The organism is Nocardia sp. NPDC051833 (assembly GCF_040681225.1).
Lineage (GTDB): Bacteria > Actinomycetota > Actinomycetes > Mycobacteriales > Mycobacteriaceae > Nocardia.
On record NZ_JBFAYK010000002.1, the window covers coordinates 744282 to 858912 of the forward strand.

A 114631-nucleotide genomic window follows, 5' to 3' on the forward strand; every position below is an offset into this window, starting at 1 on the left:
CCACCCAACACACCGCCAAGGCCCATATCACACCCGCACCCCCCCCGCCCCCGGACGTCTGTGCTGTTCGCGACCGTCAGCCGCGGTCGTTCGCCGCGAAGATCGGGCTGGCCGTCACGAAGGCCGCGAACTCCAGTTTCCGGATCTTCCATTCACCGTCGGACTTGGTGAACGCGAAGTCGTATCCGCCCGACAGCAATTGGTGTGTGCCGTCGGCGGTCAGGCGGAAGTAGAAGACATCGGCACGCGCGGTCGCGGTGTCGCCAGTGATGTCCACCACCGGATTGGTGATGTGGTGATGGCACTGGGGCACCTGCTGCCACACCTTCTCCACCAGCTGCCGAATCCCCTCGATGCCGTGGCCCTCGCCGCGGGGCAGCAGATAGTCCGCGTCTGCCGACCAGATGGACAGGAAGGTCGCGAGTTCCTTCTTGTCGATGCCGTGGCAGTACTTCGCCATCAGCATCTTGATCTCCTCCAGATCGATGACCCACTGGATCTTCGTCTCGAGGCTCTGCAGTCCGTTCGTCATGTTTTCCACCCTTCACAGTGGCTGAGCTGATTGATCTTCCGGCGGTCAGCGGTCGAGCATCGTGACGACGGACTTCTTCTCGAGGTACTCCTCGAGCGCGTCGGGGCCGTTCTCCCGGCCCCAGCCGGATTGCTTGTAGCCGCCGACGGGCATCTGCACCCCGCCCGCGCGATGGACGTTGACACCGATGCGGCCCGCGCGCAGCCGACGGGCGACCCGGTGGGCCACCGCGATGTCGCGGGTCCAGACGCTGCCCGCGAGACCGTATTCGGTGTCGTTGGCCAGCGCGATCGCGTCGTCGAGATCGGTGAACGGCATCGCGCACAACACCGGTCCGAAGATCTCCTCGCGAACGATCTCCATCGCGGGCGTGACATCGGCGACCACGGTCGGCGGATAGTAGAAGCCGCGCTCCCCCAGTCGCTTTCCGCCGCTGACGATTCGAGCGCCCGCGTCGACGCCGCGATCAACAAAGCCGGCGACGCGATCGAGCTGCCGACGCGAGATGAGCGGCCCGAGGAGAGCATCGGGATCGGTGCCGTACCCGACCTTCATCGACCGGCCCTGCTCGGCGATCGCGTCGACCAGCTTCTCGTACACCGATTCGTGGGCGAAAAGCCTGGTGCCCGAGGTGCAGATCTGCCCCGAGTTCCAGAAGATGCCGACCGCGATGCCCACCGCGGCGGCATCGATGTCCGCGTCCGGCAGCACCACCACCGGCGACTTGCCGCCCAGTTCGAGGGAGACCCGCTTCAGGTTGCCGGTCGCCGCCGCGACGATCTTGCGCCCCACGGCGGTCGAGCCGGTGAAGCTGATCTTGTCGACGCCGGGGTGTTCGGCCAGCGCCGCGCCCGTGGGACCGAAGCCCGTGACGATGTTCACCACGCCCGCCGGAACACCGGCCTCGAGCAGGATTCGCCCGAGCGCGAGCGCGGTGAGCGGTGCCTCCTCCGAAGGCTTGAGCACGCAGGCACACCCGGCGGCCAGAGCGGGCGCCAGCTTCATCGACATGGCGATCAGTGGCGCGTTCCACGGCACGATCATCGCCACGACGCCGACCGGTTCCCGGTAGGTCGCCCCGTGCATCCGGCGCTCGGCCGGGCCGAGATCCACTGTACTGCCGTGGATCTTGTCGGCCAGCCCCGCGTAGTACCGGAACTGGTTGACCGCCTCGGCGACCATCAGCGCCGCCTGCGACACCGGCATGCCGACATCGCGGCTCTCCAGCCGCGCCAATTCCTCGGCGCGGCTCGCCATCAGATCGGCGACCCGCCAGAGCACGATGCCCCGCTGGGCCGACGACAGCCGCTGCCAGCGTTCCTCGTCGAAGGCACGGCGGGCGGCCCGCACCGCCGCGTCGACATCGGCGGCCGACGCGTCGGCGACGTGCCCGATCACTTCCTCCGTGCCCGGATCGATGACATCGACACCGCGGCCGGAGGTGGCGGGAACCCAGTCACCGTCGATGAGCAGTTTCCCCACCACTACCGGATGATCAGCCATGGCGCTCAAGCGTGCTCGTGGATGTAGGGCACCGGGTGCGGGACCTCGATCCCGGGTCATTCGGCCGACGGCGGGGTGCCGAGGACCAGGCCGTAGGCACGGCGGCTGACATCGCCGGACAGATCGACGGTGATGCCCTTGTCCTGGGTGAACTCACCGAGCGCGTCCGGACCGAGTTCCCGGCCGGTGCCCGACTGCTTGTATCCACCGAATGGCAGATACTGGGAGATATTGTGGAAGTCGTTGACCCACACCGAGCCTGCCTCGATCTGGCGGGCCACCTCCAGCGCACGCTGGTTGTCCCGGCTCCACACCGCCGCCGACAGGCCGTACTCGGTGTCGTTGGCAATGGCGATCGCCTCCTCGACGGTGTCGTACTTCAGCACCGACAGCACCGGGCCGAAGATCTCCTCGCGGGCGATCGTCATGTCGTTGGTGACACCGGTGAAGACGGTCGGCACGACCCAGAAGCCCTTGTCGAAGCCTTCGCCGGTGGGCACGCCGCCGCCGTGCACCAGGGTCGCGCCCTCGGCCTTGCCCTTCTCGATGTAGCCGAGAATCCGCTCGTGCTGGGTCTTGCTCATCACCGCGCCGATGTCGGTCGCCGGATCGAGCGGGCTGCCGATCCGCAGGGTCTTCAGCCGCTCGACCAGCCGGGCCACGAACTCGTCGTGAATCGAGGCGGGCAACAGCAGCCGCGTACCCGATTCGCAGGCCTGACCCGCGTGCAGCAGGAACGCGTAGATCGAACCATCCACGGCCGCATCCAGATCCGCGTCGTCGAGCACGATGTTCGGGCCCTTGCCACCGAGCTCGAGCACGACTCGCTTGACCGTGGCGGACGCATCGGCCATCACCTGACGTCCGGTGGCCGTGGAGCCGGTGAACGACACCAGCCGCACATCGGGATGCTTGACCAGGTGACCGCCGATGGTCGGGCCGTCGCCCACCACGACGTTGTACGCACCGTCGGGCAGGCCCGCGTCGCGCAGGATCGCACCCAGTTCGAGCGCGAAGATCGGGGTCTTCTCGTCGGTCTTGAGCACGACCGTGTTGCCGGCGGCCAGGGCGGGAATGGACTTCCATACCGCGATCAAAGCCGGGAAGTTCCACGGCACGATGCCGGCGCACACGCCCACCGGTTCCTTGCGGATGAAACTCGCGGAGAGCACCTGACCGGTGACCGGGCCGGACCGCTCGAATTCGTAGGTCCGCGCCAGCTCCGCGTAGTGGCCCAGGTGCACGATCGGGAAGCCGACCCCGATGGCGCCCGCCACGCGCACCGGCATGCCGGTCTCCCGCGCGCTGAGCACGGCCAGCTCGTCCATCCGCGCGGCCAGGCTCGCGATCACGCGATCGATCACCGCCGCGCGCTCGCTCTGCGGGGTATTGCGCCACACGCCGGACTCGTGGACCCGCTTGGCCGCGGCGACAGCCGCGTCCACGTGGCCGGTGTCCGCGGTCGCCACGGTGACGACAACCTCTTCGGTCGCCGGGTTGATCACCGGAATGCTGGTCGCGGAATCGACCCATTCGCCGTCGATGAACATGCGGTAGTGGGGCCTACCGTCGCGATCCACGGCGGGAGTGACAGGAAGGGTGGCAGTCATTTTCACCTCTGCTGATTCGGGGTGCCGATATTCACGGCCTGAATAATTGCGAGAAAGAATGGTTCGGGCGAAGTACGGAATGTGTCCGATTCGCACTCGACTGTCCACTTTTCTGGACACGGGATCGGTCGCGGGTCCGCTAGCTTCCCGGCACGTAGAAGAAGCGATGGTCGGCCGAACTCTTCACGGGCCCGACAGAATATCGGTCACACCCGCCTGATGAATTGTCTTCCGCCGCGTTCCGATTACCTTCGTGCCGCTTCGCCACGCTGCGAACTCATATCGGAATTCCGTCTCCGAATGGTGATTCCCATCATATCCACCCCGTTTCCGGAATCAATTGATGATTTCCGAACCGCTGATTCGCGCCCGCTGAATCGAGAGCGGGGGTAAGTCGGGCGATCAGCCGATGGCACCCGCGGCACGTAGGGCCGCCCGTTCGGTGTCGGTGAAGCCCCACTCGCCCAGGACTTCGTCGGTGTGCTGCCCGGGTTCGGACGGCGGACGCTGGATCGCGCCCGGGGTCCGGCTGAATCGTGGTGCGGGCGCGGGCTGCGTCACGCCGTCGATGTCGACGAAGGTGCCGCGGGCTCGCAGCTGGGCGTTGCGCGGCGCCTCGGCCAGGGAGAGCACCGGTGTCAGGCACGCCTCCTGCCCGTCGGCCAGGGCGCACCATTCGTCGCGGGTCCTGGTGCGGAACACCGCGGCGAATCGTTCCCGCATCCGGGGCCAGCCGGACTTGTCGTGCTGGCCCGGGAAGTCCGCTTCGTCGAGGCCGAGAACGCGCAGCAGGTTGCGCCAGAAGCGGGACTCGTTGGCGCCCACACTGATCCAGCCACCGTCAGCGGTTTCGTAGACGTTGTACCAGGGCGCGCCCGAGTCGAGCCGGTTCGCGCCACGGTCGTCGGTCCAGTAGCCCGCGGCGAACAGGCCGTAGAACAGGGTCATGAGCGAGGCCGAACCGTCGACCATCGCCGCGTCGACCACTTGCCCCTGCCCCGACGTCCGGCTCTCCAGCAGCGCCGAGACCACCCCGAGCGCCAGATACAGTGAGCCACCGCCGAAGTCGCCGGCCAGGTTGAGCGGAATGGCGGGCGGTTCGCCCGCCCGGCCCACCGCGTGCAGGACACCGGTCAACGAGATGTAGTTGATGTCGTGGCCGGGATCGGCGGCCAGCGGACCGCCTTGGCCCCACCCCGTCATCCGGCCGTACACCAGCGCCGTATTCGCCTTCCGGCACGGCTCCGGCCCCAGACCCAGCTTCTCCGCGACCCCGGGCCGGAACCCCTCGAGCAGGATGTCGGCCTGGCCGGCCAGTTTCAGCACGGCGTCGACCGCCGCGGGCTGTTTCAGGTCGACGACCGCGCTGCGCCTGCCGCGATTGAGCAGGTTGAACCGCGCGTCGATCGGGGCGCCGCCGTCGTAGCCCGGCGGCCGGTCGAGCCGCAGGACGTCGGCGCCCAGATCCGAGAGCAACATGGCGCAGAACGGTGTCGGCCCGACCCCGCCGAGTTCGAGGACGCGCACGCCCGCGAGTGGACCGCTACCCATCGCCGATTCCGCCCTGCCCGAGCATCTTGCGCAGTTCGTCGTCGGCGGCCCCGATGTCAGGGGCCGAGGGCAGGGGTGGCGGGCGGCGGCCGTCGAAGGACAACGGCAGCCCGACCACCCCGATCTCGTCCGCGGACGGAGCGCCGATGATGCCCAGCGCCTCTGTCTGCTCGTGGGTGACCATCTCGGCCGTGGTCTGCACCGGCGCGACCGGAACACCGAAGTCCTGCAGGCGCCGCTGCCAGTGTGCCCGCGGGTGCTCGGCCAGCCGATCGCCGATCAGCCGATCGATCTCGGCGCGGTTGGCCAGCCGGGCCGTGTTCGTGGCGAACCGCTCGTCGCTCGCCCACTCCGGCCGGTCCAGTGCCTCGCTCAAGCGGGCGAACAGGCCGTCGTTGCCACAGCTGACGATCAGATCGCCGTCGGCGGCCGAGTACGCGCGGTGCGGGACGATGAACGCGACACCGGAGCCGTGACGCTCACCCGGCGCCCCGTCGGTGTTGTAGCCGGCCACGCCGACCGACATCCACGCGATCGCCGTTTCCAGCAGGGACGCGTTGACCGCGGCGCCGTCGAGCTTGGACCGGCGCCGGTGCAGCGCGGCCAGGATCCCGATCGCGGCCCACATCCCGGTGCCGAAATCGATGATCGACACCCCCGCGCGGACCGGCGGGCCGGTGTGTTCGCCGGTGATGCTCATGATCCCGGAGAACGCCTGCATCAGCGGGTCGTAGCCGGGCAGGGAGTTCATCGGCCCGCTGTGCCCGAACGCGCCGACCTCGCAGTGCACGAGTTCGGGCTTGGTCACCCGCAGGCTCTCGGCGTCCAAGCCGTACTTCGCCGCCGAGCCCGGCCGCAGGTTGTGCAGGAACACATCGGCGCGTTCGGCGATCAGCTGATGCAGCAGCGCGAGCTGGTCGCGGTCCTTGATGTCGATGCGGATCGAGCGCTTGCCGCGGTTGAGCGCGTGGAAGGCCGCACCGCTGCCCTGCCACATGCTCGGGCCCCAGCCGCGCGAGGAATCGCCGGTCGGCCGTTCGACCTTCCACACCTCGGCGCCGAGTTCGGCGAGGATCTTGCCGGTGAACGGCGCCGAGGCGCTGTCACCGAGTTCGACCACGACGATCCCGGACAGCGGGAGTTCGTTCTGCATCGGCTGCTCCTGCCCTGGTCGGGATCGCTCCTGTGCTGTCATAGTGCACCTCTAGCCGGGGTTCGCCGCGGTGAACACGGGGATGGTCTGGGCACCGCGTTCGACGAACCGTACGGTGACTTCCTGGTCGATCGCGACGGCCTCGGGGTCGCCTTCGATCTGGGCGAAGAGCATGTAGCCCTCCGCCATCCGCACGAACCCGACGGTGTACGGCGTGATCGACACCCACACCGGAGTCGGGCCGCGCAGCACCGTGCTGAAGGAGTAGACGGTGCCACGACCGGCCGACTCCGCCCAGGTCAGCGCCGCCGAGTCGCAGTAGGGGCAGTACGAGTGCGCGGGCCAGACGGCTTCGGCGCAGTCGCCGCAGCGCTGGTAGGTCAGCCGCTGTTCGTCCAGTGCCGCCCAGTAGGGCGCGGCGTCGAGCAGCTGGTAGGGCTGCGGCCACGCGTTGGGTGCGGTTGTCTCGCTCATGTTGTTCTCCCGATTCCGCTCAGGCCGCCAGCACGAGGACACTGCCCGCGGCCAGCATGCCGCCCGCGCCCTGGACCAGCGCGGTTTCCGGCTTGCGCCGCGGTGCCAGTCCCAGTGCCTGCCCGCGCAGCTGACGCACGGTCTCGATGATGGTGTCCATGTTGCAGGAGATGCCGGGCTGGCCGAAGGACAGCCAGCCGCCGTTGGTGTCGGTCGGCAGGTCGCCGTCGACACCGGTGCGGCCCTCCCGGTAGACGTCGATGCCCCGCCCCTTCATCGCGAAGCCCAGGTCCTCCATGACGATGGGGCCCATATGCGCGAAGTTCACCGACATCTGCACCATGTCGATATCGGAGGGACCGAGCCCGGCCATCGCGTAGGCCTGCCGCGCCGCCTCGATGGTGGCGGTGTGGGTGAGGTTCGGCAGCCCGCCGAAGTCGGGAAACTTGCAGGTCCGCATGTTCATCCGGTCCGACAGGTACTCGTGGGTGGTGGCCGAGCCGTAGCCGTGCAGGTACACCGGCTGCTGGTCGGCGCGCACATTGTCGGGTGCGGTGACGATCAGCGCGCCACCGGTGCCGCCGCCCCAGGTGGAGCACATCCACCGGCGCAGCGGGGTCGCCACGTACGGCGAGGCAAGCACGGTCGCGACGTCGATCTCGCCGTGCTTGGCCTTGGCCGCGTGGGGATGGTGCGCGCCCCAGCGCTGATTCGCGACGGCCACTTCGGCGAGATCGGCTTCGGTGATCCCGAATTCGTGGAAGTACCGGCGCGCGGCCTGGGCGTAGAGGGACGGGATCGTGGGTCCGTAGATCACTTCGTACTGCGGATCCGCGTCGGCCTCCGCGCCCATGGCCACGGCGTCGACGAACAACTCCGTCGCGTCGCTCTGCAGGCAGAGCACATACTCGGCCTTGCCCGCGGCGATCATCTGCGAGGCCTGGGCCAGGGTGGCGGTGAGGCCGGCACCGTGCAGGGTGAGTTCACTGGTGAACGTCACCGGCATCTGCATGTGCGAGGCGAAGATGTTGTTCCACTGCGAGCGCTTGTCGGCCCACGGCGAGCGACCGGTGAACAGGGCGTCCACCTGGTTCTTCGTGATCCCCGCGTCGGCCAGCGCCGCCACGGTGGCCTCGACGGCCAGCTGCAGCGGATCTTTGCGATTCGCACGCGTGGCATAGGCGTCGCCCATGCCGACGATCGCCGCGACGGGTTGTGCGGTCATGACCTCAGCCCCGCACCTTTTCGGTCGGCAGCGAGGCGCCGACGAGCGCGTCGAGATCCTCGCGCTTGCGCAGCATGAGCAGGCTCCATTCGCTGCGCTGGACCACGTCGCCGTGCTGGTTGAGCGCCTTCATCAGGAAGGTGATGACGCCGAACTTCTCGTCCTTGTCCTTCTTGGCGGTTACCTCGGCGGTGACGTAGATGGTGTCGTTGATCAGCACCGGCTTCAGGTAGCGCAGGTTGTCGATGCCGTAGTTCGCCTGGATCGACGGGCCGAACTGGATCAGGCCGGTCATCAGCGAGTAGGTCAGCGAACCCTGCACCAGGCGCTCGCCGAAGCGGGTCTGCGCGGCGTAGTGGACGTTTGAGTGGATCTCGATCCAATTGCCGGTCAGCGCACAGTAGTTCACCACATCGGCTTCGGTGATGGTGCGTCCGCCGGAGCGGAAGACCGTGCCGACCTCGATCTCGTCGAGCGGCATATCGATACGGTTGTTGATGGTGGCCATCGGAACTTCTCCTCGAAAGTTCGTGCGGGAAGCTGGATTACACCCGGTCAGAGGCGCATCGACTTGGCGATGATGGTGCGCTGGATCTGCGAGGTGCCGCCGCCGATGGTGGACTGCACGCTCTCGCGCAGGTAGCGCTCCATGTCAGCCTCGGGCAGGTTGGCGTAGCCGCCGAGGATCTGCATGCCGTCCAGAGCGCACGCCTTGAGCGTCTCGGAGCCGTAGAGCTTGGCCATCGAGGTCTCGCGGGCGGCGGGCAGACCGGCGGCCTTCATCTTGGCGGCGCGGTAGCAGAGCAGGCGCGCGGCGTCGACGCGGGTCTGGTTCTCGGCCAGCATGTGCTTGAGCACCTGGAACTCGTAGATCGGCTTGCCGAACTGGATGCGCTCATGGGCGTACTTGTTGGCGGCCTTGACCGCTTCCTGGGCGTTGCCGACGTAGGCGGCGGCGACCGCACAGCGCTCCAGCTCGAGGTGGTCGGTGATGATCTTCCAGCCCTGGCCGACCTCGCCCAGCAGCGCGTCGGCGGGGACGCGGACCTCGTCGAGGAAGATCTCGGTGGTGCCGGTGGCATGCCGCGACAGGGTCGGCAGCTTCCGGATGTCCAGGCCGGGGGTGTCGTTGGGGATCAACAGGACCGAGAGGCCCCCGTGCTTGTCATCGGCATCGGTGCGCACCAGCATCGCGATGACGGTGTCCTTCGCCGCGGCACCCGAGCACCACAGCTTCTGGCCCGAGACGATCCAGTCGCCGTCCTCGTCGCGCCGGGCGCGGGTCTTGGTGTTGGACGCATCCGAGCCGGCGTCAGGCTCGGAGATCGAGACCGAGAACCGGATCTGGCCGTCGATGAACGGCTTGACGTAGCGCGCCTTCTGCTCATCGGTGCCGTACTTGAGGATGTTCATCGCGGTGAAGGTCGGCACCAGCACCGAGCAGGCGAAGTCGAAACCGAACTTGCCCAGGCCCTCGGCCATCAGCGAGTAGTCGAAGATGTCGCCGCCGGAGCCGCCGTCGGCCTCGTCGATCAGGATGCCGAGCCAGCCCTGGGCCGCGATCTTCTCGTACGCCTCGTACGGGTAGTCCCGGTTCACATCACAGTTGCGCACGTACTCGACGGTGATCTCCTCGTCCATGAACTTGTCCACGACGTCGAGCCAGTCCGCCTGCGCTTCATCCAGAAAATTCGAATTCATACTCACTCCGTATTGCGATGGGATTTCGGGTGATAGTCCGCCGATAGCAGTACGGTAATTGCGCACATCCGAGGTGCCAAGTGATGAATTTCGAATCCGCCGTTCGACACCGTCGAAACACCACGAACTAGCCGCTGACCTGGCCATAAGCAAGTGCAAATATTCGAATCGACCACTTCGAAGACATCGAATTGAATAGCGGAATCCACCGAACTATGGTCGGGGAACAATCATCGCCGAACCAGCACAGTAGCGCGGCGATGCGGCATCGGCCATTCGGGAGTCATCATGCGAAGTGTTCCATTCTCGGCGCGGTACTGGAGTGCCGTCGAGACGCTGTCCGCGACGGAATCGCGCCGGGTCCAGGACGAGCGGCTCCGCGACCAGCTCGGCTACCTCGCCGCCCACAGCGCGTTCTACCAGGCGAAGTTCGCCGAGCACGGCGTCGATGTAGACAAGGTGCGCACAGTCGCCGACCTGGCGGAGCTGCCGTTCACGGAGAAGCAGGAACTGCGCGACAGTCTGGCGGCCGCTCCGCCGCTGGGCGCGCACGTCGCGGCCGCCGAGGCCGACATCGTGCAGATCCAGGCATCCTCCGGCACCACCGGTTCGCCCTCCTATGTCGGGCTCACCGCGAACGACATTCGCACCTGGAGCGAACTGGGCGCACGCGCGCTCTACGCCAACGGTTTCCGGCCCGGCGACCGGCTGCTGCACGGGTTCGGGATTAGCAAGGGCTTCGTCGGCGGCCTGCCGATCGTCCAGATCCTGCAGTACATGGGCATCGTCGACATCCCGATCGGGGCCGAGGCGGGCGCCGAACGACTGCTGCGCGTGCAGGCCGACCAGCGACCCAACGCCCTGATCGGCACACCGTACTTCCTCACCCATCTCGCCGAGCAGGCTCCGGCGATCGTCGGGCGCGCCGCCGCCGAACTGGGCGTCCGGGCGATCAGCGTGGGCGGCGAACCGGGGGGCGGCCTGCCCGCGGTCCGCGACAAGCTAGAGTCGCTGTGGGGCGCGACCGCGCGAGAGATGCTGGGCGGCACCGACATCGCGTGCACCTATTGGGGCGAATGCGAGGTCGGCGACGGCATGCACTTCCTGTCCCCGGATCTGATGATCGCCGAACTCATCGACCCCGAGACGGGCGCACAGGTCGCCCCGGTCGCCGGGGCCAGTGGCGAGCTCGTCTACACCGCGCTGCGCCGCCAAGCCTCTCCCCTGCTGCGTTTCCGCACCCGGGACCACGTGGTGGTCACCGGTACCGACTGCGCCTGCGGCCGAACCGGCTACAAGGTGCGCTGCGTGGGCCGCACCGACGACATGCTGATCGTGCGTGGCATCAATCTGTTCCCGTCGGCGGTCAAGGAACTCGTGCTGGAACTGGCACCGGCGACGACCGGCGAGATGCGGATCAGGGCAGATTTCGAGGGCCACTCCACCCAGCGGCCGCTGCCCCTGGTCGTCGAGTACGCCGACGGCCTCGGCGCCGAGCAGCAGCACGAGCTGCGGACCACCATCGAGGCGCGGGTGCGCTCGGCCCTGAACGTGAAGACCGTGGTCGACCTGGTCCCCGACGGCACCCTGAAGCGACCAGACCACGTGAAGGTCGCGCTCATCGAGCGGGTCACTAGCTGAGCGGCGCATCCCGCCGAGACGACGCCAACGTGGGCAGGTAGATATATAATATTTACAGATTCGGCCCGCTCGCCCACTGTGGTGTGATCGCGAAGGTGACATGAGCGCATTCAACAGACTGCACCTGATCCGGCAGGTAGACCTGTTCACCCTGCGGCTGTTCCTGTCGGCCATCGAGGAGCAGCAGATCGGGCTCGCGGCGATCCGCGAGAACATCGCCGCGTCCACGGCCACCAAACGCATCCAGGTGCTGGAGAACATCGCGGGGGTGAAGCTGCTCGATCGCACACCCAAGGGCGTCGTCCCGAGCCCGGCCGGCACGGTGCTGGCCCGGCACGCCCGCCAGATCTTCGACAGCCTCGACGACATGCGCGCGGAGTTCGCCTCGCTCACCGAGGGCGCGCAGGGCGAACTGCGGGTGGTGTCGGCGCGATCGGTGATCGTGCCGTTCCTGGCTCGTGAGCTGGGCGAGTTCAGCCGGGAGTATCCCCTCGTCGACCTGATCGTGCACGAGGTGGAAAACGCCGACATCGTGCAGGAGGTCGCGCGCGGCGAGGCCGACATCGGCGTGTTCGCCTCGGCCTACGGACTCGACCTCGACGGCGTCGACGTCACGCCGTACCGGCGCGATCGGCTCGTCGCGGTGGTGCCGCTCGGGCATCGGCTCGGCGACCGGACGAGCGTGACGATCCGGGATCTACTCCCGGAGAATCTCATCGCGCCACGCGCCCTCGTCGGCGCGTTGCGGGCAGCCGCGCAGCGGACCGGCGGGGAATACGAGCCCAGGCACGTGCTGCGCAGCGGCGGCACCGCGATCTCGCTGGTGCACGCCGGGCTCGGCGTCACCGTGCAGCCGGAGTGCCTGGTCGGGCACGAGTGGGCGGGCCGGGTCGGCGTCCTCGAACTGGCCGAGCCGTGGGCCGAGCGCCGGATCCATCTGGCGACCGCGCGGGGACGCGACTTCGGCCCCGCGGCGAAGATCCTCGTCGAGCAGTTGCTCACTCCGCCCGCGGACGACTGGGCGAAGTACAGCGAGGCCACCGACGAGCAGGCCTGAGAATCACCGCGGCGCGCCTTCTCGTCACCCGCTTTCTCCGGCCGGGAGTCGTGGTCGTCGACCCTTCGACGTCCGGGTTCAACGATAATATATAATATTCAACTGAAGTGGTGGGGGCTGGAGATCAGCTGCGCCGTCACCGGCGCGCAGTCGACGATCGCCGACCGTGCGACCGGTACGGCTTCGCGGTCCGGTCCGACCCGCTTCATCGACATTGCTGTCCCCGAAAGGATCTCGATGCGGCAGACCGCATTCTTCGACACCGACCCCACCGCCCCCGGCCTCCTGCGCCCCACTCCCGTCGCGGGCAGCGGCTGGGCGGGTGGCCAGATGCGGGGTATGGCGGTCAGCGCGGCCCTCGCCCGTGAGGTCGAGCACCGCGTCGCCGAACTCGGGTCCGACAGCCTGCGCCCCACCCGCTGGACCCTGGACCTCTTCCGCCCGGTCGCGATGCGCCCGTGCACCGTCGAGACCGAGATCGTGCGCACCGGCACGCGGCTGTGCCTGGTCGACGCCCGGCTGTACCAAGACGGCACACCGGTCGCCGCGGCTCGCGCCCTCTATCTGGCCGCGGGCGAAGCTCCGGCGGGCCGCTGCTGGTCGGCGAGCGGGGCACCGATCCCACCGCCGCCCACCTGGCATCGCGCTCCGGACGACAGCCGCATCTACTACAGCGGCGATGCCGGCTGGGACGCCGACCCCACCCAGCACCACAACATCAGCCGGAATCGGTTGTGGCACAAGTCCATCCCCGTGATCCACGGCGAGGAAGCCAGCCCGTTCCAGTTCGCGTGTGCCGTGGCCGACGTGTCGAACGTGGTCACCAACCTCGGCAGCCAGGGACTCGAGTACATCAACACCGACGTCACCGTCGCACTCAGCCGGCTGCCGATCGGCGACGAGATGGGCGTCTCGGCGACAGACCGTCACGAACGCGACGGCATCGCGATCGGAACGGCCGAGCTCTACGACCGGACGGGCGTCTTCGGCACCACCACGGTCACCGCGCTCACCGCCTCGCTGTCCGCCGACCTCGCGGCGGCGAATGTCGGCTGAGCGGCTTGCACGCAGGTCCGGTCGACCGTCCGTTCCCCCGACCGGCGGCTCTGTACGCCATCCGGGCTAACGGATCATCGCGCCGATCGTCTCGACCCGGTTCGCCAACGGGACGCTCAACTCGACCACAGGAACATCCGCGAGGAGATCCAGCGGGTCGGTGTAGGCCAACTCCAGGAGGATGTCGTTGACCGTGCGGCCGAGACCGAGCATCTCCACAGGGGGCAGCAGCCGCTCGGTCTCGGGAGTGATGGGCACCAGTACCAGGAGATCCAGCCTGGCCACCGCGTTGCGGACTGCGGAAATATCGATAGCGGACGCGATGTCGACGCCGGTCGCCGACAGGTAGGCCAGAAAGTCCACCGGAGTCCGGTCGAACACGGATCCGTCGGGCTCGGTGTCGAGTAGCTGGATCGAGCGAGTCAGCTGGGCACGATAGTCGGCGGGCGACGGCGGGTATTCGAAGTCGTAGCCGTCCTCCTCGAGCAGGACATACGGTTCCTCGATCGGCGTGAGGTCGACGAAACGGGAACACAGTTCGTGAACCAGCGTGGTCTTACCGGTTCCGTGCGGCCCGGATACCCCGATACGCATTCGACTCCTTCGATTCGAGGTTGTTTACACAACCAGTCCCGTGGTTCAGGGTCGCACCGACGGTGACCGGGTGCGGAATAATACGATGGCATGAGCTTCACGGATGCCGAACTCGACTATCTCCGGTCGCAGCCGCTGGCTCGCCTCGCCACCCGCGCCGCCGACGGGCAACCGGACGTCGTTCCGGTCGCCTACGAGTTCGACGGCACCTACTTCTGGGTCGGCGGTGGCGCGACCTTCCCCGGTACCCGCAAGGCGCGCAATGTCGCTTTGGGCAATGCCGAGGTGGCACTGGTCGTCGACGACCTGGTCTCGCTCGACCCGGTCATCGCGCGGGGCGTGCGCGTCTACGGTCTCGCCGAACCGCCCGTCGAACGGACGGGCATGGTGGGTCCCGGCTACTACCTGCGCATCACCCCGACAGAGTCCTGGAGCTGGAATCTGGCCGGTGAGCCTGCCGGTGAGCAGTGGTACGACACCCGCCACGCTCGGCACTGACGGCGGGCGTGCGGACCAATGCTCTGCCCGACGCGACCGCGTTTCTCCCGGACGCTCGCGAACTCGATGTCTACCCTGTGGAAATGCCCTTCAGAATTCTCACGATTGTCGCTGCCGCACTCGGAGTTTCTGTCCTGCCGGTTCTCGCCTCCCCTGCACATGCCGACTCGGTCGCCATGGCACCCCACGAGGCGTCCTATGTGTCCCCCAACGGCGTCACCTTCATGGTCGGAAATCGCAACGAAGTGATCAATCGGATCCCCCCGTTGAACATGCTGGCAACGAGCAGGGAAGCCTTTGTCAGCAGCGTCTCCTACGGTCGCCTGGACGGCGGCGACAGCGGAAAGATCATGGTCGGATACCACGTGGGATGCGCGGTGACCTTGGGCTCGGGCACAGTCGGCGTCGAGCCCGACGTCTATGTCGACTCGAATACGGACAACTCTGTCGACGACTTCAATGTCGGCCCGGTCGCGGTCGTGGAACTCAGTCCCGGCGAGATCGTCGACGTCCCGGTCGCGGAGAAGAAGATGGTTCCCGGAGACACGATCAGCCTGGGCGTCCGCGACTTTCATATCACGGTCAATTCGTGCGTGGGACCGGTGAATATCCGGCAGTACACCTACGTCCTCTTCGAATCCACCAAGGCCGACGACTCCGGCGCGGTCTTCGGCGATCCGCTCTGGCTCTGAGCGCCGCGGGCTGATTCAGTCGTCCGAAATGGCGACCTCGGTCAGTTCCTGGGAGATCCGCCAGATGCGTTGAGCGTCGTCGGTGCCCGCGAGGCGGGAGTACAGCTTCTGCTCGGCGGGGGGACCACCCAGGTGACCGGGGCCGCTGGGTCCGTAGAGCCGCCCGCCCTGCGCGTCGGGTGCGGTCGCGGCATACAGGGCCGGGAGTTTCGCGGTCTCGACGGTTCCGAACAGGATGCCGCGAGAAGACAGCGCGCTGATGAACCTGCGGCGCGGGGTCTGTTTCGCGCGGCCGACCTCCGGGCGCGCGGCGAGCAGGTTCGTCGGCGCGACGCCGGGGTGCGACAGGTTGCTGGTGATGCCCCATCCCCCGGCTCGGCTGCGGCGGTCGAGTTCGACGCCGAAGAGCCCCAGGGCGATCTTGGATTGACTGTAGGACTTCGCGCCGCTGTAGGAGTGCTCCCAGTTGAGGTCAGACCAGTTGATGGCGTGCTGGTCGGCGGCGATGCTGATCTGGGAGGTCACCCGCGCCGCACCGGCGCGCAGCAGCGGCAGCAGGTGCGCCACCAGGGCGAAGTGACCGAGATGGTTGGTGCCGAACTGCAACTCGAACCCGTCGGCGGTGCTCTGCCGGTTCGGTGGCGTCATCACACCGGCGTTGTTGACCAACAGGTGGATCGGTCGGCCCTCCTCGATCAGGGTCTGCCCGAAGGCTGCGACGGAATCCAGGGAAGACAGATCAAGGGCGTGCAGGGCCACGTTCGCTGTCGGGACCGCACGCTCGATGGCGGTGACCGCCGCCTGCCCCTTGCGCGGATTGCGCACGGGGAGCAGCACTTCGGCCCCGGCCGCGGCCAAGCGGGTGGCGATCCCCAGCCCGATGCCGTCGCTGGCACCGGTGACCACGGCGCGTTGGCCGGACAGGTCCGGGACGGTGATGTCGATGGGTGTACGCGGCATGCGTTGCTCTCCTGTCGGGTGGGGGTGCCGACGTCGGCAACGTCCTCGACCTGGCCGAGCGGCACTGTGAGCGAATACTCCTACAATATCAGGCACCTGTCTGATATTCGAGCCGCAGTGCGAAGGAGACCGATGACACGCCGCGGACCTGGCCGGCCGAAACGCGAGACCCGCACACCCGATCACACCGAACTCATGCGAAAGGGGCTGCGGGCCTTCGCCGATCTCGGCTACGAGGCGGTCTCGGTCCGCGAACTCAACGACCGCCTAGGTATGGGCCACACCTTCATCCACGACCGCTACGGCTCCAAGGACGCCTTCTGGCGGGCCGTCGTCGCCCACGAGGTCGAGAACCTGTCCGCCGAACTGACCGCCGCCCTGACGGCGGGACCAGCCGACGACCTGGAATGGCTGATGAACGGTGTCCGGGCATTCCACCGAGCCAGCGCGCACTACCCCCACCTCAACCAGGTGATCGATTACGAGGCCGCCCGCGAATCCGACCGCCTCGACCACCTGTACACGGTGACCGAACCCCTCACCGAGACGATCCGGCCCGTCTTCGACCGCCTCGTCGCCGCCGGGCGCATCCGTGACATCCCCTGGCACGTCTTCCATTTCGTCATCACCAAACCCGCCCTGCTCTACGGACAGGCACCCTGGGCTCGCCGGTTCGGCCGCCCGGACGACGCCGACGACAGCGCCGCGATCGCCGAGACCCTCCTCCACGGACTGGTGACCTGAACCGGGAGACGATGCGCCGGTGGCCAGAGTCGGGCACCGCGCTCGTCACGACCGACCGACCGGCTCACTCAACCGCGGTATTCGCCGTCGGCCGCCGCGCTCAGTCGGCGAGCCAGGCCGCGCACGGCGTCGTTGAGGATGCTGGGGTGTTCGACGAGTGCGGACAGCAGGTGTGCGGCCGCCTCGAATCCGGCGGGCGGAGTGAAAGTTCCGGACCGCATGGTCACCGCGGTGATGCGGTCGAGCCGGAACTGACGTAGTTGGCCTTTGTCGCTGTCCTGTCCCGTCAGATACCACCGGCCGTGGTGCTCGACGAGCCCGTACGGGTGCACGACGCGCTCACTGGGCCGCCCGTTGCGATCGACGTAATCAACTGCGACCGGTTGATGCTCGCCGGTGGCTTCGGCGAGCAGGAGGAGGATGGAGCTCTCGACTGCGACGTCCGGGCGGGCGTCGGAGGTGGCTTCGGCGGTGTTGATCAGCGCGTCCAGACGGGCGGCCAGACGCGGGGGCAGGACGCGGCGGAGTTTGGCCGTCGCGCCGTCGGCCGCGAAGTCGGCGGTGGTCGACCTGCGGGTCAGGAGTCCGGGCAATACGGCCACCGCTCGTCGTCGGTGAGCATCAGTGGCGGCAGGCGGTATCCGGGGCAAGCTGGTAGCCGCCGTATCGGCCATGCACCGGCCGGACGGGGATATCCAGGCAGGACGTGACCGGCGTCGAAGCAACCTGGGCTACATCGGATTTCGCCGAGCTCGCCACACCGGCTCGCACCCTCGCGATCGGAAGCACCCGCACCGTGGTCTTGTTCGCCGGCGGGCAGTGCGCGCCCAGCCGACAACCACACCACGATCATCGAATTCCTGGTCCCCGATGTCGACGCCGACTACCGGCGGTTGCGCGAGGCGGTCGAGGATTTCGTCAACGAGCCGACGACGATGCGTGGGGCAACCGGTCGTTGCTGTTCCGCGACCCCGACGGCAACCTGATCAATCTCTTCACCCCGGTCACCGCGCAGGCCATCGCGAAACCCGCCGGCTGACAGCCGCCGCAGCGCCCATGCGCCTCTCGACGGGGGCGACTCAATATTGAACCTCTGGTAAGTATTAAATATAGTGTACTCAACCCGGCCTGCTCCGGGCACACGGACGGGACGACGATGACCCAGCTCAGAACCCGCTGCGGGACGCGCGGCCGCTACGCCAAGAGCGAGGCGAAGCGCGAGGCGATCTTGACCGCCGCACTGCAGGTGTTCGCCGAATCGGGCTACGCCGGCGGCACGTTGCGAAACGTCGCCGAGCATGTCGGCATCAGTCCGGCGAACATCTTCCACCACTTCGCCGACAAGCAGGCGCTCCTGCTGGCGGTGCTGGAGCAGCGCGACGAGTGGGCACGAACCGTCGCGTTCCGGCCCGGCGACTTCGGGTTACTGCTCGGCATCATCGATCTGGCCGACGCGCTCAGCCACACACCCGAACTGGTTCGGGTGTACGTCATGCTCGTCGGCGAGGCCACCTCCCCCGCGCATCCGGCCTACGAACACTTTCGCTCGCGACGAAACATCTACCGCGACTTGCTGGCCGAGCGTTTCGCGCTGGCTGCCGAGCGAGGGATATACCGCGGGAAGTTCACCCCCGCGGACGCCGCGTCGAGTGTGATCGCGCTGCTCGACGGTGTGCAACTGCAGTGGACTGTCCAGCCCGACGCCGTCGACATGGCCGACATCATGCGCACCGCACTCGGCGCGCTCATCGACTTCGACGCCCTGCGCGGAGAGACGCAGACCCCGACGTCCTCACCGAACGACAACTGAATATCACCGCTGCCGGAACACCTGATCCGCACAGCACAACTCACCGAATCCCGGCATCGCGCCGGGCGAGAGAGAAGAGTCAACGATGACATCCAGCACTCGCACGAACGCCGAACTCGCTCAGGCATGGCTCGACGCCCTGGACGATGTCGACGCTTTCGCGCCACTGTGCGCCCCCGGGGCACAGGTCTGGCATTCCAACGACAACGTGTGGATCTCGTTCGAGAAGGCGATCGAGAACGTGCACACCGTGGGCGGTCTCCCGACGATGCGCGACCGCCGCTTCACCGTCACCGACAACGGTTTCCTCGTGCAGTTTTCCGGCGAGGTCAACGGCCAGAAGATCCACAACACGATCATCGTGCGCACCGAGAACGGCTTCGCGACCCACGCCGAGGAGTACATCGGCCTCGAGATCGATCCGGCAGTGCTGGGCGCCGTCTCCAACGCATGATCGATGCGCCGCGGCGGGAGCGGACGGCGACAGTGCGATAGTCGCGACGGCGCCGGGCGAGGAACCCCGCGGTCCGCATCCCTCCGCCTGACGCGGCGAGCAAGGGCCACCGGAACATCGGTGGCCCTCGCTCTCACGCTGACGAAGTGCCCGGATTAATCTTTCCAGAATTAACTAATCGGGGAAAATATCTAATCGCTAATAATGATAATCACGGCATGTTCAGATTCTCGATTTCGGCCACGAAAAGCGCAGGGCGGGCTATATTTTTTGAACACCCAATTGCGGCTCGACAACCCGTCACACCGCTGCCCGCTATTTCTGGAGATCGCCATGAGCTCGACCTCTTCCCTGTTTCGCGCCGGATTTCTCGCGCCGGTGGCCGTCGCGACCGTATTCTGCTTGGCCGCACCGGTGAATGCCGCCCCCGTCAGCGTGAATTGGAGCTGCCGGGGCACCATCTTCGGTATCGGCCAAACCTCGAGCATGAACACGTCGGTCACCGGCACCGCGCCGGGCTCGGCGGCGTCGGGTTCCGCGGTGGCCATCACGATCACGCCGGGCGCCTCGTCGGTGCCCAGCTCGGCGTCCGGCTTCACCGTGAACAACATCAGCAACCTGAAGATGACCATTCCGACGCCCGCGAATTCGACGTTGGTCTCGGCGACCGCCTCCGGGGGTACCGTGGCCGGCTCGGTCTCGACGTCGGGTGGGAATGTCGTGCTGACCGTGCCGGGTCCGATCGCGGGCGGCACCAGTTTCACTCCGCCCGCGGTGACCATCAACGTCACCGCAGGCGCCGCGGGAACGCCGATCACCAGTAAGTACGCGGGGACCAGCTACGCCAGTCCCGGCATGACGATGACGACCAACGTCTCCTTCGTCGGCAACGTCGCGACGGCGTGCTACCCCAACCCGTCCCCGACCCTCACCACCACCAATGTGACCTGAGCCCGCGCACGCGGACACCCGTCCGGCCTGCGGCGAACACGCCGGACCGGGTTGCGTACGCAACCCGGTCCGGCCTCACCAGGGGACTACGGATTCCGATAGCGGTTGCCTCACTTGGCGTTTGGGGCTTTGCGGCCGCTTCGGCCGAATATTTCGATGCGCGGTGTCGCGCCCGTGGCCATGTCGTACAGTGCATGTCCGGCACCGCCACGAACACTCCGACAGCCGGAGCGGGTGCCGCTTTCGTGATGTTCGTCAGCCACGGGTCCGAGCTGCCGGTCGATCGATGGACAGGAGCCACCATGCCCGATTCCACCCCCCGACTCCCCCGGCCGGAAGCGGGCGCCCGGCGATCGAGCACGCCCTGATCTATCGATGGGAAAGCCTGTGTGCCCGACAACAAGCGAACCCGCCAGGATCCCGGCCGAACTCAAACGAGCGCTGGAGTTCTATCACGGATCCGTCGAGGATCTGATCCGCGAGGTGATCAGAGTGCTCGGCGTGAACGAAACCGATCGCCGCGCACTGGAGATCGTCCTGCTGGAGGACGAGAAATCCACGACGCCCGGCATGCTGGCCGAACGGCTCGGACTCACCTCCGCCGGTGTCACCATCATGCTCAACCGCCTGGAGAAGCAAGGCTATATCGCCCGCTCACTGCATCCGACCGATCGTCGTCGCGTGATCGTGATGGCCACCGACCTCGCGGCCCGTCGCGTACAGGAACTCGTCGTTCCGATGATCGTCGAGAGCTACAAGATGCTGCTGAGCTATTTCGACACCACCGAGCTGGAAACAATCGCCGACTTTCTCACCCGCGCCAGCGAGTTGCAGCGAATTCACCGGCAACGGTTGCGCGAGATCGATCCCTACTCCAATCCCTGACATGCACCGGCGCCGACCACGATATTTCCTCGTTGGTCACGGTCGGCTCGGTTCTGGGGAGAAAGCAGGAGCTGGATGCCCCACGTCGACAACACCGATGAACCGGTGACGGAACCGGCCAGCGACCCGACAATTCTCCGGCGACGCGACCGCCCCGCCACGACATCGGCGCCTGATCGGCTTCGACGGCAGCTGACGCGCGTAGGCGTGGCGGCGGCGTTGATCGCCACCGCGATCGGGACGACGCTCGCCGTCCGAGCGGACTCGGGCGCGCCGGTCCGGGCGACCGAGGCGACGACCTTGTCGTGCGAACCAGCTGTGGGACTGGCCGATTCCACCGTGACCCCGTCCGATTCCACCGCGGCCGGAACCGAGGCCGCCGCACCGCCTCCGAACGAGGCCGTCGCGCCACCCCCGAGTGCGGCGGCCGACCTACCGGGCGAGGCCGTCGCTCCAGACGAACTCGGCGGCGACACGCCGACCACCGACCCCGCTCCCACAAGCGAGGTTTCGACGGAGACACCGACGGTCGCGCCGACCGAGGTCTCCCCGGGAAACTCGACCGGGATCTCGGCGAGCGCGAGTTTCTCGGCCACAGCGAGCTTTTCGCTCGAGAGCCCTTCCAGTGCGCAGGACCCGGGCACGGTCACCACGACCTCGACATCCACGGTGACCGTCCCCCTGACACCGACGGAGACGGTCACCTCCGGTCCAAGCACGGTGACGGCCGCTCCGTCGACCACCACCACCGCGGCGCCGACCACCACGAAACCCGCGCCGACCGGGACCACGACGATCACGGCCCCGGCCACGACGTCGGCGACGCCGAGGTCCTCCACCCCATCATCGACGACCACGTCCGCACAGCCCCCGTCGACTCCGACGACGACCGTGCCACGGCTGTCGCCGAAGACCCCGCCCCCGACGACATCGCGCCCGATTCCGTCGACCGCGCGCCCACCGGCCCGGTCACCCCAGACGACACCGACGGGATAGACGACTCATCGGACCCGGCGGTGGCGGAATCGGCGGGCCGTCAGTACCGGGTGGGGCTGCAGGGATTGGACGACCCCGCGCCGACGGCCAGGTCGCACACACCTCCGGTGACCATCTGGACCGGGGTGATCGCCATCAGCACGACGAGTCCGATGAGATCACCCCGCTGAGCGAGTTCGACCGCGGATTGCGCTGCCCTGGAGGCGGAGTCGACGACCGACGAACCGGTGCCCGCGTCGGCGACCGGTTCGACGGGCCGAGCCGTCGCGTTCGGTGCGGCGCCGAGAACGGCCGCCGACGCGAGAGCGGCAGCGGCGAGAAAATGTGATGGACGCATTGTGCGTCTCCTGACTTCGAGAGGATCGGAACAAGGGGAAAGGGACACGGTTCAGCGGTGCGGCCGGCTCATGTCGCGGTTCATGGTCGGGATTTCGATGCTGATCGGCATGCGCAGTTCGGCCAGGTAGATCAGGGCCGCCTTGCGGAGGAACTCGTCGAGCAGCCAGTACGGATCGCCGATCGGCGGGACCGCGGTGAGCAGGCCCTCGCGCACAGCGATGAACGGCCCCCAGCTGACCCGCAGCAAGGGATCCCACACGGGTTCACGCGGGATGGCCAGGCCGTCGGCGATGGTGTCACCGAGCAGGAAACGGGTGAACGCGCCGAGGATCGGCTTGCTCAGGATGGCGAAGTCGATATTGGCGCCCAGTCCCAATAGCCGGTCGGCGAGTTTGACGCCTTCGGGTGTCACCGCGAGGATCGGGTCGAGAACCTGCGCGGCTTGCCCATTCGCCTCCGGCCAGGAGTTCGGGATGTACTCGTCCCGGACGCCGAGCAGGTGCGCGGCGACCTGCCAGGAGTGCAGAAAGCCGTCGGACTCGTCGGCCGGGATCGGCACGTTCCACGAGCGCAGGTACTTCATCACCGTGGTGGCCAGGCTGTGCCAGGTGACCATGATGTCGTTCTGGCTGATCGGGATGTTCTCCTCGGCGGAATGCACCCAGTGCGGCGATTGCGGCAGCAGGTGCCGCACCGCGGCGTGCACCAGCCGGGTCTTGACGCACGTGACGATCATTTCCCCGTCGGGGGCATACGAATTCGCGGTGCCGATGTCGTAGCCGAGCTTGGCGGTCTTGGTGATGCGGTCCTTGAGATCGTGCCCGCCCTTGGAGTAGTAGACCGCCTTGGCCTCCTTCGGAATGACGGTGCTCATCATGCCGCTGGCGAATCCGTACAGCACCCCGAGGTAGAGGCCCCGCTTCTTGTTGAACTGGATCGCCGCGTCGAGCTTGCCGGGGTCGGTCCAGGGTGGCAGCCTGCGCGCGTCCTCCATGAAATCCCGGAGGTCGGCGGGCAAGCCGGCCGGTAGTGGTTGCCCGTTGGTCTTCCAGGTCCGGAGCAGTTCATTGACCCGGGGGACGTCGCCCCGGTCGATCAGTCCGGGGACCAGGGCGTCGGCTTCGGGATCCCACACCGTCATCGGATCCGCGCCCGAGCCGGAGCCCGCGATGGATCCCTCCGGTGACCAGCTCCACGGCTCCCCGCGTGCGGGGGTGGTGAGGGCGAAGGCGCCCACCACCCCCAGCATCCCGCCGAATTTCATTGCATCGCGCCTGTTGAGTGCATCCATGGCGCCACTCCTCGTTGAGTATCAAGCCGACCGTCGTAGCACGATGAGCCGCCACTCATCGAACATGACGGAATGAGTATTAACTTAACACCAGGGGTGGTTACAGGAGTCCGTTCCGCGTCACGTCGTCAAACAGTCGAATGATTGCCATCAGCACCTGTGGTGACCGGATTATTTGTGGCGGAACACCCGTTGGCCCGTAGACCCAACCTTCGGCCAGGCCATCTAACGGTCGAAACGGAAAGTAACTTATAGCGCTACCGTTCTCGGGGTGCAGACCAGCACTCGGGTCGGGATCCCTCGACGTGACACCGACAGCGGGGAACTACAGCAGCCGCGCGTCGACGAGCACTTCGGGCGAATGGGGTCCGTCGGGCTCGAAGTACTCCCCCAGCAGAGCCCGTGCGACGTACACCACGGGCTCGCCCCGACCGGGCCCCGCCTCATCGAGAATCTCGCGCACTCTGGCCCGGAATTGCCGGCGCGAGAGGGAGAAAGCGCGGCGGATCGCTTCGTTCGAGGGTCCGCCGAGGGGCTGCAGCCGCAGGGCGAAGTCGATGATCGCTTCGTCCTCGGGGCACAGGGTCGAGTAGCCACTCATCGTTTCCGGCCCTCAGAAGGCGGCTTCGTCGAGATCCATCACCGACAGATCCAGCTCGGCCAGGACGGTGCGGGTCGCGGTGAGGCGGGGCAGCACGTTGCGGGCGAAGAACGAGGCCACGGCGAGCTTTCCGCGGTAGAAGGCGACATCACGATCTGCCGCGCCGGTGGTGAGCGCGGCGTCGGCGACGACGGCCTGAACCAGCAGCCGCCAGCCGATCAACAGATCACCGACGGCCAGCAGGAAACGCACCGAGCCGAGCCCGACCTTGTACAGTTCGCGCGGGTCCTGCGCGGCGGCCATCGTGTAGCCGATGAGCGTGGCCGCCATGGCCTGGACGTCGGCCAGCGCGGTGGCCAGCAGTTCCAGATCCGATTTCACGGCCTCACAGCCACAGTTCACGGTGCGGTCGATCTGCTCGGCGAGGTGCGCCAGCGCGGCACCTTGTCCGCGAACGATCTTGCGGAAGAAGAAGTCCAGGGCCTGGATGGCGGTGGTGCCCTCGTACAGCGAGTCGATCTTGGCGTCGCGGATGTACTGCTCGATCGGGTAGTCCTGCAGGTATCCGGATCCGCCGAAGGTCTGCAGTGATTCGGTCAGCAGCTCATACGCGCGTTCCGAACCCACACCCTTGACGATCGGCAGTAGCAGATCGTCGACCTGATGCGCCATGCGCGGGTCGGCACCGGAGACCGCACGGGCGACGACGGCGTCCTGGTGGGCGGCAGTGTAGAGGTAGACCGCGCGCAGGCCCTCGGCGTAGGCCTTCTGCAGCATCAGGCTGCGTCGCACGTCGGGGTGGGCGATGATCGGCACCCGCGCGGCTGTCTTGTCCTGCATCTCGGTCATGTCGGCGCCCTGTACCCGTGTCTTGGCGTAGGCCAGCGCGTTGAGGTAGCCGGTGGACAACGTGCCGGCCGACTTGACGCCGACGGTCATCCGGGCGTGCTCGATCACCTTGAACATCTGGGCGATGCCGTCGTGCACGTCGCCGACCAGATATCCCACGGCCGGAATGCCGTGCCCGCCGAAGGTGAGTTCGCACGTCGGCGAGGACTTCAGACCCATCTTGTGCTCCACCCCGGTCACGAAGACACCGTTGCGCTCGCGCAGTGCGAGCGTGTCGGGATCGAACAGGCGGTTCGGCACATAGAACAGGCTCAGGCCCTTGGTGCCCGGTCCCGCGCCGTCGGGGCGAGCCAGCACCAGGTGGAAGATGTTCTCGGCGGTGTCGCCGACGTCGCCGCCGGAGATGAACCGTTTGACGCCCTCGATGTGCCAGGTGCCGTCGGGCTGGACGATCGCCTTGGTCCGTCCCGCGCCGACATCGGATCCCGCGTCCGGTTCGGTCAGCACCATCGTCGCCGACCAGCCGCGCGCGATTCCGCCTGCGGCCCAACGCTTCTGCTGCTCGGTGCCGACCGAGTACAAGACATCGGCCATGGCCGGGCCCAGGCTGTAGAAGAAGGCCGCCGAGGGGTTGGCGCAACTCAGGATCTCGTTGAGTGCCCATGTCAGGGCCGCCGGTGCCGGCTGGCCGCCCGCGCCTTCGGCCATCCCGACCCGCCACCATCCCGCGTCCTTGGCCACCCGCACGGTCGCGGCCAGCGCCTCGGGCACCACGATGCGATGCTCCACGGGCACGAATGTCGGCGGGGTGCGGTCGGCGGCGGCGAACGATTCGGCCAGCGGCCCTTCGGCCAAGGCGCAGGCCTCACGCAGCATCACCCGCGCGGTGTCGGCATCGAGGTCGGCGAATGCGCCGGAATCCAAGACGGAATCCACCCGCAGAACTTCGAACAGATTGAATTCGATATCTCGTACGTTCGCAATGTAATGCCCCATGTGCCGACTCCCTTTCCGAGGATCAGACGAACGTGTCGAAACGATCCCCTTCGGCCGGGTGTCTACGCAACCGTAACCCGAGAAACCTACGGCAACGAAACCGTAGGAAACCAGGAAAAAGCGGACTGTGATACCGGACACACCACTTTCGAGTCCGGTCGACGCATCCTTGCCATCGGTGTCCGCGCGAGGGCTCCGACCGGTGCGGCTCACCTGCCGACACTCGCCCGCCACGCCGCCCCTGGCCGTGTCTCCATCTCAAATATTATGTGCGCGTTATCTATTCACCAGCTGACCTGATACGCGCGACCTACAGCGATCGCGACAATCCGAGGGACCGTCTGCAACTGTCGGCCGCGCAGGCACCGTCGCTATTGGTCTCGCCGCAATGTGGATCGGTAGCGAGAAAATCTACGTCCACCATAATCGCGCAAAGACCCCTCGGCGCACAACCGGAATCTGTCGATAAAAGCCAGAAGCCCGGTCAACGGCCGAAATGAACGCGCGGCACACCATGTGGGAATAAATTCGGTCAAAGGGAACTCGGCGCACTATTTCGGGCACCGGTGCACGCGCACCAGCACGCGCGGGTCCAGGTCAGGCGCGGTGCAGGGCCAGGACAGGGATGGTGCGAATCCCGGCGGTCTTCTCCGCGTAGCCCGCGAATCCCGGATAGCGGCGGGCTTGTTCGGCGTAGATGCGGTCACGGTCGGCGCCGGTGACCTCGGCGACGGTGACCGGGTAGGTGTCGGTGCCGATCTCGATGTCGGCGGCGCCTGCCGTGGTGAGGTTGTAATACCAAGCGGGGTTGGTGGGTGCGCCGGCTTTGCTGGCGAAGACGTAGATGGTGTCGGGGTCGCGTTCGTCCGGCAGATACATCATCGGGGTGACGAGCTCGCGGCCGGTTTTGCGGCCGCGGTGGTGGACCAGCACCATCGGGGCGCCGTCGAAGTTGCCGCCGACGCGGCCCTGGTTGGCACGGAACTCGGCGATGATCTCGGTGTTCCAGTCCTCGGGTGTGCTCATGGTCCGGATTCTCCCGCCGGGCACCTCGATGATCTCGGAACCGCCGCGGCGCGGCGACGAAAGTGCTGGGCCATCGGATCAGAAGCCGCCACCGCAGGAGGAGAAGCTGTCGAAGCCGCCGTAGCTGGAGTGGCCGCCGATGGAGGGGCCGGAACGGGTCGGCGGGCGGGTGGGGACGCGCCGGGAATCGTTCCAGTGACGGGGAGCCACCACGGCCCACCAGGTGGGGAAATCCGCGCCGCTGACGTGTTCGATCTCGGCGCGGTCGGAGGCGGCCCAGTGCACGGTGTAGCCGGTGAGGTGGTGGGTGGGGCGCTGGAGTTCGTCGATCAGTTCACCGGTGGTCAGGGTCGAGTCGTCGGCACGGAAGACGTGGACGGTTCGATCGGCTTCGGTGACGCGGTAGCTCCACCGGGTCCGGGCGGCCAGCGCGGTGAAGCGGTCATCCCGTTCTTCCCGCTCGCGCTGGGCTTTCCAGCGTCGTGCCTGTTCCTCCTTGGCGCGTGCCTCGGCCTCCCGCACGCGGGTTTCGATCTGCTCGCGGACGGGGCGATAGTGCGCGGCGATGTCGTACAGCCGCCGGTCGAGTCCGCCGAATGCCTGCCATGACGCCGCTTTGCTGCGGCGGCGAGCCGCCGACCACCCGGAACCACGTCGCAGTCCGGGTGAGAAGCCGCCCTCGATCCGCATGCCGAGATCGTGGACGAGCTGCTGCTCGGCGATCCACAACGCGTCCAGTGCCGCGGTCTGGGCCCGGATCCACGCCGCGCAGTCCTCGGCGGTGGCGTCGACCCCGACACTGTGCATCGCCGTCCTCCGGTCGAGGCAGGTCCAGCCGCGCTCGTCCCGGCCTTCCGGCGTCTCGACCGCATAGATCTCGGCGAATGCCCGGCTCGGGTCGAAACCCGCCAGCTGCCGGTCGGTCAGGGCATACCGGAAATCGAACGAATAGCGGTACAGGGTCACCGATACCATCGTGTTCCTCCCCCACGGGTACCTCCACGATAACGCCGGTACGGACACGACATGCCGGGCTTCGCAGGTGGTCCCGCACAGGCATGGCGAGCGCGCACCAATCGTTCGATAGGGTACCGATCGGTTCGCGTGTCGGCGCGGGCCCGGGAGGAGCGCGCGGATGCCGGTGATCGGACGAGACAGCGAGCTGAAGGAACTGGCCGCACTCGTGGCCGCTCCCGAGGGGCGCAGCGGCATCGTGATCGAGGGCGAACCCGGCATCGGGAAGTCGACCCTGGTCGAGCAGGCGGTCGCGACGGCGGCGGACGCAGGGCTGCGGGTGCTGCGGACCACCGGTGTGGAAGCCGAGCACGGTCTCCCCTATGCCGGGCTGCACCGGGTGCTGTATCCGCTGCGCCGGGCCTTCGACGCGTTGCCCAGCCGCCAGCGCGAGGCACTGACCTGCGCGCTGGGGATGTCGGACCTCGTCGACGAGCCGAGCCCGCACCTGGTCGGGCTCGCCGCGCTGACCGTGCTGGCCGATGTCGCGGCCGAGCGGCCGCTGCTGGTCGTCGCCGAGGACGCGCACTGGCTCGACCCCGCCAGCGCCGAGGTCCTCGCCTTCGTCGCGCGGCGGATCGATGCCGAACCCCTCGTCCTGGTCGCCACCGTCCGCGACGGCGCGAGCTCGCCGCTGCGTGACGCCGAGCTGTCCACCCTGCGGCTGGGACCGCTGTCCGACGACGACGCGAACACGCTGCTCGACCACACGGCACCGGGAGCATCGGCCCAGGTGCGGCGCCGCGTGCTCGCCGAAGCGAACGGCAATCCACTGGCCCTGGCCGAATTGCCCACGGCCGCGGTCGATCTTGTCGACACCGCGGCGGCGCTGCCGTTGACCGAGCGACTCGAACGCGCCTTCTCGGCGCGCGGGGCGGAACTGCCGGATGACACCAGGTCGGCGTTGCTGGTCGCCGCGCTCGACGACGGCGCCGTGCTCGCCGAGATACTCGCGGCCACCGGTCGACTGCTCGAATCCTCCGTAGACGAGGACATCCTCGCGCCGGCGGCGACCGCGCGGCTGATCGATATCGGATCCGGCACAGTGACTTTCCGTCATCCGCTGGTCCGCTCGGCGCTGATCGCGGCGGCGCGGGCAGAGGAACGTTGCCGCGCGCATCTCGCTCTCGCCGACGTACTCGCCGGGTCGCCGGATCGCCAGGTATGGCATCGGGCGGCCGGCGCGGCCGGCGCCGACGAGGACGTGGCGGCGGCCCTGGAGGCGGCCGCCGAACGCGCCAGGCACCCGGGCGGGGCGATCGCGGCGCTGGAACGCGCCGCCGCGCTCAGCGTCTCCCCCGGTCGTCGCGCCGATCGGCTGCTGCGCGCGGCCGAACTGGCCGTCGAATCGGGTCGCCGCGACATCGTGGACCGGCTGGTCGACGCCGCGCGCTCGCTGCCGCTCACCCCCGAGCAGGAAGCCACGGCGAGCTGGGTCCTCAGCGCGCCCGAGGACGGTATTCGCGAAAGTCCGGCGCGGATCGGTGAATTGGCCGCACTCGCCGCGTCCGTCGCGGCCGACGGGTACCCGGATCCGGCGCTGCGGATCCTGTGGGGCGCGGCCATGCGGTGCTTCTGGTCCGAGCCGGGGCCGGATGTCCGGCGCGCGGTCCTCGCCGTCGCCGATTCTTTCGGCATTCCCGACGGCGATCATCGCAAGCTCGCGATCGACTCGATCGTGGCGCCGTTCGAGCGCGGCGAGCAGGTGCTGGTTCAGCTGCGGGCGCTGGCGGCGACCACCGGGCGTGACCCGGAGGTCGACTACTTCCTCAGCAGCGCCGCCTATCAGGTCGGCGCGTTCGATCTCGCCGCCGGCTTCGCCGGCGCGGCCGCACCCGGCTTCCGCTCCGCCGGGCGGTTGGGTCTGCTGACGCGCGCACTGGCCATCCAGGCGTGGAGCCTGGCCAGGGTCGGTGACCTCGCCACCGCCGCGCCCATCGCGGCCGAGGCCGCGGCCTTCGCCCTGGAGACCGGGCAGACCTTCATGCACGCCTCCGCCATCGGCGTGCAAGCCGAAATCGCCGCGCTGCGCGGCGATTACCCGGAGGCGGTGGCGATCGCCGCCGACACCGAACGGATCGGACTGGCCGCGGCCGTGCGCCCGGTGCTGGCCACCGTGCAGCTCACGCGCGGGATCATCGCGCTCGGCGAGGGCCGTTTCGACGACGCCTTCACCGATCTGGCGCGCATCCACGATCCACTCGACCCGGCGTATTCGCTGGCACTGCGGGTGTGTTTCCTGACCGAACTCACCGAGGCCGCGGTCCGCGCGGGCCGCACCGCCGCCGTCGCGGACCTGCTGCGCGGTCTGGAACCGGTGGCGGCTGCCACGTCCGCCCCCGCGCTGCACATCGGAATGCGGTACGCGCGAGCGGTACTCGCCGGGGACTCGGCCGCCGAGAGGTTCGCCGAGGCACTGGCGGCCGACCTCACCGGTTGGCCCGCCGAACGCGGCCGACTGCATCTGGCCTACGGCGAGTGGTTGCGCCGCCAGCGCCAGGTGGTCGAATCCAGAACCCATCTGCGCACGGCCAGGGAAATCTTCGATGCCCTCGGCTTCGCCGCCTGGAGCGAACGGGCCCGGCTCGAGCTGCGCAGCGCGGGCGAATCCAGCCCGAACCGGGACCCGGACGCGCGCGAACGACTCACCCCGCACGAGCTCAGCATCGCGCAGCTGGCGGCGCAGGGGCTGACGAACCGGGAGATCGGGCAGCGGCTCTATTTGTCGCATCGGACCGTCAGCACACACCTGCACCGGATCTTCCCGAAACTCGGGATCAGTTCGCGGGGTGACCTCGCGGCACTGCTGCCGACCCTGGACGACCCGGCGGTCTGAGCCGGCGCCGGGCACCGGCGATCGACACCGATTACGTCATCCGACGCACGCGGCGGACCCGGTGCGCTCCCTAGCGTCGAGGGTATGGACATCAATCGACGACGACTCTTCGGTGGCGCGCTCGCGGCGGGCGCCGCGGGCCTGGCCGTGACCTCGCTCGGCGCCTGCGTCACGGAAACCCCGGCCGCGCCCGCCGTTCCGGGCGCCGCGCTGCGAGCAGGCGCGGGAGCCAACACGACGCTGGGCCCGATCAAGACGGTCGAGGCCGGTGTGCTCGAGGTCGCCTACGCCGAGTTCGGCCCTGCCTCGGGGCAACCCGTGATTCTGCTGCACGGGTGGCCCTACGACCCCTACAGCTACGCCGATGTCGGTCCGATCCTGGCCGAGTCGGGATTCCGGGTGCTCGTCCCGTTCCTGCGCGGGTACGGGCCGACCCGGTTCCTGTCCGAGCAGACGCCGCGCAACGGTCAGCAGTCCGCCATCGCGCGCGACATCGTCGACTTCATGGACGCGCTGCGCATCGACTCGGCGGTGTTCGGCGGATTCGACTGGGGCGCAAGGACGGTCGACATCATCGCCGCGCTGTGGCCGGAGCGGGTCGAGGCGATGGTCGCGGTGAGCGGGTACCTCGTCACCCAGCAGGCGGCGCAGCAGCAGCCGTTGCCGCCCGCGGCGGAGCTCGGCTGGTGGTACCAGTACTACTTCGCCACTGAACGCGGCCGCCTCGGCTACGCGCGCAACCGCCACGACTTCAACAAGCTCATCTGGCGAAACGCCTCCCCGGCCTGGGATTTCGACGAGGCCACCTACCAGCGCAGCGGCGCAGCCTTCGAGAATCCCGACCACGTCGACATCGTCATCTCGAACTATCGCTGGCGGCTCAGCCTGGCGCCGGGCGAACCGCGGTACGACGACTACGAGCAGCGCCTGGCCACCGGACCCACCATCGCCGTCCCCGCCATCACCATCAGCAGCGACTTCGACGGAGCCGCCAAGGACGGAAAAGCCTACCGGGGCAAGTTCACCGGGAAGTACGAACACCGCGTGCTCGACGGTATCGGCCACAACGTTCCGCAGGAGGCACCGCGGCCGTTCGCCCAGGCGATCGTCGACGCAGGCCGAATGTGATCGACACAGCGGCACTCCGGTGCCGGGCAACGGATGCCCGGCACCGGAGTGCTGTCGGTCAGACGGTGATGGTTTGGTATTCGGTGTACTGCCCCAGCCCGACCGCCCCGAATTCGCGACCGATCCCACTGGCTTTGAAGCCGCCGAACGGGCCGTCGAATCCCACCGGCGCGCCGTTGACGGTGACCGTCCCCGTCCGGATCCGGCGCGCGACCGCCAGGGCCGCCTCCTCGTCGGCCGACCACACGCCACCGGAGAGCCCGTAGTCGGAGTCGTCGGCGATGCGGATCGCGTCGTCGACGTCGTCGTAGGGAATGACCACCAGCACCGGGCCGAAGATCTCCTCGCGGGCGACGCGCATGGCCGGTGTCACGTCCGCGAAGACCGTCGGCGTGACGTAGAAGCCGTCGCCGAGGCCCGGCGGTAGTTGCGGCCCGCCACAGACCAGCCGCGCGCCCTCGGCGATGCCTGCTTCGATGTAGTCGCGGACCCGCTGTTGCTGATCGCCCCGGACCATCGGTCCGATGAAGGTGCGCGGATCGCTCGGATCACCGACCGGCAGCGACTCCACCAGCGCGGCGAGCGCGGCGACCACCTCGGCGTAACGGCTGCGCGGGGCGAGAATCCGGGTCTGGGCGATACAGGATTCGCCGTTGTTCAGCAGCGAGCCGAACTTCAGTCCGGCCGTCACCGCGGCCAGGTCGGCGTCCGGCAGAATCACCGCCGCCGACTTCCCGCCCAGCTCGAGGCTGACCCGTTTGAGCTGCTCGCCCGCGATGGCGGCGATCCGCCTGCCCGCCCCGGTCGACCCGGTGAACGCGATCTTGTCCACCCGGGGATGCGAGATCAGGTACTCGCTGGTGTCGCGGTCGGCAGGCAGGACGCTGAGTACGCCGTCGGGCAGCCCGACCTGATCCATCAGCTCGGCCAGCACTCCCATACTCAGCGAATTCTCGGGAGAAGCCTTGAGCACCACCGAATTGCCGGTGAGCAGGGCGGGCAGGATCTTCGCCGTCGCGGCGGCGAAGGGCGAATTCCACGGGATCACCGCGGCGACCACGCCGACCGGTTCCCGGCGGACCACGGTGCGAACCGGATCGGCCGGGTCGGACGGGGTGAGCGTGCGCTCCCACGGGAAGTCCTCGGCGGCGGCGAAGTAGGCACGCGCCTGCCGGGTCAGCCCGGCCTGGCCCGCCCTGGTGAACCAGGCGGCCGAACCGTTCTCCGCGGTGATGAGCGCGGCGATGCGGTCGGCCTGGGCGGCGCGCAGCTCGTCGAAGTGCCGGAGCGCGGCGATGCGCCGCGCCGGTGGGGTGTCGCGCCAGACGCGGCTGTCGAAGGCCGCGGCGGCCGCCGCCACCGCCCGATCCACGTCCGCGGGTTGGGCTTGCGCCGCTCGGCCGATGACCGAGCGGTCGTGCGGGGACAGGATCTCCAAGAGCGCGGGCTCGCTGGGTTCGGTCCACGTGCCGCCGACATAGAGCCGGTCGTAGGTGATCACGCGACCTCCTCTCGTGCCGGTGGCCGCTGCTGGTCGCGATAGGTCTCCAGTAGCCGCAGCCAGACCTCGCCGATGGTGGGGAACGACGGCACGGCATGCCAGAGTCGTTCCAGCGGAACCTCTCCGGTGATCGCGACGGTCGCCGAGTGCAGCAGTTCGGCCACGCCCGCACCGGCGAAGGTGGCGCCGACGACGACCCCGCGATCCGGGTCGATGAGAACACGCGCCCGGCCTCGGTACCCGGGATCGTGCTGGATCGCCCCGGCGACGTGGCCGATCTCGTAGTCCACCACATGCACCGCCCGTTCGGCGCGGACGGCGTCGGCGGTGGTGAGGCCGACCGACGCGATCTCCGGGTCGGTGAACACCACCTGCGGCACCGCGTCCAGGTCGGCGGTGGCGGCGTGCGCGCCCCAGCGTCCGGTGTCGAGGGCCTGGCCGCGCGCCCTGGCGGCGATGACGGCCCCGGCGATGCGGGCCTGGTACTTACCCTGGTGGGTGAGCAGGGCTCGGCGGTTGACGTCGCCGACCGCGTACAGCCACGCGCCGTCGACCGCGGTGACGGTGAGTGTGTCGTCGGTGGTCAGCCACCCGCCGGGAGTGAGGCCGACGGTGTCGACGCCGAGGTCGGTGGTCCGCGGCGCGCGCCCGGTGGCCAGCAACAGTTCGTCGGCGATCAGCCGGGTGCCGTCGGCGAGGGTGAGGTGCACACCCTCGTCGTCGCGGCGCGCCGCCGCGATGGTGGTGCCCAGCCGCAGTTCCACCCCCGCCTCCCGGAGCCGCTCGGTGACCAGGTCGGCGGCGAACGGCTCGACGCGCTCGAGCAGCCGAGATTCCCGGGCGATCAGAGTCACCTTGGCGCCGAGAGCCTGCCAGGCGGTGGCCATCTCGACCGCGACGACCCCGGCGCCGAGGATGGCGAGCCGGTCGGGCACCGTCTGGGCGGAGGTGGCCTCCCGGCTCGTCCACGGTCGCAGCGCGTCCAGCTCGGGCAGCGGCGGCAGCGCGGCCGAGGTGCCGGTGCACAGGGCGACCGCGTGCCGGGCGGTGAGCCGCACGGTGCCAGCGTCGGGCGTGCGGACACTCACCTGTTTCGGACCGTCGAGCCGGCCGTGCCCGCGCACCAGGTCGACCCGCACGGAGTCGAGCCAGGCGAGCTGGTCCTGGTCGTTCCAGTCAGCGGCCATGCGGTCGCGATGCTTCAGCACCGCGGCCGCGTCGAGGCCACCGGTCACCGCGCTCGCCACGCCGGGAAAGCGGGCCGCCTCGCGATGGAGCAGCGCCGGACGCAGGAGCGCCTTGCTGGGTTCGCAGGCCCAGTACGAGCATTCGCCGCCGACCAGTTCGGTTTCGACGATCACGGTGCTCAGCCCGGCGGCGCTGGTTCGGTCGGCGACGTTCTCGCCGACCGGCCCCGCGCCGATCACCACGACATCGTAGATACGGGTTTCGTTGTCGGACATGATGTTCCCCTTCGCGATCAGCGGCCGGGCGCGCGCTGGGTGACTTCCTGCAGGAACCAGCCGTTGCCGTCGGGGTCGGTGAACGCCGCGAAGGAACCGTAGGAACGCCGCTGCGGGTCGGCGCCCGGCACGCGGTGCTCGGTGCCGGGGTGGTGGAACACGCCGGTGGCGTCGCGGAACGGGCCATCGACCTCGACACCGCGCCCGGTCAGTTCCGCGACGGCCTGCTCGATGTCGGTGACGATCAGGTGCAGGCCGTGCAGGGATCCCGGTGCGACCGTGGCGACTCCGGTGCCGAAGATGATCGAGCACTCCGAGCCGGGCGGGGTGACCTGCACGACGCGATAGCCCTCCTCCACCGGGAAATCGGCGTCGAGCCGGAAGCCGAGCCGGTCGACATAGAAGGCTATGGCGCGATCGACGTCGGCGACGGGCAGCACGACGACTTCCAGTTTCATATCCATGAGCGATGTTCTCCTCGAGGGGTTTTCGTACTCGGTGTCAGTGGGTCGCGGCGGCTTGTTCGATGACGTCGGCGACGACATCGGGATGCGAGACGGCCACCGAATGCGACGCGGCGACCTCGGTGATCCGCGAATGCGCCCGCTCGGCCATGAACCGCTGCGCTTCGGCCGGGATATTGCGGTCCTGGGTGGTGACCACGGCCCAGCTGGGCTTGTCGGTCCAGGCGGCCACGGTGGCCTTCTCCTCGAGCGCGGCCTGCGCGATCGGGCGCTGGACGGCGGCGGCCAGCGCGGCGCGCTCGGCGGGTACGTCGGCGGCGAACTGGGCGGGGAACTTCGCCTGCTGGATGTACAGATCGGTGCCCGCGTTGCCGTCCGCGGCGGTGAACGGGACCGGATCGAGGGTGCCGGGCAGGGTGGAGCCGGGGAACTTGGTGGTCAGCTCGAGCGCGGTCTCCCCCGGGGCGGGCTGGAAGGCCGCCACATAGACCAGCGACCGCACCTGGTCGTTGCCCGCGGCGGCCGCGCTGATGACCGACCCACCGTAGGAGTGCCCGACCAGGATCACCGGGCCCTGGATATGGCTGATCACGCTGCGCACGACCGCCGCGTCCGCGGCCGGGCCACGCAGCGGATTGGCCACCGCGACAACGGGATACCGGTCCGCGATGAGCCTGTCGGCGACGTCGTTCCAGCTTGAGCCGTCCGCGAACGCACCGTGGACCAAGACCACGGTGGGGCGCGGCGCGTCCAGCGTCGGCCCGGCCTGGGTGGCGGTGCTCGCGGTACAGGCGACGGCGAGCGCGCCTGCGGCGACGGCGGCCGTGGCCGCCGCGAGGATCCGGTGCGGGCGTCGGATGTCGACCATGTCGATGGTCCTTTCGAACGAACGGTGCGGTGGGAGTGGTTCCACCTTCCGCCGCATCGCCCGGTCGCCACATCTGTCATCTGACGCCGACCATGACGTAGTCACCCGCGATTACGTCACCGCCTGCGTCATCCGACAGATTCGGCGGATGGTCGCCGGCGGCGATCGTTGTGCCATGACAACGATCCGCTTCCACCTGCTGTCCACCCTGACTCCTGCCGAGGTCGTGGGCGTGCTCACCGACTTCGGGCCCACCCGGCCCGAGACCTGGTCGAACTCCATCGACGCCGAGCACTTCGTCGTGCACGACCGGGGCGAGACCTGGGCCGAGATCACCGAGGGCAACGCCGCCGCCTGGGAACGCGCCCGCTACGACTGGGACCCCGCGGGCGACACGGTCACCGTCACCACGCTGGACTCCAAGCTCTTCGGCGCGGGCGGCGGCTGGGTCTTCCGCGCCACTCCCACCGCGCAGGGCTCGCGCGTCGATGTCGAACTGACCCGGACGCCCACCGCGTTCAAGGGCAAGATCCTGGCGGCGCTGCTGCCGCTGGTCGGCCCGTCCTCGCTGCGCAAGTCCTTCGCCGCACCGCTGCGGGCCGCGTGATGTCCGGAACGCTGACACCCGGCACCCATGCCTTCGACTCCGACGGCGTGACACAGCGGTACCACGTGTACGGCAGTGGACCGGTCTGCCTGGTCCACCCGGGCGGGCCTGGCATCCACTGGGAATACCTGCGCATGCCCGCCCTCGAAAAGCACCTGACCATGGTGTACATCGAGGCGCTGGGAACCGGCGAGTCCGGCAGGCTGCCCACCCACCCCAACGGCTACACCCGCGAGCGCTACAGCACGGCGCTGCGCCGCGTCGTCGACCGGCTCGGCGTCTCGCGGGTGTATCTGCTCGGGCATTCGCACGGCGCGTTCGTCGCCGCCTATCACGCGATCCACCACCCGGCCGCGCTCGCGGGAATCATCCTGTACGAGGGCGCGCCGGTGACCGGGCCCGAGCACGGTGCCGAGGCCGCGCGGCGGCTGCGCGACTTCGTCACCGCGCACGCGGGCCACCCCGAACTGCCCGACATCCTCGCCGCTTTCGGTGCGATGCAGGAGATTTCGAACGATGTGCAGACCCTCGCCGTCGCCCGGGGCATCCTGCCTGCCTACCTCGCCGACTACTGGGGCGACGAACCCCGCTGGGCCGCGGTCCGGGACGCGCTGCGCGCCGGGTACATCTCGGGGCTGGACGCGCTCGGCGCGCCCGATCTCGTCGACGACCGCGCCGACCTGCCCGCGCTCACCGTGCCCACGTTGGTCGTGGTCGGCCGCTTCGATGTGATCTGCGGGCCGCGCTGGGCGCAGGAACTGCACGACCGCATTCCCGATTCGCGGCTGGTGGTCCTGGAGCACAGCGGCCACCTGGGACACCTCGAGGAACCCGAGCGCTTCGCCGAGGCGGTGCGCGACTTCGTGCTCGCCGCACCCGCGCTGCCGGTGAGCGGCGAAATAGCAGCCAGGAGGCCGCAATGACCGAACGCCCTTTCATCGCAGCGCTTTTCGTCACCGGTCCGATCGCGATGCTGATCTGGTCGGAGACCGCTGCACTGCACGGCCGCGGCCCTGGCCCCCGCGAAATTCTGGGCAGGCGCACTCTCGATCGAACGGAAAGTCTATGAACAAGACCGCAGTACAGCCTGTTTCGATGACGGAACGGTCGTCGCTGATCCGGCTCTCGCTGGGCCGTGGTGTGCTGGCCATCGGGTGGGCGCTCGCCTTCGCCGCCGTCGGCGACATCCTGGGCGTGGTGGCCGTGGCGCTGCTCGTCGCCTATCCATTGATCGATGCCGTGTCGTCGCTGATCGACTACCAGGAGATGCCCGACGGACCCGAACGCCGGGTGACGGCACTGAACGGCTGCCTGAGCGCGGTCGTCGCCGTCGCGCTCGGCGTCGCCGGAACCGTGGGCGGTGTGGGCACGGTGCTGGGCGTGTTCGGAGCCTGGGCGGTGGTGTCGGGTGCGGCGCAGCTCGTGGTCGGCCTGCGTCGGCGCGGCCCCGTCTTCGGCAAGCAGTGGCCGACACTGATTTCCGGTGGCCTGTCCTTCCTGGTCGGGCTCACCTACCTGGCCCAGGCGGCGGGCGACTCTCCGTCGCTGCACGTGCTGTCCGTCTACGCCACCGGTGGCGGCGTCTTCTTCCTCGCCCAAGCGGCACTCCTGGCGTGGAAGTCGCGCCAGAGTAACGGAATGAACTGACACACAACCTGATTCGACACCCGTAAGGAGCATTCCATGACACAGCGACTGTGCGGAAAAACGGCGCTGATCACCGGTTCCACCAGCAATATCGGACGTTCCATCGCGCTGGCGTTCGGCGCGGAGGGAGCCCACGTCATCGTGTCGGGACGTGACCGAGCGCGCGGCGCGGCCGTGGTCGAGCGGATCCGGGCCGACGGCGGCACCGCGGACTATGTGCGCGCCGACCTCGACGGCAGCTCCGCCGCCAGCCGCGCACTGGCCGCCGCGGCCGTCGAGGCGGCGGGCGGGCGGCTGGACATCCTGGTCAACAATGCCGGAATCTACCCGCGCGCGACCACGCTCATGGTCGACGACGACACCTTCGACCGGATGTACGGCGTGAATGTCAAGGCGCCGTTCTTCCTGACCCAGGCGCTGGTCCCCGGGATGATCGACGCGGGCGGCGGCGTCATCGTGAACCTCGGCTCCTGGGTGGCCCGGCTCGGGGTCGGCTCCGGCGCGCTGTACAGCTCCACCAAGGGGGCGTTGGAAACGCTCACCCGCGCGTGGTCGGCGGAATTCGGGCCGGACGGCATCCGGGTGAACGCGATCTCCCCGGGCGTGATCCTCGCGCCCGACGGCGATCCCGCGATCGAGCAGGTGGCCGAGGTCATGATGCACGGGACCCCGGCGGGCGCCACCGGTCGCCCCGATGCCATCGCCGCCGCGGCGGTCTATCTAGCCTCCGACGACGCGGCGTTCGTGCACGGCACCGTCCTCGACGTCGACGGCGGCCGCGTCGGCGTCGCGATCGTCGCCGGAGCTCAGCCGCGAGGGCGCGCCGAGCCCGCGTAGCACGCCGACGGCCGCCCAGACCGGTCCGGTTCGATCAGTGAGGTGTGGACATGGGGAATCTACGTGGTGGCAGACGGTTCGGCTCGTGCGTCGTCGACGGCGTTGGCGTGGTCGATCTCGGCCATGTGATCCTCGGCCCAGCTGCGCAGTGCCGCCAGCGGAACCTCCAGGGACAGGCCCAGTTCCGTGAGCCGATAGTGCACGCGCGGTGGCACCGTCGGCTCCACCCGGCGGGTGACGAGACCATCCCGGACCAGATTCTGCAGCGTCACCGACAGCATCTTCTGGGACACACCGGGCATGCGTCGCCGCAGCTCGGCGAACCGGACCTCGCCCGGAGCGGCCTGCGCAAGCACCTTGACCGCCATCGATGTCCATTTCGTGCCGATGCGGTCCAGCAGCTGACGGGTCGGGCATTCGCGATCGAACAGATCACCGCGAACCGGCGTCTGCGCTGATCGAGTGGTCACCTGGACCTCACCACCTGTCGTCGAAGTGCCTTCTTGGCAGCGCAACCTTGGTTACCTACCGTTCCCTGGTAACTAATGGTAACCATCGGGAGGGTTCCATGGACCACACGCCTCCGCTCCACACCGCCACCGTCGAGCTGCGCCGGATCGAGACCAACGGCATCCAGGCCAACGTCGCCCTGGCCGGCTCCGGCCCCGCGATCGTTCTGCTGCATGGTTTTCCGCACACCTGGCGACTGTGGAGCGAGATCATCGGCCCGTTGTCCACGCACTACCGAGTGATCGCCCCGGACCTCCGTGGGATCGGCGCCTCCACCCGGGCACCGGACGGCTATGACGCCGGCACGCTGGCCGCCGATATCGCCGGGATCCTCGATGCCCTGGGCGAATCCACCGCGGACGTGGTCGCGATCGATGCGGGCACCCCGGTCGCGGTCCTGCTCGCCCTGCGCCACCCCGACCGGGTACGACGGCTCGTCGTCATGGAGGCACTCCTGGGCAGGCTCCCCGGCGCCGAGGACTTCCTCGCCGCGGGCCCGCCGTGGTGGTTCGGATTCCACGCCGTGCCCGGTCTCGCCGAAACGGTCCTGCTCGGCAACGAGGCGCGCTATGTCGAGTGGTTTCTCATCACCGGCACCCGGGGTAGGGGCGTGCGGGCCGATATCCACGACGCGTTCGTCGAGGCCTACACCGGAGCCGACGCCCTCCGGTGCGCCTTCTCCTATTACCGCGAACTTCCGGCCAGCGCACATCAGCTCGAACTCGCCGCGGCGGCCCATCGTCTCACCGCACCCACGCTGGCGATCGGGGCCCACCCCGTCGGCGACGTGCTGGAGCGGCAGCTCCGGCCCATTACGGATGATCTTGTAGGACAGGTTATTCCGGACTGCGGTCACATCATCCCGCTGGACAGGCCGCACGAACTGCTCGACCTCATGATGCCCTTCCTCACTGCCGAATGACCCGTCTGACCCTCGCTGTTTCCGACGGAAGGACGACTTTCGCCACCGTGCTCAGTGGCTGAACGTGGCAGGCCTGGCCGACCTCTGGGACGACATCAGCTCACTCGTCACCGATCGTCCCCGTGGTGGAGGTCGGAGTCGGCGGCGCGCTCGATGGCCTCCATCACGACGGATGCCCGCGGGTAGCCGATGTAGGCCGCCAGCAGAGTCATCAGCGCGGTGAGCCCGTCGTGTCCGATGCCGTGCGCTCCCGCCTGCCGCAAGTGGGTGGTGAGCCGGTCACCGGAGACACCTTGGGCGGCCGGCGCCGGACTCAGCCTGCCGCGCCGGGCACGGTGTTCGCCGACGTGTGGTGACGTGCGTGTTCGGCGCACAGGCAACCGACACCGCGCTCGATCCACTCCCGCATCGCCCAGTCCGGATGCCGTTCGATCATCAGCGCGCGGACCTCCTCGGCGATGTCCTGCTCGCTCATCGCCGAATCCCGTCGCCGCCAGGTCTCGTCCCGCAACTCGCGCAGATGGTCGCGCACGTCGGCCAGAAGCTGGGCATCGCCGATCGCGCCGTGTCCCGGCACGACCACCCGCGGTGCTTCCGCAGCCAGTCGCTCCATCACGGAGATCCAGGCCAGCCCGGAGACATCGGTGTCGTAGGGCGGGAACCACGGGAAGATCGCGAACTGGCCCGCTTCGGCGAGATCACCGGTGAGCAGCACACCGGCATCGGGAACGACCACGACCTGATCGCCTCGGCTGTGCGCGCGACCGGTCGGACGCAACTGCACGACGCGCCCGTCCAGGTCCAACTCGAAGACGCCGTCGTACACCCGGTCCGGCGCGGGGAGATCCACGCCCTCGAGCTCCCGCGCCACCGGTTCGCCGAGCTGCCGGAACATCGCGAGGTAGCTCTCGCCCTTGTGCGCGAGGTCCTCGGCTTGGGCCCGGTTGACCAAGTAGGTCGCCTCCCCGGCGAATACCTGGGCGCCGAACGCGTGCTCGGGATGGAAATGCGTGGTCGTCAGATAGAGTTCGCGCCCCTTGGCCTGCTCGGCGGCGAAGGCGAGCACCTTCTCGGCGTTGCGCGGCCCCATCCCGGTGTCGACCACCAGCACCGCACGCGTGCCACCGATCACGCCGATGTTCGGCACGAGATCGACCCCGCGATTCGGAATCGCGAGCACATCGCGCGCCAGCTCCTGCACGTCGGCGATCTCGACGACAGGGTCTGGATGGTGGTAACTGGGCATGGTCGACTCCGATGCTGGCTGGATGGTGTCCCTCGAGCCATCAGCTGCCTGACGGTCGATCCGATCACGTCCACTCCAGCACCGGCTCGCGCCTGCCGTCCAAGACCGGTTGCGCACGACCGATACCGTGCGGGTATCGGCCGTGCGCAGGCCCGGAACGGGCTGGGTGACCGAGGCTCTCGGCGCCACGGTCTGGGCGGAGAAGCCGGGTGCGCGGGCCGCCGCACTCACCGGCCCTGGGCAGTGGCACAGAAGATGATCGCCGGGTAGGTGGCGACGAACGCCCAGAAGAAGGTCGTCAAGCGCATGACGAAGGCAGTTCCCAGGTGCAGTAGCGCTCCGCCGATCAGCAGTGCGTAGGTCAACGCCGGGATACCGAGGAGGACCAGCGGAAAAGCGCACTCCAACGCGATGACCGACCAGCACATCGCCACCGCGACACCACGATGACGAGCCAGCGCCCGCCCGGCCCAGGGGTGCCCGTAGGACTGTGTCGCCAGCACCTCGGGCAATGCCGCGCCACTGCGCCACAACGGGCCGGCCAGCTTCGCCACCCCCGCGGTGAAGTACGCCAGACATGCCTGTGCCGTCAGGAACCACAGAACGATCTCGTCGGCGCGAGCCTGCCCCACGGCGAAGGCCAGAGCCAGCGCAGCGAAAACGATGACGGTCATCTGATCCGCCCCGTCGCCCCCGAAACGCGAGCGCATGCCCAGCAGGATGTAGGTCACGGCGATCACGGCGGCAGCCACGACGTTGAGGGCCGAGGACGGGCGCAGAACCAACAGGATCCCGCTGGCCAAGCAGGCCGCGACCAGACCCAGCACCCTCGGATAGACCAGCAGCGGTCCGACGCTGCGCTGGAAGGACTTCGTGGTCAACAACGGGAAGCTCGTCGCCGAGACCGGCCAGCTGGCCAGGGCACCGTCGGCGAGCAGCCGCGGAGTCGCCAGTCGCTCCAGCGATCCGATGATCACGGCGACCGACCCGATCGCCGCGGACAGGTGCAGCGCGTCGGTGCTGCTCAGCATCGACTCGCCGCCGCTCGCATGACCGCCGGTCCGCCCGGATGCATGGCCGATACGAAAAGCACCTGGTGTTCCGGATTCTCGTCGGACCCCTTCGACCGCATGATGAGGAACTGGGTGGCATGCGCACGACGATCCCGGGGAAGACTGCAGACGAAGTTGAGCATCGCGATATAGGACAGCGTGGTCTGAATCCGGTCGGTGTCACCGTTCAGCGACAGACCGTCTTTCAACAGTTCCAGCGTGATGTCGATCATCGCCTTGTTCTGTCTTCGGCCGGGATGCCACACCGCACCCAGCCATTTCACGGGCTTGCGCGGGCTTATCTCGCGCCAGGGCGCCAGTTGTCCGTCCACCGAGAGATCGCGGTAGAGCAGATGCAGATCATCCGTGGCGGGCGAGGGGGCGAAGAAATGCCACCGCGGCAGCAGCCCGAGCACGTCGTGCGCGCGAAACCAGTGCTCCAGTCTGCCGGCTTCCCATTTCTCCACACTCCGGGGTATCTGACAGATCACCGATATGGCGAACCAGGTCAGCAGCAGGAGGGCGAGCAGGGCGAAGACCAGATCGTCTATGGCCATGTCGATTCAGTGCACGTGCCCGAGAGCTTCGCGTCGGATATCCAGCAGTTCCCGCGCCGTCGCGGCGGGGCCCAATTTCTGGACCTGCGCGTCGGACAGGTGCTGTTCGATCTGCACCGGCGGGACGCTGATGGCACAACAGATCGCGGTGGTGAAGGCCACGGCCGTGACCATGATGAACGTGCCGTTCGGACAGCAATCCCCGTTGATCGTGAGGTTGGCCTCCAGCTGGTCGTTCGGCACCTGCGTCAACGCGGCGCGTTCGGCCGGCGTCAACGGTGGCGCGTGCCGGAGGGCGACCGCCTCCAGCGCCGCGTCGGACTCGTCCAGCCGGTGCTCGATCAGCGTCAGATGCGACGGACTCAGTTCCCCACCGTTGTAGGGATTGTCCAGAATGACCACGCCGAGATCCGGCGGCGGGAAGACGTTGGTCGCGAGAGTCCTGCCACCGTATCGAATTGTCGCGAAGACAGGTGAGCGCTGGAGCAAACGCCAGGCCTGATAGACCGAAAGTCTCTTACGGTCCACGAATCGGGGAACGATCTCGTTTTCGACCATGTCGACATCGCCGTCATGGTGGCGAATGGCGATATCGCGAACGCGCTGCAATATCGGATCGCCCTGAGCGGCGACGAAGACTCGAACAGCCCCGGGCGGACAGAGCAGCGCGCGATCGGGCTGTGACGGGACATAATCCAGAATGTCGATCTCGCGATACCGCAGTGATCGAAGAGCGAGTTCATCGGCTGCCAGATGCAGCAGGGTCTGCTCGTCCACGTCTAGACCTCCCAGCATATCGGCGATGCCTTCAGGTTAGGTGGGTAAAATACCACACACACCCATGGCACCCATGCCTTCTGTTCAGGTCTCGACGAGGATCGCGGCATCCACATATCGTGGATCACGGGCGATCGCGGCGAAATTCGAATCACCGCCGGAGTCAGAGGATTCCTCTTCTTCGGCCAATCGGTCGAGCAATTCGAAATAGCTCGCCTCGGCCGTCCGCAAGGACGCGATCGTCGCCGTCAGATCGACGTCGGCGGTGAACCGCGCCCCGCCGACACCTACCGACAAGGTCGCCAGCCATCCGTCCGAATCGGCCGCGAACATCGCCCCGCTGGTCTCGGCCCAGAACAACACCGCGCTCGGCACCGCCGCAGAGCTCGAGCGCCCTGCCGCGGCGAGCATCACCAGCGCGGTATAGATGTTCGACTCGCAGAACCCGAAGTGCATCAGATACGCCTCGAGCGCTCCCTCCCGATACCGCAGGACATAGGTCAGCCCACCGGCGTCCTCCCCGAAGCAGTCGGCGAGATACTCCCGAGGTGTCATCCCCTCCTCGGCCTGCCCCCACTCCGGCGCCGTGCCGTCCCAGAACCACCGGTCATACATCGCGCCGCGGTTCTCGATGATCTCCGGCCCCGGCACCGGGGTCTCCAGCCACTGCTCGAATGCCGCCCGCCCCATAGGAATTCGGGCGGCAACGACAAAGGTGTCCGACACAACCGGCTCCTCATCGATCTCGACGGCGCCCACCATCTCGGGCCCGCGCGCCATCCTAGATCTCACCCCTTCCCAGGGCCGCCTGATCACCTGAGCGAATTCGTTCTTGCGGTCGGCTCCCCCGGCCCCTAACCTCTACTCCCATCCGAATATTCGAACCTATGCCTCCGAATATTCGTCGAAGGGCGGAGTTCTCCCGATCGGGGGAACACGTCGGCACTGCACAACCAGGGAGTCGCCCGTGTTCGAGCGAATGGGTCGCGCCGCCACGGCGGCCGCGATCGGCATGACAGCACTGTTGACAGTCAGCACCGGCACCGCCGCGGCGGGCTTCGGTTCACTGCCGCCGGCGAACCCGCACCTGGGCCCACCGGGCACGGCCACGATGCACGGCGACGCCGAATCCTCCGACGCCACACCGTTCGCTGGTCCCGGCGCGGGGAACATCGACAGCGACTTCCGGGAACTCGCCGCAGCGTGCCCGACCATTCTCCAGGGTGCCGACGGTCTACCGCAGGCCCTGTGCACCAAGATCATCGACCGGGCCCCGAAGGTCTTCCTGCTCGATCCGGCCAACGGCCGGCCGCTCGCGTCGCTGGACCTCACCAAAGGCAGCCTCCTCGGCGGCGTCTATGCCTACCTGGACAGCAGCGACCGCATGGTCACCGTCGACGGCAGCGGCAAGCTGCTGCGCATCGGCCACCGCAGGAACGGCGACGACTGGACGGTCTTCATCGAATCCGCGACCGACATCTCCCTGGCCGTGACCGGGCACTGCGGCGGCGGGGATTGCGACGCGGTCAGCTCGGTCATGCCCGACTTCGACGGCCGGGTCTGGTTCGCCACCGACAACGCCGCGGCGGGCTTTTCCGACCCCGCGACCGGCGCGGTCCGCTCGATCGTGCTCGGTCCCGGCGAACAGGTCGCCAACAGCATCTCCACCGCGCCGGAAGGCGTGGCCATCGCCACCACGCACGCGCTGTACCTCGTCGACGTGGACGGCTCCGGCAATCCCCGGGTGGTGTGGCGGCAGGCCTACGACCGCGGCCCGGCCCGTAAACCCGGCCAGCTGTCCTGGGGCACCGGCGCCACGCCCACCTTCTTCGGCCCCGGCTCCGGCACCGAATACCTGGCGATCACCGACAACGCCGTCCCGAAGGAGAACCTGCTCGTCTTCGACACCGCGACCGGCCACCGGGTCTGCGCGGTGCCGACGGTCGACGGCACCGAGAACTCCCCCATCGGCGCAGGCAACAGCCTGTTCGTCGCCGGGACCTACGGCTACCCGTACCCGGCCGTTCCGGAAGGCGCTGGACCGAGCGAACCGGCCGATGCCGCGTTCACCGGTGGGATGGTGCGGGTCGACGTGATCGGCTCCGACTGCCGGGTGGTGTGGACCAACAAGGCGCTCTCGGCCGCGGTTCCCCGGCTCTCGGTGGCCGACGGCAAGATCTACACCGTCACCCGGCACACCATCATCCCGACCGGTAGCGTCGGGGTGACCGACAACTTCCGCTACACCGTCATCGACGCCGCCTCCGGGCGCATCGAGACCGAGAAGCTGATCGGCGCGACGGCTGTCCACAACACCCTGCAGATGGTCGGCACCATCACCCCCGATCGAATCCTCTACCAGGGCACGATGAGTGGCCTGTTCCGCATAGCACCACGCTGAGGGACGTATGCGATCATCGGAGTCGATCGGTGGCCTGTGATCCGGGAGGGGGCGAGATGCGATCGGATTCGGCTCGTCCCCAGGATGATTCACCGCCCACCAGCCGGGTGGTCGCGGTCGTGGAACTCCTCGCCGCCCGCGGCACCGCGCTCTCGGCGGCCGAGATCGCCCAGTCGCTCGAACTGAGCAGGTCGACGGTGGGCGCCATCCTGTCCACGCTCGACCGGCACGGGTGGGTCCGGCGACAGCCCGATCTGGCCTACCAGCTGGGTCCCGGTCTGTCGCGGGTCGGGCTCTCGGCACCGGCGACCCTCGTCGAAAGCACCGCGGTCGGCGCGGAACTCGAACGCCTGGCCACCCGCGTCGGCTGTGGCGCCGCGCTCACCGTGCTGAACGGCGACGAACTCACCTTCGTCGCGGTCACCGGCGGTCAGGGGCTGATTCCCGCGGGCATCGAGAACGGGACCCGGATCCCGCTGCTCCCACCGGCCGGCGCCACCCTCCTCGCGCATGCCCCCACCGCGGCGCAGAACCGATGGCTCGACCGCGGCGATCCGGAACGGCGCGCCGAGTTCCGTGGCGTCCTGGAAACGATCCGCACCACCGGCTTCTGCGCCTGGAGCCTGCGGCCCGGCGCGCTCACCGCGCTGCGGGTTCTCTCTGACGTGGTCGACCATCTCGGCGACCGCCCCGCCACCGATGAACTGCGCGGCCGGGTCCTTGGCCTGCTCGGCGACGTCACCGGCAGCGCGCACACCGAGCACGACCTGCACTCCCCCGAGTCCCTGTCACTCGGCTATCTGAGCGCGCCCGTCCTCACTACGGAAGACCGTGCCCTCTTCGAAGTCCAGATCGGTCCACTGCGCACCGAAGCGACCCTTCCCCAGCGTCGGCACTTCATCGACGAACTCCTCGCCACCACGCGCCGCCTGGAGCGCATCGCCACCGGTTCGTGAGCGCACGCAACCAATCGAATCCCGGTGATAGGTTGCGTGCCATGTCAGTCCCCGACGTCCCCGAATCCGCCGGACCGCCCCGCCGTACCGCCAAGCGTGTGATCGGCGGTATCGCGCTGATCCTGGTGGCGGTCGTTCTGCTGATCACCGGAATCCAGGCGATCATCGATCCCGCCGCGGTGGTCGCCGGATCCTCCCGCACCGGGCGCAGTCCCGACACCGACACCGAGGCGAAGATCGGCGGGTTGCTGCTGTGCTTCTTCGCGATCACGGTGCTCGGCTTCGGCATCGGCCTGGTCACCAGCAAGACGGCGCCGAAGGGTGACAGGGCCGGCTCACCCCGCTGAGCAGGCATCACCGCGGCGTAGCCGACGCGGCCCCACTGTCTCACCAGCGGTGGTCGTTGGGCCGCGGGGCCGGGCGAGGCGGAGGGAGACGTTGCGGCCGGGACGGTAGGAGTGCAGGCGCCGGACCCGCGGGCGGGAGGTTCAGGCTGTAGGCGGACTCGGCATGTTCGGATTCGTCGATGCCCTCGGCCTCGGACTCGGAGTCAACGCGCAGGCCGACGAGCCGGTCGACGATCCACGCCAGCAGCAACGTCGCCAGGAAGGAATAGGCCATGACGGCCACCGAAGCGATGGCCTGGCGCTGCAACTGGACGAACCCGCCACCGTAGAGCAGCCCGTTGCCACCCGCGGGGTTGACCGAGACATCGGCGAACACGCCGACCAACAGGGTGCCGACCACCCCGCCGACCAGGTGAACTCCGACCACGTCGAGCGAATCGTCGTAGCCGAAGGTGTATTTCAGGCTCACCGCGAGCGCGCAACAGACACCCGCGGCCACTCCGATGCACAAGGCGCCGACGACGCCGACGAAACCGCACGCGGGGGTGACGGCGACCAGCCCCGCGACCGCGCCCGAGGACGCCCCGATGGTGGTGGGTCTCCCGTCCCGGAGTTGTTCGACGACGATCCAGGCGAACGACGCGGCACCTGCCGCGATGGTGGTGTTGGTGAACGCCAGGGCGGCGAGATCGCCTGCGGTCAGCGCGGATCCGGCATTGAAGCCGTACCAGCCGAACCACAGCAGGGACGCGCCGAGCAAGGTGAACGGCACATTGTGTGGCCGGGCGATGCTGCGCGGCCAGCCGTGGCGTTTGCCGAGCACCAGCGCCAACGCCAATGCCGCCGCGCCCGCGTTGATGTGCACCGCGGTGCCACCCGCGAAATCGAACGCGCGAAGCTGGTTCGCGATCCACCCGCCGACATCGGCGGAGGCGCCGGAGGAATCGGTGTCGGTGAATCCGGTGACGTGGAAAACCCAATGCGCGACCGGGAAATAGACGACGGTGACCCACAGGGCCGCGAACACTATCCACGACCAGAAGCGGGTCCGCCCGGCGATCGCACCGGTGATCAACGCCGTGGTGATGACCGCGAACATCAACTGGAACATGACGAACGCCATGGTCGGGATCTGGTGCCCCACCGGCCCGGACAACGTCGCGTGGGTCGTGCGCAACAGCGCGTGCGACATGTCCCCCACGAGCCCGTAATAGACGTCGTCACCGAATGTTTCGCTGTAGCCGTAGAGCACCCAGAGCGTCGACACCACACCCAGACAGACGAAGTTCATCATCAACATGTTGAGCACACTCTTGCTGCCCACCATGCCCCCGTAGAAGAACGCCAGTCCCGGTGTCATCAACATGACCAGCGCGGCGCAGGCCAGCACCCACGCGGTATCTCCCGAATTCACATTCGTACCTCTTGTCCGACAGGATTCCGGCACAGCATCGAGAAGCGCTGTTTCCCCGAACAACCCGCGGTGTTTCGAGCCGATGAATTCAGTGGACCGGGTCGGGACTACATCGCGAGCCGCCTCATGCCGGAACCGAGTCGGGCTCAGCGGGCCGGAGGGTGGCGGCGCTGGTGATCTCCGCGCCACCGGCGCGCAGTTCGGCCCAGTCCTGCGGATCGTGGCTGATCCACACGGTGGTACCCGGCTGGGTGCCGAGCAGTTTGAGCTTCTGGAGTGCGCTGTTCTTGTCGAGACGATCGACATCGAAGGGCATGCCGATGGTGAGGTCGACATTGGCCCTGGTGTGCGCCGCGTCGCTGGTCAGGATCAATGTGCTCTCGTCGGGCAGACGCAGCTTCAGACCCAGCGTGCCGGGGGTGTGCCCGTGCAACGAGAGGAGTACGACGCTGCCGTCGCCGAACAGATCGTGGTCGTAGCCGGCGGGGACCTCGTTCCACGCGATCTTCTGCGCGGCCGCGATGTCGTCTTCCCGGAAGAACGCTTCGTCGAGCTTCGACGGCGTCTTGGCGTAACGCAGCTCTCCGGCGCCGATGAAGCCCTGTGCGTGCGGGAAGAGGTCGAGTCCGCCCGTGTGATCGAAGTGCATGTGCGACAGCACCACCCGACGGACATCGCGGGTCGTGTACCCGACGGCCTCGATCTGACGGTCGAGCCGGTACTCCTCGGGAAAATCGATCTGGAAGGCCGAGGCCATCTCCCCGTACGCCGCGGCGGGGTCACCGGCACCGACCGTGGCCAACCCGGCGTCGAACACCATCAGGCCTTCGTCGTGCTCGATGAGGAATGTCGGCGCGGGGATGGTCTCCAGCGCGCCGCCCGTACCGAGCATCAGGATGCCGCAGTCGACGGTGAGTGTCGGTGCGTCCAACGCCCACACGCGACGGACGGTCTTGGTTGCTGCCATGAGGACTCCAATGTCTTGCCGGCGACGAGGTGCTGAGAATTGTTAGTTAGCGCAATTCAGCATTAAATATTGTGCGCATAAACGTCAGAGGTGCGCCTGGCGACGCCGCGACCATGTTGGCCCGCGATCCGTCATCCACCCAGGTGACCGAAGCATATCTTCACCACTCTCAATTTTCAACAGTTGACTAGATTTAGTCTCTACCTGCACACATAGACACAGAAGCAGCCCAGAAACGGACCATCCGGCATCCAGCCACAGGCCGGGCCGTCCGCCCCACCAGGCGAAGGCACGCCTGCGATCTAGCAGCGATTACGTTTGAAACGCATTAAATGTTATGCACTATTCAGTACTCTGATCGCGGGGATTGAGCCCGGGCGACGCACCGCTCACCCGGCGTCCCCATCCGAACCGCCCACTCCCCCACAGCCGAAGACCCTCTCGCACGGGCAGGAGCGCGCGGCCATTCTCACCCAGAAAAAGAGATCCGATGAGTTCACCGAAGAACCCGGCAACCGCGTTCGGCATGCGCCCAGCCCAGCTGGCAGTCGTCTTGTTCTGCGCGTTCCTGAACCTGCTCGACGGCTACGACGTCCTGGTGATGGGCTTCGCGATGCCACACCTACCGGAGGGGTTCGCGTCGAACGCGCAGAAGGGCTATCTGGTCAGCGCCGCGCTCGCGGGCATGGCGGTCGGCGCGATCGGGCTCGCCCGCTACGCCGATGTCTACGGACGCCGCCGCATCCTGCTGATCGGCCTGGCCATCAATACGATCGGGCTCGCGGCCTCGGCCCTGTCGGTCGACTTCGAGACGCTGCTGCTGTCGCGGTTCGTCACCGGCATCGCCATCGGCACGATCAGCGTAGTGATCATCGTGCTCGGCCAGGAGAGCGCTCCCGAACACCGGCGCAGCATCGCACTGGGCATCGTGATGATCGGATATCCGATCGGCACGATGCTGGCCGGCTTCGCCGGGGCGGGACTCATCACCTGGGTCGGCGGAGCGTGGCAGGGGATGTTCTGGATCGGCGCGGCCCTCGGCGCGCTGTCGTTGCTGGTCACCGCCGTCTTCCTCCGGGAGTCCAGCGACTTCCTCACACGGCGGGACGCCGGGGAACAGGATCAGCAGACGGTCCCCACCGACGAGACACAGCTGCTCGGGCGAACGCTGCGGACGCGGACCATTCTGCTGGCTGGTGGCTATTCGATGCTGACGGCCGCCTACTACTTCGTGGGCACCTGGACCCCGCAGCTGATCAAGAACGCCAGCGGCGACGCGGGCAGCGGCGCGCTGGCCGGGATCATGATCGGCCTGGGCGCGGTCATCGGCGGCACCGCCTTCGGCGCGATCGGCCTGAAGTTCGCCGGCGCCCGGATCGCGGCGGCGGCCGCTGTGGTGGCCGCCGTGGCGATCGCCGTGTTCGCGGTGACGCTCCGGGGCCCCATCGCACTGACGACGGCAGCCGTGCTCGGCGCGGCGATCTACGCGGCGGTGACCGGATACACCTCCACCTCTACCGCGGTCTACCCGGTCCTCGCCCGCGCCAAGGGGTACGGCGCCATGATGGGCGTCGGTCGAGCCGGCGCCATTCTGTCGCCGATCATCGCCGGCTACGCGTTGAGCGTGCTGACACCGCGGGCGATGTACCTGGCGGTCATCGTCCCCCTGGCGATCGCGGCGATCACCGCGGTGGCGCTGCTGCGCGTGCGCCGCACGGTCGACATCGAATCACCGACAGCGCAGGAGCCCCGCGAGGCCGTCACGGATTCGTGAACACCCTCCGACGCGCCGATCCCGCTAGCCGGGATCGGCGACGAACATCCTGATCAGCGTCTGCGACACCTGATCGGCGAATTCCTCGACCCCCAGCGCGCTCCCGGGCTTGAACCATTCGCCGATCAGGGCCAGGCCGCCCAGCGCGAGATTCAGCGTGACGTGCAGGCGATCCGCCGGGATGGCCTGCGGCGCGGCGACGAGTTCGTCGACCACGCCACGAAAGATCGAGGTCTGTTCGCGCCGCAGCTCGTCGCGCCGCTGCTCGAGCGCCTCGATCGGCACCTGCACCTTGAGGAACAGCGGGATGAACTCGGGATACTCGCGCAAGGTGACCACGGCTTCCTCGCGGAACATCATGCGCAGCCGGTGCAGCGGAGATCCGTCGGACTCGGCGATCACGCGCAACCGGGGAAACACCTCGGACGCGGCGTGTTCCATGCAGCGGAGGAACAGTTCCTCCTTCGACGGGAAGTAGTAGTAGAGGCTGGAACCGCGCATGTCGAGCTCGGCGCCGATCGCCTCGAAGTTGGTTGCCTCGTAGCCGCATTCAGCGAACAACCGCGCCGCGGTGTGCTCGATCAGCCGAACGCGATCAGCACGTTTGCGCATGGCGCGGGTCTCCGGTCGCCCGGCGGTCTCGGCACCGACACGGCCCGAATCGGTGCCGGCACGTGGCGCACTCATCGTCTACCTCCCTGTCGAACTCCATGCGCCAAGGGCCCGAGGCAGTCCCGACACTCCGGCGAGTCTAGCGAACCCCGTGGTCTCCGCCCCGTACGACAGCACCTTGCCATTCGGGGATATTCTATATAATCTACTCATCTGTAGAACTTCTGGATGCGTGATGATTCGCCGCATCGGTTCGGACCGCCGGTCGTCATCACCGGTAGAAGATGGAGTGGAGTCGTGGATATCTCCGGAGTGGACGTCGCGCATGCCGACGAAGTGCTGATCGGCGGTGTGTTCCGACCTGCCACGGGTGACGGCTACACCGTCGTCGCGCCGTCGACCGGCAAGCCGGTCACCGTCGTCCGCCACCCGTCGGTGGCCGAGGCGATCGCGGCGGTCGACGCCGCCGACGCCGCGCGCGAGACGTGGGCGCGCACGCCGCTCTCCGCACGGATCGCGACGACGGCGCGCTGGTTCGAGCTGATCGACGCCCGCGCCGCCGAATTGGAGGTGGTGTGGGCGGTCGAGGCCGGGATGCCGCTGCGTCACGGCCGGGCGCTGCACCGGTTCGGCACCACCGCGGCCTGGCGGTCGGCCCTCGACAGCGCCGAGACGATGCTGAGCGAGCAACGCCGTCCGTCCGAACTCGGCGAGGTGCTGCTGCGCCGGGAACCCGTCGGTGTCGTGGTGGCGATCCTGCCGTACAACGGGCCGGTCGTCACCATCGCGTCCAAAGTGGTTCCCGCCCTGCTCGCCGGGTGTCCCGTGGTGATCAAAGGCGCGCCCGAATCGCATCTGACGATGGCGCTGATCGCCGACTGCGCGGTGCGCGCGGGCTTCCCCGCCGGTGTGGTCGGCATCGTCTGCGGACCGGTCGAGGTGGGCAAGGCGTTGACCCGTGACCCTCGGGTGGACATGGTCTCGCTCACCGGCGGGCACACCGCCGCACAGGACGTGCTCGCCGCGACCCACGGCCGCTACGCCCGGACCCAGCTCGAACTCGGCGGCAAGTCCCCCGCGCTGATCCTCGACGACGCACCGCTGGACCGGGCGCTGCGTGCGCTGGTTCCCGGCGCCACCAACGGCGCGGGCCAGGTGTGCGCGCTCCTGTCCAGGATTCTGGTCTCCGAGCGCAGGCACGACGAAGTGATCGACCGCCTGCGAGCCGGGTGGGAGCGCTTGACCATCGGTGACCCGCTGGACCCGAAGACACATCTCGGTCCGTTGATCAGCGAGGCCGCGCTACGACGCACCGAAGACTTCGTCGCCGGGGCCGAAGCCGACGGCGCACGACTGGTGACCGGGGGCAAGCGGCCCGCGCATCTGGCTACCGGGTGGTTCCACGAGCCGACCCTGTTCACCCACGTCTCCGAGGACTCCGACCTGGTCCAGCGCGAAGTGTTCGGGCCGGTCACCGCCGTGCAGGTGTACCGCGATCTCGACGACGCCGTCCGCCTGGCCAATGCCACCGCCTTCGGTTTGTCGGGTGCGGTGTTCACCGCCGACGCCGCGGTCGGCATCGAGGTGGCGCGCCGGATCCGCGCGGGCGCCGTGGCGGTGAACTCCTTCGGTCCCGCGATGAGCGCGCCGTTCGGCGGCGTCGGAGCGTCGGGCTGGGGCCGCGAATCGGGGCCCGAGGGGATTCTCGGGTTCACCGAACTCCAGCAGATCCTCGTCGGGGCGGTGTGAGCCCGTGAACCGACTCGCCGACTCCGAGCCGCAGGCCAGAGGGCCGCTGACCGGACTCAAAATCATCGAGCTGGCCGGGCTCGGACCGGGACCGTGGTGCGGGATGCTACTCAGCGATCTCGGCGCCGAGGTCCTGCGCGTCGACCGGCCCAGCGCGGTGGGCTCGCTGCGCACCGATCTGGGCGCGAGCAACGGCCGCCAGCCCGCGTTCGTCAACGACCGCGGGCGACGATCGGTGGCCATCGATCTCAAGCACCCCGACGGCGTGGAAACCCTGCTGCGGCTGGTCGAGCAGGCCGACGCGCTCCTCGAAGGCAACCGGCCCGGCGTCACCGAACGCCTCGGCGTCGGCCCCGCGACCTGCCTCGCCCGCAACCCACGTCTGGTCTACGGCCGGGCGACCGGATGGGGACAGGACGGGCCGCTGAGCCAGACCGCCGGGCACGATCTGAACTACCTGTCGTTGTCCGGACTGCTCGCCGCCATGGGCCCGGCGGGCGGCGCGCCTGCGATCCCGCTGAATCTGCTCGGCGACTACGCCGGTGGCGGCCTGATGCTCGCGATGGGCCTGCTCTCGGCGCTGTGGGAAGCGCGCGGCAGCGGCCGCGGCCAAGTGGTCGACGCCGCGATGGTCGACGGGATCGCGCTGCTCGGCGGCGTATTCTACGGACAGCGGCAGGCGGGGATGCACGGTCTCGAGCGCGGGACGAACATGCTCGACGGCGGTGCCCCGTTCTACAGCGTGTACGAAACCGCCGACGGCGGCTGGATGGCCGTGGGAGCCATCGAGTCCCCGTTCTTCGCCGAACTGCTCGAGGTACTGGGTATGCAACCGGAACTCGTCGACTCTCAGTGGGATCGCGCGCACTGGCCGCGGATGCGCTCGCTGCTCGCGGCGGTGTTCGCTACCAAGTCCCGTGCGGAGTGGGAAGCCGCCTTCGCCGGGCGGGAGGCCTGCACGACCCCGGTCCTCGACCTGGACGAAGCGATGAAGCACGAGCATGCCACGGCCCGGCGCAGCTTCCTTCCGGTCGACGGCGTCCTCCAGCCCGCACCCGCGCCGCGATTCAGCCGCACCCCCGGCGCCGTGCAGGGCCCTTCGGTCCCGGCGGGAACGAATACCACTCGAGCACTCGCCGACTGGGGCTTCGACCCATCCGAGATCGAAGCCCTCCGCGCCGCCGGAGCGGTCCGCTAGCAGACAAGGATCACCACGAATGAGTCACTGCCGACGCACACACCGGAGCGTCCCATGGGGATGAGCCTGAACTACATCACCGACGCGATCGCCGCGCAGATACCCGCCGTCGACCCGAGCAAGCCCGCGGTCGCGCTCGGCGGCGAACCCGCCCTGAGCTGGCTCGAACTCCGAGCGACCGAGCTGCGCTACGCGCGGGCGCTGCAGCAGGCCGGCGTCGGCAAAGGCGATCGGGTCGGTCTGCTCCTGCGCAACTGCACCGACTACATCGCGCTCTACCTGGCGATCGGCCGGGTCGGCGCCATCGCGGTGCGCCTCAATTGGCGACTCACCGAACCGGAATTGCGTTTCGCACTGAGCGATTCCGAGCCCCGGGTCCTGGTGTTCGATGCCGAGTTCGCCCCCGTCGTCGCCGCCCTCCGCGACACCGTCGCGGTCTCGACCTATGTCGTGCGCGGCGAGACCGGCGCCGACGCCACGCCGCTGTCGGTGTTCGCCGCGCAGGCTTCCGATGCCGCGGGCTTCCCGGTCGTCTCCGCCGAAGACCCGGTGTCACTGATGTATTCGTCGGGAACCACCGGTCGGCCCAAGGGTGCGTTGTTCTCCCACGGCAACGCCCTGTGGATCGGCTCGATCCAGGCCCAGCGCTGGCGCATCGACAGCGACACCGTCTGCCAGACCAGCGGTCCCCTGTTCCACGCCGGCGGCTTCGAGGTCCTGCTCCTGCCCGCCCTGATCGCCCACGGCACCGCGATCACCTTCCCGTCGGGCAACTTCACCCTCGAGAACTTCCTCGACGTCGCCGACCGGCACGCGGCCACCGACGTGCTGCTGTATCCGTTCATGCTCTTCGACCTGCTGCGCGGCAGCGAGGACCTCATCCATCGCGTCCCACCCACCGTGCGGCGCATCGTCACCGGCGGCGACATCGTGATGCCCTGGGTCTACGACGAGCTCGAGCAGCGCCTGCCCGGCGTCGAGCTGGTCCAGTCCTACAGCCTCACCGAAGGCGGCGCGGTCAGCACCAGCCTGGAATTCGATGTCGCGCGCGGCCACGAGAGCAGCATCGGCACGCCCCAGGCGATGACCGAGATCAAGGTGATCCGGCCGGACGGCTCGCTCACCGACACCGATGAAGTCGGTGAGATCTGTGTCCGCAGCGGCGGGGTGAGCATCGGCTACTGGAACCGTCCGGAAGCAGATCGCGCCACCTTCGTCGACGGCTGGTGCCACTCCGGCGATCTCGGGCGCATCGACGCCGAGGGCTTCCTCACCATCGCCGGACGCGCCAAGGACATGTACCGCAGCGGCGGCGAGAACGTCTACCCCGCCGAGATCGAGATGGTGCTGTCCGGACATCCCGATGTCGCGGACGCCGCCGTCATCGGGGTCCCGGATCAGCGCTATGTCGAAGTCGGGGCCGCGCTGATCGTCGCGGCGGAGGACAGCTCCGTCGACATCGACGCGCTGCGCACCTGGTTGGGTGAGCGGCTCGCGAAATACAAAGTGCCCAAACACTTCTACGTCGTCGGCGAGCTGCCCCGCAATGCCAACGGCAAGGTCCTCAAGAACGTTCTGCGCGATACCTACGGGCAGACCACGACAACGGAGAAGAACACATGACACGAGCAGCACTGTTCGAACTGGCAGGCGGCCCGCTCCGGCTCGCCGACATCGAGATCGCGCGACCTGGCCCCGGTGAGGTCGTCGTCGACGTGAAGGCGACCGGCGTCTGCCATTCCGACGTCGGCGTATTCTCCGGCAAGCTCCCCGCGCCACTGCCGCTGGTGCTCGGCCACGAGGGCGCCGGTGTCGTCGTCGAGATCGGCGACGGCGTGGACGACCTCGCCGTCGGCGACCACGTGGTGCTGTCCTGGCTGGCGAGCTGCGGCACCTGCTTCTACTGCCAGCGCGCCGAACAACACCTGTGCGGACGCCCCCGGACCATGCTCGGCGCCCACACCATGCCCGACGGCAGCACCCGGATGAGTCTCGGCGGCACACCCGTGCGGCAGTTCTGCGGACTCGGCACCTTCTCCCAGCGCACCGTCGTCCCCGCCGGAGCGGCCATCCGGATCTCCGACCAGGTGCCGATCGCCTCGGCCGCCCTGCTCGGCTGTGGCGTGCTCACCGGATTCGGCGCCGCGGTCAAGACCGGCGGTGTTCGTGTCGGTGACGCTGTCGCGGTCATCGGTTGCGGCGGTGTGGGTCTCAATGCCGTCCAAGGCGCCCGGATCGCGGGCGCGACCACCATCATCGCCATCGATGTCCACGCCGACCGGCTCGCCCTGGCCACCGAACTCGGCGCGACCCACACGCTCACCGCGGGCCCCGAGGTGGTCAAGAAGGTCCAGCAGCTCACCGGCCGCCGGGGCGCCGATGTCGTCATCGAGGTGGCCGGGCGGCAGGAGACGGTCAACCAGGCCGTCGCGATGGCACGGCGTGGTGGCACCGCCGTGCTCGTCGGCGCCGGGCCCGGCGTCGGTGTCGACGAGGTCTTCAACAATGTCGTCATGTCCGGAAAGACGGTCAAGGGCTGCCTGTACGGCTCGGCCCATGTCAAACGCGACATCCCCCATCTCGTCGAGCTCTACCAGAGCGGCGCGCTGCTGCTGGACCAGCTGGTCACCGAGACCTTCGATTTCGGCGACATCGGCAAGGCGGTCGACTACTGCGCCGGCGAGAACGGTGCGCGAGCTGTCGTCGTTTCCTGATCCGGCACACCATGATTCGAGGCCGCCTACCGGTTTCGCGGGCTCGGTCACGGCCGGTCGGATACCCGCTTCTCGCCGCCGAGCTGTGGAAGGGCGCGAGTTCCATCGGCGCCCTGGACGACCGGCGCCGGGCTCGTGCGCATCAGCCACAGCGCGGCGGCGAGTGTCAGCACCCAACCGATCACTTCGATGAGCAGATGATCTGTCGCATCGGGAACCGATTGCAGCAGGAACACCCGGACGCTGTTGATGGCTCCGTGTGTCAAGACCGCCGGCCAGACACTGCCCGACCGCCAGCGCAGGGCGAGCAGCAGCGGCGCCCACGGCAGCATGCCCGCGAAATAGATGACGATGTCCCACGGTGGGCGGTCACCGACGACGGCGAGCACCGGCAGGTGCCAGACGATCCAGACCGCACCGCTGACCAGGGCCAGCGGCCAGAAACCCCAGGACGCGGCACGGGTCACCAGCCAGCCGCGCCAGCCGAACTCTTCGCCGATCGCGAAGACCGACTGCAGGACGAACACCGGAACGACCCACACCGTCGCCATCAGGATCTGGTCGAGCGGGTTGAGCGGCCAGATCCCCACTGCCAGTGCGATGCCCGTCTGGATGGCGGCGATCGCGGTGATGAGGCCGATGCCGATACCGGCCCACCTGGGTGTGCCGCGCCACCCGGTGGCGAAGGTCGCCCGGAAGGTTCCGGGTCGTCGGGCGAGCCACAGGATGACCGCGGCGAGCAGCGGGGTCAGTTGCAGGATCGGAACGATCAGGTTGTCGAAATCCGCGGAGACGAGCCGAAAGACCATCGGAACCGACAGCGCGTAACACAGCGCGATGGCGATCGCGAAGAACCACGCGACATCGGTGACAGTCGATCCGGGAGAACCGCGGCGCGCACGGACTGTCGTCACGACTGCCCACCACCTCTGGCACACCTTCGCTTCGACCGCGACGTCGACAACCGGTCACGCGGACCGGAATTGGTTGTCGGAGAGCGGGAATCTCGGTACATGCACGGACCGTAACAATCAGTTTCGATCTCCGGATCCCGGAAAGACCCGGAAATTCACCCTGAAAAAGCCCCTACCCGACTTCCGCCGCTAGTCGGCTCGCACACGTCTGGTGTCATACGCCCACATCGCGATCTCGACGCGGTTGCGGGCGCCGAGCTTGCCCATCAACGATGCGACGTGGCTCTTGACCGTGCTCAGGCCGACGAAGAGCTCGGTGGCGATTTCGGCGTTCGTCCGGCCGCGGGCCACCAGCGCGAGCACCTCCTCCTCGCGGTCGGTGAGCGGGTCGATGGGCTGGACCGGTACCACCGGCGCCTGGTCGGCGAAGGTCGCCAGCAACCGGCGGGTGACGTTGGGGGCGATCAGCGCGTCCCCATCGGCGGCCGCGTGAATGGCCTGCACGAGAAGTTCCGGCCCGGCGTCTTTGAGCAGGAAGCCGCGGGCGCCGGCGCGCAGTGCGCCGAGGACGTACTCGTCGAGGTCGAAGGTGGTGATCACGACGACCGCCATCGGGTCTGTGACGCCCGGCCCCGCGAGGCGTCGCGTCACCTCGATGCCGTCGAGCCCGGGCATCCGGATGTCGACCAGGAGCACATCGGGACGCAGCCGGGTCGCCAGGTCGAGCGCTGTGAGCCCGTCTGCCGCCTCCCCCACGACCTCGAGGTCGGGTTGCGCACCGAGGATCATCACCAGCCCGGTCCGGACCAGGTCCTGGTCGTCGGCGACGACCACACGAATGCTCATGCCGGCGCCGCCACGGGCAGTACCGCCTCGACCACCCAACCACCCTCGGGCCCGGGCCCCGCGGACAGCGATCCGCCGAGGAGCTGGGCGCGTTCGGCCATGCCGAGCAGGCCGAATCCGGGCTTCGGGACCGGGCCCGGCTCGGTCAGTCCGTCGTCGACGACCCGCAGCCGGACGGTGTCGCCCTCTCGGCAGACGACGATCCCGACGCGGGTCGCGCTGCGGGCGTGCCGGACGGCATTGGTCAGCGACTCCTGTGCGAGCCGGTAGAGCGCGGCGTCCACGGGTCGTGCCAGCCGGGTCGACGAACCGTCCAGCGAGACCTCGACGGTGGGCATCGCGTCGGGGCGCGCCAGGGACCGCAGGTCCGCGACACCCGGCTGCGGTGCGTAGGCGACGGGTTCCTCCGCACGCAGCACCCGCACCATGGACCTCATCTCCGCCAGGGTTCGCGACGCTTCGGACTCGATCGCGGCCAAGACCTCGACAGCCTTCTCCGGCTGGACGGCGGCGACCACGCGCCCGGCCTGCGCCTGCACCGCGATGGCCGAGACGTGGTGGGCCACGGTGTCGTGCAGCTCGCGCGCCAGCGCCACCCGCTCCTGATTGCGCACCTCGCGCTGTTGGCGGCGCCAGAGGTCCGCGCGGTAGCGAAACACCGCCGCCAGCGCGACGAACAACAGCAACAGGACAGTGCCGCCGAAAACGTCGGCCCAGCCCGCGGAGGAGGCGTACATCCCCAGCGCGACGACGACGGCCACGAACGCCGTCCCGACGACGATCTCCCGGCCCGAGCCCCACCGCACCAAGGCGTAGAGCAGGATCAAGTCGGCCATCATGGCGTAGAGGCCGAGGTCCCCGGCATGCGCGGTCAGCTGCAGGACCGAGAGCAGCCCGGCGGCAGCCCAGCCGGCCAGGGCGGTCGGCAGCGGGTGGTTTCGCCGCCAGAGCAGGGCGGGTACCAGCGCCACGGCGAGCACCGCTACCAGGGGTCGCCAGGCCAGGTCCGGCCGAACGATGCTCTCGACCGCGGCGGCGGCCGCGAACACGCCCACCAGCAGCCAGTCGAGACGACCGATCGGTGGGGCGTCACCGGGCCGCGGCTCGTGCCAGAGGGAGCGCCGGACAGTGACCACGGCTTCAGCATAGGGATCGGCGCGCCTCGGCGGACCCGCCGAAAGTACGAGAGGGAGATCATGCCATCGGCCAGGCGAACTCCAGCCTCCGGGCCGGTGTGCCCCGCGCCGAGCTCGGCGATCGTGGACCTACCGATCCGCCCTACAACGGAGCCCATGATGAGCACACGTCAACCCACCACGCTGGACGAACTGCCGATGCCGGTGCGAGCCAAGCTCGCCGCAGCGTGGACGAGCTTCATGTTCCTGTACGCCTACGTGGACATTCTCAACTTCTTCACGCCCGGCGTCATCCAGGAGATCCTCGCCGGCAAGGTCTTCGAATTCGATCTCTCCCAGACGTTTTCGACCACGGCCCTGACCCTCATGGCCGTCCCGATCTTCATGATCTTCCTGTCGATGACGCTGCCCGCCGGGGTGAGCCGCGTCGCCAACCTCGTCGTGGCTTCGCTCTACGTCCCCGTCACGGCGTTCAACGCGACGGGCGAGTCCTGGCTGTTCTTCTACGGCCTCGGCGTCGTCTTGGAAGTGGTCCTTCTCGTCCTCATCCTGCGGTACGCCTGGACCTGGCCCCGCACCGCACTGTCAGCGACCAACCCGGCTGAAGCCGTTCGAGCGCGGCAGTAAGCGTGAACCGACAGCGGTACACGTCGTGTTCGGAAGCAGGTATCCAAGTGCCGCACCGGCTTTCGCGGAGTGGCTACCCCGGGCTCCCTTCGCCGCGAAGGGTCCGGTCGATCCATGCGATGACCTCGGCCAGGATGACCGGCCCCTCGGGTTCGTCCTCCACCCCGTGGTACACCCCTGGACAGGTCTTCAGTGTCGCCGACGGCACGAGGTCGACCACCCGGCGGCTGGCGGAGATCGGATTGATCAGATCGGCGTCGCCGTGCACCACGAGCAGTGGTACGGCGACTCGGCTGGCAGCCGATGCCACCCGATCCATCTGTGCCAGCACATCGATCGCGAAGCGTGCCGTCGCTCGCCCGTGGACCAAGGGATCGGCGTACCGCTCGGCGACGACGGCGGGGTCGCGATTGACCCGCTCGAACCGCAGCCCGTTCGGCACTGTCAGGGTGGCGAAGACACGGCCCAGGCTCCTGACCACGGCCACCTTGAGACGCTGGTTGCGCAGCTCCGAGTCGAAAGCGGGTCCGGTCGCCACCACCGCGGCCACGTCCGCCCCCGGCCGGTCCGCCGCGTAGAGGAACGCGTAGAGCCCGCCCAGGCTGTGCCCGTACAGCACGACCGGAGCGCCGCCCGTTCGCGCACGCTCGTGGGAGATGAGGTGGTCCACGGCCCGTGCCGTCGACTCGTAGCGGACGTCGCCGCGGCGTCCGTCGGATCGCCCGAATCCTTCGTAGTCCATCGCGAGTACGGAGATACCGGCCGCGGTGAACAGCCGAGCCGTGGTGTCGTAGCGGGCGGCGTGCTCGCCGAGACCGTGCAGGAGGACGACACTGGCCCGCGCGGGCCCGCGCGGGACCCAGTGCAGTGAGGTGAGTCGGGGGCCGCCGCCATCCGGTGTGAAGGAGTCGACGAGGGGTGATGTGGTCACGAGCAGTTCCTTTCCGGTCTGCTCGAGCCTCGCCGTTTCCCGGTGTCCAGGATTGGACCAACCTGCTACATCGGCAGGATCTCCCAACGGATCGTGCTGAACGCGGTGGGCGGAGCGCCGAAGGTTCGGCGACACGTCCTGGTGAGGTGGGAGCTGTCGGTGAACCCCGCCAGGTGCGCCGCCTCGGTGAGCGTCCGGCCCTGCGCGACCGCCGCGGTCGCCTGGAGCAGCCGGAGCCATCCGACATACGCCCGGAAGGTGATGCCGAGCGCCTCGGCGAAGAGATGGGACAGCCTGCTCTCCGACAGATGAACGGCCGCGGCGAGGTCGTGCAGCCGGATGGGGCGTGAGTCCAGCTCGACCTGAAGACGGTCGCGCGCAGCGGCGACGCCCGGATGCAGTGGGTGCGAGGTGTTTCCGGGAGAACGCAGGCGCCCTTCCACATACGCACTGTGGCCCTGGGTCAGGATCTGTCCTGCCTGATGCCAGGCGAGCGAGTGGGATGGATCGTCTACCAGCTCGATCAGCTCGGCGCCCAGCGAAGACTCGGGCTCGACGTGCGCCACGACGCCCCAGGCCCCGGTGGCGCTGAACGCGTGCGGCTGATCGGCGGGAACGATCGCCGCGTTGGTGCGTAGCTGACGGCCCTGGAGATCCTCGATGACGAACGTCCCATGGTGGGCGACGGCCACCTGCACGGAGTGGTGTGCATGTCGCGGCAGACTTCCCAGCGAACCCTCGATCTCGAGCACACCGGGGCTCATACGCCCCGTGCCAGACCACCGCGAGATCACTGGTTGTCGCTCGTCGGACGCGTGCATCGGCTGAAATATACGCGGCGCTGGAGCACTTCCGGCAGCGCCGAGATCGAATCCGCCGAGCCACGCCCGCAGGCAACGGCCCGAAGGGCGAGCGACCACAAGGCCAGTGTCCGCCGGCTCGACGCTGAGCCGGCGGACACTCGCGACAGCGGGCCGCTAGCGGGCCGGTACCACCGCGCCGGCGAGGTGGTCGACCGTGGCCGCGAGATCGCCGCACGCCTGCTCGTACTGCCCGCGCAGCGTCGCCACGAGGTCGGCGGTGGTCCCGGCCTCGGTGACGGCGCCGATGCCCTGGCCCGCACCCCAGACATCGCGCCAGGCCTTGGCATCGGTGCCGGAGGAACCGAAGTTCATCTGCGAGGGATCCGACTCGGGCAGGTTGTCGGGATCCAGCCCCGCGGCGACGATGCTGCCGCGCAGGTAGTTTCCGTGCACGCCGGTGAACAGATTGCTGTAGACGATGTCGGCCGCGGTGGAGTCGACGATCATCTGCCGGTAGCCGGGCACAACATTGGCCTCGGCCGTCGACAGGAACGCCGAGCCGATGTAGGCCAGGTCGGCGCCGGCGGCCTGAGCCGCCAGAATCGACCGGCCGTGCGCGATCGAGCCCGACAGCAACAGCGGACCGTCGAACCAGGTCCGGATCTCCTGGATCAGCGCGAACGGCGACTGGGTCCCGGCATGCCCGCCCGCGCCCGCGGCGACCGCGATGAGCCCGTCGGCGCCCTTCTCGATCGCCTTGCGCGCGTACTCGTTGTTGATCACGTCGTGGAGCACGAGCCCGCCGTAGGAGTGCACCGCGTCGTTGATCTCCGTCCGCGCGCCCAGCGAACTGATCACGATCGGCACCTGGTGCTCGACGATGACCGCCATGTCCTGCTCGAGCCGATCGTTGGAGCGGTGCACGATCTGATTGACCGCGAACGGCGCCACCACGGCCTCCGGATTCGCCGCCGCGTACGCCGCGTTCTCCTCGACGATGCGATCGAGCCAGTCGCCCAGCAGCGACGCGGGCCGTGCGTTCAGCGCCGGAAACGATCCGACGATCCCGGCCTGACACTGGGCGATGACGAGCTCGGGACCCGACGCGATGAACATCGGCGAGGCGACCACGGGCAGGGAAAGGCGGCCGGAAAGCTGCGGGGGCAGTGCCATTGAATCCTCCGAAAGGCAGGACGGACCGGCGAGCGGGCCGCCGGGCGAACGTCAGTTCCTGCACGATAGGAGTCACACCGACCGATATGCAACCAGTTGCATAGCCAGCGTGGCATCAATCACGTGCCCACCCGGGCCAGGGCCTCGCGTTCAGGACGGCGCACGGTCCGGCAACCGCGCGCGAGATCTCTGTCACATCTTTCACCTTAACTGGATCTATTCCAGATTATGCAGCCAGCCCTTATTGGCTCGGACTATCAGTAGGCTCGCATGATTTGATTAGTGCTATCAATCGGCGATCTATAGCTTCGGGAATCGAAAGATCCCACTACCGTTCGGAATGAGGCCACTTCCATGTCGCTGATCAACAAGAAGATCAAGCCCTTCGCCGCGGAGGCGTTCAAAGACGGTGCCTTCGTCAGCGTTTCCGACGAGGACATCAAGGGCAAATGGGCGATCTTCTTCTTCTATCCGGCGGACTTCACCTTCGTCTGCCCGACCGAACTCGGTGATCTCGCCGATCACTACGACGAGCTGCAGCGCCTGGGCGTCGAGGTCTTCTCCGTCTCGACCGACACCCACTTCACCCACAAGGCGTGGCACGCGTCGTCCGACACCATCGGCAAGATCAAGTACGCGATGATCGGCGACCCCACCCTGCGGATCAGCACCGCCTTCGAGGTGCTCCGCGACGACGAGGGCCTCGCCGACCGCGGCACCTTCCTGGTCGACCCGGACGGCGTCGTCCAGTTCACCGAGGTCACCGCCGAGGGCATCGGCCGCAACGCCGCCGAACTGCTGCGCAAGGTCAAGGCCGCGCAGTACGTTCGCTCGCACCCGGGCGAGGTCTGCCCGGCCAAGTGGGAAGAGGGCGACGACACTCTCGCCCCGTCGCTGGAACTCGTCGGCAAGATCTGATTCGTCGACCGCAGCTGCCCCGGTGGCACGGGACCCGACTCCCGTGCCCCGCCTCAACTCTCAACTTCCGGAGTAGACCCGCATGCTCAAGACCTCGCTCGCACGCCAATTGAAGACCCTGCTCGAGAAGGTGACCCAGCCGATCGAGCTCGTGTCCACCCTCGACGACCGCCCCAAGTCCACAGAACTGGCCGAGCTCCTGGACGAGATCGCAGGCATGTCGGATCTGGTGACCCACCACCGCAGCGGCATCGACGCGCGCCGGCCGTCGTTCACCGTCCGTCGCACCGGCTCCGACATCGAGGTGGGGTTCGCCGGAATCCCGCTCGGACACGAGTTCTCATCCCTGGTGCTGGCCCTGCTGCAGGTCGGCGGGCACCCCTCCAAAGAGGCCGCGGACCTGCTCGCGCAGGTACGAGATCTCGAGGGGCAATGGAACTTCGAGACCTACTTCTCCCTGTCCTGCCAGAACTGCCCAGACGTCGTTCAGGCCCTGAACCTGATGTGCGTGCTGAACACCGGCATCAAGCACGTCGCGATCGACGGCGCCCTGTTCCCGGACGAAATCGACAACCGCCAGATCATGGCGGTGCCGACGGTATTCCTCAACGGTGAACCGTTCGGTTCCGGGCGGATGAGCCTCGAACAGATCGTCAACCGGCTCGACACCGGGTCGGTCGAACGCACCGCAGCCGCCCTCTCGGCGAAGGAGCCCTTCGACGTGCTCGTCGTCGGCGGCGGACCCGCGGGAGCCACGGCCGCGATCTACGCATCGCGGAAGGGAATTCGCACCGGCGTCGTTTCGGAGCGCTTCGGCGGCCAGGTGCTCGACACCATGGGAATCGAGAACTTCGCGTCGGTGCCCTACACGGAGGGCCCGCGGTTCGCCGCCGCGTTGGAAGACCACGTCCGCCACTACGACGTCGACATCGTCAACGCGCAGAACGCGACGAAGCTGTCCCCCGCCACCGCCGAAGGTGGCTTGGCGGAGGTGGAGCTCGCGAGCGGTGCGCGTCTGCGCTCGCGCAGCGTGATCGTCGCAACCGGTGCGCGGTGGCGGTCGATGAATGTTCCCGGGGAATCCGAATACCGGAACAAGGGTGTCACCTATTGCCCGCATTGCGACGGCCCCCTGTTCAAGGGCAAACGCGTCGCGGTGATCGGTGGCGGCAACTCCGGCGCCGAAGCCGCCATCGATCTCGCCGGGATCGTCGCCCACGTGACCCTGGTCGAATTCGACGCCGAGCTGCGTGCCGACGAGGTCCTCCAGCGCAAGCTGCGCAGCCTGCCCAACGTCGAGATCCTGCTCGACGCGATGACGACCGAGGTCGTCGGCGACGGTGCCAAAGTCACCGGCCTCACCTACTCCGACCGCACGACCGAGGCGTGGCATTCACTCGCCGTGGACGGCGTCTTCGTCCAGATCGGCCTGCTGCCCAACACCGAATGGCTCACCGGCACCGTCGATCTCACCCCGCGCGGTGAGATCGTCGTCGACGACCACGGGCGAACGTCCGCTCCCGGAGTATTCGCGGCGGGCGACTGCACCACGACCCCGTTCAAACAGATCATCGTCGCCGCCGGAGCCGGTGCGACAGCAGCCCTCGGCGCGTTCGACCACTTGATCCGCACCTCGATCCCGAACGAGGAAACCGAGCTGGGCGAGCACACTACCCCGGCCGAGGTCGCCGTTCTGTCGTAGCGCTCGACAAATCCCTGGGCAGTGCGCGGCGAGATGGCCGGTCTCGCCCGCATTCCCGGGTGCCGGATAGGCAAGGCTCGAGCTACATTTCGGGCAGTCGTTCGCCCTGTACGACCTCGATGTCGAGTTCGATCTTGACGGTGGTGCCGACGGCGGCCACTCCCGCGCGTACCACCGCGTTGTAGTCGATCGCGAAATCGTTGCGGTGCAACAGTGTTTCGGCGTGGAACGCCGCCCGCACCCCACCCCACGGATCCTGCCCGAAGCCACCGTAGGTCACCGCGAGATCGATCGGGCGGCGCTGCCCGTGCAGTGTCAGTTCACCGGGCATCACCCAGGTGTCGGCGCCGGTGCGGCGCAACCCGAGACCGGTGAACGTGATCGTCGGATAGCGGTCGACATCGAGGAATTCCGGTGAGCGCAGATGATCGTCGCGCATCGAGATGCCGGTATCGATGCCCGCCGCCACGATCTCGGCGTGCCCGGTGGACCGTTCGAACGGCTCTGCGATATCGAGTCGCCCGCTCACCTGCGCGAATCGGGCCTTGATGCCGGCGATACCCAGGTGACGCGCGGTGGCGATCACCGTCGAATGTGCCGGATCGATCGTCCACGGCCCCGGCGGCGGCGAGGTCACCGTCGCCGCCGCCGGTGCCAGCACCACCTCACCGAGCGCACCGGTTCCCGTCGCGGAGATCTGTGCGATCCGCGCGACCGGCTCGAACCCGACCGCGGTGAGCACGGCGGTGTGCATCCCCGCGGGCAATGGGTCGGTACTCACAGACCCGGTCTCGTCGGCCTCCCTGCGGGCGAGCTGGCGGCCCGACATATCCGTCACCGTCAGCATCGCGTTCGGCACCGGCCAGCCCGCCGCCGTGCGGACACGACCGGTCAGCCCACTCATCAGCGGTTCCCGGGCTCGTAGCGGAGCCGCACGTCATGAGCGACCTCGGCCCCGGAGACGCTGACCCGATCGGTCACGGGCGGATAGCCACGGGTGATCACGGTGTACTCCCCTTCGAGCAGATCGGCCACGACATAGCGGCCGTTCTCGTCGGTGCGCGCTGTCGCCGTCACCTCCCCCGCGGCGTCGAGGACGCTGACCAGTGCGTCGGGCACGGCCCTGCCGTCGTCGGCCAGGGCGGATCCGGTGAGTACCGACATCGCGGACAACTCGATGTCCTGGCGAAGCACGCCGCTGTCGGGCACCGTCACGGTGATCGCGCTGGGACGCCTGTGCTCCGCGGCCGCGACCAAGGTATAGGCACCCGAGACAACGCCGTGGCACGCGTATGCGCCGTCGCCACCCGTCACAGCGGCGCCGATCACCTCACCACGCGGGTCGGTCACGGTGACGGTGGCACCCGGCAACGGCGAACCGTGGCCGGCGGTACGGACAACACCCGACAGCTCACCGGAGCCGACCAGGCTCAGGTCCACTCGCTGGGGTCGCTCGCCGACCGCCACGTTGACGGCGGTCGGCTGGTGTCCCATCGCCGACACGATCAAGACGTAGCCACCCGACGTCGGTGCGCTGATCGCGTAATCACCATCGGCGGCACTGCTCGTCCGCGCGACCTGACGGCCGTTCTGATCGATCAATGTCAGCACCGCACCCGAAAGCGGCTGGCCGTCCTCGCGGCGGACGCGACCGTCCACCACGCCGCTGCCCGTGCCGGGCAACCCGCCGGTCGGCAGCGCGGCGGGCGATGACGTGTCCATCGCGACCGCCCGATGACCGTTCTGTTCGGCTGTCGCGTGTCGACCGCCCGCTGCCGTCGGCACCGGTTCGGCCTCGGACAGCACCCGCTCGGCGCCTTGCCAGACCTGCTTCCCGTCCCAGTCCGACTCCGCGAGCGCGGCCAGTTCGGCATCGAGCGGATCGGTTGTCTCAGCTTGCGACGCAGAAGCTTTCGCCGTCGGGTCGAGGGCAGGATCGATGTCGATCGTGTTGCGCAGCGGACGGTTCGGCAGCAGGGCCGTCGCCAGGAGCGCGACAACCGCGGCACCCGCGGCGATGAGGAAGATCCGTCCGGTCGCATCACCGTAGGCGGCGCGCACGACCGTGACGACCGGTGCAGGCAGCGCATGGAGATTCAGGCTGCCGCCACCGGCGGAACCGCCGCTCGTCACGCCGAGCCGGGCGAAACCTTCCGCCGACAGTTCGGTCACCCGGGAGGCCAGGACCGAGCCCAGCACCGAGACGCCGATCGCGCCGCCGAACGTGCGGAAGAACGCGACGCTGCTCGACGCGGCGCCGATATTGTGCACGCTCACCGTGTTCTGCACGGCCAGTACCAGGTTCTGCATCAGCATGCCGACGCCGAGCCCCACGACGGCGATGTAGATGCCGACGAGCCACAGATCGGTGGCGTGATCGAGTGTCGAGAGCAGCCCGAACCCGGCCACCAGCAAGGCGCCGCCGGTGACGACGAACGACTTCCATTTCCCGAACCGGGTGATCAGCTGTCCCGAACCGGTCGACCCGACGAGCATGCCCATCACCAGGGGGATGGTCAGGACGCCGGCCATCGTCGGCGAGTAGCCGCGCGCGGTCTGGAAATACTGGCCGAGGAAGGTGGTCGACCCGAACATGCCGACGCCGACCGCGATCGAGGCGACGATCGCCAAGCCGGTGGTGCGTTCGGTGACGATCGACAGCGGGATGATCGGTGACTTGACCCGCGATTCGACCACGACGGTCGCGACGAGCAGCAGCACACCCGAACCGACATACAGAGCGGATTCGCGGGAGAACCAGTCGTAGTAGTCCGCCTTCCCGGCGAACGAGACCCAGATGAGCAACACCGACACACCCGCGGTCAGCAAGGCGGCGCCGAGCCAGTCGATCGACACACCTTCCTTGCGTTCGGTGGGCAACCGCAGGGTTCGTTGCAACAGCAGCAGGGCGATGACAGCCAGCGGCACGCACACGAAGAAGCACCAACGCCAGCCGAGCGGGCTGTCGACGATGACGCCACCGAGGATGGGCCCGCCCGACATCGACACCGCCATCACCGCGCCCATGTAGCCGGAATAGCGGCCACGTTCGCGCGGCGAGACGATGGAACCGATGATCGCGACGACGAGTGCGGTCAGTCCGCCCATGCCGATGCCCTGGACGACTCGTGCCGCCAACAGGATCGGCACGGTGCTCGCGAAACCCGCGATCACCGAACCGATGACGAAGATGACGATGGCCGACTGGACCAGCACTTTCTTGTTGAACAGATCGGCGAACTTGCCCCAGATCGGGGTGGACGCGGCGTTGGCCAGCAACGCCGTGGTGATGACCCAGGCGTACGCGGTCTGCGACCCCTCCAGGTCCCCGATGATCGTTGGCAGCGCGGTCGACACGATCGTGGTGCTGAGCAACGCCGTGAACAGCGCCGCCAGCAGTCCCGTCATCGCCTCCAAGACCTGGCGGTGCGTCATCGCGGCAGGGGCACGCCCAGTCTCGGTCTCGGCTGAACTAGACATCCACTTCCTGACTTTCTGTCGATACCGGTCGGCGCTCACCCACCGCGATGTGGGGCGGAGCGGCCGCCAGTGAATTCCTCAGCTTCTGGACAACCGCGATGGCCTGCTCGGCCTCGACTTCGGACCAATCGGCCAGCGCGGCGCGCAATCCCCGCGCCCGCGACTCCCGGACCCGCCGCAGCAGATCGCTGCCCTGGTCGGTGATCCGGATGAGAGTGACCCGGCCGTCGAGGGGATCGGCGTGGCGGGCGATATTGCCGGAGCTCACCAGCTCGGCGACATGCCTGCTCAGTGTCGATTGGCTGATACACAAGTCCGCGGCCAGATCCACCTGCCGAGACGGCCCCCTGGCCTCGAGTGAGCCCAGCACGCCGACACCGCCGGGAAGCAGGTCCCCCTCGTCAGGGTGCGCGAGCGTAGCGCGGATCGCTCGGCCCATGTAATAGAGCTCCCTGATCAGGCCTCGAGCCGTCTCGGGTGACACTGCCATGTCAACTCCCACCTGCAAATAATTGCTTGCGCTAACCAACCATATACACACTACTTGCATTATGCAACTAACTATTGATCGCCCTCGGACCAAGAGATCCACTCGAGCCCTCCTGCGGTGTCCCACAGGCTCTCTTGATCCCATGCGGACAGCAGCCCGCCGACGACCCGTCGCTGGAATCACCCGCGTGCGCCTGAGGCGGCCTTGATCGGCCGCTCGCCAGGGTCGGCAGCAGCGCCCACCGATCTACACACCTGTATCGACGCGGGATCAGCCGAAGTCTTCCGCGACGAGGATGTCGAATTCGCCAGCCGCATCTGGGCATCGGGCGGCCGGGCCGAACTCCATATCTGGGCGGGCGGATTCCACGGTTTCGACGCGCTCTTCCCCGCAGCCGGCCTGTCCGCGGCCGCCCGCCGAACTCGAACCGAATAGTTGCGCCGTACCGTGCCGGGCGCGTAGGCAACAACGATGAGCCCTCGGTGGCACCGAGGATGCGTAGACCACGTGGGCGTCCTGTCGGCGACCGTGCGGGGCAGAAATTGGCGTCGAAAGCTTCCGCTGTCGAGGCATCAGCCTGCCAGGGCTCAGACCGACCGCGACGGTATCCCGACGCAGGACAACTCGGATGTGGCGGCGGAGCAACCTCGCCGCGGTTGCGCGGGCGTGTTCTCGAATAGGCTCGATATGTGGAGTACGAGGCGGTCTACTCGTTTATCTATCGCGCGGTGAACGAGGGCAGTGATGACCCGGACAACCCGTATGCCGGTGTGCGATTCGTCAAGGAGGAGGGCGAACCGCTCGCGCATGCTGCGGCTCCGCCCCAGCGTGTTCCCGTTTGCGGGACGACCAGACGATTCATCGTTCCGGGTGTGCCATGGTCGGATCCTGTTTGGGGAGATTACAAGCGTTGCCCGGAGTGTGAAGTGCTGTGCCCGTTGTAGCAGGTGCCGATCGGCTGTTCATCCGCTTCCAAGCTGTGGTGCCTAATCGTCACGGCTGGTTTCCAGGAGTGTTCGCCCTGGTGAACGGGCTGGCATCGGCGGGGCACCTGACTGCTGTTCAGGAGCAGTTCCGGCAGCGCGAAAATGCGTGGTACCAGGCCAATCTCGTCGACCCGAGCGTTTCAGACCCTTCTGTCTACGATCGGCGGGCGCATCCGGGTGCCACGGCCTGGTTCAAGTCGTCGGCCACTGAAATGATCTCTCGCATAGACGGTTACACGGCGATTCTGGACGCACACGGGGTGAGGTGGGCTCGCTTGCGCTCCGGAAGTCCGGGCGACATCCTCTACGAGGACATCCATCAGGTCATCGCGAAACCCGCCTGTTCGAGCTGATGACTGCGCCAGGCAGCGAGACGGCCCCACGCACGCAGTCGAGCATTAGTGACGTTCGGTCGACCGATCGGCGATCCGCATCGCCCACTCGTACAGCACGGCCGGATCACCCAACGTCGCCCTGGCCACGCGACGAGCCCTTGTGCCACCCGCGGCGGACAGCAGATCGTAGAGCCCGAGATGCACCCATTCCCACAGCATGCTGTCGAAGTTGTACGACATCATCGCCCGTTCGACCCGACCGCGAATCTCGATGATCTCCGTCGGGGACAAACCCACGCTACGCAGCCGGTCCTCGGTGGACCGCTCGGCGTCGGCGTCGAGTGCGGTGTCTAGGAAAGGTTCGAGCAGATCAGCCCAGATGTCGGGGCGGCTGCGGACCGGGAGTGCGTTGCGCGAGCATAACTCCGCCAACGCGGACCGATCCGCGGCGCTGACGAACAACGTCTCGCCGCTCACGGTTCGGACTTCCGGCGGCAACGCGGCCGGGTCGACATCTCGGATCTGCCCGACCGCGACAGTCCCGTGCGGATACACCGACGCGCCCACGAACGGGTAGTCCGTGAACCGGATCTCGGACTCGGCAATGAACACCTGCATCCGTTCATTGTGACCGCCGAAGAGACACTCAGAACGGGCATGTGACCAACAACAGACAAGACGCGCCGAGCCTGAGTCGATCGACAGCAAAGCGGTGCGATTCGGCTCGAGTTCGCGGAATTGCTGTGGTGTATGCCGATCGGGATCGACACCCTCCCGGTCGATTACCGAAACTGCGGTCCACGGGAAAAGCGCGGGCGTGAGATAGTCATTGATAATGCTCCCTCCACCCGGCGGCAGCGCCGGACCATTTCGACCAGACAGGAACTCCCGCATGGCGCGCAAAGTGGTAGTCGACCTCGTCGACGACATCGACGGCACCACCCCTGCTACAGAAACGGTCACTTTCGGTATCGATGGCGCACTCTACGAAATCGACCTCTCCGACAGCAACGCCACCGAGCTCCGGACCACCTTGGAGCAATGGGTTCCGCACGCCCGCAAGACCGGCCGCACAGCCAAGTCGACCATTCGAAACGCTCCCGCACCGGCCAAGAAGGCGCGCAACCGCAGCGATCTGTCCGCGATCCGCACCTGGGCCGCGGAAAACGGACATAAAGTCTCCGCGCGCGGCCGCATCGCCGCAGACATCGTCGACGCCTACAACCAGGCCGTCGCCTGATCGGCACGCAACGAGCTAGCTCCCCCACCAGCGCAACCAACTCCACGATCCCACTGCCCGCCGCGCCGAACAATCCGTGTCGCTGATCCACCGTGCTGAACCGCTCGACCAGCAGAATGGCAGATGGCCGTAAGTGACACGAGAAAGAGGTGCCTTCATGAACATCGCACTATGGATCGTCGCCGCGTTCCTGGCCGCCGTGTTCACCATGTCGGGCGTACTGAAACTCGCACAGTCCAAAAGCAAGCTCGCCGAGTCCGGCATGGGCTGGGTCGAGAACTTCGAACCGGGAACCATCAAAGCGATCGGAGCGCTGGAACTTCTCGGTGCCGTGGGGCTCATCGTGCCCGCAGCACTCGGCATCGCCACCGTCCTCACACCATTGGCCGCGGTCGGCCTGATCCTCGTGATGGCGGGCGCGATCGTGGTTCATCAGCGGCGAAAGGAATATCCGTTCGTCGCGGTGAACATCGTCTTGCTCGTCCTGGCCGCCTTCGTGGCTTGGGGCCGGTTCGGCCCTTATTCGTTCGGGGATTGACCCGCGACGGCAGCGGAACGCTGGGCCTGCACTCCCGAACCTCTGGGCCGGCTCGAAATGTCTGGTTGCGCCCCGTGAGAACCTTCGGGATGATGATCGGCAAGGGGTCCCATCGAAAGCCGTTGGAGGGCAACCCAGTCAGACGTATTCGCGACGCCACGTTGATCCTCATGCTGTACAGCCCACTACGGGGGGTTATCGCATCTGGCACGGCCGCGTCGATATAGCGCACGGAGTGTGCCGCTTCGAGTGCGGGGCACTCCAGGTTGTGGGTCTGTGTTGGTCTGCAACTTCTGGATGGGGCTGCATCCTGATTCCGGGTGCCCAATCGGCAAGTAGACGCCTGTTTGAGGCACACCCATCTTTGCTCTGCGCCACTGAAGGAGTCGGTGTGTTCGAAATTGCCTTGCTTGGTTCGCTGTGTTTCATCTGCTACATGACGCTGTGCATAGTCGTGGTGCTCCGTACTGGCAGCGCAGCGGGCTTGCGTGAGGTCGCGATCGCTGTCCACGGATTGCGTCGGTTGACTCTGCGCTAGTCGCGGACAAGCGAGCCGCGACCGGGCAGCTCACTGCCGGTCGAAGCACGACGAAGGCCCCGGACCCTCACACGGCTGTGGGAGGCCGGGGCCTTTCGAGCTCTGCTGGTCGCGACCGAGGTCGATCACCCCGCCCGAGCATGAACGCACGCTCCAGCCGAGCATTCGGTGCGCGATTCAGAGGTTGGTGTCGAAGAAGGGAATCAGCGCGTCGAGGGCGATCTTCACCGGCTCGGGGCGGTCGTAGAGGTCGTAGTGTGAGTACCCTTCGGCCACGACCAACTGCTTCTTCTCGGACCGGGCGCGACGGTAGATCTCGAGTCCGTCCCGATAGGAGCCGAACGCGCCCGGCTTGTCGCCGACGACGACGCACAGTGGCTGGGTGAGCAGCACTTCCGCATGGGTGAACGCGTCCCAACCGTATCCCGCGGCGCGCCGCGAGATCATGCTGCGAGTCGCACCATGAGGCTGCTCGCCCCGGGCGGTCTTGTAGTACTCGGTTGCCTCGACCACGTCGATGTCGAGTCCCTCGGCGGCCTCCACCGAGGGCGGGAGCAGATTCTCGACAACCGGATCGGCGCCACGGGCTTCGGCCGTGCGCTGGGCTGCGATCGCCTCCAAGGCCATGATCGGGTCGTACCCGCTGAAAGCTTCATGGAGCAGGTGGCCGAAGTTCACGCCGACGACGCTGCCGACGACCTTGATTCGCCGTTCGGTCGTCGCGGCGCTGATGGAGTACCCTCCCCCACCGCAGATTCCGAGCACTCCGATCCGGTCCGTGTCGACGTACGGGAGGGTGACGAGGTGGTCGATGACGTAACTGAAGTCCTGCACGCGCTGCGTGGGATCTTCGATGAATCGGGGCTCACCACCGCTGGCGCCCTGGTAGCTGGCGTCGAAGGCGACGGCGACGTAGCCCGCGTCGGCGAGTGCTGTTCCGTAGACGTTCCCGGAGGTCTGTTCCTTGCAGCTGCCGATCGGATGGGCGGTGATGACGACGGGATACTTCCGGGTCTCGTCGAACCCCGGCGGCAGGTAGATGTTCGCGGCGATATCCCAATACGGCGTCTTTACTGTGGCCGAGACGATGTTGTCGATGCTCATGGAGGCAATCCCTTCGGATAGCGGCTGCGGCTGTGCGTCGGAGGCCGACGTCGTGCTTCAACCACTGTCCAGAGATTCGTGGTGCCGCGACAGAGTCCCGCTGTCAGGGGTACCCGCAGTTCCCCTCTCGGAGCGGCGGTCACCTCGCGGGGGAAGCGACCGCCGCAGGTGCTTCAAGACCCCGTCGCGGCCGCGAAGGCGGCGGCTCGGTCTCGCAGCAGCGCGACCAACTCGGGTGAGTCGACCACCTCGAACGGCCAGCGCACCCAGAGCAGTCCACCGGCCAGCATTTCGAGTCGGGTGTCGGCGATGCGCCAGTGCGTCCCTGGCTCGCCCGAGGGGAGGACGGCGGGTGAGAAGTCGGTGGCGAAGCCGCCCATGTAGGCCTGCACCTGGTCGATCGGGGCGTGGATCAGGATGGTGGCGGCGTGCTGGCGTGGGGGCGCTCCCAGTTGGGCGGCCAAGAACGCCGCGGGATCGCCGCCGGGAACCGTGCGCGTGGGAAATCGCAGGCCGGTCGGATCGGCGCGGGTGATCCGGTCGGCACGCAGGACCCGCCAGCCACGGTCGAGGTCGCGGCCGATGAGATACCACCGAGAGCCGCGCGGCACCAGGGCGACGGGTTCGATTCGGCGCACGGAGTCGGTACCGGCCTCCGTCCCGACGGTATTCATGTATCGCAGTCGAACTTGCTCGGAGTCGCGGCAAGCCAGAGCGAGAACGCCGAGAACTCCGGCGTCCAGCGGTGCCGGATAGGCCCCGGGTGTCATCCCGGCGGCGTCCCCGAGGGTCATCGACGAGCGCAGCGCCCGCATGCGGCGGGTGATCGAAGCGGGGAGTACCTGCTCGATCTTGGCCAGCGCGGTCAGCGCCAACTCACTTGCGCCTGCCGAGCCGTTCGCCGCTGACGAGGCGAGTGCGGCGGCAAGCGCGAGCGCCTCGTCGGCGGTGAAAACCAGTGGCGGTAGATCACTTCCGGTGGCGAGGCGGTAACCCCCCACCGGACCGCGTTGCGCGGCGATCCGGTAGCCCAGCCCGCGTAGTCGCTCGATGTCACGACGCAACGTGCGGCCCGGGATGCCGAGGCGTTCGGCCAGCTCCGCACCCGGCCACGAGCGGCGGGTCTGCAGCAGCTCGAGCAGCCGGAACGCGCGTTCGACCGAGGTGGACTCCATCCCATCACCTTTCCGAAATTGTGGACAGATTATGACCTAATCAACGACCAGTATGGACGTATCACCCCGGCACCACAGCAAAGGAACACAACGATGACCATCCTCGTCACCGGCGCGACGGGCTCCGTCGGCCGCCACCTCATCGCCACCCTCGTCGCGCGCGGCACGTCGGTTCGCGCGCTGACCCGCAAGCCCGAGGACGCGAACCTGCCCGAGAGTGTCGAGGTCGTCGCGGGCGATCTCGCCGATGCCTCGACCTTCGGCCCGCAGGTGTTCGAGGGCGTAGATCGGGCCTTTGTGTTTCCGGTGGACGGGGTGGACGTGTTCGTCGAGGCCGCCGTGGCCGCCGGCGTGCACCGTTTCACGGTCCTCTCCTCACTGGCGGCGGCGATGGAGTTCCCGCGTGACCGAGGCTCGGCCAGCCAGCGGCACCACAGCGCCGTAGAGGCCGCCGTCACCGACCGCACAGACGCCTGGACGATCCTGCGTCCCGGCACCTTCGCCAACAACCTGCTCTCCTGGGCCTGGCAGATCCGCTCGGGCGCACCGATCCGGGCGCCCTACCTGGGATCCGCGCAAGCACCGGTCCACGAATACGACATCGCGGAAGCCGCGGCCGAGACCTTGCTGTCCGACGATTACATCGGGGAGACGGTCGTGATCACCGGTCCGCAGGCACTCACGCGCACCGAACAGGTCACCGCCATCGGCGCCGTGATCGGCCGCGAGATCCCCCTGGTCGAGATCACCCCCGACGAGTTCGTCAGCGAGACAGCCCAGTTCATCCCGCAGCCGATCATGAAGATGCTGCTCGACTATTGGCGCGACACCCTCACCGTGCCCGACCAGGTACGCCCTGTCACCTCCGTGACCGGCAGGCCCGGGCGCACCCTCACCGACTGGATCACCGACCACCGAGCCGACTTCGGCGGCTGATGAGGCAGAGCGCGTTCGCACGGCCCGCCACATCGACCGGGGCGGGCCGTGCCCTGCCCGCCCCGGTGGGTGGCGCTTTGGGCAAGGAAGAAGCCGCAATGCCAGGTTGTCGTCGCGGGGATCGATGACAACCTGCGGCGCCGCGCGGTCAGCCGCTGCGCCGGGCGCAGAACCGGACCGCTCGGACCATTTGCCATCTGTGCCGGCCTCAGCGAAACATGCTGGGCCGCATCAGGTCCAGACGTAGCATTGCGGATCCATCCGTCGCCACGCGCGGTTCATCTTGGCGTAGGCGGCCCGGCGGTAATGCGGCCATGTGTACCCGCCGGCGCGGAGCGCGCGATGATGGCCGACCCATACCAGGAGCATGACCGCGAGGAACAGGACGCGGTGGACGACCATGGTGCAGCGGAAGCGGGTACGCGATCGGTTGCGCAGCAGCACCGCGAGTCGCTCACATTGCAACCACACGTGGGGCACTTCGTCGGCGAGGATCTGGGCGCAGACCGCACGCAGGACCGGTGAGCCGGTCGCCCGGCGAATCGCGTTGTAATAGACCATCGCCAGAACTTCGACCATGACCACCGGGGTGGTCCAGACCTCGATGTCGGTGATGCTGTACCGAAGTCTGCGAAAGAGCGTGTCACCCCAATCAGCCTGTCGCCGTGGGATTCCCGCATCATCCAAAATCCGGCCCAGCAGCGCGCCGTGACGTTGCTCCTCACGGATGAACAGATCGATGACATCGCGATACGCGGGATCATTGGTGGCAGCGGCGAATCGGTCCGCGGACGCCGCCAGATGTCGCCCATCCGATGTTTCGCCGAGCTGCCAGGCCTGCAGCGACCGGCGAAGGGGTGCCATCTCGGCTGGAGATGCCCCGACACCGTTCGATTGCCACGGAATCTCGCGCTGCTGGAGCGCATTCTGCTGGAAGTAGGCCAGCCATTCCTCGGTGGAGCGCACTCGTCGCTCACCCACCCGTTCACCGACCGACGTCGCGCTCTTCGATTCCCGCACAGTCTCCCCCTCTGCTCGCCTCCAGTCGTACCCGAAGCGGGAGTCGGCCGCCAGGTGAACCTGCGACGAGACCGAGGCCGAGCTACCGGGAACCGCTGTTTCCGGTAGCTCGGCGTGTAGGCAGTGAACACTCGCCAGGCGACCCCTCGCCGAAGGCACCGCCGAAGTTGTCACCGCATACGACAGGGCATCTGCTGCCTAGCCACGCGAATCAGATTGCCACTGAGCGAGACAACAGCCACCACTCCGAGCGGACTGTCTGTCTTTTCCAGTGCTCTATGGCGGCACACACCGGCAGCCGCAGCTCGGCCGGCTGCCTCGATCTTGTCGGCCATGAGCAGTGCAAGCTGAAATGAGGCCAGCCGACTCGGCTCTAAACCGCAATACTAGTAAGGCCCCGGACGGATCCTGCTCCGTGCGCCCCTCGCCGCGGCACCGGACCTTGTCCGGGGTTCTTGCTGGACAGGTCGGTGCTGGCTGGTTCAAATCGTCGCGTGACCGCTCTGGTACAGGATGCAACCCCTCGACTGGACCGGCGGGACTGGTGGTACTCGAGCATTGACACAGAAGTCTCCGCGCAGCAGTCCCAGCCGTCGCCGACCTGACCCCGATCCGCCACCCATCTCGATTCCCGAGTTCAGCACCACCCTCCGGTGGCTACGCGAGAGCCGCGGGCTCTCGCGGGAAAAGGCCATCAACAGCCGTCTCTAGATTTGCGCACGGTTGGTTGACAGCTCGGGTGCCCACGGGTCAGAAGGTCCTGCGATTCCGTAGGGCGCGGTGCTCCCGAAGGACGCGGCGGCTGTCGGTCGCGGCCAGCACCCACACGACCAATAGCGGTTGAAAAGCCAGTCGCACAAGCCGTTTGGCGTCGGTATCGAGACCGAATGCGTCGACGTGGTTGACCAGCTGCGCAATGTTGCCGGGGAAGATCGCGACGAAGAAGGCCGCGACCGCGCCGCCAACAATCGCGCGGCGGGGCTGGTTCCAGGTCGCAAGAAGCGCGCTACCGAGACCGACCTCGATAACCCCGGACGCGACGACGACAAGGTCGGGGTCCACTGGCAACCATTGCGGGACCTGCGCCCGGAATTCCTGGCGCAGGAACGTCAGATGGCCGATGCCAGCAGCGCCAAGCAATGCCCCCATCGAGGCCTGACCAAGCGCACGAAACCGGTTCGGGCCTTTCATATTCCGTGACATCGGCAATCTCCTTCTAGACAGGCCCACAGACACTGACATCGTCGTGGGCGAAAAGATCTTTGTGTGTACTCCCGGCGGATGCGTCCTATCCGGAATCGGGGTGTTGTGGCGAGACGTCTGTGAGACTCATTCGCGCACAGTTGTCATGTTCGAGTTCCACTGGTCACCCCAGCGGCAGCAGGACCAGGTTCACCGTCTCGGTCTGGGTGACCACGATATTCGCGTTTCACCGAAGGGGCCTCACCGAATCCAGTCTCCGACACCCGCGACACCAGCATCTCGATGTATTCGGCCATGGCGCGATATCGTTGCCACGAAGTCCACTGAGGTCCCCCGCGCAACCAACAGCATCGTCATTTCCGTCGTCAACTCGACCAAAATCGACAGGGGTAGCGCGGGCTCGCGTGATAGCCACTCGCGTGCGATAGCGTTGACCACGGCCGTGAGCAGCCATGCGGTATCGCCGTCCTGGCGCGTACCTGTCGCCTCCAGGAAATTCAGAATGTGCCCTGCCCACCTGTGCGCGTGAGGTCTGCATTCCTGTTCGATGCGTCCACCGACGCCTCTGAGCTCGATTACGGCGAAGTCGGCGCGATACGGCGCGCTGTCGATCGAACCGAAATAGGCGGTCAGACCGGCACGCACGGCCATGATCGGGTCGGCGGACACGGTCAGGTCGGCAAAAGTCCGTGCCACCGCGACGGCCGCGTCGTCCTGCACCCGGGCGTAGGCCGCGATGAGAACCTCATCCAGGGTTTCGAATTCCTCGTAGAACTGCCGCTTCGACAGGCCCGCGGACTCACAGATGTCGACGAGCGAGCACGAAAGGTGACCCCGCTCGGCGCACACCCGGGTCGCTGCTCCCAGGAACTGCTGTCGCCGGCGCGCCTTGCGCAGCGCGACGCTCTGGCCTGCGTACCGCCTGGCACCGGCGATCATGGCGCACCATCCTCCGGCTTGTCGGGACGGCAGTCTCAGCCTCCTGTGACAAAGGCTGGGACCGCGTCACCTTCCGGCCCGCGTAGGCCGGAAGTCTCAGTGATCGCTGACCAGGTCGAGCGCGATATCGGCGATCATGTCTTCCTGTCCGCCCACCAGACCACGCCGACCGGCGGCGGTGAGCAGCGTGCGCACGTCGACACCGTAGGTGGCCGAGGCGTTCTCCGCGTGGCGCAGGAAGCTCGAGTAGACGCCCGCATAGCCGAGCGTCAGCGTCTCGCGGTCGACCTGGACAGGCCGATCCATCAGCGGCCGGACCAGGTCGTCGGCCGCGTCGGTCAGCTGATCGAGGTTCGCGCCGTGTTCCCAGCCGGTCAGGTCGGCCACCGCGACGAACGCTTCGAGTGGAGTGTTACCTGCACCGGCGCCGAGTCCGGCCAGGGACGCGTCGACGCGGGCCACCCCCTCCTCCACCGCGACGACGCTGTTCGCCACGGCCAACGAGAGGTTCTGGTGGGCGTGGATTCCGATCTGGGTGTCGGAGTTGAGCACATTCCGGTAGGCGCGGACACGTTCGCGGACACCGTCCATGGTGAGCCGCCCACCGGAGTCGGTGACGTAGACGCATTGCGCGCCATAGGTTTCCATGAGTTTCGCCTGGTCGGCCAAACCTTCCGGGCTGTTCATATGGCTCATCATCAAGAAGCCGGACACGTCCATGCCGAGTTCGCGCGCAGCGGAGATGTGCTGGGCGGAGATGTCCGCCTCGGTGCAGTGCGTGGCCACCCGGACCGAGCGCACGCCGAGATCGAACGCACGGTGCAAGTCCTCGATAGTGCCGATTCCGGGCAGGAGCAGCGTCGTCAGCCGTGCGTACTGCAGCACGCCTGCCGCTGCTTCGATCCACTCCCAGTCGGTGTGGCTGCCAGGTCCGTAGTTGAGGCTGCCGCCGTGCAGCCCGTCGCCGTGGGCGACCTCGATCGCGTCCACGCCGGCGGCGTCTAGCGCGGCGGCGATCCGGGCGACTGTGTCGGGTTTGATGCGGTGCCGCAGGGCATGCATGCCGTCGCGCAGGGTGACGTCCTGCAGGAAGACTTCGGTGGTCATCGGACACTCTCCTTGGTGGCTGCGGCGATCCGTTCGGCGACCTGTACCGCGGCCGAGGTCATGATGTCGAGGTTGCCCGCGTAGGCGGGCAGGTAGTGCGCGGCGCCTTCCACCTCGAGGAAGACGCTGACCTGGTGGGTGACCGGGGCATCGCCGACGAGCGTGCGCAGCGGAGCTCCGGCCTCGACCGGCGTGATCTGCACGTCCTGCTTCAACCGGTAGCCCGGCACGTAGGCGGCGACATCGGCCACCATGGCCAGGATCGATTCCTTGATCCGCGCGTGGACCTCGGCCTCTGCGGAGTCGATGAGCGCCAGCACGGTGTCCCGCATGATCAGCGGCGGCTCCGCGGGATTGAGCACGATGATCGCCCGGCCACGCTGAGCGCCGCCCACCGCGGCGATCGCGGTCGAGGTGGTCTCGGTGAACTCGTCGATATTGGCACGGGTGCCAGGGCCCGCCGATTTCGACGCTATCGACGCGACGATCTCGGCATAGGGCACCGCGGTGACCCGCGCGATGGCACACGCACTCATCGCGGCCGCCGGCACCGAGACCGTGCTCGACCAGCCTGCCTTGCAGGCGTTCGCCACCAGGATCGGCGCATACCACGCCAACCTGGACTCCCTCGCACACAGGGACGATCTCGTCGTCCAGCAGAAGGTCGCGCAACTGACCGCCAGCCCGCAGTGGCGGCAACTGGTCGAGTTCGAGAGCACGTTGATCGCCAGAGGCGCTGCCCCCACTCCGACAGATCTCACCTCGGACACCTCTCGGTCGGACCGCGACGAACCTGCCCGGCAGCTGTCCGCCGATTCCGCGGCAGCACAGCAGGTTCTTGGACTGATCGTGGACGGCCTGTTGACGCTGTGGCGTGCCAACTTCGTCGGTGTGCAACAGCGAGCGACCGACATCGCGGACGACGCCGCGCGGAACTCCGCGCTGACCGTGCTCGGAGCCCTGATACTCGCCGCGGTGACATTCATTCTGACCTCATGGTTGGCCAGCGGACTCATTCGACGTCTCCGACGCCTTGAGCTGCACACATTGGCCGTCGCGGACACGGAGCTGCCGGCGATCTTGGCCCGGATCCGCGCCGGTGACGCGATCGATCTGGCCTCGGCACTGCCTCCGACGGACTTCGGTGACGATGAAATCGGACAGCTGGCAGAGGCATTTGACACCGCACAGCGCGCAGCGGTGGCGGCGGCGATGGCCGAAGCTAGGACTCGCGGCGCGGTCAACGCGATCTTCTTGAACCTCGCACACCGCAGCCAAGCCATGGCGTATCGACAACTCGAAATTCTCGACGCCGCGGAAGCTCACGAAGAAGATCCGGAACAGATGGATCTGCTGTTCAAACTCGACCATCTGGCCACGCGCGAACGCCGCAACGCCGAGAACCTGATCATCCTCGGCGGTGAACGCCCCGGCCGACAATGGCGATATCCGGTGATACTCAGCGACGTCGTACGAGGCGCGATCACCGAGTCCAAGGACTACACGCGCGTCGAACTCACCCATTTTCCCGATGTCTCGGTCAACGGCGATGTCGTCGCCGACATCATCCACTTGCTGGCCGAGCTGATCGAGAACGCCACCTACTTCTCATCCGCGACCGCACTCGTCACCGTCTCGGGCAGCCTAGTCGGGGGCTGCGCGATGGTCGAGATCACTGATCAAGGGCAGGGAATGTCCCAGCCGGAGCTGAGCCGAGTCAACCGAATCCTCGAAAGCGCGCCGGATTTCGGTCTCATGCAACTTTCGAGCGATGCACGGATGGGGCTGATCGTGGTCTCGATCCTCGCCGGCCGTAACGAGATCAAGGTTCAGCTCACCGAGCCGGACCACGGCGGAGTCAGGGCGACTGTGTTCATACCTCCCACCCTGCTCGACGACAGATCGCTGTTCGAACCCGCCGGGCACCGGTGATCCACACCAGACGGACCCAGCGACCATGACGAAGTCGGCCGCAACGCTCGTTGGCCACTCACGCCCGTCCGCGTGGCTGGATGGTCAGGGCCGCGCCGGCGCGACCCTGCTACGAGGCCGCGACGAACACCGCTATCTGCCACCAGCGATCGCCGACGAAGGGACAGTGCGCAACCCACCCGGGTCGGGGACAACCACGACGTGGCTGTGGGGTCGGCGATCAGAGGGTGCGCGCGATGAGCTCTTTCATGATCTCGTTGGTGCCGCCGTAGATCTTCTGCACGCGCGCCGCGGTGTACATCTGCGCGATCGGGTACTCCATCATGTAGCCGTACCCTCCGAAGATCTGCAGGCAGCGGTCGACGACTCGGCACTGCATTTCCGATCCCCACAGTTTGGCCATCGACGCGGTCGCGGCATCGAGTGTTCCGTCTATCGCGCGCTGGATGCAGTGGTCGATCAGGGTCTTGCCAGCCAGCACCTCGGTCTTGCATTCGGCGAGAACGAATTTCGTGTTCTGGAAGTCGAGGACCGGTTTCCCGAAGGCCTGCCGCTCCTTGGCATATCGAACAGCTTCGACAACGGCCGCCTCGGCTGCGGCCACACCGACGATGCCGATGCTCAGTCGTTCCCGTGGTAGCTGGTTCATCAACTGGTAGAAGCCTTGCCCTTCAGCCCCGCCGAGCAAGTTGCGCGCCGGGACTCGCATGTCTACGAAGGTCAGCTCGCGGGTGTCCTGCCCGTGCTGACCGACCTTGCGCAGCACGCGTCCGCGTTCGAACCCTGCCAGCCCCTCGGTCTCGGCGACGATAAGAGATACGCCCTTGGCGCCCAGCGAAGGATCGGTTTTGGCGACGATGATCAAGAGATCGCAGTGGGTTCCGTTGGAGATGAACGTCTTCGAGCCGTTGATGACGTAGTCGTCGCGGTCGCGTACCGCGGTGGTTCGGACTGCCTGGAGATCTGATCCGGTGCCGGGCTCGGTCATCGCGATCGCGATGACCGACTCGCCGGTAGCGGTCTTGGGCAGCCACCGTGCCTGCTGTTCCTCAGTGCCGCAGGCCGAGAGGTAGTGCGCGCCGATCGTCGAATGCACGCCGTATCCGAAGGCGGAGTCACCGGCCAGGGCCAATTCCTGCTGGACGATGGCGTCGTGGCCGAAGTTGCCTCCGCTGCCGCCGTAGTGCTCGGGCAACTCCAGGCAGAGCAGGCCTGCGTCGCCTACTTTGTTCCAGAAGCCGCGGTCGACTTCGTGTTGTTGGGCCCAGCGTTCCTGGTTCGGGGTCGCTTCGCGCCGGAAGAACTCCGCGGCATGCTTGCGCAGCATCGCCTGGTCGTCGGTCTCCCAGGGTGCGCGGTAGTCGGGGAACAGGTCGGACATGTCGGTTCTCTACTTTCCGGTGAATTCGGGGGCTCGTTTGGCCAGGAAGGCGGCCTGGCCTTCGTGGCTGTCGTCGGAAGCAAGCGCGATGTGGAAGTTGCGCTTCTCGTGCTGCAAGCCCTGGCTCAGTGAGGTCTCGAACGAGGCGAGGGCGGCGTCCTTGGCCAGCGCCACCGCCATAGGTGAGTTGCGTGCGATGCGTTCTGCCAGCGCGAGCGCACGGTCGAGCGCGGTGCCGTCGGGGGTCACCTCCGACACCAGGCCCGCCGCGAGCGCCGTCTGCGCATCGACGAATTCGCCCGAGAGCAGCATGGTCATCGCCGTCGATTTACCGACGGCCCGGATCAATCGCTGTGTACCGCCGGCGCCGGGGATCACCCCGAGTTTGACCTCGGGAACACCGAACCGCGCCGAAGTACCAGCGATCGCGATATCGCAGGCCAAGGCAAGCTCGAGACCGCCACCGAGGGCGAGTCCTTCGACGGCAGCGATGACCGGCTTGGGGAATTCGGCCAGCACCGGCCACATCCGTGCATCCATCGCCCTGGAGTCACCGAGCAGTGCGACCTGTCGCATGTCGTCGAATCCGGTGATGTCGGCGCCCGCGCAGAAACAACCGTCCGCACCGGTGATGACCACTGCACAGGTCGCCTGATTGTGCCGCAGCGCTCGCAACGCGCTGTCGATCGCGTCGACGAGTGCAGGCGAAAGGCTGTTTCGCGCTGCGGGGCGGTTGATCTCGAGGACCGCGACGGCGCCCTCGTGGCGCGACTTCAGAATCGGTTCGCTGGTCATCGGGCGTCCTCGTAGGTATCGGAGTACTGCACCCGCATGGCCTTTTTGTCGAGCTTGCCGACGCTGGTGCGTGGCAGCTCGTTCATGTACAGCACCGTCTCCGGCAGTTGCCATTTCGCGAAGGAACCCTCGAGCACAGCGTGGATTTCGCGCAGCGGCAGCTCCCTGCCATCCACCGTGACCACGAGTGCGACCGGGCGCTCCTGCCATTTCGGGTGCGGAACCCCGATCACCGCGGCCTCGAGAATCTTGGGGTGCCCGACGATCGCGTTCTCCATGTCGATCGAGGAGATCCACTCTCCGCCGCTTTTGATCACGTCCTTGATCCGGTCGGTGATCTTCAGATAGCCGCGCTGGTCGATCCGGCCGACATCACCTGTGCGCCAGTAGCCCTCATGGAATCGGTCGCCGTCGTCGGGTAGCTTGTGGTAGCTCTCGACGATCCACGGCCCGCGCACAAGGATCTCGCCCTGGGCGAGGCCGTCGTGGGGCAGGTCGTTGCCCTGCGCATCGACGATCCGGATATCCACGCCGACGGCCGGCAGGCCTTGGGACCGTTTGAGATCCCATCGCTCATCCTCGGTGAGCGTGGTCCGCAGGCAGGGCTTCACCGGCCCGTTGGCCGTGACCATCGGCGTCGTCTCGGTGGCGCCGTAGCCGTGAACGATGTCGGCACCAGTCAGGTCGTGGAAACCGCGCATCATCGACAGTGGCGGTTCGGTGGCTCCCGAGAGCAGTTTGGCCCGGCTGAAGTCCGGCTTCACATCGAGGGTTGTGATGTAATCGAGCATCGGCTGGAAGATCGCCGGCGCGCCGTTGGCGATCGTGACCTTCTCGGCGATCATCGCATCGGCCAGTACCGAGGTGTCCTCCGCCATATACCGTCCGGGAAGCACGATCTTGGCGGCACTGAACACACCCGACTGCGGAAGCCCCCACGACTGTCCGTGGAACATCGGAGTGATGATCATGACCGCGTCGTCAGGGGTCATACTCAACGTCGCGGCCTGCGCCATGGCGTGCAGATACATCCCGCGATGCGAGTAATAGACGCCCTTCGGCCTGCCGGTCGTGCCCGTCGTGTAACACGCGCTGTAGGTGGAGGTTTCGTCGATCATCGGCCAGCCGATCTCAGCATCGGCCGCAGCGATCAGGTCTTCGAAGTGGTGAACGTTCGGCAGCGAGGTGGAGATCTCCGACAGCGGCCGGTCCGACATCAGCACCCACCCCTCGACGCCGACGCCCTGCGCCACCAGGGACTCCGCGACCGGGAGCAAGCTCTCGTCGACGAGTACGAACCGTGCGTTGCTGTGAGTGACGACGTAGCCGAGGTCTTCGGCGGACAACCGGAGGTTCATCTGCAGCATCGCCGCCGCGATTCCCGGGATCGCCCAGTACAGCTCGAAGTGCCGCCTGCTGTTCCAGTCGAGGATGCCGACCACATCGGCGGGCCCGATACCCAGTCCGCGAAGGGCGTTGGCGGCTTTCCGGATCCGCGCGTAGGACTCTCCGTAGGTGTAGCGGTCCCAGCCACCATCGGCGGTCCGGAACACGATCTCCTGCTCGGGGTGGGTACGGGCAGCGTGCCGGATCAGCGTGGTGGTGTTGAGCTGGTAATGGTCGCCGTGCGTCGACGGCAGGCCCTTGACGATCTCGTAGCTCATCGCTGGCTCCTGGAGATTCGTTCGATGATGGTGGTGTTGGCGGTACCCGTCGCCTCGCAGATCGTCTGCAGACCCAGGTCCTTGCCGGTGCGCTCGAGCTCGTGGAGCAGGTCGGTCAACATGCGAGCACCAGTCGATCCGAGCGGATGACCGATAGCCACCGAGCCACCGTTGACGTTGAGCCGGTCGTCGGAAACCCCGAACTCCTGCTGGAACATCAACGGCACACCAGCGAAGGCCTCGTTGACCTCGAACAGATCGATGTCCTCGACAGACAGACCGGACCGTCGCAGGGCTTTATGCGTCGCATCGAGAATCGCGCTGAACTGGATCACCGGATCGGCGCCTGCCACCGTGAGCGCACGGAAGCGGGCACGCGGGACCAGACCGTGGCGCTCGGCGAATTCCCGGTCGGCAATCATCAGCGCGGCGGCGCCGTCGCTGAGCTGAGAGGAGTTCGCCGCGGTCGTCCGCCCATCGGCCGCGAACACTGTTGTCAGCGAGGCCATTTTGTCACGGTCCAGGTGCGCACGGATACCTTCGTCCGCCTCGATCGAAGGTCCGCTGGGATCGTCCGGATCGGAGGTGAGCGGTACCAACTGCTCCCGGAAATACCCGGCCGCGGTCGCGGCGAGGGCTCGCTCGTGGCTACGGGCACTGAAATCGTCCAGAGCCGCACGCGAGAGGGCGAATTTTTCGTTCATGATCTCCGATGACACGCCCTGTGCCACGAGGCACCCCTCGTACCTGGCGAGCTCGCGTGGGCTGTAGTGCGGACCGAGTGGTGCACCGGGCACCATCGCGGCCGGCATCGGCACCTGCGACATCGACTCGACACCGCAGGCGATGACGAGGTCGTGTGACCCCGCGATGACAGCTTGCGCGGCGAAGCTCACGGCCTGCTGGCCCGAGCCGCACTGCCGGTCGACGGTCACCGCGGGCACCGACTCGGGCAGTCCCGCCGCCAGCACCGCGTGCCTGCCGATATTGCCCGCCTGCTGTTCCTGGGTGAGCACACACCCGGTGATGACGTCTTCGATCAATGCCGGCTCGACACCGGTACGGTCGACCAGTTCCCGCAACGTCTGCCCCAGCAGATCGACCGGGTGCCATCGATGCAGCACCCCGCCGCGTCGTCCGACCGGTGTACGGACCGCACCGACGATGACAGCTTCACGAACAGCCACTTCTCTACTCCTTGCGATCAACTACGGATGCCGACGAGGGGGATGTCCCAGCGTTCGGCGAGTTCTTCCCATTCGGCGGTGGACCGGGTCGCGAACACGTTCGCGATCTCCTCGCGATGGCCCTCGACCCCCAGCGCTTGGCATGTTCGGGTCCGGAAGTGCGGTTCGAGTGCGGCCAGCGCGACGTGACCGTCCGCGCTGGCGTAGATCCCGTAGGCGGCGTCCGCGCCTCCCAGCGGTCCGCCGTCGCCCATGAGTCCGTGTCGGACCGCCGCGCCCGCCGCCGCTGCGGCATGTTCGAGCACCACCCGATGGTGTTGCCCCACACCGGAAACCGCCGTCAACATCAGCGCGAGCAATGCCGCAGAGACTGCCCGCTCGGCGCCGAGGAAATCGGCGACCGGAACCGTCGGCATCGCAGGCGGCTGCAGTGTCCCGTGCACGGCCTGATAGGTCAGGTCGTGGCCGGCCAGCTCCTCCTTCGCACCGTCGTGGCCCACGATTTCCACATGAGACAGTCGTCGGTGGGTTCGCGTCGGGTCGGCTAGCCCGAGTTTGCGCAGCGCCGACGGACGCATGGCTGTGACGAGCAGATCCGCCCCCGCGAGCTCGCTGTCGAGCGTGGCCCGGTCGACCGACTTCTTGAGGTCCAGGGTCATGACTCGCTGACCGGCTGTGAGCTCCCGATACCAGCTCGGTACTACTGCCGACACCGGATCGCCGGTGGGCGGTTCGACCTTCGTGACGGACGCTCCGAGATCGGTGAGCCGCGCCGCCGCGAGCGGCCCGGGCAGGTTGATCGCCAGTGTGACTACGTGAACACCCTTGAGTGGGTGGGCGGGCGAATCGAGCCGTGACATCGGCAACTCCCTTCGTTGCTATATGAGTGTATAGCAAACAGTGCGAATGTAAAGCCCTTCGTGTCGGTTGTATGATCCTGCCGAGAGGAGACCCCGACACCTGTGACCGATCCACGAGCGAGTGACGACGACCTGACGGCGAAGGCCAGAATTCGCAATGCCGCCCTTGACCTGTACGCCGAGCAAGGTGAGGACCGCGTATCGATGCGCGCCGTCGCCGACGCCGCCGGGGTCACGGTCGGACTGGTACAGCACCACTTCAAGACCAAAGACGGCCTGCGGAACGCAGTCGAACAGCTCGTCGTCGACTACCACGCGCACGCGATCGCGCAAGTCCCCGATGAAGGTCCGGCCAACGAAGTGGCCGCTGCCCGAAACGAGGCAGTGCGGGTCATGCTCGAAACGCACCCCACAGTGGTGAACTATCTTCGCCGCGCGCTACTGAATCCGAACGAGGGCGGCAGGCAGCTACTGGCCCGACTCACCGAACTGAGTCGCAGTGAGATCGCCAGACTGCGCGACGCTGGACTCGCCTCGACCAGTCGGCCCGAGATGGGCCAGACGATCGGGCTCATGATTCGGCAAGTGGGACAGCTGTTCCTCCAGCCCATGGTCGATGCGATGTGGGAACAGCTGGCAGGACCCGACGCGAAACCCGATGGCAAACCCGAGCTCGTAGTCACGACCCGAGACCCAGACAACCGCTAGTTCCGGAGTGCCGCGGTCGGGGCATTCGCCTCGGCAGACACGGCCAAGGATCCAACATGTTTGGGCTTCCTCGGCGGCCGTCGCGCCACGCCGTGAAACTGCGCAGAAGCATGCCCAAAATGCTTCAGATTCAAGCGATTCGGCGTGGTCGACACCTCCGATAGCGCCGGGCCGTGTGCTGCATCATTCTCGGTGTTGCCTCCATGAACCTTTACGTGAGCACCAATGGCGTCACTGCCAGAACACATTCGGCCGAGGTATATCCGAGATGGGGACGGAACCAACACACATATGCAGGTCACGACACTCAAATCGCGTACCGGCCCAGCTACGACCAGGCATTCTCCAGGTTCCCACCTGGTTTGTCCTGCCGAGTGCGCATCGAACATGGGATCAAGTACCAGCCTCCACCAGCGGCCCGACATCGTCGGATCGATGTGGAATCCGCGATGACAAGACGTTTTCCGGTTGTCCTTGTTCCGTAAGGCCTGTCGAGTGCACGAACCTGCGATACATCCCGCCGTTCGCACTCGTCCGTACTCGTCGAGCCCACGCCCAGACTCGAACAGCTGGAGTCGACTATCCTCCGGTAAGGAGCGCCTGGACGAGTTGATGAATGTGCGCCTGTGCGTGACCTGAATGGCTCCCTTGATGTAGCACCGCCGCGAACTCCCCGCCGTGATGCTCGTGATCGATCATCGCGTAGGTGCTCAGAACCTTCTCCAGGCGCTGCTCGACGCTGCCACCTCGCTCGACGATCTGGGCCAGCTGCTGCAGGTGCCCGCCGACGCGCCGCTCATGCCAGGCCCGCATGATCGATTCCACATCGGGGAAGTACTTGTACAACGTCGCCCGGCCGATACCGGCTTGCTCCGCGATCTGCGTCATCGTCACCGACGCGAGTCCGTTCTCCGCGACCAACTCGGCCGTCGTGTCCAGCAAGGCGTCCCGCACAGCTTGGCGATGCGCGGTGATGGCGTCATTCCACAGCTTGGGCACGACCGAAGTATTTCACGGGCTACCACCGGCCCAGATCCACCAGCTTCCCGGCAAGCGGCGCAGGCCGGCTTCAAGCGGCCGGGTAGCACCACTCGAATGGAGTGGTGGGGCCAACGCGCAGCCACCGGCCAACCCGCCGAACATCGGGTGGCGACCAGCCGGTGTCGTGACGGCAGCGACCGGGGGTCAGTCGCATCGGCACGGAACGCGCGACGCGCGGCCACTAGAGCGACTCAGCAGACCCCGCCTCTACCGGCTCCTCATCCCGGTCGACCGATCTATCTGGGCACGATCTGCGATAACGCCGGTCCCTCCAGCGGCCTGCACCAGTCCCTCGCCTTCCACAACCGGCGCGTTCGGCCGCCCGTGGCCGAGCGATTCTGCACGCAATCTGCACGAAAGATGGCTGGCCTACGTGGAAAACCACGTCTGACCAGCCATTATGCGTGGTCCCTGCTGGTTCGAACACGCCGAAACGTCGACGCCGAAACCGGCCACTACCTCGAAAAATAGGCCCCCACCTGGGAATTCATCCGCCACCCTGATCAAGCAGACATGCGCATCGATGGGCAGCATTTGGCTGCGCTATTGCACGCCGACGGACCAAGCGGCGCCGGTCAGTCGTGCGATGCGTTCCCACGAACCGGGTTCTCTGCCCCACAGCCGGTCGCGGTCGTTGTCCTCGGTTCCGGCGTGGATCGCGGTCGCGGTCGCCCGAGTCCAGACCGCGACCATGTGTTGTGCAGCTGACGTATCTCGGCCTCGGCGTCGGGGACGCAGCCCAGGTGTTCGCGGTGCAAATCTCCGCACGGACCAACGGTGCGGGTTCCATTTGTCTCGAACCTACCCATCAAGACCCAATAGTGCTCAGCAGTAGACATTTTCACGAAGCGACTGTTCTGAAGACCTACTCTGTCGTTCCGACGGCCATCGCCACGCAGACCGCGACTTCGGCGAAATCATTGAGACCACGGACAGCAGGCCAATCTTTGTACCCACCCATTGGCACGCTGGCCGGGCGAACGAGCAGACAGCCGTCATCGTCAACGCCGCGGATCCGTTTCCAGCGATGATCCGGGTCCGACTGGGACACGCCGGGCTGCCATCGCCACCAGGTGCGCCGGTTTCGCAAGTCGACCGAACACCGGTGGCGGCGCGCCGACAGCGGAACCCGCGCGATCGATAGAGCGTGGGGCACGGTCGGTAGTCGGGTTCGGGTCTGCGCGTGTGGGAGGGCAACAGGAACGCGGTGGTGCGGGGATAGAACATCGTGTGCCTCCACGGTTCGGCTGAGCGCGACCCTACCCAACCGAGGACATCGGATTTCGGCCGGCACACACGTCGTTCGCCTGGCCGGCGCCGAACACCCGCCTGAGAGGCTCGCGGTGGATGTGCGGGTCACCCGTTCTGGGTGAGGCCCATGCCCTGCTGATCCACGACGATGGAATCCGTCCCGCTCACGATCTGTTCGACGACAGGAGTAGCTGTGTCCGAGTCCGCCGGTTTCGCAGGAAAGATCGAGACTGACGTCCGCCATGCCACTCCGGACTGGGGGCCCTATGTCGAGCCCGCCGCTGGTGAGAACGCGCCGAATGTGCTCTACATCGTGCTGGACGACACCGGTTTCGGAACCTGGGAACAATACGGTGGGCTGGTCCGGATGCCGACGATGGACCGCATCGCCGCCGACGGGGTGTCGTTCACCCAGTTCCACACCGTGGCGTTCTGCTCGCCGACGCGGTCGTGCCTGCTCACCGGCCGCAATGCCACCTCCAACGGAATGGCCTGCATCGAGGAGATCACGACCGGGTTCCCCGGGTCCAACGGGCGCATTCCGATGGAGAACGGCACCATCGCCGAGGTTCTGCTGCGAAACGGATACTCGACGATGGCGTTGGGCAAATGGCACCTGACCCCGGCCGAGGAGTCCTCGCTGGGCGCCCGCCGCCGTTCCTGGCCGCTGGGACGCGGGTTCGAACGCTACTACGGGTTCCTTGGTGGGGAGAGCGACCAATACTACCCGGACCTGGTGGCCGACAACCATTTCGTCGAACCGCCCTCCACCCCCGAGCAGGGTTACCACCTGTCGAAGGACCTGGCCGACAAGGCGATCTCGTTCATCCAGGACACCAAGGCCACCGCGCCGAACAAGCCGTGGTTCATGTACTTCTGTCCCGGCGCCAATCACGCACCCCACCAGGTCCCCACCGAATGGGCCGACCAGTACAAGGGCGTGTTCGACATGGGCTACGAGAAGTATCGCGAGGTGGTGCTCGCCAACCAGAAACGACTCGGCCTGGTCCCCGATGACATCGAACTGCCCGCGTTGAACCCGAACATCGACGTGACCGGCCCGAACGGGGAGCCGTGGCCGGAGAACGACACGGCACGGCAGTGGGATTCACTGAGCGAGGAGGAGAAGAAGGTCTTCGCCCGCCAGGCCGAGGTGTTCGCCGGGTTCTCGACCTACACCGACGCCCAGATCGGGCGCGTGCTCGATTATCTCGACGAGACCGGCCAGTACGAGAACACTATCATCGTGTTCGTCTCCGACAACGGCGCATCCGGTGAAGGTGGCCCCAACGGCACCTGGAACGAGAACAACTTCTTCAATTCCGTGGTCGACACGATGGACGAGCAACTGCGCATGGCGCCGAAGCTGGGCACCGTCGAAACCTACAACCACTATTCGGTGGGTTGGGCGATCGCGTTCTGCACCCCGTTCAAGATGTTCAAACGTTACTCCGGCTACGAGGGCGGCACCGCGGACCCGATGCTGTTCTCCTGGCCCGCCGGACTCGGCAAGGGTGGTGAGTACCGGCACCAGTACTGCCATGCGATCGATGTGGTGCCGACCATCTACGACTGCCTGGGTATCACCCCGCCGGAGTCGATGAACGACGTCACGCAGGAGCCGCTGCACGGAGCCTCGCTGCTGCCACTGATGCGCGACGCGCAGGCGCCCAATCCGCGCGATGTCCAGTTCTACTCGATGCTCGGCTCGCGGGGAATCTGGCGCGACGGCTGGTTCGCCAACACCAACCACCCGCCCATGCAATCTGGGTGGGGGCATTTCGATGCCGATACCTGGGAGCTCTACCACCTCGAGGCCGATCGCAACCAGACGCGCGACCTCGCCGGGCAGATGCCGGACAAACTCGAAGAACTCAAGAAGCTCTGGTACTCCGAGGCCGAGAAGTTCCACGGCCTGCCGCTGGATGACCGGTCGGGGCCCGAGGTGTTCGCCTATCTGCGCAAGTTCCCCACCCCCACGCTGATGCCAGACACCGACCACCAGGTGTTCTACCCCGGCCAATCCGAGATTCCGGAACGCTCGGCGATGCAGTATTTCGGGCGGCCGTTCGAGATCATCGCCGAGGTCGAACTGACCGATGATTCGCAAGGGGTGCTGTTCGCCCACGGCGGCCGGTTCGGTGGGCACGCGCTCTACATCCGCGACCATCGGCTGCACTACATCTACAACTGGCTGGGAAAGAAGCGGCAGGACATCGTCTCCGATGCTGTGCTGCCGACCAGCGGCAAACACATTCTCGGGGTGAAATACGTCATCACTGGCCGAGACGGGGTGTCCCCGACCGGCACGGCAGCCCTGTATGTCGGCGACACCGCAGTCGGGACCGCCGACATCACGACCCAGATGGGGCACTTCTCCCTCGCCGGTGAAGGACTCACCGCAGGCCGCGACGCCGGACAGCCGGTGGGCGACTACCCGGTGCCCTTCGAATTCAGCGGCGGGCATCTGGCCAAGGTGACCCTCAAACGCGGCGACGACGACTGGACCGACGCGGAACGCACCCTCGCCGCCGGATTCGCCCGCGACTGAGGACGAATCCGGACAGCCGAGAACTCGGGAAGCCATCATGAACAGGACGAATGGCTAGTGTTGACCGCGTTGCTCTACGGTCTGGGCACCACGATCCCGATGATCGTCGGGGCCGGCATCGGCTTGCGTTACGACCTTGCAAGGCCGGTGCTGGCCGCGCTCATGGCTTTCGGAGCCGGGGCGATGGTGGCGGCGGTGTCGACCGAACTGTTCGAGCCGACGTTCGAGTCCGAGGGCGCGCTGGTCGCCGCCGCCGCGCTCATGCTGGGCGCGGCGGTATACGTCGTGGCCGACCATCTCATCGAGAATCGGCTCGGCCCTGCCGCTCTGGGGTGGGCGTTGATGCTGGGCGCGCTGCTCGACGGGATCCCGGAGAACACCACACTGGGGGTGTCACTGTCCGGGTCCGGCGGGCTGGTGCTGCTCGTCGCGATCGCGGTCGGCAACGTTCCCGAGGCGGTCGCAGGCGCAGCCTCGATGCGCGCCCAACACGGACTCGCCCACGGGTCTCACTGGGCGGGTAGCGCCACACCCCCACGATCACCCGTTGCCGGTGCGGGGATCTGCTCTCACAGCAGCCCGGTCGCACCCCGCACGGTGAACAGGGCGCGCCGAAGGCGAACAGCACCGCTGACCTCAGCGCTTTGTCGTGGGCGACGATCCACCGTTTCGCGGCATCGAGGACCGCCCGCGCCCGCTGCAAGAGCAGCACGAAGACCACGATCGGGACGACAAAGTCGAGGGGTCGCCGCCGCGAGCAACAACCCCTCCCCCGCTGTGACCGATGCACCCGCCGTCGCACCAGAACTGGCGACCACGTTTATCTCAGACATCATGATGAACAGGTTGGGGTTGATCATCGCCAGCCCCAGCACGGCCAGGAACACGGTGTGGCCTTCGCCAATTCGCGCGACCACTATGGTGTCCGGCCTGGCCAGTCCGGCGGTGTCAATTGGACTGGCAGCAGCGGGTCGTCGAGCAGATGCCGCACCATCGCGGCGGCCAGCTCGAACCAGGCGGGCAGAGTGCGCGCCTGCGGCTCCATCGCCAGCAATGCCGCACCGGTGTCGTCGGCCCGAACTGGGGGCGAACAACAGCTGGGCCAGCTCCAGCGAGCTTTCCACCGGCGTCGCGACGAACACCGAGGGCCGCTCGGCGAGCGGGGCCGGCAGCGGATGAGCCAGGTTGCCCGGAGCTCGCCGAAATGTAAGTGCCCCAGCGCTTCTCCTAGCTGGTTCGACTCGGCGGCGGTTTCGTCCGCACCGACGAGCACGGTCTGACTGTTCCATCCGATCAGAGGTGGTTCAGCGCCTCCTGCTAACGGGTGCGTCGTCGTTCCAGGCGCGTGGCGAGCCGGTACAAACCGTCGTCTCGCTCCCGATCTCCGACCGCCACCATGCGGGTGAGCGCAACCCGGACCGCCGAAACCTGGACGCCCATCAGCTGTGCCAGCGCCAGCACCTCCCCCGCTCAAGTGGTGGCGGACCGACCTCGGCGGCGGTGACCGGCGGCATGGAACCATCATCGGGCACCGTCGCCCAAGCGACGGATCTCACCGCTATTCCTCGGCCGCACGATTGCGGCCCGCACTCTTGTAGTCACCGTACGGCTCGTCGCGTTCACGCACAGCTTCTCGGAATCCGACAGTGGCGGAGCGCAATTGGAAGGAGTATCCCTCCCGGGTGTGGCGGGAGATACCGTCGAAGACGGTGCTGACTATCGCGGAGTTGCCGACGCTCTGAGCGAACAGCGCCGAGTTCAGCGCGAGCTTGGCCATCATCAGCTGGTTGACCGGCATCCTCACGATGCGCCCCACCAATTCCTCGGCGCGCGCGTCCAGATCCACGGCCGGACACGACTCCACCGCCAATCCCCATTCGGCGGCCTGCCGGCCGGTGATCGCGTCTCCGGTGAACAACAGTCGTTTGGCCCGCTGGTCGCCCAGCCGGTGAGCCCACATGCCGCCCGCGGGGATGCCCCACACCCGAGTGGGCGGATAACCCATGGTGGTGTCGTCGGCGCAGATGATCGGATGCGAGCTGGGTACGCCGAGAGCACCAGCGCGCCGCCGAGGGCGAGCAGGATCACCAACACCGTGTTGAAGGCCCCGATCATGCCCACCCAGGCGGGCCAGCCTTTGCGCTGGACCCAGTCCTGGACGGGTTGGACCGCGATGCTCAGCATCAGCGCGAGGAAGATCGGCCCCAGAACGCTGGAAAATGCCTTCGTTCCCGCGGTGGCGGCCACCGCGGCCGCCACCGACAGCAAGACGATCAGGCCACGGGGTATCGACCACTGGGGCGCGAGTGCGCTGTCGGTCGACTGGTCGGGCAGGCGCATCGGTTGCCTCCTGGCGTCGGCAGCACCCGCGGGTCAGCTCTCGGCGAAGACCTCGCGCAGCTTGACCTCCTGCTGGTGCGACAGGTTGGTGGAGATCAATGACTTCTGCAGATCCTCAAGCGTCGCTATCGCGGTGTCCGCGCCGGTCGGTGTCGGGAACTTCCAGACGGTCAGTGTGCCTGCCATGCCGTGAGCCCTTCTCTGGTTGTCGCGGTGGACGATTCCGACGCTAGATTCGGCTGGTGCGGGCCGCCTCGCCCGAAACGGGTGAACCGCGCAGTCGACTACCCGGTCAGATTGAGCACACCGCGAATGGTGAACAGCGCGCCGAACCCGATCAGGACCCCGATCGAGAGCCGCCGGTTATTGCGCAGCATCCATTCCTTGGCCCGGTCCAGCCCGGTCCGGGCGCGATCACCCAGCGCGAGATAGAGTCCGATCGGGATCAGGAAGTCCAGGGCGGCGGCGAGCAACAGCAGGGCGGTACCGACCAGTGCGGACGCCGTCGTGGTCGGCGAGCTGGCGATCACGCTCATGCCCGACATCATGATGAACAGGTTCGGGTTGACGATGGCCAGCACCAGCCCGGCCGAGAACGCCTTGCGCGGACCGGCGGCCTCGAGCTCGGTGAGGAACTTCGGCGGGGCCGTGTCGGCGGCGGGTCGGCGCACCCACACCCACGCACCCGCGACCAGGAACATCACGCCGACAACGAGTCCGGCCCAGTGCGAGACCGTCTCGGCGGTCGAGTTCGACTGCGCGGCGCCGCCGAGCAGGGCGGTGACCGCGACCTGGCCGTAGACCACCAGGAACGCGGCGGCGAACGCGGCGGCGTTGGCCACCGCGCGCCGAGATTGCAGCAGCAGCACGCAGCCGGCGATGGCCGCCGGTGTAACGATCAGGCCGAGCATCTCCGGGAACAGCGCGGCGATCAACTCACCCATCGGACTCTCCTCGACGGTCGATTCACGAGCTGGGTTCGGGCAGGTCGGCGATGGCCTCCGCCACCGTCGGGTAGACCACGATTCGGGTGGCGCCCGCCTCGGCCGAGTCGAGCAGCTCGGTGAACTGGGCCACCGAGCGGGCGATGCGCAGGTCGATCCGTCTGCGCGCCAGCTCGTTCCGCAGATCCAGCAGCATCTCCGCGGCCGAGACATCGATCGACGGCGAGGTCTCGGCGTCGAGGACGACCACGCGGGTGGTGTCGGTACACAGTGCCTCGATGCGCGACTTCACATAGTCGGCGTTGGCGAAGAACAGCCCCGATTCGACCCGCACCACCACCACGTCGGGACGCGCCGTGAGGTCGGCGTGTCGCGCAAGATCGACCCAGAGGTGCCCGTCCTTGGCCAGCGCGGCCACGTGCGGCTGCGAGGACCGGTAGACCAGCAGCACGATGGAGATGCCGACGCCGATGAGCAGGCCCGGTAGGGTGCCGAAGACCAGCACGCCGAGCAGGGCGGCGACGGCGGCCAGGAAGTCCACCCGGGCGGCGTGCCCGTAGATGGTTCCCAGCAGCTGGGTCCACACCCGGTAGAGCCGCCGCAGCGCGGCGAAATCGACCAGCTCGAGCACGGCCGCGATCACCACCGCGGCCAGGGTGGCCTCGGGCAGTTTCTCGAACAGGCCGGTCAGGAACAGCAGGGTCAAGACGGTAAGGAGCGCCACCACCAGGCCGCTGAGCTGGGTGCGCGCACCGGCGCCGCCGTTGACGGCGGTCTTGGACAGGCTGCCGTTGACCACCATGCCCGAGGCCAGGCCCGCGCCCAGGTTCGCCGCACCCATCCCCATCAGCTCCCGGTTGGCATCGATCGGGTAACCGGCTTTGGCCGCATAGGTTTTCGCCGCGCCGAGCCCTTCGGCGAAGCCGATCAGCAGCACCCCCACGGCCGGTCCGGCCAGCTCGAGGTAGTCACTGAAGCTCACCCCGCCCGGCACATCGAGGTGCGGGAGGCCGGAGTCGATGTGACCGACGATCTTCACGCCCTTCTCGTCGAGCGACAGCAGCCACACCGCGCAGATGCCGAACAGCACCGCCACCAGGGAACCCGGCACCATCGGCGCCCAGCGCTTGATCCCCAGCACGATCGCCAGGCTCAGCGCCCCCATGACCACGGTTCGCAGCTGGAGGTCACCGAGCCCGCTCAGCACACCCCAGGCTTGTTCGAAGAAGTTCCCGTCGTGCTTGGACACGCCGAGCAGCTTGGGCACCTGACCGATGATGATCGTCAGCGCCAGGCCGACGATGAAGCCCTTGAGCACCGGCTCGGAGATGAACGAGGCGAGGAACCCGAGCCGCACCAGGCCCGCGACCAAACCGACGACACCGGTACAGATGGCCAGCGCCGCCGACAGCGCGATGTAGCGGCCGCCGTCGGCGCCCGCGAGCGGGGTGATGATCGCCGCGGACAGCGCGGCGGTGGCCGACATCGGCCCGACGATCAGGTGTCGTGAACTGCCCGCGAGGGCGTAGAGGACCAGCGCGGGCACCGCCGCGTAGAGACCGACCACCGGCGGCACCCCGGCGATCGAGGCGTAGGCCAGCGCCTCGGGCACCAGTACCGCCCACACCGTGAGACCGGCGATCACATCGGGCCGCACCCAGCCGCGCTGGTACCCCTGCAACGATCCGAACACCGGCCACGACGCCATCGCCGCTCCTCCCTCGCGACTGGACCTACAGCCCGCCGATGCCCTTGCCGACGACGACCGCGCCCATGATGATCAGGACGATCGCCATGACGATGTGATTGTTGTCCTGCAGCCATTGCCGCGCGGAGTTCAGCGCGGGCGCGAACCGTTGCGCGGCCACGGTGTAGCCGATGACCACGGACAGCACCACCGAGGACGCCAGCAGGGTATAGATCACCACGGCGACGACATCCCCGGCACCGGACAGACCGGCCCCGCCGATGACCACACCGGCGGATACGCACAGCAGCAGATTCTTGGGATTGACCGCCGAGAGCAGTGCGCCGAGACCGATCGACTTGCCCGTTGTGATGGTGTCGATGGCCTGCATCCAGCCCGGTACCGCGGTGTCGCCACGATCGCGCCACTGCTTGATCGCCAGCACGATCAGCAAGGCGCCGAGCACGATCTTGATCCAGGACACCGCGACCGGCGGGTCACCGTCGCCGGAGTCGCCGAGCGAGCCCGACAGCAACGTCAGCACGGCGGTCACCAGCAGGATCCCGGCGACCCAGCCGAGAGCGAATCCCTTGGCCGCGCCGCCCGCGTTCTTGGACAGGATCATCAGGATCACCGCGACGATCGGAATCGGCGAGATCGCGACACCGACGGCCAGCGGTAGCAGATCACCCAGGACAGCACCCATACGGTGACAGTAGGTAGTTCGGTCGCGGTGCGGCTTCACCCGATGCGGATGAGATCGAGCCCGCGCGGAACCCGTTCCTGTGTACCGTGTTCGCCCGGGAACGCGGCTACCCGTCGACCACGCAGCGGAATCCGAGATGGCAGGTGGCGGTGTCGACGGCCTCGGGCTGGCGCGCCGCGGGACGGTAGCGCAGGCAGTAGTTCGGGGCGCACAGGTGCGATCCGCCTTTGATCACCCGGCGCGGGATCGTCTCCCCGGCCGCCGCGGATCGCCGGGCCGCGACATCGGGACCGCAGCACGAGGTGGCACCCAGGCAGTGTCCGGCGCGCCACCAGTCGCTGGTCCACTCCCACACGTTGCCCGTCATGTCGTGCAGGCCATGACCATTGGCGGGAAAGCTGCCCACCGGGGAGGTGTATTCGAACCCGTCGCTGCGCAGATTCTGCCAGGGGAACTCACCGCGCCAACGGTTGGTCCGGTAGGGCGCACCGTCGTCGGTCTCCTCGCCCCAGGCGAAGGTGGCCTGGTCGAGACCGCCGCGCGCGGCGAACTCCCACTCAGCTTCGGTGGGCAGTCGCGCGCCACGCCACTGGGCATAGGCCACCGCGTCCGCGTAGGCGACCTGCACGCAGGGGTGGTCGACGAGGTCGACGATCGTGGTGTCGGGTCCGCGCGGATGGCGCCAGTTCGCGCCCGGCACATACGCCCACCACCTGGTGAAGTCGTGCAACGGAATCCGGTGCGGGGCCTGCTGGAACACCAGTCCGCCCGGCACCAGCGATTCCGGATCGGCGCCGGGATAGTCGGCGGGGTCGAGCGGACGCTCGGCGACCGTGCGGTAGCCGGTGGCCGCGACGAACGCGGCGAACTGGGCATTGGTGACCGGGAAGCGATCGATCGCGAAAGGTGCGACGGTGACCCGGTGCACCGGGCGTTCCTCGGGATAGAAACGCGCCGAGCCCATCTCGAATTCGCCGCCGGACAGAACGACAGGCGGCGCCGACCCGAGCGACACGGCGTCGGCGGAGGCAGGTTCGTGGGCGGTCATGCCGGCGAATGTACCGCTCCGGCCGCCGCACCCCGGGACGAGTGCGGACGCGACACGGCGACCGGTCCCGGCAGTCAGCAGTCGAGCACGCGCAGGTGGTGTTCCACGTCCTGCTGGATGCCGGTTCGCCCCGGGCCGAGATAGCGGCGGGGATCGGAGATCGACGGCGCGGTGGCCAGTGCCGCGCGCACCGCGCCGGTGAGCGCGATGTTGAGCCGGGTACCGATGTTGATCTTCACCATACCGTGCCGGATCGCCGAGCGCAGGCCTTCGTCGGGAACACCGGAGGAGCCGTGCAGCACGAGTGGCACCGGCAATCCGGCTGCCAGTTTCGCGATCAGGCCGTCATCGAGGCAGGCCCCGCGCGTGGCCATGGCGTGCGAGGAACCCACCGCCACTGCCAGCGCGTCCACCCCGGTGGCGGCGACGAAGGCGGCGGCCTCGACCGGATCGGTGCGCGCGCCGGGCGCGTGCGCGCCGTCCTTGCCGCCGACCTCGCCCAATTCGGCCTCGACGAAGACCCCGCGCTCGTGACACCAGGCCGTGAGGTCACGGGTGGTGGCGGTGTTGGTGTCGAAGTCGAGCGTCGACCCGTCGTACATGACCGAGGTCAGTCCGAGCTCGACCGCCTCGCGCACCAGGTCGGCGCTGGTGGCGTGGTCGAGGTGGACCGCCAGCGCGGCCGTACTGTCCTCAGCGATGGCCAGGCAGGCACGGGCCAGCGGCTTCAGCCCGCCGTGGTAGCGGGCGGTGTTCTGCGAGATCTGCAGGATCGCGGGGCGCCCGGTTGACTCGGCCGCCGCGGTGATCGCCTCGGCATGCTCGAGGGCCACCACGTTGAAGGCGCCGAGGCCGCCGGAACCGGCGGCGGTGACGAGGTCGGGAACGCTGGTCAGAGGCATGGATTCTCCTGGTTCGCGCCCACCCGGCGAGCCCGGATCTCGGGCAGCAGGCGGGCACGTAGTTCACGGTCGATGTCGCCGGCGACCGGCGCGGCCACCGCGGCGGCCGAGGTGGCCACCGCGGTGGCCAGAACGGCGGGCAGGTCGGTGATGCCGGCGGCGAGCTGCGCGGCCACCGCGGCGGCGGCCGCGTCACCGGCGCCGGTGGTGTTGCCCGACACCGGGCGCGGCGCCGCGGCCGACCACGCCTCGGTGGCGGTCACCGCGATCATGCCCGCCGCGCCCCTGGTCGCGATCACCAGACGCGGCCCGGTCGACAGGATCGCCCTGGCCGCGCCCACCACCTCGATCGCGATGCGCGGCCGCATCCCGGTGAGCTCGTGCAGCTCGTCGTCGTTGGGCATCAGTACCACGCCGGGGACGCGGGCGCATTCCCGCAGCGCCACGCCGCTGACATCACAGATCACCGGCTTTCCCGCCGCCAGGGCGCGACGCGCGAGCGTGGCGGGCAGGTCGGCGCCCAGCCGGGGCGGTAGCGATCCCGAGACGACGACGACATCGGCGCTCGGCAGCCAACGGTCCAGCTTCGCCAGCAGCGCGGTCGCCGCGTCGGCGGCCGGTGGCGCGCCGGGTTCCCACAGTCCCGTGGTGAGCGCGCGCGGGGCGCGCTGCTGGACGACGAGGGTCCGCCGAACCCACGGCAGCGCCGGGACGAAGTCGGCGGTGAGCTCCCCCGCGACCTCGGCGGCGAACTCGGCGCTCGCCAAGCCGGTCGCCACGGTCGGCACGCCGAGCACGGTCAGCACCCGGCTGACATTGACGCCCTTGCCTCCTGCCCGCTGCCGGACCCGTTCGACCCGGTAGGTCTCCCCCGCCACGAACCGGTCCACCTCGTAGGTCACGTCGTATGCGGGATTGGCGGTGATGGTCAGGATCATCGCGTGCGCTCTCCCCGGAAGATCACCTGGCGCACCGCGAGCTCCTCGTCGACGACGAGCAGATCGGCCCGATACCCCGCGCGCAGATCGCCGACCTCGGTGAGACCGGCGACGGCCGCCGGGGTGGCGGTGGCCGCGCAGATCGCCGCGGGCAACGGCACACCGCACTCCTGCACCGCCCAGCGCACACAGCTCAGCAGGTCGGCGGTGCCGCCCGCGATCGAGCCACCGGCCACCCGCGCCACCCCGTCCCGCACGGTGACCTGTTGTGGACCCAGCCGGTACGCACCGTCGGGCATCCCCGCGGCCTGCATGGCGTCGGTGATGAGCGCGACGCGGGTGGCGGTGGCGAACACGAGCGCGCCGAATCCGGGATCGACGTGGACGCCGTCGCCGATCAGCTCGACGGCGGTCCGGTCGTGTGCGGCTGCGGTCAGCGCCGCCGCCACCGGTCCCGGCGCACGATGGTGCAGCGCGGGCATGCCGTTGCCCAGGTGGGTGACCGAGGTGGCGTGGCCGATGGGCCACAGTGCCCTCGAGAAGACCGCGTAGTCGGCGTCGGTGTGGCCCAGCGACACCGTCACCCCGGCGTCGGCGAGCAGACGGGCCACCTCGTTCGCGCCCGGCAGCTCCGGCGCGATGGTCATCATCCGCAGCGTCGCGCCCGTGGCCGCGAGCAGTCGCTCGGTCCATCGCGGGTCGGGATCGCGCAGCAGCCGCGGGTCGTGCGCGCCACAGCGCGAGACGGCCAGAAATGGCCCCTCGCAATGGATTCCGCCGATGATTCCGGCTTCGGCCAGGGTCCGCAGCATGGCGGCCTGGGCGAGCATGACCGCCGGGTCGGCGGTGACCAGCGCGGCGAGCAGGGTGGTGGTCCCACGCGAGCGGTGGAATTCGACCGCGGCGGTGGCCTCGGCGGCGTCGGTGGTGTCGAGGCGGTGGCCCGCGCCACCGTGGTTGTGGATGTCCACCAGACCCGGCACCACGGTGCCCGCCGAGGCGGGCGCCGGTTCGTCCGGGTACCGCGCGCGCCAGTCCGGCAGCGCGAGCACACCGGCGATCCGGTCACCGCGCAGCGAGACCACGCCGTCGTCGAACTCGGCACCGGGCGCGACAACGCGCCCGCGAACGTGCCGCAGGCGGGCACCGCCCGGCGGAGCGGACCCGGTCACACCAGGGCTCCGTGCCGGGCCAGCAGGGCCGCGCCGCGCAGGCCGGCGCGCGCGCCGTACTCGCCGATCCGCACCTGCGGCGCGGGCACCACCCGGACCCGGTTCGCGAGCGCGGTGTGCAGCCGATCCGCCAATTCGCCTCCGGCGCCGGCCAATCCGCCGCCGAGCACGACCAGTTCCGGGCACACGGCGTGCACGACGCCCAGCAGTCCGTCGGCAAGGGCGTCGACCGCGTCGGCCACGACCTGGCGGGCCGCCGGATCGGTAGACACCCGGGCGAACACGGCGGCGGCGTCGGCCGCCTCGTCGCCGGTCCGCAGGCGGTAGGCCCGCGCGATGCCGGTGGCCGAGGCGACGGTCTCGACGCAGCCGATGTTGCCGCAGGGACAGGGCATGCCGTGATCGCGGCGGACCGGAATGTGCCCGTACTCGCCGGCCTGCCCGATCCCGCCGCGCACGAATCGTCCCGCCACCGAAAGGGTTCCACTGATTCCGGTGCCGATGATGATCACGCACACCGTGTCGAAATCCCGGCCGGCGCCGAAGCGCCACTCCGCCCAGCCGGCCGCCGCGACATCGTGTTCGAGCAGCACCGGCACGCGCCACCGGCGCGTGAACCGGTCACCCACCACGACATCACGCCAGCCGATGTTCGCGCTGAGGACCGCGACGCCTCGCTCGGCGTCGACGATGCCGGGCAGCAGCACCGCCGCGCGGCGCACCCGCTCGCGTTCGACGCCGGGCAGTTGCTCGAGCAGGCTCGCGCCGAGTTCGGCCGCGGCGTCGAGCGCGGCCTCCCCGGCCGGGGTGGGGACCACGCGGCTGGCCCACACCGTGCCGTCGGCGGCACTGATCTCGGCCTTGATCGTGGTGCCCCCGATGTCGACACCGAGCACCAGGTCGCGGTCGTCGACCGGAATCGGCACACCCGGGAACAGGCTGATCGAAGCGCTCATGGGTGCAGGATGACCGATCGGCTGAGATTGCGTGGATGGTCGGGGTCGAGCCCGCGATCGGCGGCCCACAGCAGGCACAGCCGCTGCACCCGCACGAGCTCGGCCAGCGGGTCGGCCGCGCTGCCTTCGACGTGCGCGCCGGTGGCGGCGACCTCGGCGGCCAGACCCTCGGGCAGCTCACCGAAGGCCCACACCGCACGACCAGGCGCGGCGATGCTGATCGGTCCGTGCCGGTATTCGGTCGCCAGATACGATTCGGTCCACGCCTGCGTGGCCTCACGTAGTTTCAACGCCGCTTCCTCGCCGAGGGCGGCCGCGAATCCCGCGCCGACGAAGGTGATCTGCTCGGCCGCGCGCACGTCGGCCAGGGTGCGTGCCACGTCCTCGGCCAGCACCGCCCTGGCCTGGGCGATGACGGTGTCCATGTCCTGGCCCAGGTGCCAGCGCAGCAGGGCCAGTGTGGTGGTCGCGAAACGCGTCTGCACGACCGAGCGCTCGTCGATCTCGGCCATCACGATGGAATCGCCGAGTTCGAGCGCGGGCGTTCCCGGGCTGGAGCTGATGACGGTGCGCGGAATGTCGGCGGGGATGGCGCGCATGCCGTCGAGCACCTCGGTGGTGGTCCCGGAGCGGCAGATGATCAGGAACCGGTCGTACCGGCGACCGGCGGGAGTCTGGCCCGCGGACCAGGCGTCGGTCAGCCCCTGCCCCAGCCCTTCGCGCAGGGCCGCGTACGCGCGGGCGATGAATAGTGAGGTACCGCAACCGAGCACCGCGACCCGCTCACCGGAAACCGGTAGCAGGTGGGCGTTTCGGTGCGCGATGGCACGGGCGGACGCCCAGTCGTCGGGCTGGGTGCCGATCTCGGCGGCCAGGTGGGTATCGGAGAGAGAATCGGCGGTTGTGAGCACGTCATCAGAGTGCGTCACGTGATCGTTCATGTCAACTTTACAGAGAAATTGGTCATAAATGATCACCAGTGCGCTACATTCAAGAAGCCCTCCGCACGCCAGGCGGGACCGGGCACAGGTTTTCGAAAGGTCCCCACAGTGAACAGTCGACTTCACCGAGCGCTCGCGGGCATCGCGATCGCCACCGCCACCGCGCTGGTCAGCACCAGCTGCGGTTTCGGCTCGAACAGCGCCGATGCCGCCGACCCGAACACGCTGTCGCTGCTCGTCCCCGCCTACAGCGACGGCGCGAACGGCACCAAAGCGCAGTGGGACGCCATCGTCGCCGGGTTCCAGCAGCGGCATCCGGGCCTCACGGTGCGCCTGCAGGTCGAATCCTGGGACACCATCAACGACGTCGTGCGCACCGGCCTTCAGTCTCCCGAGACCACGCCCGACATCCTGAACATCGACGCCTACTCCACCTTCGCCGCCGACAGCATGCTGTACCCGGCCGCCGAGGTGGTCTCCGCGGCCACCCTGGCCGACATCGACCCCGGTTTCGCCGCGAACGCGACCATGGACGGCACCCAGTGGGCGCTGCCGCTGTTCGCCTCCACCCGCACGCTGTTCTACAACACCGAACTGTTCGAGCGGGCGGGGGTGACCACACCGCCGACCACCTGGGCCGAACTCACCGCGGCCGCGCGCCGGATCCAGGATCTCGGCGGCGGGGTGTCCGGGTACGGACTGCCGCTGGGCAGCGAGGAAGCCCAGGGCGAGACCTCCATCTGGACCTTCGGCGCGGGTGGCGACTGGTCCGACGGCGACACGATCACCATCGACACCCCCGCCAACCTCGTCGGCGTCCAAGCCATGAAAGCCATGGCCGACGCAGGGGTCACCCAGCCGAACCCCGGCGCGACCGACCGCAAAGACGTGATCAACGCCTTCATCCAGGGCCGGATCGGCATGATCGAGGGCCTGCCGCCCACGATCGGCCAGATCGCGGAGAAGAACCCGGGCCTGCGCTACGCCACCGCCCCCTCGCCCACCCAGACCGGCGCACCGGTCACCCTGGGCGTCGCCGATCACCTGATGGCCTTCCGAAAGGACGGCGCCAAGCGGGAATCGGTGCGCAAGTTCCTCGACTACTTCTACTCCGCCGAGATCTACCCAGGATTCGTCGCCGCCGAGAACTTCATTCCGATCACCAAGAGCGCCATCAACGCACTCGCCGAGAACCCGGTGACCAAGGCCTTCGCCGCTACCCTGCCCACCGCCCGCTTCTACCCGAGCAACAACCCGAACTGGGGCGCGGCGCAGGGCGCGATCCGGCAGCAGATGGGGACCGTCGTGCAGGGCCAGGATCCAGCCGCGGTGCTGGCCAAGATCCAGCAGGCGGCGAGTTGAGCCGCCGCCGACTCGGCACCGCGGTGGCGGCGCTGCCGTGGATCGGGCCCGTGCTGGTCCTGATCGCGGCGGTCGTCGCCTTTCCCGCCGGCTACATGGTGTGGATCAGCACCCGTGATCTGAGCGCCTACGGCCAGGATCGCGGTTCGGCGGGACTGGCCAACTACCGGGCGCTGTTCCGGATTCCCGAGCTCGGCTCGGTCCTGGCGCACACCGTGGTGTGGGTGGTCGGCGTCGTGGTGCTCACCCTGCTGCTGTCACTGGCACTGGCGCAGTTCCTCAGCAAGGACTTCCCCGGCCGCACCGCGGTGCGCTTGGCGATCCTGGTGCCGTGGGCGGCCTCGGTGGTGATGACCACGACCATCGTCTACTACATGCTCGACCCCGATGTCGGCATCGCCAACCGGTTCCTGGTCGACATCGGCCTGCTCGACCGCGGGTACGGCTTCACCAAGCAGGCGGGCCCGGCCTTCCTCGTCGCCATCGGGGTCGCGGTGTTCGTCTCGATCCCGTTCACCACCTACACGATTCTGGCCGGGCTGCAATCTATTCCGGCCGAAGTGGAGGAGGCCGGCCGGATGGACGGCGCCAACGCCTGGCAGCGGTACCGGTTCCTGACCCTGCCGCAGCTGCGCCCGGCCATCGCGGTCGCCGGGATCGTCAACATCATCAACGTGTTCAACTCCCTGCCCATCCTGCAGGTGATGACCGGCAGCATCGCCGGCTTCGGCGCCGACACCACAACGACCCTGTCGTTCAAGCTGATCCGCCAGAACCAGCAGCTCGACACCGCCGCGGCCATGAGCGTGCTCAACTTCGGCCTCATCATCGTGATCATCGCGATCTATGTGAAAGTGGCCGAGCCGACCCGACAGGTGGACTCATGACGACCCGGATCGCCCCCGCCACGACCACCGAATCCCCGCGGCCGGACCTGCCGCCGACCCCACCGGGCGCGCGCCGGCCGCGGCGGCGCTGGGAACTCACCGCGGTGGGCGCCGGGCTGGCCGCGCTGTTCCTCGTTCCCTACCTGGTGATGGTGCTCGGTTCGCTCAAGCCGCGGGCCGAGATCCAGCGCATCCCACCCACCTACCTGCCCGAACAATGGCAGTTCGACAACTACGCCACCATGTGGGGCACGCCGGAGACTCCGCTGCCGTTCAACCTGGTGAGCACCCTGGTCATCACCATCGCTTCGACGCTGCTGGTGCTCACCGTGGCGATCCCGGCGGCGTACTACAGTGCGCGCCAACGATTTCCGGGTCGGTTCGCTTTCCTGGCGTTGGTGCTCATCACCCAGATGCTGCAGCCGACGGTTCTGGTGACCGGCCTGATCCGGCAGTTCTTCACCCTCGGCATCACCGACACCTGGCTGGCCATGATCCTGGTGAACTCTGCGTTCAACCTGTCCTTCGCGGTGTGGATCCTGCACTCGTTCTTCGCCTCGGTGCCGCAGGAGATCGAGGAAGCCGCCGCCCTCGACGGCCTCTCACGCCTGCAGACCCTGATCCGGGTGAGCCTGCCACTGGTCTGGCCTGGCATCGTCACCGCGACGATCTTCACCGCCGTCGCGTGCTGGAACGAATTCGCCGCCAGCCTGGTGATTCTCAGCACGCCGGAGAATCAACCACTGTCGGTGGCGCTCACCAAGTTCATCGGGCAGTACGACACAGCTTGGCAATACGTCTTCGCGGTCTCTACCGTCGGCATCGTGCCTGTCGCCATCCTCTTCGTGCTCATCGAGAAGCGTCTCGTCGCCGGTCTCACCGCGGGCGGTGTGAAATGACCGCGATGTCGGACCGATCGCAACGCTGGAACCGGCTGCTCGAGCTGCTGGCCGAGGGCGGTCGCCTGTCGGTGGAACAGGCGGCCGCCCGGCTATCGGTATCGGCGGCGACGGTGCGGCGCGATTTCACCGCGCTGGCCGAGCAGAACCTGGCCACCCGCACGCACGGCGGGATCGTCGCCACCTCGATCGCCTACGATCTGCCCGCGCGCTACCGGCACGGTGACCGCTCCCAGGATCGCATCGCCGAGCACACCGCCGCGCTGATCGGCGCCTCCGAGGTGGTCGGGCTCAACGGAGGCACGACCACCAGCGCGCTCGCGCGGGCGCTGGCCGGTCGGCCCGACCTGTCGGCCGCCGAGGACGCGCAGCTGACCATCGTCACCAATGCCCTCAACATCGCCTCCGAGCTGGTGCTGCGGCCGCATCTGCGCACCATCTGCCTCGGCGGGACGGCTCGGCGCGAATCCTATGAGCTGCACGGGCCGCTCGCCGAACGCTCGCTGGCGGAACTGCAGATGACCACGGTCGTGCTCGGGGTGAACGCGCTCTCGGCCGAGGGCGGGGCACGGTGCCGCCACGTCGACGAGGCGGGCGTGAGCGCGGAGATGGTCCGGCGGGCCGAGCGGGTGATCGTGGCGACCATCTCCGAGAAGCTGGTGTGCACCGCGCTGGCCAGGATCTGCCCGATCGAGGCGGTCGACGTTGTGGTCACCGATACCGATGCCGACCGCGACGCGGTCGCGGCGATCCGGGCGGCCGGGGTGCGCGTGGATCTGGTCTGATCGCTCGCGCACCCCGGCCGTCGACGGATCGCTCAGCCGTTGTCCGCGGCGCGCAGTCGCTCGCGCGTCCAGCCGATCACCACCGGGTCGCCCGGCATCGCCTGGTGCGACACCGACACGGGGGCCAGATCCTGGACGTACTGGTTCACGACACCGGGTTCGTCGATGAACGACGCCGGACCCGCCGGCGTGCTGACGAGGTCGTCGCGGGTGGCCAGCACCGAGTATCCGACCCCGGGCTGCGCGATCGGACCCGAGTTCAGCGCCGCCTCGAACGCCGAACCGGCTTCCAGGTCCACGCAGGCCGCGCAGATCACGGGCAGGGCGGTGGAATCGAGCGCGTCGCGCAGGCCGGGCACGAGTTCGGCGCCGTGCACGGCACCGCTGAGGGTGGTGCCGTGGGTGACCGGGGCGAGCAGGACCGCCGAGCGCACCCGATCGGCGTGACCGAGGTTCTTCGCGTAGTACTCGGCGATCGCGCCACCCTGGGAGTGGCCGACGATGTCCACCCGATCGGCGCCGGTGGCCGCCAAGACCGCGGCGATGTAGGCGGCGACTTCCTGGGCCGACGCGGCGACCGGGGCGAGACCGCCCATCCCGAAGGACGTGGCGGTCACCCCGTAGGTCGGCGCGTACACGCAGTATCCGGCCGCGACCAGCTCGGGCATGAGCACATCCCACGCGGTCGCGTCGTCCATGGTCCCGTGCAGCAACACCACCGGGACCGGATGCGTGGCCGAGGGCGGACAGCCCGCCTCGACGGAGGCCGGCGCGGCGTGCGCGGGCGCGGCGGTCGACAGCGCGGCCGCCGCCATCAGGGCCGCGAACAGAGTACGGACTCCTCCGGGCGCGCTCACGGCGCCGACCCCACCGCGCGCACCCGGTCGGTGAACACGCCGTAGCCGAGGCCACCGGTGCCCGTCCAGAGTTGCTGGGCCATGACCGGGAGCCGGGCGGCCACCGGGGCGACCATCTGCTGTTCGGTCATGGTGGTCGGGTCATCGGCCCACACGTGGAGCTTGGAGCCGAGCAGCTGCGCGCGCTGATCGGGGCGCAGCCGGGTGCCGTTGACGAACAAACCGGGATCCCAGGCGTAGAGCACCTCGGGCGGGGTGTTCATCGGCGCCGCGTAACCGCCGGTGGCCCAGTAGGTCGGGGTGAAGGCGGAATTGTTCAGCAGGCGCCCCTGGTCGGCGAGCTGCTGGGGGCCGTTGTCGTTGCCGAACCAGGGCAGGATGCCGTTGCCCGAGGTCCAGTGCTCGATCACGACCGAGGTCTGGACCGGAATCCGCGCGCCGCGCGGGATTCCGTCGTTCCACATGCGCGTGGTCTTGCCGTAGGCGGCGATGATGTCGGCCGCCCAGTTCACGGTGTCGGCCACCAGGTCCTGCGGACCGAACTCGGGGCCGAGTACCTCGTGCGCGGCCGTCGCGAGCTGCGGATAGCGGCCGTAGTCGGTGACGTACTCGTCGCCACCGATGTGGAAGTAGCGACCGGGGAACTGCGGCACGAACTCCCGCAGCAGGTCTTCGATCAGGGGGCGCGCGGCCGGATTCGACAGATCGATGCGGCCCTCGGCGGTACCCGCCAGCAGGCTGTCGGTGGCGGCGTCCACCGGGCCGGTGGTGGCCGGGTGCAGGATCAGCTCCGGATACGCGGCCAGGATGGCGTTCATGTGACCGGGGAAACCGATCTCCGGAACCACCTCGATCCCGAACTCCGCCGCGTAGGCGACGATGTCGGCCATCTCGGCCCGGCTGTAGTGCTCGGGCGAGGTGATCTCGGGGTGGCTCACACTGGCCAGCCGGAATCCGTAGTGGTCCGACAGGTGCAGGTGCAGCAGGTTCATCCGGTAGTAGGCCATCTCGCGGATGCGCTGTTTGATCCAGTCGACGCTGAGGTACTTGCGCCCCAGATCGAGCATGAGACCGCGCTCGGCGTAATCGGGCCAGTCGGTGACCGTGCCCCGCGGCAGCGTCGTCGACTGGGACAGCCACTGCAGCAGGGTCTGGGTGGCGTGTCCCGCGCCGGCGCCGGTGCGCGCCGTCGCGGTCACCGTGTCGCCGATGTCGACACGATAGGACTCCGGCTCGGCGGGACCGGACGGGTCGACGCGGACGACGATGTCGCCGGGCCGAGCCGGGCCGGGTGCGGACTCGACCACCCGACCCGACCGGGACAGGTCCGTGGCCAGGCGCGCCGCCGCCGCGGCCGCGGCCGCCCCGGTGCCAACCACGCGCGCGCCGGGTGCCAGACCGAATTGTCCGGCGTCGGTGTCGAAGTGCCGGACGGCGGGCACGGTCACCGGCAGCGCGGGGTCGGCCGTCGCCACGGGCAGCGGGCCGAGCAGTGGCGACAGCAACAGCAGCGTCGCCACCACGAGGGTCCGTTTCACGATCCACGCACCGGTAGGTCCACCGTCGACGGCGAGGTGAGGGTGACCGGAGCGCCCATCGGTGTCGAGCTCTGGAACGGCACCGGGTCCTGCGAGGTCACCGCGAGGGTGAGCCGGTGTCCAGGCGCGAGATTCCAGTAGGTCGGCTCGAGTTCCCAGGTCATCCGGGTCGGCGCGCCGGGGGTCAGCCCGTGGCGGGTCAGCGGCCAGTACGTGATCGGCTTGCCCGTGCCGTCGGGGGCCTCGTCGTAGAGGATGCCGATCAGCGTCAGGTCAGGGCCCGCGGGCACGGCGGTCAGGTCGACGCGGGGACGTCCGGACACCAGTCCGCCGCCGGCGAAGGGCTCGGTGCGCCAGACTCCGGCGGCCTGGCGATCCACGGCGCCGAGCGGAATCGCCGGCGCCCAG

Annotated in this window: 107 protein-coding genes and 5 pseudogenes (1 of these 112 running past the window's edge); 41 read left to right on the forward strand and 71 right to left on the reverse strand. The window is 67.9% G+C overall.

From position 1 onward, the window contains the following. Positions 1-76: 76 nt before the first annotated feature. The 9 genes from AB0L91_RS21545 to AB0L91_RS21585 form a co-directional block, all read right to left on the reverse strand. Positions 77-532 (reverse strand): nuclear transport factor 2 family protein, encoded by a 456-nt coding sequence (locus tag AB0L91_RS21545; protein ID WP_365012477.1) that lies wholly within the window; start codon positions 530-532, stop codon positions 77-79. Positions 533-577: 45 nt separating this feature from the next. Then, positions 578-2035 (reverse strand): aldehyde dehydrogenase family protein, encoded by a 1458-nt coding sequence (locus AB0L91_RS21550; RefSeq protein ID WP_365012478.1) that lies wholly within the window; start codon positions 2033-2035, stop codon positions 578-580. Between the two features lie 56 nt (positions 2036-2091). Beyond that, positions 2092-3645 (reverse strand): aldehyde dehydrogenase family protein, encoded by a 1554-nt coding sequence (locus AB0L91_RS21555; RefSeq protein ID WP_365012481.1) that lies wholly within the window; start codon positions 3643-3645, stop codon positions 2092-2094. A gap of 402 nt (positions 3646-4047) precedes the next feature. Continuing rightward, positions 4048-5196 (reverse strand): CaiB/BaiF CoA-transferase family protein, encoded by a 1149-nt coding sequence (locus AB0L91_RS21560; protein WP_365012482.1) that lies wholly within the window; start codon positions 5194-5196, stop codon positions 4048-4050. Beyond that, positions 5189-6349, reverse strand: coding sequence for a CoA transferase (locus tag AB0L91_RS21565; RefSeq protein ID WP_365012484.1), 1161 nt, complete (start codon positions 6347-6349; stop codon positions 5189-5191). The genes AB0L91_RS21560 and AB0L91_RS21565 overlap by 8 nt, the downstream gene beginning before the upstream one ends. Positions 6350-6400: 51 nt before the next feature. Beyond that, a complete protein-coding gene (locus AB0L91_RS21570) occupies positions 6401-6823 on the reverse strand; it encodes an OB-fold domain-containing protein (protein WP_365012486.1) in 423 nt (140 codons plus the stop codon). A gap of 19 nt (positions 6824-6842) precedes the next feature. Beyond that, on the reverse strand, positions 6843-8048 hold the full coding sequence (locus AB0L91_RS21575) for a thiolase family protein (protein ID WP_365012489.1): 1206 nt from the start codon (positions 8046-8048) through the stop codon (positions 6843-6845). 4 nt (positions 8049-8052) lie between these two features. Then, entirely contained in the window at positions 8053-8556 is a 504-nt protein-coding gene (locus tag AB0L91_RS21580; RefSeq protein ID WP_357350063.1) for a MaoC/PaaZ C-terminal domain-containing protein, read from the reverse strand. A gap of 47 nt (positions 8557-8603) precedes the next feature. Continuing rightward, positions 8604-9749, reverse strand: coding sequence for an acyl-CoA dehydrogenase family protein (locus AB0L91_RS21585; protein ID WP_365012492.1), 1146 nt, complete (start codon positions 9747-9749; stop codon positions 8604-8606). A gap of 288 nt (positions 9750-10037) precedes the next feature. Between AB0L91_RS21585 and AB0L91_RS21590 the strand changes: the two genes are divergently transcribed. The 3 genes from AB0L91_RS21590 to AB0L91_RS21600 all read left to right on the forward strand — a co-directional run bounded on the left by AB0L91_RS21590 (position 10038) and on the right by AB0L91_RS21600 (position 13503). Next, positions 10038-11390 carry a phenylacetate--CoA ligase family protein gene (locus tag AB0L91_RS21590; RefSeq protein WP_365012495.1) on the forward strand — a complete coding sequence of 451 codons (1353 nt, stop codon included), beginning with the start codon at positions 10038-10040 and terminating at the stop codon, positions 11388-11390. A gap of 100 nt (positions 11391-11490) precedes the next feature. Then, positions 11491-12447, forward strand: a complete 957-nt coding sequence (locus AB0L91_RS21595; protein ID WP_365012496.1) for a LysR family transcriptional regulator — start codon at positions 11491-11493, stop codon at positions 12445-12447. 237 nt (positions 12448-12684) lie between these two features. Continuing rightward, the gene (locus tag AB0L91_RS21600; RefSeq protein ID WP_365012499.1) at positions 12685-13503 is read left to right on the forward strand and encodes an acyl-CoA thioesterase domain-containing protein; all 819 of its coding nucleotides are present in this window, start codon (positions 12685-12687) and stop codon (positions 13501-13503) included. Positions 13504-13569: 66 nt separating this feature from the next. Here AB0L91_RS21600 and AB0L91_RS21605 read toward each other — a convergent pair whose 3' ends face one another. Beyond that, positions 13570-14097, reverse strand: a complete 528-nt coding sequence (locus AB0L91_RS21605; protein WP_365012502.1) for an AAA family ATPase — start codon at positions 14095-14097, stop codon at positions 13570-13572. A gap of 90 nt (positions 14098-14187) precedes the next feature. Between AB0L91_RS21605 and AB0L91_RS21610 the strand changes: the two genes are divergently transcribed. Both AB0L91_RS21610 and AB0L91_RS21615 read left to right on the forward strand, forming a co-directional pair. Next, entirely contained in the window at positions 14188-14595 is a 408-nt protein-coding gene (locus tag AB0L91_RS21610; RefSeq protein WP_365012504.1) for a PPOX class F420-dependent oxidoreductase, read from the forward strand. Between the two features lie 8 nt (positions 14596-14603). Further along, complete coding sequence (locus AB0L91_RS21615) at positions 14604-15287, forward strand: MspA family porin (protein WP_357350076.1); 684 nt, start codon at positions 14604-14606, stop codon at positions 15285-15287. Between the two features lie 15 nt (positions 15288-15302). On the opposite strand, the gene AB0L91_RS21620 is transcribed toward AB0L91_RS21615, so the two are convergent. Then, positions 15303-16247, reverse strand: a complete 945-nt coding sequence (locus tag AB0L91_RS21620; RefSeq protein WP_365012506.1) for an SDR family oxidoreductase — start codon at positions 16245-16247, stop codon at positions 15303-15305. Positions 16248-16379: 132 nt separating this feature from the next. On the opposite strand from AB0L91_RS21620, the gene AB0L91_RS21625 reads away from it, so the two are divergent. Next, a complete protein-coding gene (locus tag AB0L91_RS21625; RefSeq protein ID WP_365012509.1) occupies positions 16380-16991 on the forward strand; it encodes a TetR/AcrR family transcriptional regulator in 612 nt (203 codons plus the stop codon). A gap of 68 nt (positions 16992-17059) precedes the next feature. Here the strand turns inward: AB0L91_RS21625 and AB0L91_RS21630 are convergent, their stop codons facing one another. After that, positions 17060-17593 (reverse strand): WYL domain-containing protein, encoded by a 534-nt coding sequence (locus tag AB0L91_RS21630; RefSeq protein ID WP_365012512.1) that lies wholly within the window; start codon positions 17591-17593, stop codon positions 17060-17062. An 89-nt stretch (positions 17594-17682) separates the two neighbouring features. On the opposite strand from AB0L91_RS21630, the pseudogene AB0L91_RS21635 reads away from it, so the two are divergent. The 3 genes and pseudogenes from AB0L91_RS21635 (at position 17683) to AB0L91_RS21645 (ending at position 19255) form a co-directional block, all read left to right on the forward strand. Further along, positions 17683-18030 (forward strand): annotated as a pseudogene (locus AB0L91_RS21635) (VOC family protein). Between the two features lie 117 nt (positions 18031-18147). Then, positions 18148-18801, forward strand: coding sequence for a TetR/AcrR family transcriptional regulator (locus AB0L91_RS21640; protein WP_365012514.1), 654 nt, complete (start codon positions 18148-18150; stop codon positions 18799-18801). A gap of 85 nt (positions 18802-18886) precedes the next feature. Beyond that, positions 18887-19255 carry a hypothetical protein gene (locus tag AB0L91_RS21645; RefSeq protein WP_357350084.1) on the forward strand — a complete coding sequence of 123 codons (369 nt, stop codon included), beginning with the start codon at positions 18887-18889 and terminating at the stop codon, positions 19253-19255. Between the two features lie 191 nt (positions 19256-19446). Here AB0L91_RS21645 and AB0L91_RS21650 read toward each other — a convergent pair whose 3' ends face one another. Next, positions 19447-20037 carry a hypothetical protein gene (locus AB0L91_RS21650; RefSeq protein WP_365012517.1) on the reverse strand — a complete coding sequence of 197 codons (591 nt, stop codon included), beginning with the start codon at positions 20035-20037 and terminating at the stop codon, positions 19447-19449. Here AB0L91_RS21650 and AB0L91_RS21655 point away from each other — a divergent pair. Both AB0L91_RS21655 and AB0L91_RS21660 read left to right on the forward strand, forming a co-directional pair. Beyond that, positions 20030-20206 (forward strand): hypothetical protein, encoded by a 177-nt coding sequence (locus AB0L91_RS21655; protein ID WP_365012519.1) that lies wholly within the window; start codon positions 20030-20032, stop codon positions 20204-20206. The genes AB0L91_RS21650 and AB0L91_RS21655 overlap by 8 nt on opposite strands. Before the next feature lie 375 nt (positions 20207-20581). Next, positions 20582-21091, forward strand: a complete 510-nt coding sequence (locus AB0L91_RS21660) for a MarR family transcriptional regulator (protein ID WP_357350088.1) — start codon at positions 20582-20584, stop codon at positions 21089-21091. Here AB0L91_RS21660 and AB0L91_RS21665 read toward each other — a convergent pair. The 7 genes from AB0L91_RS21665 to AB0L91_RS21695 all read right to left on the reverse strand — a co-directional run bounded on the left by AB0L91_RS21665 (position 21076) and on the right by AB0L91_RS21695 (position 28164). Further along, complete coding sequence (locus AB0L91_RS21665) at positions 21076-21948, reverse strand: hypothetical protein (RefSeq protein WP_365012521.1); 873 nt, start codon at positions 21946-21948, stop codon at positions 21076-21078. The two genes, AB0L91_RS21660 and AB0L91_RS21665, sit on opposite strands and share 16 nt — an antisense overlap. A gap of 179 nt (positions 21949-22127) precedes the next feature. Next, on the reverse strand, positions 22128-22424 hold the full coding sequence (locus AB0L91_RS21670) for a hypothetical protein (RefSeq protein ID WP_365012524.1): 297 nt from the start codon (positions 22422-22424) through the stop codon (positions 22128-22130). Positions 22425-22475: 51 nt separating this feature from the next. Further along, on the reverse strand, positions 22476-23717 hold the full coding sequence (locus tag AB0L91_RS21675; protein WP_365012527.1) for an oxygenase MpaB family protein: 1242 nt from the start codon (positions 23715-23717) through the stop codon (positions 22476-22478). 325 nt (positions 23718-24042) lie between these two features. Beyond that, entirely contained in the window at positions 24043-24318 is a 276-nt protein-coding gene (locus AB0L91_RS21680; protein WP_357350095.1) for a hypothetical protein, read from the reverse strand. Positions 24319-24330: 12 nt separating this feature from the next. Then, complete coding sequence (locus AB0L91_RS21685) at positions 24331-26163, reverse strand: acyl-CoA dehydrogenase (protein WP_365012530.1); 1833 nt, start codon at positions 26161-26163, stop codon at positions 24331-24333. 597 nt (positions 26164-26760) lie between these two features. Further along, positions 26761-27189 carry a nitroreductase/quinone reductase family protein gene (locus AB0L91_RS21690; protein WP_365012533.1) on the reverse strand — a complete coding sequence of 143 codons (429 nt, stop codon included), beginning with the start codon at positions 27187-27189 and terminating at the stop codon, positions 26761-26763. A 78-nt stretch (positions 27190-27267) separates the two neighbouring features. After that, positions 27268-28164, reverse strand: a complete 897-nt coding sequence (locus AB0L91_RS21695; protein ID WP_365012534.1) for a hypothetical protein — start codon at positions 28162-28164, stop codon at positions 27268-27270. A 160-nt stretch (positions 28165-28324) separates the two neighbouring features. Here AB0L91_RS21695 and AB0L91_RS21700 point away from each other — a divergent pair, with 160 nt between their 5' ends. Together AB0L91_RS21700 and AB0L91_RS21705 are read left to right on the forward strand one after the other, a co-directional pair. Beyond that, complete coding sequence (locus tag AB0L91_RS21700; protein ID WP_365012537.1) at positions 28325-31039, forward strand: AAA family ATPase; 2715 nt, start codon at positions 28325-28327, stop codon at positions 31037-31039. An 84-nt stretch (positions 31040-31123) separates the two neighbouring features. Further along, complete coding sequence (locus tag AB0L91_RS21705; RefSeq protein ID WP_365012539.1) at positions 31124-32167, forward strand: alpha/beta hydrolase; 1044 nt, start codon at positions 31124-31126, stop codon at positions 32165-32167. Positions 32168-32225: 58 nt separating this feature from the next. Here AB0L91_RS21705 and AB0L91_RS21710 read toward each other — a convergent pair whose 3' ends face one another. The 4 genes and pseudogenes from AB0L91_RS21710 to AB0L91_RS21725 all read right to left on the reverse strand — a co-directional run bounded on the left by AB0L91_RS21710 (position 32226) and on the right by AB0L91_RS21725 (position 36463). Further along, the gene (locus AB0L91_RS21710; protein WP_365012541.1) at positions 32226-33668 is read right to left on the reverse strand and encodes an aldehyde dehydrogenase; all 1443 of its coding nucleotides are present in this window, start codon (positions 33666-33668) and stop codon (positions 32226-32228) included. Next, positions 33665-35177: pseudogene (locus tag AB0L91_RS21715) on the reverse strand (NAD(P)/FAD-dependent oxidoreductase); the annotation flags it as partial. The pseudogene AB0L91_RS21715 and the gene AB0L91_RS21710, both read right to left, overlap by 4 nt. Continuing rightward, the gene (locus tag AB0L91_RS21720) at positions 35149-35595 is read right to left on the reverse strand and encodes a VOC family protein (protein ID WP_365012544.1); all 447 of its coding nucleotides are present in this window, start codon (positions 35593-35595) and stop codon (positions 35149-35151) included. The pseudogene AB0L91_RS21715 and the gene AB0L91_RS21720, both read right to left, overlap by 29 nt. 37 nt (positions 35596-35632) lie before the next feature. Further along, complete coding sequence (locus AB0L91_RS21725; protein ID WP_365012545.1) at positions 35633-36463, reverse strand: alpha/beta hydrolase; 831 nt, start codon at positions 36461-36463, stop codon at positions 35633-35635. 175 nt (positions 36464-36638) lie between these two features. On the opposite strand from AB0L91_RS21725, the gene AB0L91_RS21730 reads away from it, so the two are divergent. The 4 genes from AB0L91_RS21730 (at position 36639) to AB0L91_RS21745 (ending at position 39554) form a co-directional block, all read left to right on the forward strand. Then, the gene (locus AB0L91_RS21730; RefSeq protein WP_365012547.1) at positions 36639-37070 is read left to right on the forward strand and encodes a hypothetical protein; all 432 of its coding nucleotides are present in this window, start codon (positions 36639-36641) and stop codon (positions 37068-37070) included. Then, complete coding sequence (locus AB0L91_RS21735) at positions 37070-37993, forward strand: alpha/beta hydrolase (RefSeq protein WP_365012549.1); 924 nt, start codon at positions 37070-37072, stop codon at positions 37991-37993. The genes AB0L91_RS21730 and AB0L91_RS21735 overlap by 1 nt, the downstream gene beginning before the upstream one ends. A gap of 172 nt (positions 37994-38165) precedes the next feature. Next, positions 38166-38717: a DUF308 domain-containing protein gene (locus AB0L91_RS21740; protein ID WP_365012552.1), complete on the forward strand. Its 552-nt coding sequence runs from the start codon at positions 38166-38168 to the stop codon at positions 38715-38717. A 36-nt stretch (positions 38718-38753) separates the two neighbouring features. Further along, positions 38754-39554: an SDR family oxidoreductase gene (locus AB0L91_RS21745; RefSeq protein ID WP_365012553.1), complete on the forward strand. Its 801-nt coding sequence runs from the start codon at positions 38754-38756 to the stop codon at positions 39552-39554. A gap of 59 nt (positions 39555-39613) precedes the next feature. On the opposite strand, the gene AB0L91_RS21750 is transcribed toward AB0L91_RS21745, so the two are convergent. Further along, positions 39614-40024 carry a helix-turn-helix domain-containing protein gene (locus AB0L91_RS21750; RefSeq protein WP_365012555.1) on the reverse strand — a complete coding sequence of 137 codons (411 nt, stop codon included), beginning with the start codon at positions 40022-40024 and terminating at the stop codon, positions 39614-39616. 98 nt (positions 40025-40122) lie between these two features. Here AB0L91_RS21750 and AB0L91_RS21755 point away from each other — a divergent pair, with 98 nt between their 5' ends. Beyond that, positions 40123-40986, forward strand: a complete 864-nt coding sequence (locus AB0L91_RS21755) for an alpha/beta hydrolase (RefSeq protein WP_365012556.1) — start codon at positions 40123-40125, stop codon at positions 40984-40986. A gap of 107 nt (positions 40987-41093) precedes the next feature. Here the strand turns inward: AB0L91_RS21755 and AB0L91_RS21760 are convergent, their stop codons facing one another. The 6 genes from AB0L91_RS21760 to AB0L91_RS21785 all read right to left on the reverse strand — a co-directional run bounded on the left by AB0L91_RS21760 (position 41094) and on the right by AB0L91_RS21785 (position 45398). Next, positions 41094-41249, reverse strand: coding sequence for a hypothetical protein (locus tag AB0L91_RS21760; protein WP_357350128.1), 156 nt, complete (start codon positions 41247-41249; stop codon positions 41094-41096). A gap of 50 nt (positions 41250-41299) precedes the next feature. Next, a complete protein-coding gene (locus tag AB0L91_RS21765; RefSeq protein WP_365012559.1) occupies positions 41300-42232 on the reverse strand; it encodes an MBL fold metallo-hydrolase in 933 nt (310 codons plus the stop codon). 227 nt (positions 42233-42459) lie between these two features. Next, a complete protein-coding gene (locus AB0L91_RS21770; RefSeq protein ID WP_365012562.1) occupies positions 42460-43263 on the reverse strand; it encodes a hypothetical protein in 804 nt (267 codons plus the stop codon). Beyond that, positions 43257-43841, reverse strand: coding sequence for a hypothetical protein (locus AB0L91_RS21775; protein WP_365012564.1), 585 nt, complete (start codon positions 43839-43841; stop codon positions 43257-43259). Before AB0L91_RS21775 ends, AB0L91_RS21770 begins: the two co-directional genes overlap by 7 nt. 6 nt (positions 43842-43847) lie before the next feature. Next, positions 43848-44618 carry a hypothetical protein gene (locus tag AB0L91_RS21780; RefSeq protein WP_365012566.1) on the reverse strand — a complete coding sequence of 257 codons (771 nt, stop codon included), beginning with the start codon at positions 44616-44618 and terminating at the stop codon, positions 43848-43850. Between the two features lie 84 nt (positions 44619-44702). Continuing rightward, entirely contained in the window at positions 44703-45398 is a 696-nt protein-coding gene (locus AB0L91_RS21785; protein ID WP_365012568.1) for a hypothetical protein, read from the reverse strand. A 187-nt stretch (positions 45399-45585) separates the two neighbouring features. Between AB0L91_RS21785 and AB0L91_RS21790 the strand changes: the two genes are divergently transcribed. The 3 genes from AB0L91_RS21790 to AB0L91_RS21800 are packed head-to-tail and all read left to right on the forward strand — an operon-like array spanning position 45586 to position 48322. Further along, entirely contained in the window at positions 45586-47019 is a 1434-nt protein-coding gene (locus AB0L91_RS21790; protein ID WP_365012569.1) for a hypothetical protein, read from the forward strand. 56 nt (positions 47020-47075) lie between these two features. After that, a complete protein-coding gene (locus AB0L91_RS21795) occupies positions 47076-47975 on the forward strand; it encodes a helix-turn-helix domain-containing protein (RefSeq protein ID WP_365012571.1) in 900 nt (299 codons plus the stop codon). A 41-nt stretch (positions 47976-48016) separates the two neighbouring features. Then, positions 48017-48322 (forward strand): hypothetical protein, encoded by a 306-nt coding sequence (locus tag AB0L91_RS21800; protein WP_365012574.1) that lies wholly within the window; start codon positions 48017-48019, stop codon positions 48320-48322. A gap of 40 nt (positions 48323-48362) precedes the next feature. On the opposite strand, the gene AB0L91_RS21805 is transcribed toward AB0L91_RS21800, so the two are convergent. Then, entirely contained in the window at positions 48363-49736 is a 1374-nt protein-coding gene (locus tag AB0L91_RS21805; protein WP_365012575.1) for an ammonium transporter, read from the reverse strand. Between the two features lie 124 nt (positions 49737-49860). After that, positions 49861-50703: an N-acyl homoserine lactonase family protein gene (locus AB0L91_RS21810; protein ID WP_365012577.1), complete on the reverse strand. Its 843-nt coding sequence runs from the start codon at positions 50701-50703 to the stop codon at positions 49861-49863. A gap of 490 nt (positions 50704-51193) precedes the next feature. Between AB0L91_RS21810 and AB0L91_RS21815 the strand changes: the two genes are divergently transcribed. Then, positions 51194-52477: an MFS transporter gene (locus tag AB0L91_RS21815; protein ID WP_365012579.1), complete on the forward strand. Its 1284-nt coding sequence runs from the start codon at positions 51194-51196 to the stop codon at positions 52475-52477. 24 nt (positions 52478-52501) lie between these two features. On the opposite strand, the gene AB0L91_RS21820 is transcribed toward AB0L91_RS21815, so the two are convergent. Then, a complete protein-coding gene (locus AB0L91_RS21820) occupies positions 52502-53164 on the reverse strand; it encodes a TetR/AcrR family transcriptional regulator (protein WP_365012581.1) in 663 nt (220 codons plus the stop codon). A 222-nt stretch (positions 53165-53386) separates the two neighbouring features. Here AB0L91_RS21820 and AB0L91_RS21825 point away from each other — a divergent pair, with 222 nt between their 5' ends. Genes AB0L91_RS21825 through AB0L91_RS21840 form a run of 4 tightly spaced genes read left to right on the forward strand, consistent with a single transcriptional unit; the run spans position 53387 to position 58750 of the window. Next, the gene (locus AB0L91_RS21825) at positions 53387-54838 is read left to right on the forward strand and encodes an aldehyde dehydrogenase family protein (protein ID WP_365012583.1); all 1452 of its coding nucleotides are present in this window, start codon (positions 53387-53389) and stop codon (positions 54836-54838) included. A 4-nt stretch (positions 54839-54842) separates the two neighbouring features. Beyond that, positions 54843-56036, forward strand: a complete 1194-nt coding sequence (locus tag AB0L91_RS21830; protein ID WP_365012585.1) for a CaiB/BaiF CoA-transferase family protein — start codon at positions 54843-54845, stop codon at positions 56034-56036. A gap of 54 nt (positions 56037-56090) precedes the next feature. Next, on the forward strand, positions 56091-57659 hold the full coding sequence (locus AB0L91_RS21835) for a class I adenylate-forming enzyme family protein (RefSeq protein WP_365012588.1): 1569 nt from the start codon (positions 56091-56093) through the stop codon (positions 57657-57659). Then, positions 57656-58750, forward strand: coding sequence for a Zn-dependent alcohol dehydrogenase (locus AB0L91_RS21840; protein ID WP_365012592.1), 1095 nt, complete (start codon positions 57656-57658; stop codon positions 58748-58750). Before AB0L91_RS21835 ends, AB0L91_RS21840 begins: the two co-directional genes overlap by 4 nt. A 47-nt stretch (positions 58751-58797) precedes the next feature. Here AB0L91_RS21840 and AB0L91_RS21845 read toward each other — a convergent pair whose 3' ends face one another. The 3 genes from AB0L91_RS21845 to AB0L91_RS21855 all read right to left on the reverse strand — a co-directional run bounded on the left by AB0L91_RS21845 (position 58798) and on the right by AB0L91_RS21855 (position 61646). Next, the gene (locus AB0L91_RS21845; RefSeq protein ID WP_365012594.1) at positions 58798-59664 is read right to left on the reverse strand and encodes a type II CAAX endopeptidase family protein; all 867 of its coding nucleotides are present in this window, start codon (positions 59662-59664) and stop codon (positions 58798-58800) included. Positions 59665-59853: 189 nt separating this feature from the next. Beyond that, positions 59854-60510, reverse strand: a complete 657-nt coding sequence (locus AB0L91_RS21850; RefSeq protein WP_365012596.1) for a response regulator transcription factor — start codon at positions 60508-60510, stop codon at positions 59854-59856. Continuing rightward, entirely contained in the window at positions 60507-61646 is a 1140-nt protein-coding gene (locus AB0L91_RS21855; protein ID WP_365012598.1) for a histidine kinase, read from the reverse strand. The genes AB0L91_RS21850 and AB0L91_RS21855 overlap by 4 nt, the downstream gene beginning before the upstream one ends. Before the next feature lie 159 nt (positions 61647-61805). Here AB0L91_RS21855 and AB0L91_RS21860 point away from each other — a divergent pair, with 159 nt between their 5' ends. Further along, positions 61806-62273 (forward strand): DUF6326 family protein, encoded by a 468-nt coding sequence (locus tag AB0L91_RS21860; protein ID WP_365012601.1) that lies wholly within the window; start codon positions 61806-61808, stop codon positions 62271-62273. A gap of 73 nt (positions 62274-62346) precedes the next feature. On the opposite strand, the gene AB0L91_RS21865 is transcribed toward AB0L91_RS21860, so the two are convergent. The 3 genes from AB0L91_RS21865 to AB0L91_RS21875 form a co-directional block, all read right to left on the reverse strand. Next, a complete protein-coding gene (locus AB0L91_RS21865; RefSeq protein WP_365012603.1) occupies positions 62347-63204 on the reverse strand; it encodes a lysophospholipase in 858 nt (285 codons plus the stop codon). A gap of 65 nt (positions 63205-63269) precedes the next feature. After that, positions 63270-63956 carry a helix-turn-helix transcriptional regulator gene (locus AB0L91_RS21870; RefSeq protein ID WP_365012605.1) on the reverse strand — a complete coding sequence of 229 codons (687 nt, stop codon included), beginning with the start codon at positions 63954-63956 and terminating at the stop codon, positions 63270-63272. Between the two features lie 225 nt (positions 63957-64181). Continuing rightward, entirely contained in the window at positions 64182-65180 is a 999-nt protein-coding gene (locus tag AB0L91_RS21875) for a nitronate monooxygenase family protein (RefSeq protein WP_365012608.1), read from the reverse strand. Positions 65181-65534: 354 nt separating this feature from the next. On the opposite strand from AB0L91_RS21875, the gene ahpC reads away from it, so the two are divergent. Both ahpC and ahpF read left to right on the forward strand, forming a co-directional pair. Then, the gene (ahpC, locus tag AB0L91_RS21880; RefSeq protein ID WP_355272893.1) at positions 65535-66098 is read left to right on the forward strand and encodes an alkyl hydroperoxide reductase subunit C; all 564 of its coding nucleotides are present in this window, start codon (positions 65535-65537) and stop codon (positions 66096-66098) included. Positions 66099-66180: 82 nt separating this feature from the next. Beyond that, the gene (ahpF, locus tag AB0L91_RS21885) at positions 66181-67800 is read left to right on the forward strand and encodes an alkyl hydroperoxide reductase subunit F (RefSeq protein ID WP_365012611.1); all 1620 of its coding nucleotides are present in this window, start codon (positions 66181-66183) and stop codon (positions 67798-67800) included. Positions 67801-67882: 82 nt separating this feature from the next. Here the strand turns inward: ahpF and AB0L91_RS21890 are convergent, their stop codons facing one another. The 3 genes from AB0L91_RS21890 to AB0L91_RS21900 are packed head-to-tail and all read right to left on the reverse strand — an operon-like array spanning position 67883 to position 71770. Next, positions 67883-68704, reverse strand: a complete 822-nt coding sequence (locus AB0L91_RS21890) for a YceI family protein (RefSeq protein WP_365012614.1) — start codon at positions 68702-68704, stop codon at positions 67883-67885. Further along, a complete protein-coding gene (locus AB0L91_RS21895) occupies positions 68704-71235 on the reverse strand; it encodes an MFS transporter (protein ID WP_365013678.1) in 2532 nt (843 codons plus the stop codon). The genes AB0L91_RS21890 and AB0L91_RS21895 overlap by 1 nt, the downstream gene beginning before the upstream one ends. Positions 71236-71272: 37 nt before the next feature. Next, on the reverse strand, positions 71273-71770 hold the full coding sequence (locus tag AB0L91_RS21900; RefSeq protein WP_365012617.1) for a MarR family winged helix-turn-helix transcriptional regulator: 498 nt from the start codon (positions 71768-71770) through the stop codon (positions 71273-71275). 931 nt (positions 71771-72701) lie between these two features. Here AB0L91_RS21900 and AB0L91_RS21905 point away from each other — a divergent pair. Next, positions 72702-73109, forward strand: coding sequence for a hypothetical protein (locus AB0L91_RS21905; RefSeq protein WP_365012623.1), 408 nt, complete (start codon positions 72702-72704; stop codon positions 73107-73109). A gap of 45 nt (positions 73110-73154) precedes the next feature. Here AB0L91_RS21905 and AB0L91_RS21910 read toward each other — a convergent pair whose 3' ends face one another. Then, the gene (locus AB0L91_RS21910) at positions 73155-73985 is read right to left on the reverse strand and encodes a hypothetical protein (protein WP_365012625.1); all 831 of its coding nucleotides are present in this window, start codon (positions 73983-73985) and stop codon (positions 73155-73157) included. On the opposite strand from AB0L91_RS21910, the gene AB0L91_RS21915 reads away from it, so the two are divergent. Further along, complete coding sequence (locus AB0L91_RS21915; protein ID WP_365012626.1) at positions 73984-74331, forward strand: Lsr2 family protein; 348 nt, start codon at positions 73984-73986, stop codon at positions 74329-74331. The two genes, AB0L91_RS21910 and AB0L91_RS21915, sit on opposite strands and share 2 nt — an antisense overlap. A gap of 157 nt (positions 74332-74488) precedes the next feature. Then, positions 74489-74869, forward strand: a complete 381-nt coding sequence (locus AB0L91_RS21920) for a DoxX family protein (RefSeq protein ID WP_365012629.1) — start codon at positions 74489-74491, stop codon at positions 74867-74869. Between the two features lie 715 nt (positions 74870-75584). Here AB0L91_RS21920 and AB0L91_RS21925 read toward each other — a convergent pair. Both AB0L91_RS21925 and AB0L91_RS21930 read right to left on the reverse strand, forming a co-directional pair. Further along, positions 75585-76511, reverse strand: a complete 927-nt coding sequence (locus AB0L91_RS21925; RefSeq protein WP_365012631.1) for an alpha/beta hydrolase — start codon at positions 76509-76511, stop codon at positions 75585-75587. A 173-nt stretch (positions 76512-76684) separates the two neighbouring features. Continuing rightward, positions 76685-77686, reverse strand: coding sequence for a WYL domain-containing protein (locus AB0L91_RS21930; protein WP_365012634.1), 1002 nt, complete (start codon positions 77684-77686; stop codon positions 76685-76687). A 93-nt stretch (positions 77687-77779) separates the two neighbouring features. Between AB0L91_RS21930 and AB0L91_RS21935 the strand changes: the two genes are divergently transcribed. Continuing rightward, positions 77780-78622, forward strand: coding sequence for an NAD(P)H-binding protein (locus tag AB0L91_RS21935; RefSeq protein WP_365012637.1), 843 nt, complete (start codon positions 77780-77782; stop codon positions 78620-78622). Between the two features lie 231 nt (positions 78623-78853). Here AB0L91_RS21935 and AB0L91_RS21940 read toward each other — a convergent pair whose 3' ends face one another. From AB0L91_RS21940 to AB0L91_RS21960, 5 genes and pseudogenes are all read right to left on the reverse strand, one after another. After that, a complete protein-coding gene (locus tag AB0L91_RS21940) occupies positions 78854-79642 on the reverse strand; it encodes a ferritin-like domain-containing protein (RefSeq protein ID WP_365012640.1) in 789 nt (262 codons plus the stop codon). 750 nt (positions 79643-80392) lie between these two features. Beyond that, a complete protein-coding gene (locus AB0L91_RS21945) occupies positions 80393-80845 on the reverse strand; it encodes a hypothetical protein (RefSeq protein ID WP_365012643.1) in 453 nt (150 codons plus the stop codon). A 240-nt stretch (positions 80846-81085) separates the two neighbouring features. Further along, entirely contained in the window at positions 81086-81784 is a 699-nt protein-coding gene (locus AB0L91_RS21950) for a TetR/AcrR family transcriptional regulator (RefSeq protein WP_365012645.1), read from the reverse strand. Between the two features lie 96 nt (positions 81785-81880). Continuing rightward, positions 81881-82891: a 4-hydroxy-2-oxovalerate aldolase gene (gene dmpG / locus AB0L91_RS21955; protein ID WP_365012647.1), complete on the reverse strand. Its 1011-nt coding sequence runs from the start codon at positions 82889-82891 to the stop codon at positions 81881-81883. After that, positions 82888-83415: pseudogene (locus tag AB0L91_RS21960) on the reverse strand (acetaldehyde dehydrogenase); the annotation flags it as partial. The pseudogene AB0L91_RS21960 and the gene dmpG, both read right to left, overlap by 4 nt. Here AB0L91_RS21960 and AB0L91_RS21965 point away from each other — a divergent pair. Beyond that, the gene (locus tag AB0L91_RS21965) at positions 83411-84823 is read left to right on the forward strand and encodes an ATP-binding protein (protein WP_365012650.1); all 1413 of its coding nucleotides are present in this window, start codon (positions 83411-83413) and stop codon (positions 84821-84823) included. The pseudogene AB0L91_RS21960 and the gene AB0L91_RS21965 sit on opposite strands and share 5 nt — an antisense overlap. Positions 84824-85043: 220 nt before the next feature. Here AB0L91_RS21965 and AB0L91_RS21970 read toward each other — a convergent pair whose 3' ends face one another. The 5 genes from AB0L91_RS21970 to AB0L91_RS21990 are packed head-to-tail and all read right to left on the reverse strand — an operon-like array spanning position 85044 to position 90710. After that, positions 85044-86204 (reverse strand): acyl-CoA dehydrogenase family protein, encoded by a 1161-nt coding sequence (locus AB0L91_RS21970; protein ID WP_365012653.1) that lies wholly within the window; start codon positions 86202-86204, stop codon positions 85044-85046. Between the two features lie 9 nt (positions 86205-86213). After that, on the reverse strand, positions 86214-86999 hold the full coding sequence (locus AB0L91_RS21975) for an enoyl-CoA hydratase-related protein (RefSeq protein ID WP_365012656.1): 786 nt from the start codon (positions 86997-86999) through the stop codon (positions 86214-86216). After that, complete coding sequence (locus AB0L91_RS21980; RefSeq protein ID WP_365012658.1) at positions 86996-88663, reverse strand: long-chain-fatty-acid--CoA ligase; 1668 nt, start codon at positions 88661-88663, stop codon at positions 86996-86998. Before AB0L91_RS21980 ends, AB0L91_RS21975 begins: the two co-directional genes overlap by 4 nt. After that, a complete protein-coding gene (locus tag AB0L91_RS21985; protein WP_365012660.1) occupies positions 88660-89850 on the reverse strand; it encodes a thiolase family protein in 1191 nt (396 codons plus the stop codon). Before AB0L91_RS21985 ends, AB0L91_RS21980 begins: the two co-directional genes overlap by 4 nt. A gap of 17 nt (positions 89851-89867) precedes the next feature. Next, positions 89868-90710, reverse strand: a complete 843-nt coding sequence (locus AB0L91_RS21990) for a CoA transferase (RefSeq protein WP_365012662.1) — start codon at positions 90708-90710, stop codon at positions 89868-89870. 102 nt (positions 90711-90812) lie between these two features. On the opposite strand from AB0L91_RS21990, the gene AB0L91_RS21995 reads away from it, so the two are divergent. Then, positions 90813-91418, forward strand: coding sequence for a TetR/AcrR family transcriptional regulator (locus AB0L91_RS21995; RefSeq protein WP_365012665.1), 606 nt, complete (start codon positions 90813-90815; stop codon positions 91416-91418). A 579-nt stretch (positions 91419-91997) separates the two neighbouring features. Here the strand turns inward: AB0L91_RS21995 and AB0L91_RS22000 are convergent. Continuing rightward, positions 91998-92417, reverse strand: a complete 420-nt coding sequence (locus tag AB0L91_RS22000; protein WP_365012668.1) for a TetR/AcrR family transcriptional regulator — start codon at positions 92415-92417, stop codon at positions 91998-92000. A 1486-nt stretch (positions 92418-93903) separates the two neighbouring features. Between AB0L91_RS22000 and AB0L91_RS22005 the strand changes: the two genes are divergently transcribed. After that, complete coding sequence (locus tag AB0L91_RS22005; RefSeq protein ID WP_365012671.1) at positions 93904-96261, forward strand: sulfatase-like hydrolase/transferase; 2358 nt, start codon at positions 93904-93906, stop codon at positions 96259-96261. Between the two features lie 57 nt (positions 96262-96318). Next, positions 96319-96747 (forward strand): annotated as a pseudogene (locus AB0L91_RS22010) (ZIP family metal transporter); the annotation flags it as partial. Between the two features lie 1072 nt (positions 96748-97819). On the opposite strand, the pseudogene AB0L91_RS22015 reads toward AB0L91_RS22010, so the two are convergent. The 11 genes and pseudogenes from AB0L91_RS22015 to AB0L91_RS22065 form a co-directional block, all read right to left on the reverse strand. Continuing rightward, positions 97820-98290 (reverse strand): annotated as a pseudogene (locus tag AB0L91_RS22015) (enoyl-CoA hydratase-related protein); the annotation flags it as partial. Positions 98291-98634: 344 nt separating this feature from the next. After that, positions 98635-98787, reverse strand: coding sequence for a hypothetical protein (locus AB0L91_RS22020; protein ID WP_365012674.1), 153 nt, complete (start codon positions 98785-98787; stop codon positions 98635-98637). A gap of 98 nt (positions 98788-98885) precedes the next feature. Next, positions 98886-99545: a GAP family protein gene (locus tag AB0L91_RS22025; protein ID WP_365012677.1), complete on the reverse strand. Its 660-nt coding sequence runs from the start codon at positions 99543-99545 to the stop codon at positions 98886-98888. Between the two features lie 22 nt (positions 99546-99567). Beyond that, entirely contained in the window at positions 99568-101253 is a 1686-nt protein-coding gene (locus AB0L91_RS22030) for a SulP family inorganic anion transporter (RefSeq protein ID WP_365012679.1), read from the reverse strand. 25 nt (positions 101254-101278) lie between these two features. Beyond that, entirely contained in the window at positions 101279-101938 is a 660-nt protein-coding gene (locus AB0L91_RS22035; protein ID WP_365012681.1) for a GAP family protein, read from the reverse strand. Positions 101939-102044: 106 nt separating this feature from the next. Continuing rightward, on the reverse strand, positions 102045-102986 hold the full coding sequence (locus AB0L91_RS22040; protein ID WP_365012683.1) for a formylglycine-generating enzyme family protein: 942 nt from the start codon (positions 102984-102986) through the stop codon (positions 102045-102047). A 74-nt stretch (positions 102987-103060) separates the two neighbouring features. Then, the gene (locus AB0L91_RS22045) at positions 103061-103888 is read right to left on the reverse strand and encodes a class II fructose-bisphosphate aldolase (protein ID WP_365012686.1); all 828 of its coding nucleotides are present in this window, start codon (positions 103886-103888) and stop codon (positions 103061-103063) included. Then, positions 103879-104826: a hexose kinase gene (locus tag AB0L91_RS22050; protein WP_365012689.1), complete on the reverse strand. Its 948-nt coding sequence runs from the start codon at positions 104824-104826 to the stop codon at positions 103879-103881. The genes AB0L91_RS22045 and AB0L91_RS22050 overlap by 10 nt, the downstream gene beginning before the upstream one ends. Beyond that, entirely contained in the window at positions 104823-105998 is a 1176-nt protein-coding gene (locus AB0L91_RS22055; RefSeq protein WP_365012691.1) for an amidohydrolase family protein, read from the reverse strand. Before AB0L91_RS22055 ends, AB0L91_RS22050 begins: the two co-directional genes overlap by 4 nt. Next, positions 105995-106954 carry an ROK family protein gene (locus AB0L91_RS22060; protein ID WP_365012694.1) on the reverse strand — a complete coding sequence of 320 codons (960 nt, stop codon included), beginning with the start codon at positions 106952-106954 and terminating at the stop codon, positions 105995-105997. The genes AB0L91_RS22055 and AB0L91_RS22060 overlap by 4 nt, the downstream gene beginning before the upstream one ends. Continuing rightward, entirely contained in the window at positions 106951-107865 is a 915-nt protein-coding gene (locus AB0L91_RS22065; protein ID WP_365012697.1) for a sugar isomerase, read from the reverse strand. Before AB0L91_RS22065 ends, AB0L91_RS22060 begins: the two co-directional genes overlap by 4 nt. A gap of 138 nt (positions 107866-108003) precedes the next feature. Between AB0L91_RS22065 and AB0L91_RS22070 the strand changes: the two genes are divergently transcribed. From AB0L91_RS22070 to AB0L91_RS22085, 4 genes are read left to right on the forward strand one after another with little or no spacing between them, the layout of a single operon-like run. Beyond that, positions 108004-109257 carry an extracellular solute-binding protein gene (locus AB0L91_RS22070; RefSeq protein WP_365012700.1) on the forward strand — a complete coding sequence of 418 codons (1254 nt, stop codon included), beginning with the start codon at positions 108004-108006 and terminating at the stop codon, positions 109255-109257. Then, on the forward strand, positions 109254-110144 hold the full coding sequence (locus AB0L91_RS22075) for a sugar ABC transporter permease (protein ID WP_365012701.1): 891 nt from the start codon (positions 109254-109256) through the stop codon (positions 110142-110144). Before AB0L91_RS22070 ends, AB0L91_RS22075 begins: the two co-directional genes overlap by 4 nt. After that, positions 110141-111043, forward strand: coding sequence for a carbohydrate ABC transporter permease (locus tag AB0L91_RS22080; RefSeq protein ID WP_365012703.1), 903 nt, complete (start codon positions 110141-110143; stop codon positions 111041-111043). The genes AB0L91_RS22075 and AB0L91_RS22080 overlap by 4 nt, the downstream gene beginning before the upstream one ends. A 5-nt stretch (positions 111044-111048) precedes the next feature. After that, positions 111049-111828, forward strand: coding sequence for a DeoR/GlpR family DNA-binding transcription regulator (locus AB0L91_RS22085; protein WP_365012705.1), 780 nt, complete (start codon positions 111049-111051; stop codon positions 111826-111828). A gap of 32 nt (positions 111829-111860) precedes the next feature. On the opposite strand, the gene AB0L91_RS22090 is transcribed toward AB0L91_RS22085, so the two are convergent. The 3 genes in view from AB0L91_RS22090 to AB0L91_RS22100 are tightly spaced (each overlapping or abutting the next) and all read right to left on the reverse strand, a layout consistent with a single transcriptional unit that may run on beyond the window. Continuing rightward, positions 111861-112685: an alpha/beta fold hydrolase gene (locus AB0L91_RS22090; protein ID WP_365012707.1), complete on the reverse strand. Its 825-nt coding sequence runs from the start codon at positions 112683-112685 to the stop codon at positions 111861-111863. Beyond that, entirely contained in the window at positions 112682-114223 is a 1542-nt protein-coding gene (locus AB0L91_RS22095) for a glycoside hydrolase family 20 protein (RefSeq protein WP_365012708.1), read from the reverse strand. Before AB0L91_RS22095 ends, AB0L91_RS22090 begins: the two co-directional genes overlap by 4 nt. Further along, positions 114220-114631, reverse strand: partial view of a CocE/NonD family hydrolase gene (locus AB0L91_RS22100; RefSeq protein ID WP_365012711.1) — the 3' end only. The gene runs 1175 nt beyond the window's last position; the window shows 412 of its 1587 coding nt (coding positions 1176-1587); its start codon lies off the right edge, out of view; its stop codon occupies positions 114220-114222. The genes AB0L91_RS22095 and AB0L91_RS22100 overlap by 4 nt, the downstream gene beginning before the upstream one ends.

Coding starts and splice junctions, on each gene's coding strand:
- AB0L91_RS21700 (WP_365012537.1), top strand. CDS start 28,325: ATGCCGGTGATCGGACGAGACAGCGAGCTGAAGGAACTGGCCGCACTC.
- AB0L91_RS21720 (WP_365012544.1), bottom strand. CDS start 35,595: ATGGATATGAAACTGGAAGTCGTCGTGCTGCCCGTCGCCGACGTCGAT.
- AB0L91_RS21965 (WP_365012650.1), top strand. CDS start 83,411: ATGGCACACGCACTCATCGCGGCCGCCGGCACCGAGACCGTGCTCGAC.
- AB0L91_RS21920 (WP_365012629.1), top strand. CDS start 74,489: ATGAACATCGCACTATGGATCGTCGCCGCGTTCCTGGCCGCCGTGTTC.
- AB0L91_RS21640 (WP_365012514.1), top strand. CDS start 18,148: ATGACCCAGCTCAGAACCCGCTGCGGGACGCGCGGCCGCTACGCCAAG.
- AB0L91_RS21895 (WP_365013678.1), bottom strand. CDS start 71,235: ATGACGCACCGCCAGGTCTTGGAGGCGATGACGGGACTGCTGGCGGCG.
- AB0L91_RS21545 (WP_365012477.1), bottom strand. CDS start 532: ATGACGAACGGACTGCAGAGCCTCGAGACGAAGATCCAGTGGGTCATC.
- AB0L91_RS21685 (WP_365012530.1), bottom strand. CDS start 26,163: ATGGGGCATTACATTGCGAACGTACGAGATATCGAATTCAATCTGTTC.
- AB0L91_RS21890 (WP_365012614.1), bottom strand. CDS start 68,704: ATGAGTGGGCTGACCGGTCGTGTCCGCACGGCGGCGGGCTGGCCGGTG.
- AB0L91_RS22045 (WP_365012686.1), bottom strand. CDS start 103,888: ATGCCTCTGACCAGCGTTCCCGACCTCGTCACCGCCGCCGGTTCCGGC.
- AB0L91_RS21730 (WP_365012547.1), top strand. CDS start 36,639: ATGACAACGATCCGCTTCCACCTGCTGTCCACCCTGACTCCTGCCGAG.
- AB0L91_RS21600 (WP_365012499.1), top strand. CDS start 12,685: ATGCGGCAGACCGCATTCTTCGACACCGACCCCACCGCCCCCGGCCTC.
- AB0L91_RS21840 (WP_365012592.1), top strand. CDS start 57,656: ATGACACGAGCAGCACTGTTCGAACTGGCAGGCGGCCCGCTCCGGCTC.
- AB0L91_RS21755 (WP_365012556.1), top strand. CDS start 40,123: ATGGACCACACGCCTCCGCTCCACACCGCCACCGTCGAGCTGCGCCGG.
- AB0L91_RS21800 (WP_365012574.1), top strand. CDS start 48,017: ATGTCAGTCCCCGACGTCCCCGAATCCGCCGGACCGCCCCGCCGTACC.
- AB0L91_RS21945 (WP_365012643.1), bottom strand. CDS start 80,845: ATGTCACGGAATATGAAAGGCCCGAACCGGTTTCGTGCGCTTGGTCAG.
- AB0L91_RS21575 (WP_365012489.1), bottom strand. CDS start 8,048: ATGACCGCACAACCCGTCGCGGCGATCGTCGGCATGGGCGACGCCTAT.
- AB0L91_RS21850 (WP_365012596.1), bottom strand. CDS start 60,510: ATGAGCATTCGTGTGGTCGTCGCCGACGACCAGGACCTGGTCCGGACC.
- AB0L91_RS21980 (WP_365012658.1), bottom strand. CDS start 88,663: ATGAGCTACGAGATCGTCAAGGGCCTGCCGTCGACGCACGGCGACCAT.
- AB0L91_RS21625 (WP_365012509.1), top strand. CDS start 16,380: ATGACACGCCGCGGACCTGGCCGGCCGAAACGCGAGACCCGCACACCC.
- AB0L91_RS21815 (WP_365012579.1), top strand. CDS start 51,194: ATGAGTTCACCGAAGAACCCGGCAACCGCGTTCGGCATGCGCCCAGCC.
- AB0L91_RS21925 (WP_365012631.1), bottom strand. CDS start 76,511: ATGAGCATCGACAACATCGTCTCGGCCACAGTAAAGACGCCGTATTGG.
- AB0L91_RS21645 (WP_357350084.1), top strand. CDS start 18,887: ATGACATCCAGCACTCGCACGAACGCCGAACTCGCTCAGGCATGGCTC.
- AB0L91_RS22050 (WP_365012689.1), bottom strand. CDS start 104,826: ATGATCCTGACCATCACCGCCAATCCCGCATACGACGTGACCTACGAG.
- AB0L91_RS22080 (WP_365012703.1), top strand. CDS start 110,141: ATGACGACCCGGATCGCCCCCGCCACGACCACCGAATCCCCGCGGCCG.
- AB0L91_RS21560 (WP_365012482.1), bottom strand. CDS start 5,196: ATGGGTAGCGGTCCACTCGCGGGCGTGCGCGTCCTCGAACTCGGCGGG.
- AB0L91_RS21930 (WP_365012634.1), bottom strand. CDS start 77,686: ATGGAGTCCACCTCGGTCGAACGCGCGTTCCGGCTGCTCGAGCTGCTG.
- AB0L91_RS21770 (WP_365012562.1), bottom strand. CDS start 43,263: ATGCTGAGCAGCACCGACGCGCTGCACCTGTCCGCGGCGATCGGGTCG.
- AB0L91_RS21670 (WP_365012524.1), bottom strand. CDS start 22,424: ATGCGTCCATCACATTTTCTCGCCGCTGCCGCTCTCGCGTCGGCGGCC.
- AB0L91_RS21910 (WP_365012625.1), bottom strand. CDS start 73,985: ATGCGGGAGTTCCTGTCTGGTCGAAATGGTCCGGCGCTGCCGCCGGGT.
- AB0L91_RS21705 (WP_365012539.1), top strand. CDS start 31,124: ATGGACATCAATCGACGACGACTCTTCGGTGGCGCGCTCGCGGCGGGC.
- AB0L91_RS21795 (WP_365012571.1), top strand. CDS start 47,076: ATGCGATCGGATTCGGCTCGTCCCCAGGATGATTCACCGCCCACCAGC.
- AB0L91_RS22035 (WP_365012681.1), bottom strand. CDS start 101,938: ATGGGTGCTGTCCTGGGTGATCTGCTACCGCTGGCCGTCGGTGTCGCG.
- AB0L91_RS21970 (WP_365012653.1), bottom strand. CDS start 86,204: ATGTCCGACCTGTTCCCCGACTACCGCGCACCCTGGGAGACCGACGAC.
- AB0L91_RS21745 (WP_365012553.1), top strand. CDS start 38,754: ATGACACAGCGACTGTGCGGAAAAACGGCGCTGATCACCGGTTCCACC.
- AB0L91_RS21675 (WP_365012527.1), bottom strand. CDS start 23,717: ATGGATGCACTCAACAGGCGCGATGCAATGAAATTCGGCGGGATGCTG.
- AB0L91_RS22025 (WP_365012677.1), bottom strand. CDS start 99,545: ATGGGTGAGTTGATCGCCGCGCTGTTCCCGGAGATGCTCGGCCTGATC.
- AB0L91_RS21950 (WP_365012645.1), bottom strand. CDS start 81,784: ATGATCGCCGGTGCCAGGCGGTACGCAGGCCAGAGCGTCGCGCTGCGC.
- AB0L91_RS21775 (WP_365012564.1), bottom strand. CDS start 43,841: ATGGCCATAGACGATCTGGTCTTCGCCCTGCTCGCCCTCCTGCTGCTG.
- AB0L91_RS21835 (WP_365012588.1), top strand. CDS start 56,091: ATGGGGATGAGCCTGAACTACATCACCGACGCGATCGCCGCGCAGATA.
- AB0L91_RS21810 (WP_365012577.1), bottom strand. CDS start 50,703: ATGGCAGCAACCAAGACCGTCCGTCGCGTGTGGGCGTTGGACGCACCG.
- AB0L91_RS21875 (WP_365012608.1), bottom strand. CDS start 65,180: ATGGCACTGCCCCCGCAGCTTTCCGGCCGCCTTTCCCTGCCCGTGGTC.
- AB0L91_RS21695 (WP_365012534.1), bottom strand. CDS start 28,164: ATGGTATCGGTGACCCTGTACCGCTATTCGTTCGATTTCCGGTATGCC.
- dmpG (WP_365012647.1), bottom strand. CDS start 82,891: ATGACCACCGAAGTCTTCCTGCAGGACGTCACCCTGCGCGACGGCATG.
- AB0L91_RS21990 (WP_365012662.1), bottom strand. CDS start 90,710: ATGTCACGGCTCGATTCGCCCGCCCACCCACTCAAGGGTGTTCACGTA.
- AB0L91_RS21765 (WP_365012559.1), bottom strand. CDS start 42,232: ATGCCCAGTTACCACCATCCAGACCCTGTCGTCGAGATCGCCGACGTG.
- AB0L91_RS21900 (WP_365012617.1), bottom strand. CDS start 71,770: ATGGCAGTGTCACCCGAGACGGCTCGAGGCCTGATCAGGGAGCTCTAT.
- AB0L91_RS21740 (WP_365012552.1), top strand. CDS start 38,166: ATGACGGAACGGTCGTCGCTGATCCGGCTCTCGCTGGGCCGTGGTGTG.
- AB0L91_RS21555 (WP_365012481.1), bottom strand. CDS start 3,645: ATGACTGCCACCCTTCCTGTCACTCCCGCCGTGGATCGCGACGGTAGG.
- AB0L91_RS22040 (WP_365012683.1), bottom strand. CDS start 102,986: ATGACCGCCCACGAACCTGCCTCCGCCGACGCCGTGTCGCTCGGGTCG.
- AB0L91_RS21595 (WP_365012496.1), top strand. CDS start 11,491: ATGAGCGCATTCAACAGACTGCACCTGATCCGGCAGGTAGACCTGTTC.
- AB0L91_RS22060 (WP_365012694.1), bottom strand. CDS start 106,954: ATGAGCGCTTCGATCAGCCTGTTCCCGGGTGTGCCGATTCCGGTCGAC.
- AB0L91_RS21570 (WP_365012486.1), bottom strand. CDS start 6,823: ATGAGCGAGACAACCGCACCCAACGCGTGGCCGCAGCCCTACCAGCTG.
- AB0L91_RS22085 (WP_365012705.1), top strand. CDS start 111,049: ATGTCGGACCGATCGCAACGCTGGAACCGGCTGCTCGAGCTGCTGGCC.
- AB0L91_RS21650 (WP_365012517.1), bottom strand. CDS start 20,037: ATGGTCACCGCGGGCGGAGTGAAACTGGTGCCGCCCGCGATCGGACCC.
- AB0L91_RS21550 (WP_365012478.1), bottom strand. CDS start 2,035: ATGGCTGATCATCCGGTAGTGGTGGGGAAACTGCTCATCGACGGTGAC.
- AB0L91_RS21620 (WP_365012506.1), bottom strand. CDS start 16,247: ATGCCGCGTACACCCATCGACATCACCGTCCCGGACCTGTCCGGCCAA.
- ahpC (WP_355272893.1), top strand. CDS start 65,535: ATGTCGCTGATCAACAAGAAGATCAAGCCCTTCGCCGCGGAGGCGTTC.
- AB0L91_RS21610 (WP_365012504.1), top strand. CDS start 14,188: ATGAGCTTCACGGATGCCGAACTCGACTATCTCCGGTCGCAGCCGCTG.
- AB0L91_RS21735 (WP_365012549.1), top strand. CDS start 37,070: ATGTCCGGAACGCTGACACCCGGCACCCATGCCTTCGACTCCGACGGC.
- AB0L91_RS22030 (WP_365012679.1), bottom strand. CDS start 101,253: ATGGCGTCGTGGCCGGTGTTCGGATCGTTGCAGGGGTACCAGCGCGGC.
- AB0L91_RS21590 (WP_365012495.1), top strand. CDS start 10,038: ATGCGAAGTGTTCCATTCTCGGCGCGGTACTGGAGTGCCGTCGAGACG.
- ahpF (WP_365012611.1), top strand. CDS start 66,181: ATGCTCAAGACCTCGCTCGCACGCCAATTGAAGACCCTGCTCGAGAAG.
- AB0L91_RS21680 (WP_357350095.1), bottom strand. CDS start 24,318: ATGAGTGGCTACTCGACCCTGTGCCCCGAGGACGAAGCGATCATCGAC.
- AB0L91_RS21785 (WP_365012568.1), bottom strand. CDS start 45,398: ATGGCGCGCGGGCCCGAGATGGTGGGCGCCGTCGAGATCGATGAGGAG.
- AB0L91_RS21820 (WP_365012581.1), bottom strand. CDS start 53,164: ATGAGTGCGCCACGTGCCGGCACCGATTCGGGCCGTGTCGGTGCCGAG.
- AB0L91_RS21585 (WP_365012492.1), bottom strand. CDS start 9,749: ATGAATTCGAATTTTCTGGATGAAGCGCAGGCGGACTGGCTCGACGTC.
- AB0L91_RS21580 (WP_357350063.1), bottom strand. CDS start 8,556: ATGGCCACCATCAACAACCGTATCGATATGCCGCTCGACGAGATCGAG.
- AB0L91_RS21860 (WP_365012601.1), top strand. CDS start 61,806: ATGAGCACACGTCAACCCACCACGCTGGACGAACTGCCGATGCCGGTG.
- AB0L91_RS21660 (WP_357350088.1), top strand. CDS start 20,582: ATGGGAAAGCCTGTGTGCCCGACAACAAGCGAACCCGCCAGGATCCCG.
- AB0L91_RS21565 (WP_365012484.1), bottom strand. CDS start 6,349: ATGCAGAACGAACTCCCGCTGTCCGGGATCGTCGTGGTCGAACTCGGT.
- AB0L91_RS21690 (WP_365012533.1), bottom strand. CDS start 27,189: ATGAGCACACCCGAGGACTGGAACACCGAGATCATCGCCGAGTTCCGT.
- AB0L91_RS21605 (WP_365012502.1), bottom strand. CDS start 14,097: ATGCGTATCGGGGTATCCGGGCCGCACGGAACCGGTAAGACCACGCTG.
- AB0L91_RS22020 (WP_365012674.1), bottom strand. CDS start 98,787: ATGGCAGGCACACTGACCGTCTGGAAGTTCCCGACACCGACCGGCGCG.
- AB0L91_RS21935 (WP_365012637.1), top strand. CDS start 77,780: ATGACCATCCTCGTCACCGGCGCGACGGGCTCCGTCGGCCGCCACCTC.
- AB0L91_RS21725 (WP_365012545.1), bottom strand. CDS start 36,463: ATGGTCGACATCCGACGCCCGCACCGGATCCTCGCGGCGGCCACGGCC.
- AB0L91_RS21915 (WP_365012626.1), top strand. CDS start 73,984: ATGGCGCGCAAAGTGGTAGTCGACCTCGTCGACGACATCGACGGCACC.
- AB0L91_RS21975 (WP_365012656.1), bottom strand. CDS start 86,999: ATGACCAGCGAACCGATTCTGAAGTCGCGCCACGAGGGCGCCGTCGCG.